This is a genomic window from Streptomyces sp. NPDC088706 (assembly GCF_044752765.1).
GTDB lineage: Bacteria > Actinomycetota > Actinomycetes > Streptomycetales > Streptomycetaceae > Streptomyces.
The window spans coordinates 1-114027 of sequence record NZ_JBIVLW010000017.1 but is presented as its reverse complement, the minus strand read 5'-3'; the positions used below and the strand labels follow the sequence as shown (position 1 = coordinate 114027).

Genomic DNA, 114027 nt, shown 5'->3' with positions numbered 1-114027 from the left:
GGACCCCGGTCGTGCGGCGTGGGAGGGACCTGTGCCCGTTGACCTTTGGAACACGCCCATGGCGCGCGAGTTAGCCGCGCAGCGGCGCCCCGGCGCGCTCATCCGTCTCGGCCGCGAACACCGCGCCTGGACCCTCGCCACCCTCGGGGACCGGATCGGCTGCTCAGCCGCCACGGTGTCCCGGTTGGAGCGCCGCAACAGGGTGGTCGATCTGGCCTTGGTGCACCGCGCAGCACTGGAAGTCGGCGTCCCACGACACGTCTTGGTGCATTCCCTGGCGCCCCCCGCCCCGACCCCGTCGGCAGCCACTAGAGTGACGGCCAGTCCGCACGCCGAGGAGGACCCGATGCGCCGCCGCACGCTGATCACCGCCACGGCGGCTGCCGGATCAGCCGCCCTGCTGCTGGGGTTGGACGAAGCTCTGGCCGACACCCCCAGCCCCACCGGCGGCGGTTCGCTCGACGCCCGGCTGGCTACCGCCCGCGAGTTGTACGACAAGGGCGCCCGCAGGGGCGTCTCCTCGCCGCGTTGCCCGGCCTCATCGGTGACGGGCACTCCGCCGCGTCGTCGCGCCGGGAGCTCGATCAGGCCCGGCTCTCGTCCGTCTACAGCCTGACCGCCTCGGTGCTGAGCAAGCTCGGCTCGTACGATCAGGCCCGGCTCACCGCGGACCGCGCCCGCACTTGGGCCGAGGTATCCGGCTCTCCTCTCGCGTCCGCAGCCGCAGTCCGAGAGCTGGCGATCGTGTTGCGCCGCCAGGACCGCTCCGAGGAGGCCCAGCGCCTCATGCAGGCGGCGGCCGCCGGAGGGGAAGCCACGGGCCTGCGTACCGAAGCTTCGGCGTCCGCGTACGCGCAGATGCTCTGCACACTGGCGTACACCGCCGCTCGTGGAGGGCACCGGACGGACGCGTTGGCGATGACCGAAGAAGCCCGCCGAGCCGGCACGCGCCATGTCAGCTGGGGGTGGGAGGCACGTACCTCCACGCTCGCCGTCGATGTCACGCGGGAGCAGTGGCGGATCTTCGGTGAGCGGCTCGCGGTTGCCGAGGAACAGCTGCTACTGGCGGCCGAGTTGGAGCCCGAGTGGGTCACCCCGTGGCGGCGGCTCCTCACCTCCGGGCGCGGGTTGTCGCTCGGGAAGGACGTCAACCAGGCCCGGTTCGACGCCGCTCTGCGCCGTGATCCGCTGGACCCGGAGGTCCACATCGACTGGCTGTCGCAGTTGCAGCCCCGGTGGGGCGGCGAGCCGGGGCAGGCCCTGGCGTTCGCCCGCGGGGCGTTCGCCCGGGCTCCGCAGGGGCATCGGCTGGGTTGTGTGATCGCCATGGCCCACATCGAGGAGTAGGTCGAGTCGGAGGAGCCGGACTGCCTCGGATCTGCCGACATCCGGGCGGAGTTGCGGCACGCGGCCGATCACAGCATCCTCCATCCCGCCTACGTACGGCGTCCGGGGTGGCAGCACGACTTCAACATGTTCGCCATGGCCCTGTCGCTGGCCGACGAGCGCCATACGGTCCGGCGCGTCTTCCACGCCCTTGACGGCGCCTACACCAGCTGGCCCTGGACCTACTTCGCGGAGCCGGAAGAGCAGTTCGCCCGTCGCCACCGTCGGGCCCGAGCCGGCCATTCCGGTTCCTTGCGTCGCTCCTGGGCCGGCATTCTCCGGTTCCTCCCGTCGTGCTTGAGTCAGCTACTCCGGTTCCTTCCGTCGTGCTTGAGTCAGCCATCCCGGCTTCTCCCGTCGTGCCTGAGTCAGCCATCCCAATTCCTCGTCGCGCCTGAGCCCGGTCTTCTTCCCCGTACGCCGCCTGTCGGCCCTTTCCCTCGGACTGCCCGATGACCCTGCCCCCTCCCGTGTCCCCGGACGGCGCCGACCGCGCCTTCCAGGTGGATCTGCGCGGCCTCGTCGATCTCCTCTCCCATCACCTCTACTCCAGTCCCCGCGTCTATCTGCGGGAGCTCCTGCAGAACGCGGTGGACGCGCTGACCGCCCGGCGTGGTGTCGAACCGGGCGCCCCCGCCGACGCCTTCGGCATCCGGCTGTTCGCCGACGGGTCCGTCGTGCGCGTCGAGGACGACGGCGTCGGGCTCAGCGAGGCCGACGTGCACACCTTCCTCGCCACGATCGGGCGCAGCAGCAAGCGCGCCGAGGGGATCGCCGAACAACGCGGTGAGTTCATCGGGCAGTTCGGGATCGGGCTGCTCTCCTGTTTTCTGGTCGCGGACGAGATCCATGTGCTCAGCCGGTCCGCCCGCACCCCCGACGCGCTCGCCGTGGAGTGGCGCGGGCACGGCGACGGCAGTTACAGCGTCCGGACCCTGCCCGCGTCCACCCGGCCCCTGCCAGGTACCACGGTCACGCTCACTCCGCGCGCCGATACGGCGGAGTGGACCCGGCCGGCGCAGGTGCACGGGCTGGCTCGGCACTTCGGGTCGCTGCTACGGCATCCGGTGACCTTCCATGGCGGCGCGGCGGGGGCGTCGGGGGTCCTGGTGAATGCGGAGGCGGCGCCTTGGACGCGTACGTACCCGACCCCGGGAGCCCGGTCCCGCGCGCTGGCGACGTACGGCGAGGATGTCTTCGGGTTCGCGCCGCTGGACACCATCGAGCTGGACCTGCCGGCCGTCGGGTTGAAGGGCATCGCGTGCGTGCTGCCCGAGGCGGTGCCGGCCGGGCGCCGCCACGGGCACCGGGTACACGTCAAGGGCATGCTGCTCTCGGAGCAGGCCGACGAGATCCTGCCGGAGTGGGCGTTCTTCGTCCGCTGTGTCATCGACGCCGAAAGCCTGCGCCCCACCGCGTCCCGCGAGTCCCTGTACGAGGACGACACGCTCGCGGCCGTACGCGACGCCCTCGCCGAGCGGCTGCGCGCGTGGATCGCCCGGGCCGCCGCCAGCGATCCGGAGCTGCTCGGCCGGTTCCTCCACACCCACCACCTGGCCGTGAAGTCGCTCGCGGTGCACGACGACGAGATCCTGCGGCTGCTGCTGCCCTGGCTGCCGTTCGAGACCACCGACGGGCACACCACCCTCGACGAGTTCGCGCGCACCCACCGCACGGTGCTCGTGACGTCGAGCGTGGAGGAGTTCCGGCAGGTCGCGGCGATCGCCTCGGCGGCCGGGCTGGGCGTCGTCAACGGCGGCTACACCTACGACCGCGAACTGGTGCACCGGCTCCCCGAGATCCGGCCCGAGGCGAGCGTCGCGGACCTCGATCCGGCCACCCTCACCGCCCACCTCGACCCCGTCGACCGGGAGACCGAACTGGCCGCCGCGGCCTACCTCGGCCTGGCCCGTGACGCCCTGGCCGTCTTCGACTGCGATGTCGCGCTGCGCACCTTCCACCCCGCCTCCGCGCCCGCCCTCCTCGTCGACAGCCGCGAGGCCCGGCACGAGCGCACCCGCTCCCAGCTCGCCCGCGAGCAGGATGGCGGCCTGTGGGGCGACATCCTCGGCGCGCTGCGCCAGGAGGCCCCGCGCGCCCAGCTGATCCTGAACCAGCTCAACCCGCTGGTGCGCACCGCCGTGGCCATCGACGAGCCCGAGCTGGCCCGTACCAGCGCCGAGGCCCTCTACGGGCAGGCCGCGCTGCTCTCCCGGCGCCCGCTCAGGCCCGCCGAGTCGAGCCTGATCAACCGCTCCTTCCTCGAGCTTCTCGCCCATGCCCTCCGCAAGGACAGCTGACGATGACCACCGCACCCCACCCCCGGAGCACCGACGAGCTGTACCAGGCGCTCCGGGAGAACGACCGGCTGCCCTACGGCCGCACCCGCACCGTCACCGCAGAGGAGCTGGTGGACGCCGCCGAGCGGTTCGACGAGCCCGTACCGCTCATCCACGCCCTCCTCGAGCTCCAGGAGGCGTACACCTACGGCTCCGACCCCCGGAGGTCGCCCGTCGTCTTCGCCCGGCTGCTCACCCTCTTCGACGAGCGGCCCGACGTCTTCGACGAGCGTCTGCGCCACCAGCTGTTCTGGCGGTTCAAGTGGGTGGCCGACGCGCTGCGCGCGCTGCCCGAGATACCGCTGACCAGCCTGCGCCAGTGGCTGACGGAGATGCGTGAGCGGTACGAGAAGGCGGGCCTGGGCCTCCAGCCGTACTACGGGCAGGCCTACCGGCTCGCCGCCCATGTGGGCGAGGACACCACCCTCGCCTACGAGCTGTGGGCGGGCCGCCGCCGGACCCCGCACAGCGACTGCGAGGCCTGCGAGATCTGCGAGCGTGCCCGGTACCACCTCGCCGCGGGCGACGACGAGCGCGCGCTGGACGTCTGGGCGCTCGTCCTGGCCGGGAAGGAGTCCTGCAAGGAGGAGCCGGCCCGCTCCATCTCGTACGCGCTGCTGCCCCTGCTGCGCACCGGGCGCGCCGACCGGGCGCGCGAACTGCACCTGGCCGGATACCGCGGCTCCCGCCGCAACCCGTCGATGTCCCCGGAGGTCGGCCGGCACCTGGAGTTCTGCGCGCTGACCGGCAACGAGGGCCGCGGTCTGGAGCTGCTGGCCGAGAACCGGAACCTGTTCGACGAGGTGGAATCGCCGCTGGACCAGCTCGACTTCCTGACCGGTGTCGAGGTCCTTCTCCACCGCGTCGAGACCCTCGGCCACGGCGAACTGCCCGCGGCCGGGTACGCGGGACGCACCTGGACCGTGGCCGGGCTGCGCGCCGAGGTACGCGGCCGAGCCGACGGCCTCGCCGACCGCTTCGACACCCGTAACGGAACCACGGCCCACTCCGCGCGCCGCCGCGCCCGCCTGGACCGTGCCCCGCTCCTGGACACGCTGGAACTGGCCCTGCGCATCCGCCCCTTGGACGACCTGACCCCGGCCGCCCCGGCCGCCGCGCCCGCCACCCGTACGGCCGAAGCGGTTCCCGAGGCGCTGCCCGAGCTCATCCTCCGGGCGCGGGCGCTGGCCGAACAGGGGCACCCGGACGCGCGGGCCTGCTGGGCCCGGCTGCGTACGCTCGTCGCCGCCCGGGGCTACACCCATCCCGAGGACCCGGCCGTCGGCCCGTACGTCCAGCTGTGCGCGGACCTGCTGGCCGACGAGGCGAACCGGGCGGCCGAGCGGGACGAGTTCACCGTCGCCGTCGATCTCCACGAGGAGGCCGCCGGGCTGTACGAGGACGCCGGAGCACCGGGCGACGCGGCGCTCGCCCGGGCCTGCGCCCTGCTCGCCACGGCAGAGACGCCGGTGGAGGGGGCCGACGGGGTGGAGGTGAGGGTCACCACCCTGACCGACACCCACGCGGCCGTGGTCCGGCTCCAGCAGGAGACGCCCGGCCTCGCCCCGTACATCGGGGGCCGTCTGCTGAGGCTGCGGGTGGCGGCGCTCGGCCTGCGGCTGCAGACGTCGGGGAGCGAGGCACACGCCGCGCCGGTCCTCGCCGAGGTGGATCGGCTGCAGGAGTTCGCCACCCGGCACGGCCTGGACGGACAGGTCTCCGGTGCGATGCTGCTGCGCGCCAGCACGTACGCGCTCTCCGGCGATCTGCCGGCCGCGGTCACCGAGGTCGACGCCCTCCGCGACCGGCTGACATCGCACGGTCCCGCCTGGCACCTGCCGCGTGCGCTCGGGCTGCGGGGCCGGCTCCAGCTCGGCCTCCGGGACGCGCGGGCCGCGCACGCGGACCTGACCGAGGGGCTGCGCCTGGCCGCCACCTGGCCGGCCGACGCGGTCGACACCGCTCGCCTCCACGGCGACCTGGCCGAGGCCTGCATGCACCTCGGGCGCCCCGAGGACGCGCTGCTCCAGCTGACCCGGGCGGCCGAGGCGGATCTGCGGGAGGGAAAGCGGACGGACGCGTACTGCACCTACAGCAACGCGGCGCAGCTCTGCCTCGATCTGGGCCGGGTCGAGGACTGCATCGCGCTGCTCGACTCACTGCTCGCCGAACCGTATGTCGTGGCGGGGGAGTTGGACGACCGGCTGGTCGCTCAGCTGCGACTGGTCCGCGCCCGTGCGCTACAGGCGGGGGAGGATCTCAAGGCCGCCACGGCGGAGTTCGTCGCTCTCGCGGCGGAGTCGGCCGGCTGGGAGGACGACCCGGGCAGCCACGCGCTGATCGCCGCGGACACGGCCGTGATCCTCGGCGAGGCGGGCGACTTCGACCGGGCCCGTGAGGTCGCGGAGCGGGCGCTCGCCGCCCATGCCCTGGCCCCGCGCTACGAGTTGATCAGCAACTGCCTGCGGGAACTCGCCCGCCTCCAGGCCCAGCAGCAGAGGGCCGACGGTCTGGCCGGCGCCCTCGCCCACCTCGCCGCCGCCGGCCGGGTCGCCGAGGAGGCCCGCGCCGCCGACTACGAGGCCGCCGGGCGTCCCCTGGACGCCGCCCTGGCCTACGAGTACGGGCGGGTCCACGCCTTTGCCGGCGCGTACGAGGACGCCCTCGCGGCCCTGGAAAAAGCCCTCGTCCTGCTCGGTGAGCCGGGACCGGAGGAGGGGAGCGCCGGTGAGTGGGCCGAGTGCGTGCGGCTGGCGGGCGCGGTGGAGGGGATCTACCTGGAGCGGCCCGCCCCGGCGCTCACCCGCCTCGACGGGGCGGTCGCCCGGCTGACGGCCCTGGGCCACACCGAGGAGCGCGAGCCGCTGGCCTCCCTGGCGGCCCAGCTGCGCGACGAGGGGTGACATGGCGGGCGGCGGCGGTGCCGCGCGGCTGGTCGCGCCGAAGGCCCGTCCCGGTGGTCACCGAAGCCCCGTCCCGGTGGCCGCTGCCTCCGGTGCGGGTCTGCGGCCCGCTGTTCCCGGTCCGCCCGCTGGTCGTCCGCTTGTCCGGTGAAACCGTCCGCCCGCCGGGGGTCACCGCCCACCCGGCGGCCCCCGTCCGCCCGTCAGGCGTAACCGTCCACCCGCCGGGTGCCACCGTCCCCCGGCCCGGCACCCCGTCCGCGCGTCGGATGTCCCCTTGCCTGACCCATTGGTCTAGTCCAAACTGGTCGGCGACGAAGCCTCTGCAGAGTCGGCCGCGCACGGCCCGCAATGCCGCCGCCGGTCATGATCGACCGGGGGCGGTCGTGGATGAGGGGGATGCCATGTCGGGGAGGACGTCGGCCGCGGGGCTGCCCGGGGGAGGTCCGGCGGGCGAGCAGGGGGCGTTCGGTCCGCGGCTCCAGGCGTTCCGCCGGCGGGCCGGACTGAGTCAGGAGGTGGCCGCGTTACGGGCCGGGATCAGCACCCGGGCGCTGCGCGACATCGAGCGCGGCCGGGTCCAGCGGCCTCAGGCGCGTACCCTGCAACGGCTGGCGGACGTACTGGAGTTGACCGGCGGAGAACTGGCGGAGCTGCTCGCCACCACCCGGACCGGACCACCGCGCGGTGCCGGCCGGCCGCGCCTGCTGATCCTCGGGCCGCTCGCCCTCCAGCGCGGCCAGGCCCCGGTGCCGGTCACCAGCCCGATGCTGCGCCGCCTGCTCGGCCTGCTCGCTCTCAAGCACCCCGAGCCGTCCACCCAGCGGGAGATCACCGACACCCTCTGGCCGTCCGGGCCGCCCAGCTCCCACCAGAGCCTGATCCACACCTACGTCAGCCAGGTCCGCCGGCTGCTGGAACCGGGCGGTCCGCGGACCGCCCCGGCGCCGACCGTCGTCCGGACCCCCACCGGCTACCTGCTCCAGGCGTCGCGGAGCCAGATCGACCTCGGCCACTTCGACGAGCTGCTGGCCCAGGCGGAGCGGCTGCACCGCGCGCCGGACCCGGGTGCCGCCTACGAGTCGCTGACCCAGGCCCTGCGCTGGTGGCGGGGGCCGGTGCTCGCCGACGCGGACCCGGTGCTGCGCCAGCATCCGGCGGCGGTCGTGGTCAACGAGCGGCGGGTCAAGGCGGTGCTGCTGTACGCCGACACCGCGCTGCTGCTGCGCCGGCCCGAGGAGGCCGTCCCGCTGCTCTGGTCCATGGTGAACAGCGAGCCGCTGCACGAGGGCCTGCACGCCCGGCTGATCCTCGCCCTCGGCAGCTGCGGGGAGCAGGCCGCCGCACTCAACGTCTTCGGCCGGCTGCGCGACCGGCTCGACAAGGAGCTGGGCATCGCACCCAGCGCCGAGGTCCGCGACGCCCACCTGCGGGTGCTGCGTCAGCAACTGCCCCTCGCGCAGCGCCCGGAGCGCCCCGCGCCGCCCAGCCGCCCGTCGACCGTCGGCCCGCTCCCGGCGCAGCTGCCCGCCATGGCCGGCTCCTACGTCGGACGGCGACGGCAGATGCGGGACCTGGACGCGCTCCTCTCGCCCGACCCGGGGCAGCGCGCGCACGTGGTGGCGGTGGTCGGCGCGCCCGGGGTCGGCAAGACCGCCCTCGCCAAGCACTGGGCGCACGCCCGGCGCGCCCACTTCGCGGACGGGCAGCTCTTCGTCGACCTGCGCGGTCACTCCCCGCTTCCGGCGCTGCGCCCCGGCGACGTCCTGGCGCAGTTCCTCCGGGCCCTGGGCGCCCCGCCCGACCAGCTGCCCGCCGACGAGGACGAGGCGGCGGCGCTGTACCGCACCCTGCTCGCCGACAAGCAGATGCTGATCGTGCTGGACAACGCGCGCGACCCCGAGCAGGTCAGGCCGCTCATCCCGGGTGCCCGGGGCTGCTCGGTGGTGATCACCAGCCGCAGCCGGCTCGCCGGCCTGGTCGTGAGCGACGGCGCCCGCCAGCTCGCCCTGGACGTCCTCGACCCGGACGAGGCCCGCCAACTGCTGGCCGGCATCGTCGGCGAGTGCGCCGCCACGGCCGAGGAGGAGGCGGCCCGAAGACTCGTACGCGTCTGCGGCGGCCTGCCGCTGGCCATCCGGATCGCCGGGGCCAACCTGGTGGCCCGCGACACGGGCATCGCCGACTACTGCGCCGAGCTGGCGGGGGACGACATGCTCAGCCGGCTGCGGATCGAGGGGGACCGGCGCTCGACGGTACGGGCCGCCTTCGACCTCTCCTACCTCGCGCTCCCGGCCGAGGCCCGGCGGATGTTCCGGCTCCTCGGCCTCATTCCCGGCCCGGACGTCTCCGTGAACGGCGCGGCGGCCCTGACGGACGCGACCTCGGCCGCATCGGCGGAGCTGCTGGTGACCCTGACGGACACCCATCTGGTACGGGAGCGGGGAGCCGGCCGCTTCGGACTGCACGACCTGCTGCGCTCGTACGCCCGTGAGCTGGTCAGTGCCCAGGAGGCGCACGCCGCCCGGCAGCGGCTCTTCGAGTGGTACCTCCACCACGCCGACGCGGCGGCCCGGCTGCTCTATCCGGAGGGGTCGGGCGCGGGCCCGGTCGGCTCCTGCGGATCGGTCCCCTCGGCCGCGCTGGTCTTCTCGGACCACGGTGAGGCGTCGGAGTGGCTGGACAGCGAGCGGGAGAACCTGGCCGGCGCGGTCCCCCAAGCGTCCGCCGCCGGGTTCACCACCCTCGCCTGGCGGTTGGCGGAGAGCCTGCACAGCCATCTCTCGGCGGGCCTGTACACGGGCGAGTGCCTCAAGGTCGCCACCGCCGGCCTGCTCGCCGCCGTCGCGGACGGCGAGCCCCGGGCCCAGGCCGCCGCGCAGCTGCGGCGCGCCGAGTGCCGCTGGGCGCTGGCCGACGAGGCCGAGGCCGTCGAGCTGTTCCGCAGTGCGCTGGCACTCGCGCGGCAGGCCGGCTGGCCCGACGGGCAGGCGCTGGCGCTGCGCCGCCTCGGCGCGGCGCGGCGGGAGACCGGCGCGGCGCGGCGGGAGGCCGGCGCCGGACAGCGGGAGAACCACGCCGGGCGGGCCGCTTGCGACGCGCTCTCCCCGGCGGGTGAACTCACCCGGCACGGCGACGGAACGGGCGCCGCCGAGGGTGTCACCAGCCCGGGGCTGATCCGCTGAGGGGGCCGGCGGCAGGACAACTACTCCGGCAGTTGGACGAGTTCTGCCGGTTGCTGAGGGCCGGTCTGCGGTGGCTGGCGAAACCGCAGGTCAGCGCCGGTGCGTCCGGCCGGGACCGGTCTCCCGGGTGTTCCTCGCCCTCTGGTCCGGCTCAAGGAGAGCGACCAGTCCGGGACCGTACTGTGGCCGCACCGAACCGCACCAGCAGCACCGATCCGCACCCAAGCCGGACCGATCCACACCGATCCGCACCGGAGCCGGACCGATCCGCACCGAAGGCGGACCGAAACCGGACCGATCCGCACCGATCCGCGCCACCGAGGCCGGTCCCCGTGCCGACTCATGAGGTGATACGGCGCCACAGCCCACGGGCGGTCGCGCCGCCGCCCGTGCGGGGCGCGTTCCGGGCCCCTCTCCCTCGGCCATGCCACCATCATCCGCGCACTCAGAATGAGGTAACGATGCACTTCGCGGCACAGGCCCCACGTCAGGGAGGACAACGGGCGGCCGAGATGGACGAGTTCGTGGTCGCTCTCTATGAACACGTTCTGGGGAAAGGGGCCTTCCATCCGTCCCGGATAGCCGAGGAGCTCGACGTCCCGCCGCAGCGAGCCGCGCACGCGGTGGGCGTGCTGCGTGAACTGCGCCTGGTCAAGACGGCGGAGGGCGGTGGCGCGGACCGACTCGTCGCGGTCAGCCCGGAAGCCGCCCAGATGGAGCTGCTGGTCCCGTTGGAGCGCGAGATCCTCGACAGCCGTCACCGACTCGCGGGTTTCAAAGGGCAGTTGAGCTCCTTCGTGGCGGCCTTCGAGAAGCAGGCCAGAACCCGCGCCGAGCCGGTGGTGATCACCGGCGACCAGGAGGAGATCGAGCTGCGGCTGCTGGAGGCCGCGCAGAGCTGCACCACCGAGGTCCTGGTCATGCAGCCCTGCGTGGCCCGCGAGACCCGCGAACTGCGGCTGGCCCGCCCCTTGGTGCTGGAGGCGCTGCGGCGCGGCGCGCGAGGGCGGATCCTGTACCCCCACACCGCGCGCGGAGACTCCGGCACCCGCGCGCACCTCGGTGAACTCCTGCCCGCAGGCGGGCAGGTGCGCACCACCAAGGAGGTCAGCGACCGCTTCCTGGTCTTCGACCGGAAGACCGCCTTCATCCCCTCCGGCGAGGACGGCGAGGACGGCGAGGACGGCAAGGACGGCAAGGACGGCGAGATCGCCGTCGTCTACGACAGCACGGTCGCGGCCTTCCTGGCCGGGCTGCACGCCCGGGTCTGGGAGTCCGCCGTCGACTTCGACTCCGGCGCGGCGGGCTACGCCGGGACCATGGAGGAGCTGAAGGCGACCCTGCTCTCCCTGCTGGCCTCCGGGGCCAAGGACGAGGTCATCGCTCGCCGGGTGGGCATGTCCGAGCGGACCTTGCGCCGCCATGTCGCCACGATCATGCAGGACCTGTCAGCCAGCAGCCGCTTCCAGGCCGGTGTGCTGGCAGCCCGAACCGGCCTGGTCGACCTGGCCCTGAGGAGTGCCGCATGAGCCGCTTCAACCAACTCGCGCAGACCACGGCGGTGCGCCAGGTCCAGGAGGAGATGGGCAGCGCCACAGCGGCCGGCCGCCGGCTGCGGGAGCAGGCCGAGGAGCCCCAGCCGCTCGACGCGCGGGCGGCCGAGTTCATCCGGGGCCTCGACGGGTTCCTGTTCGCCAGCGTCGGCGAGACCGGCTGGCCGTACGTCCAGTTCAAGGGCGGGCCGCAGGGGTTCGTCCACGTCCTGGACGAGCACACCCTCGGCTTCCTGGACGTCCGGGGCAACCGGCAGTACGTCACCACCGGCAACGTACGCGGCGACGACCGGGTCGCGCTCTTCTTCATCGACCACGCCCGCCAGACCCGCCTCAAGCTGTACGGCCACGCCACCGCCGTACTCGTCGACGACGACCTCCCGCTCGCGGAACGGCTGGAGTCGCCCCGTACCGAGGGCAGGGTCGAACAGGTCGTCACCATCCGGGTCGAGGCCTTCGCCTGGAACTGCCCCAACCACATCACCCCCCGCTTCAGCCAGAGCGAGGTGTCCGAGGCCCTGGCCCCGCTCCACGAGCGGCTTGAGCGGCTGGAGCAGGAGAACGCCGCCCTGCGCGCGCAGCTCGCCGAGCGGTCGTAACGGGACGACTGTCCGCCGGCCGGATACGGCAGCCGTATCCGGCCACCGGGCACCTCCGTGAGGGAATTCCCTGACCAGAACCGAACGGCCCGCTGGCCGAATTCGGCAGCCGGTTCCGGGCATTGATGAGCCCTGCCGGGATTTCTAGTCTGGAATCAGCAAGGAGCCCTCGAAGTGAACGGAGGAGTCACGCGATGGTCAGCGACGTGATCGACCGGAGCGACCGGTTCCGGGGAATTCTGGACCGGCTCGCCACCAAGTCGATCGACGACTACTACAACCCGTACCGGCTCTTCGAGTGGCCGGACCGGCTCCCCGAGGACATGTGGTGGATGAGCCCCGAGCTCACCACCACGTACGGGACGGAATGGGCCGACAGACTCACTCCGGAACAGCTCCGCACGCTGTCCAAACACGAGAGCATCAATTTCTACAGTCTCAATGTCCACGGCATCCGGGAACTGCTCATCGAGGTGGTCAACCGGATTCACACCACCGGTTTCGAAACGCCGTCGGAGTTCTTCCACCATTTCATCGGTGAGGAGAACGAGCACATGTGGTTCTTCGCCGAGTTCTGCCTGCGCTACGGGAAGAAGATCTACCGGCAGCCCGCCGGCGGCGCGGAGACGGCCGCTCCGTCGGACAAGGTCCAGAGCCTCCTGGTCTTCGCCCGCATCCTGATCTTCGAGGAGCTGGTCGACCACTTCAACTCGGCGATGGCCGAGGACGGGCGGCTGCACGAGACGATCCGTGGCATCAACCGGATCCACCACCAGGACGAGTCCCGGCACATCGCCTTCGGCCGCGAACTGGTCGGCCTGCTCCACCAGGACCTGAAGCAGACCGCCACCGATCAGGAGCTGGACGAGGTCTCCACCTACCTGCGCCGCTACATGCGGCACAGCTTCGAGTCCCTCTACCACCCCCAGGTCTACCGCGACGCCGGCATCGAGCGCCCGCACGAGCTGCGCCGGGCCCTGCTGGCCTCCCCGGCCCGGGCCGAGGCCGAGTTGCGCACCTTCCGCAAGACCACCAAGTACCTCGAGAAGACGGGACTCATCCGATGACCCGCCTGACCGGCAGCGACGGCGAGCCCGCCCTCGCCATCCTCGGCCCGCAGGCCACCTCGCTCGTCAAGGAGCTCGACCGGGTCTTCACCGGCTGGGGCCTGGCGGACGGTGCCGAGGAGATCAGCGCCCCGCCGCTCTTCCCGGTGACCGACCTGGAGAAGTTCGACGTCTACACCAACTTCCCCCACCTCGCCTGGGTGGCCGGTTCGCTGGAACTGACGGAAGACCAGTTCAAGCCGGTGGACGGCAAGTTCGGGCCCGGGACGGTGACCGAGGCCCGGTACGGGCTGCCGCACGCCACCTGCTACGGCGCGTACCTCTTCCACGAGGGCGGCCAGGTCGCCGAAGACTCCCTGGTGACCCTGGTCAACCGCTGCTTCCGCAACGAGGACCACTACAGCGGGCTGCGCCGCCTCGCCAGCTTCCAGATGCGGGAGATCGTCGCGCTCGGCAGCTTCGACCACACCCAGCAGGTGCTGGCCCGCTTCACCGGGCGGATCCAGGCCTTCGCCGGCGCGCTCGGCATCGAGCTGGGCAGGGCGGCGGCCGGGGACCCGTTCTTCCGCAACGACAACGGCCGGGCGCTGATGCAGAAGCTCAGTCCGGTCAAGTACGAGTTCCAGTACGGCGACCTGGCGATCGCCTCGGTCAACACCCACCGCAACTTCTTCGGCGAGCGGTGCTCGATCCGGCTGGAGTCCGGCGAGCACGCCCACACCTCCTGTGTCGCCTTCGGCCTGGAGCGCTGGCTCGCCGTCCTGACCGAGCACTTCGACGCGGACCTCGACGCCGCGCTGGCCGCCGTACGCGTCGCCGCGCCGGACGTTGCGCGTGGCCCCGCGCTGGCCGCCGTACGCATCGCCGCGCCGGACGCTGCGCGTGGCCCCGCGCCGGACGCCGCACGCACCGCCGCGCCGGATGCCGTACGTGGCGCCGCGCCGGACGCCGTGCGCACCGCCGCGCCGGCCGCCGCTGTGCGCACGGCGGCGGAACCATCGTGAGCCAGCCCCTGATCGGCGTCGACCTCGTGCCGCTGGCCCGGGTCGGCGAGCTGCTGGACCCCGACATCGGGCCGGTGCTCAGGCGGTTCCTCTCCGCCGACGAGCTGGCCCTCTCCCGGACCCCGGACGGGGCGCCCGACCGGGCCGGGATCGCCGGACGGCTGGCCGCCAAGGAGGCCGTCTTCAAGCTGCTCGGCGCGGTCGGAAGGCCGGTTCCCTGGCAGGGCATCGAGGTCCTGCGTGGCCCCGGCGGCCGCCCGGGGGTCCGGCTCTCCGGCGCGGCGGCCGAGTTGGCGCAGCACGCCGGACTCGGCCCGATCGACGTCAGCATCAGCCACGACGCCGGCTTCGCCGTCGCCGTGGCGGCCGCCTCCACCTCCCGACCACCCCATCTCGCTGGATCAGTGACTTCGAAGGGAATGCCATGAGCTCCGCAGGTATCGACAAGGTCCGGGACTGGATCCTCGGCCGTCACCCCGAGCGCACCGAACTCGCCGCCGACGTGGACCTCATCGAGAGCCGGCTGGTCGACTCGCTGGCCTTCGTCGAGCTCGTCTACACCATCGAGGACGCGGCGGGTGTCGAGATCGACTTCGACACCATCGACATCGAGGACTTCCAGACCCTCACGACCATCGAGAAGGCGTTCTTCGCCTGAGCTCCTCGGATGCCGAGCTCCCCCAAGCCCGTTCCCCCCCGGGCCCGTCCCCCGAGCCCGTCCCCCCCCCGAGCCCGTCCCCCCCCGAGCCCGTCCCCCCCCCGAGCCCGTCCCCCCAAGCCCGTCCCCCCGAGCCCGTTCGCCTGATCCCGAGGAGGGGTCTTCAGCATGGAAGCAGTCTCGTACACCGCACAGTGGATGGCCGCGGCCCGCGCACAGGAGTCCGAGCGGGAGGACCCGCTGTTCGTCGACCCGCTGGCCCGCGACCTGGCCGCGCCCAAGGGTTTCGAACTGATCGAGCGGTACGTCGGTGGCGGCGTGCTCCCGTTCATCTCCATCCGGACCCGGTTCCTGGACGACGCCATCGGGGAGGTCCTCGCCGGGAGCGGGATCCAGCAGGTCGTGCTGATCGCGGCGGGCATGGACACCCGCGCGTTCCGGCTCGACTGGCCGGACGGCACCGAGCTCTACGAGGTGGACCACGCCGCACTGATCGCCGAGAAGCGGCGCCGGCTCGACGCGCTGGGGGCCGAACCGCGCACCGACCGGCGCGAGGTCTCCGCCGACCTCACCCAGGAGTGGCTGCCCTCCCTGGAGGCCGCGGGCTTCGACCGCACCCGGCCGACCCTGTGGGTCGCCGAGGGGCTGACCTTCTTCCTCACCGAGGAGCAGGCCGGCGGGCTGCTGCGGCTGCTCGCCTCCGCTTCCGCACCCGGCAGCCACCTGGCCTTCGACGTCCTCGGGCGCGCCATGCTGCGCAGCCCGTTCTCGAAGCGCTTCCTGGACGCCCTCGCCGCCGACGGCACGCCGTGGATCTTCGGCACCGACGAGCCCGAGGAGTTCCTGACCGCGCACGGCTGGAAGACCACCGACCTGCGCGAGCCCGGCCAGCCCGGCGCCGGTGAGGGCCGCTGGCCCTACGAGGTCCAGCCGCGGGGTCGCCGCGGCGCCAACCGGCTGTGGCTGATCCGCGCCGAGGTCGTGACGGGCTGATGGGGCACGCGACCACCGACCGGCCCCCGGCCGACCGCTCCGCGGCCACGGAGCGCCGGATCACCCTGGAGCGGATCGAGTCGTACCTGCCCGAACGCAGCGTACGGATCGAGGAGCTGGGCGAGCGGCTGGGCCTGCACCGGGCCCAGCTCGGGGTGTTCCGCAAGTTCTACGGGCTGGACACCCTCCGCTTCGACCCCGGGCTCCCGCTGATCGACCTGCTGCGGCCCGCCGCCCGCGCCGCTCTGGACGCCCTGCCCGAGCACGGCCGGGTGGACTACCTGGCGTACGCGCACACCACCCAGGCGGTGGCCCCGCCCGACGTGGACATCGCCCAGGTGGTCGGCGAGGACCTCGGTCTCCGCGACGCCGAGGCCTTCGGCTTCAGCCACCAGGCCTGTGTCAGCAGCCTGGGCGCCATCGAGGTGCTGGGCGAACTGCTCCGCGCGGAGGGCGCCGAGGGCGCGTACGCCCTGATGGTCACCGGCGAACAGGCGTACTCGCCGATGGTCCAGCACATCCCCAACACCTCGATCATGGCCGATGCCGCGGCCTCCTGCCTGATCACCCTGGACGGTGCGGGCGATGTGGTCCGGTCCTTCGCCATCCGGACGCTCGGCGAGTACGCCCAGTGGCTGGAGCTGACCCCTCAGCAGAACACCGAGTTCGGCGAGCAGTACGGCAGAAGGATCGCCGATGTCATCCACGAAGCCCTGAAGGACGCCGGGTTGAGCCTCGACGAGGTCGACCTGGTGATCCCGCACAACGTCAACAAGCTGGCCTGGCGGCAGACCATCAAGGAGCTGGAGGTGGAGCCGGAGAAGGTGTTCCTGGACAACGTCCCGCGCTTCAGCCACACCTACGCCTCGGACGTCTTCGTCAACTACACCACCCTGCGGGACGCGGGCCGCCTGGTCGACGGCGCCCACTACCTGCTGGTCTCCGTCGGGCTCGGCGCCACCTTCGGCGCGATGGTGATCACGCACCGGGCGGGAGGCCTGGCCTGATGGAACGTCAGGAACTGCTGCGGACCATCGGGAAGGCGCTCAGCGAGGTGCTGGAGCGGCCGGTCGGCGGGCTCATGGAGGAGACCGCGCTCTTCGACGAGCTGCAGCTCACCTCCATCGCCGTACTGGGGATGCTGATGAGCGTCGAGGAGGCGACCGGGATCTCGGTCGACCCGGAGGGGCTCGACATCGACCACCTGAGGACGCTCGGCTCCTTCGCCGACTACGTCGAGGCCGCGATCCGCGCGGAGGAGGGGGCGTCATGAACCGTGCCGCAGCGAGGCGTCCTGAGTCCGCTCACCGTCCGCGCCGCAGAGGGGGCGTCATGAACCGCGCCGCAGCGAGGCGTCCTGAGTCCGCTCACCGTCCGCGCCGCAGAGGAGACGTCATGAACCGCGCCGCAGAGGAGACGTCATGAGCACACTCGCCCTACGGGCCGCCGCTTCGGTGCGCGCGCCGCGGGGCCGGGCGGCGGAGGGCGTTCCGGCCGCACTCGACTACTTCCGCGATCTGCTCACCCCCTTCGGGGAGAAGCCGGACGGGGAGCTGCTGAGCCGGGGCCCGCACGTCCACCACCGCGACCTGGTGGACCTGCTCGTCGCCGACGAGGGCGTCGGCGGGAGCCGGCCGGAGCTGGCCATCGTCGCGCACGCCCTCCCGGACGTGGTCCCGTTCACCGCCGTCGCCCCACACCTGACCGAACACCTCGGCGGCCGGGCGGTGAACTTCGCTATCGGCCATCAGGGTCTGGCCGCGCCCTTCACGGCGCTGCGGATCGCCTCGGCGTACCACCGCTCGGGGCGGGCGGCGGAGGTGGTGATCGCGGTGCTGGAGCAGACCACCTTGCCCATCGCCCTTCCGCTGGTCCAGGAGACCCCGCTGACCGACTCGGCGGCCGCCCTGGTCCTCGCGGCCTCGGCCGGGGCCGGGCTGCGGTTCGTCCGGGCGCACGCGGCGGGTTCGGCCGCGGCAGCGCTGGGCCGGGAGCTGGAAGAGGACGGGACGCTGCTGGTCCTCGGCCCCTGGGTCACCGAGGACGTCCCGGCCCACGGCGAGGTGCACCGGGTGGCCCCGGGCAGCTACTGCACCAGCCTCTGGCTGGAGCTGGCCGACCACTGGCAGGAGTGGCAGCGCGAGTACCGGCGGATCGTGCTGTGCGACACGGACCCGCGCTCCGGCCGCACCCATGTGGCGCTGTTCGCCGCCGCTCCCTAGCGCACCGGTCCGGGGCCGGACCCGCGAGGCGTCCGGCCCCGGCCACCACAGACATCGCACGAGGCAGACGAGGCAGTGGAAGGGAAGGCGGGAAGACGATGACGACGGCCGAGGACCGGACCATCAGGCTGGACTCCGCGAGATCCGGGTCCGGCCCGGCGACCTGGGGGCAGCGGGCGATCTGGGGGGTCGTCTCCCGGCTCGGCGACGATGCCCCCCGGTACAACCTGCCGGTCGACCTCGCCGTCTCCCCGCCCCGCCCGGTCGACCGGGTCCTCGCGGACCTGAGGGAGCTGCTCCTGCTCCACGACAGCCTGCACACCCGGTTCCTGCCGCATGCGGCGGACGGTGGGAACGACCCGGACCAGCTCGACGGACTGGAGCAGGTCGTCGACGGCAGCGGTGAGCTTCCGGTGGCGATCCGTACGAGCTCGGCGGAGCTGGCCCCGGAGGTGGGCGCCGCCCTGCTGGGGCAGCTGGCCGGGCGCTCCTTCGACCACACCCGGGAGTGGCCGCTGCGGGCCGGCCTGGTGGAGAGCGGGGGCCTGGTCCACCGCCTGGTGCTGGTCGGCGCGCACACCGGGATGGACTACTGGGGCCTGGGCCGGCTCCTCCGTGACCTGGAGTCCATCCAGGCGGGGGAGACCGCCGAGTCGCTGCGCGCCTCCCGCCCCGCCCTCCAGCCCCTGGAGGCCGCGGAGGTCCAGGCGTCCCCGCTCGGCCGCCGCCGGGACGAGGCGGCCCGCCGCTACTGGGTCGAGCAGCTGACGGCCGGCCCCCGGCAGATCTTCCGGAACCCCGCCGCCCCGGAGCTCCGCGACGACCCCACCCGGCGCTTCCCCAACGCGCTGCTGCGCTCGCCCGCGCTGGCGGTCGCCGTAGGGCGGGTGGCGCAGGAGCTGGGGGTGAGCGACGCCGCCGTGCTGCTGGGCGCGGTCTCCCACCAGCTGGCCCTGGCCTCCGGCAGCGGTGACGTGCTCTTCCAGGTGGTGGTGGGCAACCGCTTCCAGCCGGCCGCCGCCGCGGCGGTCTCCACGGTGGCACAGGAGGCGCTGTTCCGGCTCACCGACGCGGACCGGGACTTCGAGGACGCGGTGCGGCGGACCCGGTCGGTCGCGTTCGGCGCGTTCCGGCACGCCGCGTACGACAAGTGGGCGCTGGACCGGGAGGTGGCGGGGCTGATCGAGCAGGAGGCGGCGGCCGACCACTCGTACTGGTGGAACGACACCCGCGACCCGGCCGTCGGCCCGTTCGACACCGTGGAGCGGCCGGAGGTCCCGCTGAGCGAACTGACCGCCCGGACGGAGCTGCACTGGCCGACGGAGTTCCTGCCCCGCAGGAACGTCTCGATCGCGGTGGACGCGCTGACCGCCCCGGGCGCCCTGGACCTGGCCATGACCGCCGACCCGGCCGTCATCAGCCGTACCGGCATGGAGCAGTTCCTCCGCGGGGTCGAGCGGTCGATCGTGGCCAAGGCGATCAAGTTGGGGGACCGATGAGCAAGCGGTACGCGGGGATCGCCTGGACGGAGACGGGCTACCGGGTCGAGGTCCTGGACGACACGGGACGCCACGTGGCCGAGCCGAGGAGCTGGGACGGCGGCCAGGTCGGCGAACTCATCGCCTGGCTAGGGGGGTTGGGTGACGGCCCGGCCCCGGCGGTGGTCCTGGACAGCACCAACGGGCTGCTCGACGGGCCGATGACGGCGGCCGGTCTGGAGGTGTACCGCGCGGACCCCTGGCTGCTGCCGCCGCGCCCCCGGTTCGGCTCCGTCCCGGCCGGGCAGCTCGCGGAGCAGGCCCGTACCGCGCCCGGCGCGCCGGCCCGGGTGACCGCCGAGGGCGGCACGCTGACCGGCCGCGCCGAGGAGTACTTCGACGGCGTACGGCGCGGCGAGCCGGCCCGGGCGGCGCTGACGGAGGCCGGGGGCTGCTTCGACCACGGCCGCCGGGACGACCGGCGGGTGGCGCTCACCTTCGACGACGGCCCCGACCCGGTGTACACCCGCCAGGTGGTGGAGATCCTGGAGCGGTACGGGGCCCGGGCGACCTTCTTCTGCGTCGGCCACCATGTCGCGGCGCTGCCCGAGGAGGTACGGCGGATCGCCTCGTACGGCCACGAGCTGGGCAACCACTCCTGGTCGCACCCCTTCCTGCCCGACCTGACGCCGGCCGAGCTGCGCGAGCAACTGGACCGTACGGCGGAGGAGCTGGACCGGGTGACCGGCGCGGTCCCGACCTGGTTCCGACCGCCGTACGGGGCCCTGACCCCCGAGGTGCTGGCCGCACTGGAGGGGCATCCGACGACCCTGGCGATGTGGGACGTGGATGCCCGCGACTGGTCGAGGCCGGGGCCCGAGCAGATCGCCGCGACCGTCCTGGAGGGCGCCGGCCCGGGCTCGGTGGTGCTGATGCACGAGGGCGCCGGCGACCGCGCCCAGACCGTACAGGCCCTCCCGTCGATCATCGAGGGCCTGCTGGAGCGCGGCCTGGAACTGGTCACCGTGGGGGAACTGGCGGCAATGGCCGGCCCCACCGCCGGCGCTTGACCACGCCGCCGCAGAAGACCTGATGGAGCCCCCGATGAAGGCCCCGACATCCGACCACCGACCGAAGGATATGAACGGCCATGGAAGAGCGCTTGGCAGAGCATGCGGCGGCCGAATCCCCTCCGCCACCGCCGAAGGACGGCCCCGCCGGACCCGGCGATGGCCCCTCCGCGGGGGAGCCGACGATCTGGTCCCGTAACTTCACGTACTACTTCGTCGGCCGCAGCGCGGGTCTGCTCAGCTGGGCCATGCTGCCGGTCGCGGTGGCGGCCGGCCTGCTCATCGACGGGTACGGTCTGGACACGGCGGGCTACTCCATGGCCTTCCTGGTCGCCCCGTTCGCCGGCCTGGTGCTGTTCGGCGGGGTGCTGGCCGACCGGTTCACCGCCCGCCGGATGATGATCATCGCGGATCTGGCCAACCTGACCGCCCACATCCTGCTCGCCCTCCTCTTCATCCACGGCATCGACCACCTCTGGCAGCTGTACTCCCTGCTGGTGGTCGCCGGTACCGCCAACGCGCTCTTCCAGCCCGGCGCCGCCTCCACCGTCCCGCTGGTCTCCCGGGACGTGCAGGGCGCCAACGGCGTCCTGCGCACCTCGGAGGCGATCACCGGCCTCGGCGGACCGGCGCTGGCCGGAACCCTGGTCGGGTTCGGCTCCACCGGCTGGGTGATGGTGATCTCCGCCGTGGCCTACGGGACCAGCGCCCTCTGCCTGTTCGCGCTCCGGCTCGGCGTGGTGCCCGCCCCTCCGGCCGGGGAGTCCATGTGGCACAACCTGGCGGTCGGCTGGCGGGAGTTCTGGTCCCGCGGCTGGCTCTGGGGCGTCATCGTGATCTGGATGTTCTACGCGGTGCTCGCCTGGGGGCCGCAGCTCTCGCTGGCCGCCGGTGTCATCGTGCCCGAGCACGGGGCGCGCGCCTTCGGCCTGGTCAACGCCGCGCTGGGCGCCGGAACCATCATCGGTGGGCTGCTGGCGATCCGCTACAAGCCCGAACGCCCGCTCGCCGCCGGGGCCGTGGCCATGATGGCGTACCCGATATACCCCCTCGGCATCGTGCTCGGCTGGCCGGTCTGGATGCTCGCGGTCGCCCAGGTCGCGGTCGGGACGGGGATCGGCATCTGGGGCGTCATGTGGTCCACCAGCGTGCAGACCCAGGTGCCGGGCGAGATGCTCAACCGCATCCACGCGTACGAGGTCGCGGGCTCCGTCGGCATGTACCCGATCGGCAGCGCGCTGGCCGGCCCCGCCGTCGGCCTGTTCTCCACCAAGGCGGTGCTCATGGTCGGCGTCGTGGTCTCCTTCCTCACCGCCTCCGCGCTGCTGGCCGCCCGCCCGATCCGCACCCTGCGCCGGGTGCCGGACCGGCTCTGAACACCCCCGGACCGGGCCCCGCCCGGTGGCGTACGCCCGCCGAGGGCGTGCACTACGCGGTCGGCCGGAACGCGGAGGTGCTGGACGCGCTGCCCGTCGCCGCGAGGGACCGGGCGGCCGCCGCGCACCTGCCGCCGTGGCGCGCCGAGGAGCACACCGCCTCGCGGACGCTGCTGCGCGCCCTGCTGCGGACGGTCGGCGAGGACCTCCGGGGCGGTCCGGTCGCCGCCCGTCCGAGCGGTCGGCCGTATCTGCCCGGCCGGCCCGACCTGGGGGTGAGCCTCTCGCACTCCGCCGGCTGGGTCGCCGCGGCCGTCGGCGTCAACCGTGACGTCGGCGTCGACGTGCAGATCCCCGTCGCCGCCGGCGACCACCTGCTGCGCCTGTGCTGCTCCCCCGCGGACGCCGAGGCGCTCTCCGCCCTGCCGGAGGAGAGGCGCAGACGCGAGTTCGCCTGGATCTTCACGGTCCAGGAGGCATGTGTGAAGGCCCTCGGCGCCGGCCTGTCCGGCCGCCCCTGGAGCGTGCCGGTGCCCCTCGGCCGGCAGGCGGGCGCCTGGGGGCGGGTGAGCTGGAGCGCCCCGCGCGACCGGCAGCCGGTACCGGTGGGCTGCGCCTGGACCGGGCCGCCGGTACGGGAGGGGGAGGCGACGGCTCAGGGCGTGGCCGCGCAGAGGTCCTGGGTGCAGAACGAGGCGGCGGCCACCCTGGCCGACTCCGCGTACGTGGCGTCCCACTCGTCGTCCGGTCCGGCGACCAGGATCACCCACCGTACCTCCTCCTCGTCGACGAACCCGCGGAGCAGCGCCCGCCGCAGCGTTCCGTCGGCGCGCGGCACGCGGTACTCCAGTTCGGCGGTGCCTGTGGGGTCGGAGGTGTCCAGCTCCTCCAGCCGGACGCGCTGGTAGCCGTCGGTCCTGCCCATGATCCGGTCCGTCTCCGTCAGCGCGTCGACCGGTGTGAAGCCCGGTTCGGAGATCCGGTAGACCTGGAGCAACCCGTCCCCGCCATCCGTCTCGTAGTAGACGACGACACCCTCCTCACGCTGCTCCTCCCTGCGCTCCCAGCCCTCTCTGACCTGCACCTGGAAGCCCTCGGTGTCCTCCTGGACCTCGAACCCCGGCGGCGGTCCGGTCGCGGCCCCGGCGTCCGTGCCGTCGGTCCCGTCCGTGCCGTCGGTCCCGTCCGTCCCGTCCGTCCCGTCCGTCCCGTCCGTCCCGGTGGCGCCTTCGTCCGGTTCCGAGGGGTCCGTCTCCCCGGTGGTGGCCTCCGCCGACGTCTCGGCACCCTGTGCCTCGTCGTCGCCGAACAGCAGCAGCCCGCCCCCGAAGGTGACCGTGCTCAGCACGGCCGCGGCCACGACGGCGGCAGCCGCCAGCAGTCCCCGTTCCTTGACCCGCCGCCACCGGGACTCCGGGGCGGGGGAGGGCTCCCAGCGCTGGTTCGCCGCGTCCCATCCGCTCATGTCAGCATTCCGTTGATCACCCCGGCGGCCACCCCGGCCGCCGTCTGCTCGCCCACGGACCGCGCCGCCCGGGCCGTCAGCGCCCCCAGCCGCCGCAGCCGGCCCCGCTCCACCGCCCCGGTGTCCCGGATCTCCCGCTCGGCCTCGGCGGCCTCCGCCCCCACCTCGCCCGGATCGCCGCGCAACAGCACGAGCGCGTCGATGAGTTGCGGGGTCGCCTCGATGAACCGGTCCGACCGGTCGACGGCCTGCGCGCCGGGACCCGAGGCCGCCGCACCGCCGGTCATCCGTCCGATGGAGATGCCGCCGGGAAGCGGCACCGCGACGGGCGGCGGTCCGCCGACGTCGCCCGGCCGGCCGATCCGCCGGCCGGCGTCCTCCGCCCTCGCCTCCCGGCCCGCGGCCGTGGCTCCCCCGCCGAACTCGCCGATGACGATCCCGCCCGGTGCGTCCGTGCCCGCCGGCCCGTCGCCGGAGCCGGCCGCCCGCTCGCCGTTCTCCGCCTCGTCCTGTCCGCCCATGTCCCTCTCCCCGCTGTCCCGTTCGCCGCTCTCGCCGTTCATCAGGTGCCCTCCCGCCGGCTCACCGGCCGGCCGTCCCGTCAGCGGATCATCTGGCGCACGGCTCCGCCGGCCCGCGCCCTGGCGCCTCGGCCCGTCGCCACGGCTCCTCCGCTCATCGCCCCGATGTAGACCCCGCCGTTGCTCACCTCGATGATCTGCTGCTCCAGCCGTCCCGTGTCGTGGCCCTTCTCGATCAGGGCCTGGAGGGCCCCCGTGCCGATGCGTTCCTGGATCGTCCTGAGGTAGCGGCTGACGTCCATCCGCTGCAACGTCGACTTCCCCGGCAGGGAGGCCAGTTCGCGTACGGATGCCGCCGCTCCCTCGGCCGGCATGTCCAGCGCGCTGCCCCGCAGCCGGTGGCGTACCGCTCGGCGGACCTCACCGGTCACCGTGCGCGTGGCGGAGAGGACCGCCGCCACCCCGGAGGCGGGGGCGCAGAGCAGTGCTCGCGCCGCAGAGGTCGCCGGGAGGGAACGGCCCCGCTCGACCAGGACGTCGACGAGTGCGAACGCCGGATCGAGCGGGTCCAGTACGTGCGGCACGACCTCCAGCACCAGCAGCTCGCCCTGGGTGTGCACGCGTACCAGTACGGAGACCACCACCTGGTGGTCCCACGCGGCGACCCGGACCCGCAGGAAGTGCCGTCGCGCCTCGCCGCCCTCGCCGACCGCGGCCGACCGGTGCGACTCCGTGGCGGCCGCCCCGTGGTCGACCTGGTTCCTCGCCGGCCCCGACGGCAGGTAGACCAACTCGTCGATCTCCACACCCCTGAGCCGGTCCAGGCCCGAGGGGGGTGAGGGCAGCCGGCCGAGGTCCGCCAGCCGCTCGCCCACGCAGCCGAGCACCCCGGCCGCGGTGAGCGGCTCGGCGTCCGTCCCCGGCCTGCGGCGCAGGTCCATCACGAGCGACCAGGACGGCAGGGCACTCCCCGACCCGACGAACGGCCGGGACGGTTCGTACAGGACGATCCCCGATGTCTGCTCCCGGTCGATGGCGCGGCCGATCTCCCGCAGCCATCCCGGGCCGGTCAGCTCCTCGCGGGGCTGTTCGCCGAAGACCTCGGCGCCCAGCCGACCGTGCATCACCGCCTCCACCGCGTTGCGGTGCCGCCACACGGGGATCACCATCAGCAGCGGGAAGACCACCGCCATCCAGTTCCCGGCGTGGTTCCACACGGCGACCAGCGCCGAGGCCCAGTACAGGGCCATCAGCACCTGGGGGACGAGCGCCACCAGCCGGCCGCGGCCCCGGCCCCGGCCCCGCAGGCCGTCCAGGGAGTAGACACTGGTGCCGCGTCCCGAGGCGCTCCGTGCCGCCCACAGCAGCGCGCTCACGATGGCGTAGTTCCACGCCCAGAGCCCGGAGCCCGGACCGTGCCACGAGGTGTCCAGCACGCCCAGCAGGTCGGTGGGGAGGAAGAAGTCCTGCTCCACATAGCTGTGGCCGTACGCCTCGGCCAGGCTCCAGGAGGTCATCCAGCCGAAGCTCTCGCCGAAGTAGTCCGCCAGCAGGAAGAGCACCCCCAGGAGCGCGACCCAGCCGCCGGCGCGTAACTCGAGCCCGCGTGCCCGTAACGCGTGGGCCAGCACCGGCACGATGTCGACACCGGCCGAGGGGGCCACCGTCCGCCCGCTGTGCTCGACCAGCTCCGACACGACCCTGCGCCGGAAGCGCGCCCGCAGGTAGGGGCCCGCGCAGAGCAGACGGGTGGTCTCGGTGCGGGCGTCCTCGATCCGAGGCGGCTGCGGTGACGGGGAGGGAGGCCGAGGCCCGGGGGGCGGCGTCGGCTGGGCGGGGACTGTCAAGTTTGCCCCAATTCCTCATTCATAGCTGCGAGTTACAAGGAAATGTTCCTTATGAGGACGCAAACTTTAGAGCAACCGGTGGGGATGCGTCACGCTTTCGGCGCAGCCCGTCAGTACCTGAGGGCAACCTCAGTCCGGCGCCTCGCCCGGATAGGTGGTCTCGAACGCCGCGTGGAACAGGGCCGTGACGTCCCTACCCGTGAGGCCTTCGGTGCGGGCCTGGTGCATCCACGCGGTCAGGGACGCGCGCAGCGGTGAGTCGGGGCCGGACTGGGGCTGGGCGAGGGAGCGGGTGATGAACGTGCCCGCCCCCTGGCGCACCTCGGCCAGGCCCGCCCGTTCCAGTTCGCGGTAAGCCTTGAGCGTGGTGTTCGGGTTGACCTTGGTCTCCGCCGCGACCTGCGCGGCGGTGGGCAGCCGGTCGCCCTCCTCCAGCGCCCCCATGCGCAGCGCCTGCTCGACCTGGCGGACGATCTGGAGGTACGTCGCCACCCCGCTGCGCCGGTCGATGCGGAACACGACCACGGACTTCACCTTCCGCTCGAATGCCGACACTTTACGTAAGGGATGCGCACCGCCCCTACAGCGGGCGGCGCGAGACCCGCCACACCACGAACCCCGTGAGGAGCGCCGTCGCGGCGAGCAGAAGACCGGCCGCGGTCCACTGCATCGCCGCCATCTGCTCGTAGTCGAGGTACTCGATGACGTCGTTGACGATGCCGTGCTTCTCGACGCACGCGTTCTGCGCCTGCTCGGTGGCCTCGGCGCAGGTGCCCCATCCGAACAGGTCCCCGTCCGCGTTGCCGACCCAGCGGTCCACCTCGTACGCCTCGTCGAAACGGGCCGGGAGTTCGGTGTCCTTGGGGTACGTGAACATCCGGGTGGAGCCGAGACGGGGCCGGACCATGTCCGCGGCCATCTCGGTGACGAAGGTGAAGACCAGCGTGAGCCCCATGGCGGGGAGCACCCGGCGCGCCAGGACGCCGATGGTGATGCCTGCGGCGGTCATGAAGAGGAGGAGCGCGGGCAGGACCGGGCCCGTGTTGTCGAAGATCGGGCCTTCGATCCACTCGCTGGTGAAGAAGGAGCGGTGCGGCTCCCACCACCAGGTGAACGCGGCCGAGAGGACCAGGCCGCAGACCAGGGCGAGGGTGTAGGCGAGACCGAGCTTGGCGATCACCCACTGGCGGCGGGTCACGGACTGCGTGGTGGCCAGCTGCGCGGTGCCGTTCTCCCGGTCGCCCGCGATCAGCGGGGCGCCGACGAAGAAGGCGAGGATCAGCGGGAGGCCGTTGAGGAGCCCGGAGAGGTAGCCGTAACTCTCGCTGTCCTGGAGCGAGTACGCGACCTCCTTCTCCGGCCGGCCGGCCGCGTCGAGCAGCTGGACCAGCTCATGGCGCTGGTAGACGATCCAGAGCGTGCCGAGCACGGTGAGGCCGAGGACACAGAAGATCGCGGTCCGGTGCTGGCGTACGACCAGCCAGGGCAGCCCGCGCAACAGGCGCGGCCTGGGGCGGTGTTCGGCGGGGGTCTCGGTCAGGGTGGGGGTGCTCATGCGGCCTGGGTCCCTTCGGCTTCGACGCGGGCGCCCTGGGTGTAGAGCGAGGGTGCGTCCGGTGAGCGGAGATGGGCGAGCAGCACCTCTTCCAGGGAGGGTTCGGCGCTCTCCCAGTCGGCGGGCAGCGGGCCCTTCGGCCGGATCATCGCCTGGAACTGCCGTCCCTGGACGCGGGTTTCGACCACGGTGTGCCGGTCGAGCTCGGGCGGCAGGGAGCCGTCCCGGGTCACTCCCGTCACCAGGGTGTGGGCCGGCACCAGCGCGTCGGCGTCCCCGGCCATCCGGATCCGGCCGTCCGCGACCACCAGCAGGTAGTCGCACATGTCCTCCAGCTCGGTCAGCAGATGCGAGGACATCACCACCGTGGTGCCGCGCTCGACGGCCTCCGCCATCAGCAGCGTGCTCATCTCGTCGCGGGCCAGCGGGTCGAGGTCCGACATCGGCTCGTCCAGGAGCAGCAGGTCGGGGCGTTTGCCGAAGGCGAGCGCGAAGGCGACGCGGGTGCGCTGGCCGCCGGAGAGCGTACCGATCCTCGCGTGGAGCGGGATGTTGCCGGAGCGGACGATCCGCTCGGCCGCCGCCGCGTCCCAGCCCGGGTTGAGCTCGGCGCCCATCCGCAGGGTGTCGGCCACGGTGAACCGCTTGAACAGCGGCTTGTCCTGGCCGAGGAAGGCGAACCTCGGCATCACGGCGGGGTCGTCGACGGGCACGCCGAAGATCTGCAACTCGCCGACGCTCGGCGTGACCTGACGGGCCGCCAGGCCGAGCAGGGTGCTCTTACCCGCGCCGTTCGGGCCGACCAGTCCGCAGATGCGTCCGGCCGGGATGCGGAAGGAGCAGTCCTGCAACGCCCAGCCGCGGAAGTAGCGCTTGCCCAGGCCGCGGGCCTCCAGTGCCCAGCTGCCCGGAGATCCGTCGGGAGTGCTTGTGTCTGCCACGCGACTCGCCTCGATTCCATTAGTCAATTAATGGAATCATGGTGTTCTCGGGGAATGCCTGTCAAGCGCACGCCGACGCGTGCGCGATCACCACCGTGATTCCGCCACCGTCCAGGATCACCACCGTGATTCCGCCACCGTCCAGGATCACCGCCGTGATCCCGGCACGGTCCGGCCGGAAGGCGCCAGGTCAGCCCCGCGACGGGGGCGCGCAGCCCAGCACCAGCTCCACCGCCGCGTCCAGGCAACCCCGTTCGGGAGCCGTCAGGAACGGGTTCTCCCGCTGCCGGGCCCGGGCGCGCGCCAGATCTTCGGCGTCGGCGCCCCCGTCCCCGGCCAGCTCCGCGAGGAGCGCCGCCAGCAGCGTGCGGGCCTCGTCCTCCGGCGCCGGGAACTGCGGGTCGAGCGCCACCCGGGCCAGGGTCAGCGCCGACATCGCCCGGTCGAAGCCGGGCGGGCCCTCCGTCGCGGTGGACCAGTCGATCACCACCGGCCCCCGGTCCGTCAGCATCACGTTCAGCGGGTGCAGGTCGAGGTGGAGGATGCGGTCCTGCGGATCGGCCGAGACCCGGGGCGGGATCGCGTGCAGTTCGCGCAGCAACCGGGCGAGCAGCGCGCCCCCCTCGGCGGCGCCCAGGGTTCCCGCCACCAAGGCCTCGGACATGGTCGGGCCGGTCAGCCGCTGCAGCACCAGGTCCGTGGGGCGGGCCCCCTCGGCGGGCGGTCCGATGCGCGGCACCGGATACCCGAAGGCGCGGACGTACGACATCAGGGCCAGCTCCTGCGTGGTGTCGGAGCGGTCGCGGTAGCGGCGAAGGACCCAGGAGCCGTCGATTTCGTATACGTCGGCGGTGCGTCCCGAGCCCAGAAGTTGCCCTGTGTGCATGGGGCCGAACCTACCCGGGCGTAGCACCGATGGGGAGACGCCCGCGCTGCCTCGCGCGCGGAGGAGGCCGCTCCCCGTTCCGGCAGGCCCCCATAACGCGGGGGGAGGGGGCGAACGGGATCTCCTGCGCCGGTTCGGCCCGCGGCTACGGTGACGGCAATTCCCTGGTCCGGACCAACCCCCACCGGGCCCGGGACACCCCCCTGGAACAAGGAGAGTTACGTGGAGAACACCACCGCGCTCCGCAGACGCGTACGCGCCACCGCGACCGCCACCGTGGCCGTGGGCGCGCTCGCACTCGCCGGACTGACCGGAGTGGCGTCCGCCGACCCGCCCGCGGCCACCACCCCTGCCGTCTCCGCCGACAGCCTCCCGCCCGGACTGCTGGCCGCCATGGAACGCGACCTCGGACTCGGCGCGGACGCGGCCAGGACCCGGATCGCGGGCGAGTACCGCGCCGCGGCCGTCGCCGCCGGTCTGGAGAGGACCCTCGGCGCCAGCTTCGCCGGGGCCCGGGTCAGCGGGGACCGGGCGGACCTCACCGTCTCCACCACCGACGCCTCCGAGGCCGCCCGCATCACGGCGGAGGGGGCCAGGGCCGAGGTCGTCGGCCACAGCCTGGAGCGGCTCGAAGCGGTCAAGGAACGGCTCGACGGGGCGGCGCTGAGCAAGGCGCCGAAGAACGTGCCCGTCTGGTACGTGGACGTCGAGGCCAACCGGGTCGTCGTGAACGGAGCGAGCACCTCGGCCGCCGAGGCGTTCGTGAAGGCCGCCGGGGTCGGCGGCCGGCTGGTCACCGTCGCCCGGTCCACCGAGCAGCCCCGCGCCCTGGCGGACATCCGCGGCGGCGACGCGTACTACATGAACGGAGGCGGTCGCTGTTCCGTCGGCTTCTCCGTGACGCGCGGCACCCAGAACGGCTTCGTCACCGCCGGCCACTGCGGCCGTACCGGCACCACCACCAACGGCGTCGACCAGCAGGCCCAGGGCACCTTCCAGGGCTCGACCTTCCCCGGCCGCGACTACGCCTGGGTCGCCACCAACGCCAACTGGGTGCCGAGGCCCCTGGTCAACGGCTACGGGCGCGGCGACGTGAGCGTCACCGGCTCCACCCCGTCCGTCGTCGGCGCCTCGGTCTGCCGCTCCGGTTCCACCACCGGCTGGCACTGCGGCACGATCCAGCAGCTCAACACCAGCGTCACCTACCCGGAGGGCACCATCTCCGGCGTGACCCGCACCACCGTCTGCGCCGAACCGGGCGACTCCGGCGGCGCGTACATCTCCGGCAGCCAGGCGCAGGGCGTCACCTCCGGCGGCTCCGGCAACTGCTCCTCCGGCGGCACGACGTACTTCCAGCCGCTCCTGCCGGCCTTGGAGGCGTACGGGCTGACGCTCGTCACCAGCGGCGGTGGCAACCCGACCACCCCGCCCACCGACCAGCCGGGCGGCACCTGGGCAGCCGGTACGTCGTACGCCGTCGGCGCCACCGTCACGTACGGCGGAGCGGCCTACCGCTGCCTCCAGGCGCACACGGCCCAGGCCGGCTGGACCCCGGCGGCCGTCCCGGCCCTGTGGCAGCGGGTCTGACCACCGGCCCGGCGCTCGCGCCCGCACCGGCCACCCGCCGGCACACCGAACCTCCTGAACCTCTCCCGCTCCCCGCACCGAGGACTCCGAGGAACCGTCATGACCCCACACATGGACAACGCAACCCCCCATGAGCCGAGCGCGTCCGATGAGGCGTCGGCGGACCGGCGGCGGATCAGCCGCAAAGGTCTCCTGAAGGCCGCCATCGTCGCGGGCGCGGCTCCGCTGCTCGCCGGAGGGGGCGTCGCGCTCGCCCGGGACGCCGCACCGCCGGGCGCAGGCGCTCTCCTGGCCCCCACCCCGCAGTGCGACGACGGCGACGACACGACACCGCCGCAGATGGAGGGCCCGTACTTCAAGCCCGACTCCCCGCGGCGCACCAGCCTGGTGACACCGTCCACCCCCGGCGTACCGCTCACCGTCAGCGGTTACGTCTTCGGCCGGGCGTGCCGGCCCATCTCCGGGGCGCTGCTCGACTTCTGGCAGGCCGACACCGACGGGTCGTACGACATGGCCCGGTTCGCCTTCCGGGGGCACCAGTTCACCGGTGCCGACGGGTCGTTCAGCCTCACCACCGTCGTACCGGGCCTCTACCCGGGCCGCACGCGCCACATCCACGTGAAGGCCCAGGCCCCCGGGGGCCGCATCCTGACCACGCAGCTCTACTTCCCGGGCGAGCCGCGCAACAACACCGACGCCCTGTTCGACCCGGAGCTGCTGATGAACGTCCGCAGCGCCGGCAACGGGCGCCAGGGCACCTTCGACTTCGTGCTGAACGTCGCCCAGACACCCGGCCCGACCGATCCACCCACCGATCCACCCACCGATCCACCCACCGATCCGCCGACCGATCCGCCGGGTGGCACGTGGTCGCCCGGCACCTCCTACCGCGCGGGAGACCGCGTCACCTACGGCGGGGTCGCCTACCGCTGCCGGCAGGCACACCGGTCCGTCACGGGCTGGGAGCCGCCGAACGTCCCCGCGCTGTGGGAACGCGGGTAGACCAGCAGCTGGGGCGCACCACCGCCCCGCGCCCCGTTCACGCCGTCCGGCGCGTGAACGGGGCGCCTTCGCGTGCCCCCCGGTTCACTTGGCGTCCGAATACCGCTCCACGACCGCCGTGGTGAACGGGAACCGCACCGGGGTCTCCCCGAAGACGATCCGTCCGGCCAGCTCGCCGGCCGCCCGGATCGCCTCGGTCACGGCGGCGGTCTCCTCGGCCGGGCAGTGCACGATCACCTCGTCGTGCTGGAAGAAGACCAGCTCGGCCCGGAGCCCCTGTCCGTGCAGGGTGCGGCGCACCCCGGCCAGCAGGAGCAGGGCCCAGTCGGCGGCGCTGCCCTGCACCACGAAGTTCCGGGTGAAGCGGCCCCTGGCCCGGGCGGTCCCGCCGTCGGACGTGGCCTCACCGCCCTCCTGGGGGATGCCCGCCTCCTCGTCCTGGCCCGCCAGCGCGACCGGGGGGCTGGTGCGGCCCAGCCAGGTCCGCACCGTCCGCCCCTCCTCGCCCGCCCGGGCCGCGTCGTCGACATAGGCGACGGCGCGCGGGAAGCGGCGGCGCAGGGCGGCCAGGTTCTTCAGCCCGTCCCCGGACGTCTGGCCGTAGACGGCACCGAGCAGCGCCAGCTTGGCGTGTTCGCGGTCGCCGTGGAACGCCCGGTCGGACAGCGCCTTGTAGAGGTCGCCGTCGTGACCGGCCACCTCCATCAGGCCCGGGTCGCGGGAGATGGCCGCCAGCACCCGGGGCTCCATCTGGTCGGCGTCCGCGACGACCAGCCGCCACCCCTCGTCGGCGACGACGGCCTGCCGTATCACCTTGGGGATCTGGAGGGCCCCGCCGCCGTTGGTCGTCCAGCGGCCACTGACCGTGCCGCCCGGCTGGTACTCCGGGCGGAAGCGGCCCTCGCGCACCCAGTCCTGGAGCCAGCTCCAGCCGTGGGCCGTCCAGATCCGGTACAGCTTCTTGTACGCGATCAGCGGCTCGACCGCCGGGTGGTCCAGCCCCTCCAGCTCCCACCGCCGGGTCGACCTCACCGCGATCCCCGCCCGCGCGAACGCCTTCACCACATCGGCGGGCAGATCGGGGCGGACCCTCCTGCCGAAGGCCGCCGACACCTCGTCCGCCAGCTCGGCCAGCCTGCGCGGCTCGCCCCCGCCCGCGTACCGCTCGCCCAGCAGCCCGTGCAGCACCTCCCGGTGGACGTCGGCGCGCCAGGGCAGCCCGGCCCGGTGCATCTCGGCCGCGACGAGCATCCCCGCCGACTCCGACGCGGTCAGCAGCCGCATCCGGTCGGGGTGCTCGGCGGCGTCGTGGCGGCGCGTCTGGTCCGCGTAGACCCGCAGCAGCCCCTCGAAGGGGACCCCGGGGCCGGAGGACGGCTCGAAGAGGGAGGACTGCGCGCCCGGTTCGGCGGAGCGGGCGGGCGGGTCCGGCGGCACGGGCGCGTTCTCCAGCCGGGCCAGCGCGGCGGCCGCGGACCGGGGCTCACCGAGCCGCCCGGCGTGGCCGAGCAGCAGGAGCTCGGCGCACTCGATGTCGTAGCACCGCTCGACGCGGACCCCGGCGGCGAGCAGCCGGGGGTAGAGCTCGGCGGTGGACCGCCACACCCAGCGCCCCACCTCGGGCCGGGAGCGGACCGCCGCGACGAGATCGGGCTCGGCCAGCACCGGTCCGGCGGGCGTGCCGTCCCGCTCCAACGGCACGAGCAGCGCCCCGCCCCCGTCCCCGGCCGCCACCGCCCACCGTTCGGTCATGGGTGCGAGTCTGGCACCCACCACCGACAACACCCCGGAACCGGGCGCTCCGCCGGCACCGCCCGGCCCGGGGACGGTCCGCCTACCCTGGTCGGATGGAACCGGTGATCGACCAGGCATGCGCGGCGGCGCTGTACGCGGAGGGCGACGCGGCCCTGGACACCGGGGCCTCCCTGCTCGCCGCCGCCCCGGACGCGGACGACGCGCTGCACCGGCGCGGCGAGGAGTTCGTGCGCCGGGCCTGGGAGCGGGGCTGGCACCCCGCCGACCTGGTCCGTCTCGTCCGGCTGGAGCTCGACGAGCGGCGGGCGGTGCTGGCGGGCACGCTGATCGCCGCCGAGACCGCCCGCTACGCCGAGCTGCCGCCCCGCTGGCGCGCCCAGCTCGCCGAACTGCCCCCGCCCGCGCCGCGCAACAGGCCCGACCGGTTCGGTTACGCCTCCGACCTGCTGGAGCTGTACCGGCTGCTGCTGCGGCTCCCCGCGATCGAGCCCGTCGGCCCGGCGCCCGGCACCGCCGCCGACCACCTCCACCGGCCGCCCGCCCCCGACGAGCCCCGCATGCTCACCCGGATCCGGGCCCTGCTGGCGAAGGCGGAGGCAACCGGCTTCCCGGAGGAGGCCGAGGCGCTGACGAGCAAGGCGCAGGAGCTGATGGCCCGGCACAGCATCGACGAGGCCCTCATCGCCGCCCGTACGCACAGCACCGAGGCCCCCGGGGCGTGCCGGATCGGGGTGGAGCCCCCGTACGAGAGCGCGAAGGCGATCCTGCTCGACGCCGTCGCCTCCGCCAACCGCTGTCAGGCCGTGTGGAACGGCGACCTCGGCTTCAGCACGGTCGTCGGCTTCGAGCCGGACCTGGAGGCCGTCGAGCTGTTGTTCACCTCGCTGCTCGTGCAGGGGACGGCGGCGATGACCCGGGCGGAGGCCGGGCAGCGGGCCTCGGGCCGTAAGCGGACCAAGACCTTCCGGCAGTCGTTCCTGATGGCGTACGCGCAGCGGCTCGGCTCCCGGCTCGCCGACAGCGCCGAACGGGCCACGGCGACTGCGGAAACCGACACCGACGCGGCCGGCGGCCCCGCCACCGGCGGCCCCGCCACCGGCGGCCTGCTCCCCGTCCTCGCCGCCCGGGACGTCGCCGTCACCGAGACCGCCGAGCGGATGTTCCCCCGGACCACCACCACCCGGGTCCGCGGCGCCACCGACCTGGACGGCTGGACGCACGGCACCGAGGCCGCCGACCGGGCCCGCATGGGTGGCGCGCGGGGCCGCACACCCCGTGGACGCGACGGCGAAATCATGGCGTAAGCCGGGCTTGTCCGTAATCCGGGCTAGGCTCGGGCCCATGAGCTGGCTCCGGGCGCTGAAGGAGACCGCCCGCTCGGGGCTGGAGATCGAGCGGCAGCGCCTCGAACCGCTCATCGCCTTCCGCGGGGCGGCCGGGCTCGCCCTCGTCGTCGGTACGAGCCTCGTCCTCTTCGGGCCCGAGATCGCGGCGAGTTCGGCGTTCGGCGCCTTCCAGGCGGCGATCGCCACCTTCCAGCGCAGCTGGCGACCCCGTCCCGTGCTCGCCCTCGTCTCCGGTGCCAGCCTCGCCGTGTCGACGTTCCTCGGCTATGTCACCGCCTCGCACCCGGTGCTGTTCCTCTGCCTGCTCGGCGCCTGGACCTTCCTCGCCGGTCTGGCCTGGGCGGCGGGCCCCACAGGCGGGATCATCGCCGCCTCCAACGTGGCGATCATGCTCGTGACGATCACCCTGCCGACCTCCGTCCTGGACGCCGCCGCCCATGCCGGGATGATCCTGGTCGGCGGGGTGGTCCAGGCGGCGCTGATCGTCCTCTTCCCGATCCGCAGATGGGGCGCCCAGCGCGACGCGCTCGCCGACGCGCTGGCGGCCGAGGCCGACTACGCCCGCAGGCTGCGCCACGACCCGGTCGCCCCCTTCGACCCGCTGCCCCTGATGACCGCCCGCAGCGCCGCCGCCGTCACCCCGCGCCAGGCCCGCCGCCGCCCCGCCGAGCTGCACGGCGCCCGGGGCATCGCGGAACGGCTGCGCCCGGTCCTCGCCTCGCTGGCCGACCCGGCGATGGGCGTCCCCGGCGACGGCCTGGAGCGGGCCTGGGTGAACGAGCTGCTCGGCGCGGCCGGGTCCGTGCTCGACGCCGCCGCCCGGGCCGTCCGGTACGGCGAACCCGTCCACCTCTCCGCCACCGACCTGGGCGTCCTCAAGACCCCCGACAACGACGTGATCCTCGTCGGCCCCGCCCTGCGCGCCGCCGACCGGCTCGCCGCCCTGCTCGACGACGTCCTGGAGATCGCGGAGGGCACCGGCACCGACAGCGGCCTGCCCGAGAACCTCGCCCCGGACACCCGGCACCGCCCGACCCTGCCGCGGCTGGTGCCGGTGGTGCTGAAGGCGATGCGCCGGGAGCTGCACCTCAGCTCCCCGATCCTGCGCCACGCGATCCGGGTCGCGGTGGTCGCCGTGGCGGGCTACTTCGTCGGCGCCGCCCTGCCGCTCGGCCACGGCTACTGGGCGCCGATGACCGCCGTCATGGTGATGCGTCCGGAGTTCTCGCAGACGTACGGCCGCTCGGTGGCCCGGTTCTGCGGCACGCTGGTCGGGATCGGGCTCGCCACCGCCGTCGTGCAGACCGCCCACCCCGACGCCCGGCTCTCCGCGCTCCTGGCGGTGGTCTGCGCCGGGCTGATGTACCTGCTGATGCGGACCGGGTACGCGGTCGGCCAGGTCTGCGTCTCCGCGTACGTCGTCTTCCTGCTCGGCATGGCGGGGGACGACTGGTCGCAGACCGTCACCGAACGCATCGTGCTGACGCTGGCCGGCGGGCTTCTGGCGATGACCGCGTACGCGCTCTACCCGGCCTGGGAGACCCCGCGGCTGCGTAACCGGCTGGCGGAGTGGCTGGTGGCGGACGGGCGGTACGCGGCGACGGTGGTCGACCGGTACGCCGACCCGGCCCACCGCGACCTGGAAGAGGTACGGGACGCCCTGATCGCCACCCGGGAGGCCAGGGTCGCCTGGCAGGAGGCGCTGGCCACCGCCCAGCACGAACCCGTACGCCACCGGGGCATCTCCCGCGCCGCCGCCACCGACGCCCAGCACGCCCTGGCCCAGCTCGGCCGGTCCGCGATGGTGCTGGAGGCCCACCTGCCGGCCCGGTCGGCCGACCCGGTGCCCGGCGCCGCCCAGCTGGCCGAGGCGCTGCGCCGGGCCACCGAGAAGGGCGCCAGGGCGGTACGGGAGCGGCGGCTGCCCGGCTGGCAGCCGGTGGTGGACGCGGTGGCCCACTGGGACATGCCGACACCGGTGCGGGACGGTACGGCGCCGGTCGGCGACCCGGTCGTGCGCCGGGGCGCGGCGCTGCTGCTGGACGCGCTGGAGGAGTTCACCCGCGCCCTGGACGAGCGCGGCGGCTCCACCCGCGTCAGCAGCACCCTGGCGGAGAGCTGAGCGGGCGGGGCCGCTCCGGAAGGCCGGGCCTCAGGACGGCGACGGTACCTCGGGAAGCTCCGGCAGCTCGGGCACCTCGGGCATCTCCGGCAGCGAGGGCAGATCCGACGGCAGCTTGCCGGGGTCGGCCCTGGAAAGGGTGTCCTCGACCCCGCCGTCCCAGGAGAGGACCAGCTTCTTGCCGTCGTTGGACCCGATCGCGCCCATCGTCCGGTCGGTGGCCCCGCCGGTGCACTTCAGCGCGAGCATCACCTCGCCCATGTCCCGCACATCGCCCTGGCACACGGCCTGGTCGGCGACGAGGGCGACCTTGCCCGCGGTGATGGATACGGTGACGTTCTTACCGTCCGTCAGCCCCACCCAGGTGCCCTCCAGCGCCGCGGCGTCCGCTTCGCCGCTCCCCGACGCCCCGTCGCCACCGGGCACCGTGCTCGCTCCGGTGTCCGCGCCGGAACCCCTGCCCGTGTCGTCGTCGCCGCCGCACGCGGTCAGCGCCAGTGCGGCGGCCAGCGCGGCGACCACGGCACCGCCGGTGGTTGCGAACCTGGTCACGTGGAGTTCCCCCTTGCTGTTCCCGGTCCTGTTCCCGGTCGAAAGACCGCGTCACGTTACCAGGATTCGTCTTGTCAACTCCGTTATGCGGGAGCGAAATAGGCGTGCCGTTCGTCTCTCTTCCGGAAGGTTTGCGGAAGGTTTCCGGAAGACCGCGGATCGCTTCCGCGGGGGGCGGAAAGCCTGTAATCAAAGCAACACCCCGCGTGCACGTGCATCTGCTCATGCATTGGCATATGAACACAGCTATGATCCGACCTAGTTGACACTTGCACTTTGCAACTCGGGGAGCGTCCTGTGCACCACGTGTACAACGGCATGGCGGCCACAGAGCTTCGCGGAGTCGTCTGGCAGAAGAGCCGGCACAGCAACTCCCAGGGATCCTGTGTGGAGTTCGCCAAACTGCCCGGAGGGGACGTGGCGATGCGCAACTCCCGCCATCCCGACGGGCCCGCGCTCGTCTACACACCGGCCGAGATCGAGGCGCTGCTGCTCGGCGTCAAGGACGGCGAGTTCGACCACCTGGCCGCCGGGGGCTGACTCCGGCGGCCAGGTGGCCCCAGGGGCCGACTCCCGTGGCCGCTAGGCTTCCTGCCCGTTCTTCGCGCAGTCCGAGAGCCGGAACAGCGCCCAGACCACCTTGCCGTACAGGGGCATCGAGGGGAGTTCACCGGCCGGTGCGGGCGACGGATGCCAGCCCCAGCCGTCGCTGACGCACTCCACCAGGAACAGGCCGCGGCCCGACTCGGCGGAGTCCGCCGCCTCGCCCGCCACCGGGCTCTGACGGCTGGGGTCGCGCACCGCGCAGACCAGCCGCGAGCTCCAGCGCATCAGATGCAGCCGCACCGGCGGGTCCTGGAACTCCCGGGGCGGGTCGCTCGGCAGTGCGTGGCGCAGGGCGTTGGTGACGAGCTCGGACACCACCAGGGCGACATCGTCGAAACGTTCGCTCAGCTCCCACCGCTCCAGGGTGGACCTGGTGAACTGCCGTGCTCCGCCGACCGCTTCGTAGCGGGCGGGCAGAGCGCAGGAGGCCGAGCCGGCGACCCCTGAGGGGTCGGTCGGGGGAAGCCCCTGCCGTAACGGCTCGAGCATCGTCGATCCATTCGTCCCCATACGAGGCACTCCCGGGATTCGCGGCTGTAGCGGCACTGCCTGTCAGCGGTACTGCGGGGGGTACAGCGGCACAACACGAGCACGCAGGTGCGCAGGGGCCATGCTTCCCAATGCGTAGGGCAGATGCAAGGGCAGATGCACGTGCACGCGCCGGACCTGCCCGACAGCGTGGTGATTCCGGCGTATTTCTTCCGTCGGGCAGTTTCGGAGCTTTCCGGACGTCTTCCCATTTCCGTAATCGAATGAGTACGGGCTGAAGCGTTTTGGTGGCAGAATCCTGGCTTCGGGGTTCTGGGGCCCGACCCGCGGAGAAGGCCCCGGCGCCCCGAGTGCCCGGTAGGCGATGGGGAGGGTCACACCAGTGTCGGCAGGCGAGTCGAGTGGATCGGTGGTGCGGCGCATCCTGCTGGGCTCTCAGCTCAGAAGGCTGCGGGAGTCGCGCGGTATCACCCGTGAGGCGGCCGGCTACTCCATCCGGGCCTCCGAATCGAAGATCAGCCGCATGGAGTTGGGACGGGTGAGCTTCAAGGCCAGGGATGTCGAGGATCTGCTCACGCTCTACGGTGTCGCGGACGACGCGGAGCGCGACGCGCTCCTCGGTCTGGCGCGCGAGGCCAACGTGGCGGGCTGGTGGCACAGTTACGGCAATGTGCTGCCGGGCTGGTTCCAGACCTATGTGGGTCTGGAGGGGGCTGCCTCGGTCATCCGGATCTATGAAGTCCAGTTCGTGCACGGCCTGTTGCAGACCGAGGCCTATGCCCACGCGGTCGTCTCGCGGGGAATGCGCGGTGCGTCGGCCGCCGACGTCGACCGCCGGGTGGCCCTGCGCCTGGAGCGCCAGAAGGCGCTCGTCTCGGAACGGGCCCCGATCTTCCACGCCGTTCTGGACGAAGCCGCCCTGCGCCGCCCGTACGGCGAGCGCGATGTGATGCGTGCCCAATTGCGGCATCTCATCGACATGTCGGAGCAACCGAACATCACCCTCCAGGTGATGCCCTTCAGTTACGGAGGGCATGCGGGAGAGAGCGGTTCGTTCACCATGCTCCGTTTCCCGGAATCCGATCTGTCGGACATTGTCTATTTGGAGCAGCTGACAAGTGCGCTCTATCTGGACAAGCCCGAGGAGGTCGCGCAGTACGAAAAGGCCATGGGAAGCCTCTGCGAGGAGAGCCCGGGCCCGGAGGAGAGCCGGGATCTCCTGCGCGGACTCCTCCAACTGACATGATGTATCAGTACGATGACGTCACATCAGGAGTCTGCGAACGCCTGCAGTAAGGGATTGCATGTCCTTCTTCCATGAACTGGCCCACCAGTACATCGATGGCGAGTGGCGCACGGGCAGCGGCTCATGGGACATCATCGATTTCAATCCCTACAACGGCGAGAAACTCGCCTCCGTCACCGTGGCCACCGCGCTGGAGGTCGACCAGGCCTACCGGGCCGCCGAACGCGCGCAGCAGGAGTGGGCCGCCACCGACCCCTACCAGCGCCGCGCCGTCCTGGAGCGGGCCCTGCGCATCACCGGGGAGCGCACCGAGGAGATCGTCGAGGCGGTCATCGAGGAGCTGGGCGGCACCCGGCCGCGCGCCGCGTACGAGGTGCGCGGCGCGACGGAGGTCCTGCGCGAGGCGATCCGGCAGTCGCTGCGGCCCACCGGCCGCCTGCTCCCGGCCGTCGGAGACGGCCGGGAGAACCGTCTCTACCGGCTCCCCGTGGGCGTCGTCGGAGTGATCAGCGCCTTCAACTTCCCCTTCCTGGTGACCATGAAGTCGGTCGCGCCCGCGCTGGCGCTCGGCAACGCGGTCGTCGTGAAGCCCCACCAGAGCGCCCCCGTCGTGGGCGGCGGGCTGGTAGCGAAGATCTTCGAGGACGCCGGGCTGCCGGCCGGACTGCTCAACGTCCTGATCACCGACAGCGCCGAGATCGGCGACGCGTTCATCGAGCACCCCGTGCCCAAGGTCATCGCGTTCAGCGGCTCCGACCGGGTCGGCCGCCACATCGCCGCCACCGCCGCCGGGTTCTTCAAGCGGACCGTCCTCGAACTGAGCGGCAACAGCGCCCTGGTGGTGCTGGAGGACGCCGACCTCGACTACGCGGTCCGGGCGGCGGTCTTCAGCCGCTTCCTCCACCAGGGCCAGGTCAGCATGGCGGCCAACCGCATCCTGGTGGACCGGTCGGTGGCCGAGGAGTTCACCGGGCGCTTCACCGCCGCGGTGGCCGCCCTCACCTCCGGGGACCCGCGGGACCCGGAGACCCGGATCGGCCCCGTCGTCGACGCCTTCCAGGCCGACGCCCTGACCTCGCTGGTCGACCGCGCGGTCGCGGACGGCGCGACGGCGCTGGTACGGGGCAGGACCCGCGGCAACGTCGTGGAGCCGACCGTCCTGACGGACCTGCCGGAGGAATCACCGCTGCTGGCCCAGGAGATCCTCGGCCCGGTGGCCCTGCTGATGACGTTCGACGGCGAGGACGAGGCCGTACGGATCGTCAACGACAGCCCCTACGGGCTGAGCGGCGCCGTGCACACGGGCGACGCGGAGCGCGGGGTGCGGTTCGCGCAGCGGATCGTGAGCGGGATGTTCCACGTCAACGACTCCACCGTCCAGGACGACCCGCTGGTGGCGTTCGGCGGCGAGAAGACCTCCGGCGTCGGGCGGTTGAACGGCGAGGCGGTCGTGGAGGCCTTCACGACGCAGAAGTGGATGTCGATCCAGCACGGGCGCTCGGTCTTCCCCTTCTGACCGGCGCCCCTCCTCACATGCCCGGCACGGCACTGCCGGCCCCGGCGGCACGGGCTACCCTAGTCAAAGTTGAATAGGAGCCCGGAAGGCGGAAGCCCCCGGGAAGGGATGGGTGTCATGTCCGCGATCCGGCTGCTGGTCCTCGGTGCTGTGCGCATGCACGGCCGCGCGCACGGCTATCAGGTCCGCAACGACCTGGAGTACTGGGGCGCCCACGAGTGGTCCAACGCCAAGCCCGGGTCGATCTACCACGCGCTGAAGCAGATGGCCAAGCAGGGGCTGCTCCTCGCGCACGAGACGGCCCCCTCCACCGTCGGCGGCCCGCCGCGTACCGAGTACGAGGTCACGGAGGAGGGCCTGGCGGAGTACCGCACCCTGCTGCGTGACGCCATCCGCTCCTACGACCAGAACCTCGACGTCCTCTCGGCGGCGATCGGGTTCATCGTCGACCTGCCGCGCGAGGAGGCGGTCGCGCTGCTCAAGGAGCGGGTGGAGGGCATGAAGGAGTGGCGGGACGCGGTCACCGAGTACTACACGCCCGAGGACGGTCCCGAATCCCTCGGCCACATCGGCGAGATCATGAACCTGTGGGTGCACTCCGCCGACACCGGCGCGGAGTGGACCCGGGGCCTGATCGCCCGGATCGAGGGCGGTGCGTACACCTTCGCGGGCGAGGGCGACCCGTTCGCCGGCGTGCTCGCCGAGGGCGAGGAGAATCCGTACGCGACGGGTGTCGCGGACCCCGGGGACAACGACTGATCACGTTCGGCGAATGGTGGAACCCGGCTTGTCCGCGAGTCGCTGGTCACGTGGGCGCTGGACGAGGTGTTCCCGTCCCTGACCGGAAAGGCCTGGCGTACGTCAGTGGTGGAAGGCCGTCGCCACTTCCCGGTCATGGCTCAACGGGTGCCTCTGCGACCGTAGTTCGGGGAGCAGCTGCCTGAGGTCCTCGACCAGCAGGGCGGCGAGGTCGGAGGAGAACCCGTTGCGGCACACCACCCGCAGCACCGACAGGTCCTGCCGGTGGGGAGGGAAGGTGTAGGCCGGGACCAGCCACCCGTGCTCCCGCAGCCGGCGGGAGACGTCGAACACGTCGTACGCGTGGACGTCCGGGTTCGTCGTGAAGGTGAAGACCGGCAGCTCGTCGCCCCGGGTGAGCAGCCGGAAGTCCCCGAGCTCCGCCACGGCCCGGGCGAGTGAGCGGGCCACGTCCCGGGAGGCCTGCTGGACCGCCCGGTAGCCGTCGTGCCCCAGGCGCAGGAACGTGTAGTACTGCGCGACCACCTGCGCCCCGGGCCGGGAGAAGTTCAGCGCGAAGGTCGGCATGTCGCCGCCCAGGTAGTTGACCCGGAAGACCAGTTCCTCCGGCAGTTCGTCCGCCGTACGCCACAGCGCCCAGCCGACTCCCGGGTAGACCAGCCCGTACTTGTGGCCCGAGGTGTTGATCGAGGACACCCTCGGCAGCCGGAAGTCCCACTCCAGCTCCGGGTCGAGGAAGGGGGCCACCATCGCGCCGGACGCCCCGTCGACGTGGACCGGGATGTCGAGGCCGGTGCGTTCCTGGAGGGCGTCGAGGGCCGCGCACAGCTCGGCGATGGGCTCGTAGGAACCGTCGAAGGTGGAGCCGAGGATGCCGACGACCCCGATGGTGTTCTCGTCGCAGAGTTCGGCGGCGGCCTGCGGGTCGAGATGGAAGCGTTCGCCGTCCATCGGGACCTGCCGGGCCTCCACCTCCCAGAAGTTGCAGAACTTGTCCCAGCAGACCTGCACGTTGACGCCCATCACCAGATTGGGCCGGGCGGTCGCCGGATACCGGTCCGCGTTGCGCTTGGCCCAGCGGCGCTTCAGGGCGAGCCCGGCCAGCATGCACGCCTCGCTCGACCCGGTGGTCGAACACCCCACGGCCGCCGCCGGATCGGGCGCGTGCCACAGGTCGGCGAGCATCGCCACGCAGCGCCGCTCCAGCTCGGCCGTGCGCGGGTACTCGTCCTTGTCGATCATGTTCTTGTCCCGGCACTCGCCCATCAGCACCCCGGCCTGCGGCTCCATCCAGGTGGTGACGAAGGTGGCCAGGTTGAGCCGGGAGTTGCCGTCGAGCATCAGCTCGTCATGGACCAGCCGGTACGCGGTCAGCGGCGGCAGCGGCCCGTCGGGGAGCTTGTGCCGGGGCGGCGCGGTGTTCATCGCCGCCGTCGGATCGGCCTCCCCGTAGAAGGGGTTGAGGGCGAGCCTGAGCCGCTCCTCGGAGTGTTCGTCCCGCTGGGGGTGGGCGCCTCGGTGGAGCGGCATGGGGGGAGTCCTCTTCCTCGGCTCTGGGCTTCTCGGCTCTCGGTCTCTCAGGCCTCGGCGGTGACGTTGACGGGCGCGGGCATGCGGAGACCTCCGGCGGGACAGCATCAGCGCGAAACCGTACGTAGCGGTACGAAGCTGACGATACGGATATCCGCCGCACCCGGCGCGCCGGGCGGACCCGCCTGTGTACGTACCTGGGCCGCCGCCTCACCGCAGCGGTGCACCCGCCCCGTCCAGCTGCATCCGGGGCCGCCCGGTCACCAGCAGCCAGGCCGGCAGGGTGGCGGCACACAGCACCGGCAGTACGGATGTGTCGCCGACCAGCACCGCCGCCGTGAACAGGCTCACCCACCCCTGCCGGGTGACGGCGAGCAGCACGCCCAGCACCGCGCAGGAGACCGCGAGCACCGGCGGTACGGCGTCGACCAGCGCGTGCGCGCAGAGCCCGAGCGCCACCCCCACGAAGACCGCAGGGAAGATGCGCCCGCCCCGGAACCCGCAGGTCGCCGCGGTCACCAGGGCGGCCGTCTTCACCACCGCCATCACCGCGAACTCCCCGGCCGACCAGCCGTCCGGGTCCCCGGCGAGCTCCTTCACCTCGTCCAGCCCCTTGAAGAGGGTGAGATGGCCGCCCAGCGCCCCGAGCAGCCCCAGCGCCAGCCCGCCGAGGGCCGGCGCGAGCACCGGGTACCGCAGCGCGCGGAAGACCCGGTGCGCCACCGGGAACGCGTACACCGCCAGCAGGCCGAGGAGCGCGCCCGCCGAGGCGACCAGCAGGGCGGAGAGCAGGTCGCCCCAGTGCGGTCCGGCGTACCCGGGCAGGGAGAGGTCGAAGCTGGGCTCCGCGATCAGCGACATGGTCAGCGCCCCCGCCGTACCGGCCGCGAGCGGGGCGAACAGCCGGTCCCAGAAGGCCCCGGGGCCCGGCTGCGAGGCGAGCGTCTCGGAGAGGATCAGCGCGGCGGCGATCGGGGTGCCGAAGAGAGCGCCGATCGTCCCGGCGGCGGCGAGCGCCACCCACAGCTCGGCCGGCGCGCCGGGCGCGGCCCGCCGGCCGAGCCGGCAGGCGAGCGCGATGTTGGCCGCGGTGATCGGGTTCTCCGGCCCGAGGCTCACCCCGCCCGCCAGCGCCAGCACGGTCACCAGGAGCAGCCCGGGGACGATGCCCGGCCGCATCGGCGCGTCCACCAGGCCGGTGGTGGCCGGATCCGGCCCGCCGTGGCCGGGCACGGCCCGCAGGACCAGGCCCACCGCGAGCCCGGTCGCGGTGAGCATCACGATCATCCAGAGCGAGGAGAACCGGCCCGTACCGAGCGCGCCGGGCAGGGTCCCCCAGAGCACGTCCTGGACCTGCTCCGCCAGCAGACTGACCCCGAGCAGGACCAGCGCGCAGACCACGCCGACGACGATCGCGGGCAGGACGAGCAGCAGGAGGCGCCGGGCGGGGGTGGGGGCGGGTCGTGGAGACGCGGAGGAGTCGAGGGCCACCGGCTCACCCTCAAGCGGCGAACAGGGCAAAACGCCCCTAGGTGGCGGGCGATGGTGCCGCGCCGCCGCCGCCGAAATCCTCGATGCCCCCGTTTGCGGCACCTCGCGCGCCCGGCCCCGCCCCACTTCGCAGGATGCGCATTCCCGCTGTGCGGCACTGGAACCACCGGCACGCATCGGGCGTTGATAGCTTGGGGCGGCCTGATGGAGCCCCCGTCACACCCCTCATCCTGGAGCCCGGACCCTTGAATACGCTTGCGCTCGGCCCGAGCTGGCTGGACCCGGACTATCTGCTCAACACGTTCGGCCTCCCCGGCCTCCTCCTCATCGTCTTCGCCGAGTCCGGACTCCTGATCGGCTTCTTCCTGCCCGGCGACTCCCTGCTGTTCACCACGGGGCTGCTGGTGACCACAGGACAGCTGAAGTACCCGCTCTGGCTCGTCTGCACGCTGATCGCCGTCGCCGCGATCGTCGGCGACCAGGTGGGCTATCTCTTCGGCCGCAAGGTCGGCCCCGCCCTCTTCAAGCGCCCGGACTCCCGCCTCTTCAAGCAGGAGAACGTGGAGAAGGCCCACGAGTTCTTCGAGAAGCACGGGCCGAAGTCCCTGGTGCTGGCGCGGTTCGTGCCCATCGTGCGGACGTTCACGCCGATCATCGCGGGCGTCAGCCGGATGAACTACCGCTCCTTCATCACGTACAACATCGTCGGAGCCATCCTCTGGGGCGTCGGCGTCACCGTGCTCGGCGCGCTGCTCGGCAAGATCGACTTCGTGCACGAGCACATCGAGATGATCCTCATCCTGATCGTGCTGATCTCCGTGGTGCCGATCGTGATCGAGGTCCTCAGAGCCCGCAGCCAGGGCAAGAAGGCCGCCGCCCAGGCGCGCAACACCCCCGGCGCACCCCCGGCCGGTCCGGCCTCCGGCCAGCGCGGCCGCCACGCCAGGCGCTGACCTCCACGCGACGACGGCCGAGCGCCGCCGCCTGCCCGCCACGACGACGCTGCCCCTCCCCGGTCCCGGGGAGGGGCACCGTCGTCGTGGCGTACGCCCGTGGGCCTCAGAACCCCCGGGTCCGCTTCGCCGCCCGGCGGCTCGCCCCGCCGACCGCACCCGGCACCCGCATGAACAGCCGGGAGATCTCGCTCCCCAGGTTCACCCCGATGGCGATGGCCAGCGCTGTGGCGACCGCCGTCGACAGCGAGGCGAGCCCCCGGTCCAGCTCGTTCTGCGCGACGCCCAGCAGACCGAAGTACGTCGCCGAACCGGGCAGCAGCGGCCCGATCGCCGCCGTGATGTACGGCAGCGAGGACGTGTACCGGTAGCGCGAGAACAGCTGCCCGAACAGGCCGACCAGACCGGCGGCCACCGCCGTCGCCGCGACCGGCGAGATGTCCCCGGTCCGGGCCAGCGCCCCGTAGATGATCCACGCGACACCGCCGTTGAGGGTGACCGCCAGCACCGTGGACCGCTCCTGCTGGAGCAGCACCGCGAAGGCCAGGCTCAGCGCCATCGACGCCAGGATCTGGAGCACCGGCCGGTCGTTGGGCACGAACTGCGCCTCGGGGTTGAGCGCGGCCCCCAGCTGCACCCCCAGGTACAGGACGATCAGCACACCCGCGACGATCCCGATGAAGAAGTACATGACCTCCAGCAGACGGGCGGAGGCGGTGATGTAGTAGCCGGTCAGCCCGTCCTGCACCCCCGCCACCAGCGCCCGCCCCGGCAGCAGCGCGAACAGCCCACCGGTGATCACCGCGGAGGGGCGGATGTCCGTCGAATGGGTCAGCGTCAGCGCCACCCCCATCGCGGCGGGCGGCATCGCGGCCACCGTGAACTGGTAGAACTCCGGCAGCCCGCGCCCGGCGCACAGCCACGCCAGCCGGTCGCCGAGCATCGCGCCCGCCGCCGCCACGACGAAGACCAGCACCCCGCCGCCGACCAGCACGGAGGCCGAGCCGGCCAGCAGCCCGGCGGCCGCCGTCAGCACCCAGCCCGGGTACGGGTGCCGGTTCCTGCGGATCTCCGCGAGCCGCCGGTAGGCCTCCTCCAGGGAGATCTCGGTGTCCTCGCTGGTGATGTCGTCGACCAGCCGGAAGACGGCCGCCAGCCGGGTGTAGTCGGTGCCCCGGCGGCGTACGGTACGGCTCGCCGTCACCGGGTCGTCGACCAGCGACGGCTGGTGCGAGATGGACAGCAGCGTGAAGGTGACGGTCGGCTCGCTGCGGTCCAGCCCGTACGAACGGGTCACCGCGAACATCGCCGCCTCGACGTCCTCGGCGCCCTCACCACCGGCCAGCAGCAGCTCCCCGATACGCAGCGTCAGGTCCAGCACCCGCGGCACGGCGGGACCGGTGTCGTCGTCGGTGCGCTGGATGGCCTCCGGCGCCGGGCGCTCGGTCACCGGCATCCGCAGCATCGTGCGCATCCGGTCCTGCCAGGGCGCCTCCTTGGTCAGCTTGACCATCGGAATGCCCTGCGCCGGGGTGAACGCGGGCGGCGCCTGCTGGGCGTGGTACGCGCTCGGCGGGGTGAAAGCGGAACTCAGCGTGTCCGAACCCGAGCCGCCCCCGGAGCCGCCGCCGGAACCCGCCGATCCGCTCGCCTCGGGGTGCACCCCGGTCGGGATCGCGAACTCCGAAGTCGGATGGTCCTCCTCGGGCGGTGACACCGGCTGCATCGTCCCGGCGGGCGGTGCGAAAGCGCTCCGTGCCTCGTCGGACTGGGGCTTCTGGTCCTCCGGACCGCCCGATTCCGCCACCACTCGACCTCGTTCCTGCTCGGCTGCATCTTCCGGGCGCACGTGTGCCCAGTATGGCCACCGGCATGGGCCCCGCATGACGAGGCGTCCGCTCAACGGCGACGGGCGGCACACCCATGAGGGTGTGCCGCCCGTCGCCGTACGGCCGTCCGGCTCACAAACGGAACCGGAAGGGGAACGTCAGTGCTTGTTGCCCTGGGCCTCAAGACGCTTGTACGAGGCCTCGATCTCGGCCTCCGCCTCGGTACGGCCGACCCAGTCGGCGCCCTCGACGGACTTGCCCGGCTCCAGGTCCTTGTAGACCTCGAAGAAGTGCTGGATCTCCAGGCGGTCGAACTCCGACACGTGGTGGATGTCGCGCAGGTGCTCCACACGCGGGTCGGACGCCGGGACACACAGCAGCTTGTCGTCGCCGCCGGCCTCGTCCGTCATCCGGAACATGCCGATGGCACGGCACTTGATGAGGCAGCCGGGGAAGGTCGGCTCGTCCAGAATGACCAGTGCGTCCAGCGGGTCGCCGTCCTCGCCGAGGGTGTTCTCGACGAAGCCGTAGTCGGCCGGGTAGCTGGTCGAGGTGAAGAGTCGACGGTCCAGGCGGATCCGACCGGTCTCGTGGTCCACCTCGTACTTGTTCCGCGAACCCTTCGGGATCTCGATGGTGACGTCGAACTCCACGGGTGGCTCCTCCATGATCAACACATACGACGGGTGATTAAGTGTCCCCCACGCAGAAGAGTGCTCGCGAAAGGGGCTGGTCAACGGTGGCCGAGCCGGTGGAAAGACCGTCGAACCGCCCGTCGGGCCCCTGGGGCAGGCTCAAGGACCTGAAGAGCAAGCGCAGCGGGTCCGACACCTGGCAGGTCGTCGCAGGCTCCGCCGTGCTCGGCCTGGTCGTGGCCACCGGCGCCGTCCTGGCCGCCGGTCCCTGGGACAACGGCCAGCGTAAGGCCGAGCGGCAGCTGGCAGCCGCCACCGACCGTACAGGTGGCGCACATCACGGCCGCCGGCTCCCCGGCGCCCCGGAACGGGCCCCCAGCGCCGCCGCCGTCCTCGGCGCCCTCGACGGCTCCGTCACCCGTTCCGCCCCCCAGGACCCCGCGAATCCACGCACCGCCCTCGCCCGGCTCATCGGCGCACCCGCGCTGGGCACCGTGACCGCCGCCTCCGTCGTCGACACCGCCACCGGCAAGCAGCTGTACGGGCACGGCGCCACCGCCCCGATGACCCCGGCCTCCACCATCAAGATCGCCACCGCCACCGCGGCGCTCTCCGCCCTCGGCCCCGACCACCGCATCGCCACCACCGCCCGGCTCTCGAAGGACGCCCGCACCCTCACCCTCGTCGGCGGCGGCGACCCCACGCTGAGCGGGCCCGCCCTGCGCTCGATGGCCACCGCGGTCGCCGCGGCCCTGCGCGAGAGCGAGGAGAACGGCGAGGGCGACCGGACCTCCGTACGCCTCACCTACGACACCTCCCGCTACACCGGGCCCGAACGCCACCCCATCGGCCCCAACGACAACATCGCCCCCGTCACCGCCCTGATGGTCGACGAGGGCCGCCTCGACGGCACGGACCGCGGCCACGCCCCCCGTACCGACGACCCGGCCGGGGACGCGGCCCGCGCCTTCGCCGCCCAGCTCCGCAAGGCGGGCGTCAAGGTCACCGGCAAGCCCCGTGAGGCCCGCCCGGCCGCCGGGGCCCGCACCGTCGCCACCCACCACTCCGCCCCGCTCTCCGCCCTCGTCGAGCGCACCCTCACCAACAGCGACAACGACCTCGCCGAGGCACTCGCCCGGCAGACCGCCATCGCCGCCGGCGAGAGGGCCGACTTCGCCGGGGCCCGCCGCGCCGTCACCGCCGAACTCAAGAAGCTCAAGGTGCCCACCACCGGAGCCCACCTCGCCGACGGCAGCGGGCTCGACCGCAAGGACCGGGTCACCGCCGAGCTCCTCGCCACCCTGCTCGACCGCGCCGCCGACCGGGACCGGCCCGAACTGCGCCCCGTCCTCACCGGCCTCCCCGTCGCCGGCTTCAGCGGCACCCTCAGCACCCGCTACCGGGACGCCCCCGGCGCCACCGGCCTGATCCGCGCCAAGACCGGCACCCTGCGCGGCGTCAACGCCCTCGCCGGAACCGTCGTCGACCCCCAGGGCCGGCTGCTCGCCTTCGCCTTCCTCGCCTCCGGCACCCTCTCGGCAGCCGAGGCCGAACCCGCCCTCGACGCCCTGGCCGCCGCACTCGCCGGACCCGGCGGCTGAGCCGCCCCGACCCCCGAAGAGCCGTGCAAGACCCCACCACCGGGCGAAGGCCTCACGTACGGTTGACACATGACGAGCTTCGGTGGAGCAGGCATGGTCGACTGGAACCTCGCGGTCGCGACAGCGACCCGGCTGGTGCGGCCCGGGCCCGATATCAGCCGCGAGGAGGCCCGCGCCGTCGTCGCCGAGCTGCGCCGGCACGCCAAGGCCTCCGAGGAACACGTCCGCCTCTTCACCCGGATGATCCCGGAAGGAACCGAACCGGAGGACACCCCCGTCCTGGTCGTCGACCGGGCCGGCTGGATCAAGGCCAACGTCGCGGGCTTCCGCGAACTCCTGCGCCCGCTGCTCGCCAAGATGGAGAGCCGCCGCTCCGGCGGACCCGGCGGAGCCGTGCTCGGCGCGGTCGGCGGCAAGGTCACCGGCGTCGAGCTGGGCATGCTGCTGTCGTTCCTCGCCTCCCGCATCCTCGGCCAGTACGAGACGTTCGCCCCCGCCACCCGGGAGCTCCCCGGCTCCGCCGACGGCGGCGGACGGCTGCTCCTGGTCGCCCCCAACATCGTCCACGTCGAGCGGGAACTCGACGTCGACCCGCACGACTTCCGGCTCTGGGTCGCCCTCCACGAGGAGACCCACCGCACCCAGTTCACCGGCGTCCCCTGGCTCCGCGACCACCTCCAGGGCGAGATCCAGACCTTCCTGGACGAGACCGACGTCGACCCGGCGACCTTCCTGGAGCGGCTGCGCGAGGCCGCCCAGTCGCTCTCCGGCGCCGGCCGCCCCGAGGGCGAGCAGGGCGAGGAGAGCGGACGCAGCCTCGTCGACGTCGTCCAGAGCCCCGCACAGCGCGAGGTGCTCGGCCGGCTGACCGCCGTGATGTCCCTCCTCGAAGGCCACGCGGACTACGTGATGGACGGCGTCGGCCCCGAGGTCGTCGGTTCCGTCGCCGAGATCCGGGAGAAGTTCCAGCGCCGCCGGGCCCAGGGCGCCGGCCGGCTCGACCAGGCGCTGCGCAGGCTGCTCGGCCTGGACGCCAAGCTCCGGCAGTACAAGGACGGCGAGAAGTTCGTACGATCGGTCGTCGAAGAGGTCGGCATGGACGGCTTCAACCGCGTCTGGACCTCGCCCAACACCCTCCCGACCAAGGCCGAGATCGCCAAACCGGCGGAGTGGGTCGCGCGGGTGCACCGCACAGCGGAGTCGTGACCCTTTTCCGGCCCAGGACCGGGAATCCGCCCTCCAATCACCCATCCGAGGGACCATGAGGGCATGGGAAGGCGTGCAATGCTCGATGAACAGCTTGCCTCTGTCACCATCGACGCACTCTGAGTGACGGGACTCACGCGTTCCGGCGCTCGACGCTCCTCCCGAACCTTCACGAAGGGCACCGGACATGGGTCCCCATCCTGCGGTCGCGGCGATACGCCTGGCGGTCCGCCGCGTACTCCACGACGTCCTCACCGAATTCCACCGGCACGACGGCCTCGGCCGGCCGGCCGAGGAGGCCCGGCGCTCCGCGCCCGCCTCCCGCTCCGTCCACTTCGCCGAAGCGGGCACGGGCAGCCACGGCGCCACCCTCGCCGAACGGCCCGCGCTCCCCGCACGGCCCGCCACCCCGCTCGTCCTCGTCGCCTGCTCCGGCGGCGCCGACTCCATGGCGCTCGCCTCGGCCCTCGCGTTCGAGGCCCGCAAGCTCGACGTCCGGGCCGGCGGCATCACCGTCGACCACAACCTCCAGCCGGGAAGCGGCCTGCGCGCCGCCGAGGTCGTTACCCGGCTCGCCGCCATGGACCTCGACCCCGTCGAGGCCGTCGCCGTGCACGTCGGACGCGAGGGCGGCCCCGAGGCCGCCGCCCGCGACGCCCGCTACGCCGCGCTGGACGCCGCCGCGGAGCGCCTCGGCGCCGCCGCCGTGCTGCTCGGCCACACCCGCGACGACCAGGCCGAGACCGTCCTGCTCGGCCTCGCCCGCGGCTCCGGCATCCGCTCGCTCTCCGGCATGGCCGCCGCCTCCGGGCCGGCCGGCCGCTACCGCCGACCCTTCCTCCAGCTCGACCGGCAGACCGCCCGCAAGGCGTGCCTGGTCCAGTCGATCCCCGTCTGGGACGACCCGCACAACATCGACCCCGCCTACACCCGTTCCCGGCTGCGCCACGAGGGCCTGCCCGCCCTGGAGAAGGCGCTCGGCAAAGGTGTCGTCGAGGCGCTCGCCCGGACGGCCCAGCTCTCCCGCGACGACGCCGACGCCCTGGACACCTGGGCCGCCGAGGCCGAGCTCTCCGTACGGGACGAGACCGGCCAGCTGGAGTGCGCCAAGCTCTACGTCCTGCCGCCCGCGGTACGCCGCCGGGTGCTGCGCCGGGCCGTCATCGAGGCCGGGGCACCCGCCGGCTCCCTCTTCGCCCGCCATCTCGAAGAAGTCGACCGCCTGATCACCGGCTGGCGCGGCCAGCGGGCCATCAACCTGCCCGGCCGCGTCGAGGCCCGACGGCAGGGTGGCAGACTGGTCATTCGGCAGAGCTGACGCGCGAGCGGCTGAAACGCAGGCGAACAGCCTGCCCGGGCCCGGGGCGCACCCCGGGCCCGGCAGGCAGAGAAAGAGACGTGGGTGAACGAGAAGGACATGGGTACCGACCTTCAGTCGGTGCTCCTCACCAAGGAAGAGATCGACGCCAGGCTCGTCGAGCTGGCCGCGAAGATCGACGCGGAGTACGCGGGCAAGGACCTGCTGATCGTCGGCGTCCTCAAGGGCGCGGTGATGGTCATGGCGGACCTGGCGCGCGCGCTGTCCACCCCCGTCACGATGGACTGGATGGCCGTCTCCTCGTACGGGGCGGGGACCCAGTCCTCCGGTGTCGTCCGCATCCTCAAGGACCTGGACACCGACATCAAGGGCAAGCACGTCCTGATCGTCGAGGACATCATCGACTCCGGCCTGACGCTGTCCTGGCTGCTGTCCAACCTGGGCTCCCGGGAGCCGGCCTCCCTAGAGGTCTGCACCCTGCTGCGCAAGCCGGACGCCGCGAAGGTGGCCATCGACGTGAAGTGGATCGGCTTCGACATCCCCAACGAGTTCGTCGTCGGCTACGGGCTGGACTACGCGGAGAAGTACCGCAACCTCCCCTTCGTCGGCACGCTCGCCCCGCACGTCTACGGCGGCTGACTCCCCGGGAACCCTCGCCGCCTTCGGGCCGTTGAAGCTTCGAAAGCGGGTTTCTCCGCCGCACCCAGCGGTCGCGGGCGTCCCCGCTGGGGTACCGTCCGAAGAGCACTCTTTTCAAACACAGCAGCATTTACCTACGGGCAGGAGGGACGGGGCGTCTTCGCTCCGTATGGATGGACGTGAAGCGATACTTCCGTGGGCCGGTCATGTGGATCGTGCTGGCCGTCCTCGCCGTGGTCGTGTTGATGCAGGTCGTCGGCTCGTCGGGCGGCTACAAGACGGTGGACACCGGCAAGGTGATCCAGGCGATCAGCAAGGACCAGGTGGAGCAGGCCAAGCTGACCACCGGTGACGAACAGATTCTCAAGATCGAACTTAAGGACGGCCAGAAGCTCGCCGGTGAGTCCGGCAACAAGTTCCAGGCGAGCTACATCGGCAACCAGGGCGTCGAGCTCGCCGACACGCTCCAGCAGAAGTTCGAGGCGGGTGACATCGAGAAGGGTTACACCGTCTCGCCGTCGAAGCAGTCCCCGTTCGTCTCGATCCTCCTCTCGCTGCTGCCCTTCGTCCTGATCGTGGTCGTCTTCCTGTTTCTGATGAACCAGATGCAGGGCGGCGGCTCCAAGGTCATGCAGTTCGGCAAGTCCAAGGCCAAGCTGATCACCAAGGACACCCCGAAGACGACCTTCGCCGATGTGGCGGGGTCCGACGAGGCGGTCGAGGAGCTCCACGAGATCAAGGAGTTCCTCCAGGAGCCGGCGAAGTTCCAGGCCGTCGGCGCCAAGATCCCCAAGGGCGTCCTGCTCTACGGGCCGCCCGGTACGGGCAAGACGCTGCTCGCACGCGCCGTCGCCGGCGAGGCGGGTGTGCCGTTCTACTCGATCTCCGGTTCCGACTTCGTCGAGATGTTCGTCGGTGTCGGTGCCTCCCGGGTGCGTGACCTCTTCGAGCAGGCCAAGGCGAACGCCCCGGCGATCGTCTTCGTCGACGAGATCGACGCCGTCGGCCGGCACCGCGGTGCGGGCATGGGCGGCGGGCACGACGAGCGCGAGCAGACGCTCAACCAGCTGCTCGTGGAGATGGACGGGTTCGACGTGAAGGGCGGGGTCATCCTGATCGCCGCCACGAACCGCCCGGACATCCTCGACCCGGCCCTCCTGCGTCCGGGGCGCTTCGACCGGCAGATCGCGGTCGACCGCCCCGACATGCTGGGCCGGCTGGAGATCCTCAAGGTCCACCAGAAGGGCAAGCCGGTGGCGAAGGACGTCGATCTCGGCGCCGTCGCCCGCCGCACGCCCGGCTTCACCGGTGCCGACCTGTCGAACGTGCTGAACGAGGCCGCGCTCCTGACGGCGCGCGGCGACAAGAAGCTCATCGACAACGAGAGTCTCGACGAGGCCATCGACCGCGTCGTGGCGGGCCCGCAGAAGCGGACCCGGATCATGTCCGAGAAGGAGAAGAAGATCACCGCGTACCACGAGGGCGGACACGCCCTGGTCGCGGCGGCCTCCCCCCAGTCGGACCCGGTCCACAAGATCACGATCCTCTCCCGCGGTCGCGCCCTCGGTTACACGATGGTGCTCCCGGAGGAGGACAAGTACTCCACGACGCGCAACGAGATGCTCGACCAGCTGGCGTACATGCTGGGCGGGCGCGCGGCCGAGGAGCTGGTCTTCCACGACCCGACCACCGGTGCGGCCAACGACATCGAGAAGGCGACGGCGACGGCCCGCGCGATGGTCACGCAGTACGGCATGACGGAGCGGCTCGGCGCCATCAAGTTCGGTGGCGACAACACCGAGCCCTTCCTGGGCCGTGAGATGGGCCACCAGCGCGACTACTCGGAAGAGGTCGCGGCGCTCGTCGACGAAGAGGTCAAGAAGCTCATCGAGACCGCCCACAACGACGCGTGGGAGATCCTCGTCGAGAACCGCGACATCCTCGACGCCCTCGTGCTCGAACTCCTGGAGAAGGAGACGCTCGGCAAGGAGGAGATCGCGGAGATCTTCGCCCCGATCGTCAGGCGTCCCGCCCGCCCTGCGTGGACCGGCTCCGCCCGGCGCACCCCGTCGACGCGGCCTCCGGTGCTCTCTCCGAAGGAACTGGCCCTCACCAACGGCGCTTCCACCGCCAACGGCTCGGCCACCCCGCCGGAGATCGCCCCGGCGACGGACCTCACGAAGGACATCGCCCCCTCAACCGAGGCGATCCCCGAGGAGCGTCCCGAGAGCTAGTCCCGGACCGCACCCGGTGAGACCCCCGTCACGGGGCGAGCACCGGGCCCGGAATGGATGCCGCGCCCCCCAGGTTTTAGCCTGTGGGGGCGCGGCTTTTCCGTATGCCTGCGATGTCCGCGTGCGAACCGCGCACGGGGCAGCACAGAGGAACGAGGCACAGATGACCGACCCGGTGACGCTGGACGGCCAGGGATCGATCGGCGATTTCGACGAGAAGCGGGCCGAGGCGGCCGTACGCGAACTGCTCATCGCGGTCGGAGAGGACCCGGACCGCGAAGGCCTCAAGGAGACACCGGGGCGGGTGGCGCGGGCGTACAGGGAGATACTGGCGGGCCTGCGCCAGGAGCCGGAGGACGTGCTGACCACGACGTTCGACCTCGGGCACGACGAGATGGTGCTGGTGAAGGACATCGAGATCATGTCCCTGTGCGAACACCACCTCCTGCCGTTCCACGGGGTGGCGCACGTCGGCTACATCCCGGCCGACTCGGGCAAGATCACCGGCCTGTCGAAGCTGGCCCGGCTGGTGGACGTCTACGCCCGCAGGCCGCAGGTGCAGGAGCGCCTGACCACGCAGGTGGCGGACTCGCTCATGCGCATCCTGGAGGCGCGCGGCGCGATCGTGGTGATCGAGGCGGAGCACATGTGCATGTCGGTGCGGGGCATCCGCAAGCCGGGTGCGAAGACGACCACGTCGGCCGTGCGGGGACAGCTGCGTGACGCCTCCACCCGCGCCGAGGCGATGAGCCTGATACTGGCCCGCTGACACGGCCGAGGACGCTCCCGGCCACGACGGCACGGGCACGGCACCGCCTCAGGCGGCCGCCGCGCCCGTGCCGTCGTGGTTGGTTTCGCTGTCCTCGGGCAGGCGGCAGACGCGCTCCAGGAAGAAGGCGGCGGCGACGACCCCGATGCCCGCCACCACCGCCGCGCCCGCGTAGATGGCCTGGTCGCGGCGGGGTGGGACGTCGAGGAACGAGAGCAGGAAGACGCCAGTGCCGCCGTACATCCCGGCGACCAGGGCGGCGACCAGGGCGCTTGCCTGGCCGAAGACGACCGCGCGGGCCGCCATCAGGGGTTCGACGCCCTTGGCGCCGGGACGACGCTCCCGCTGGGCGCGGAGGCGGGCGCGCAGGGAGAGCGCGGTGGCGAGCAGGATCGCCGCGATCACGGCGAGCACGATCGACGCGGCCAGCGGGACGCTCGGGAGCGTGCCGAGGGAGTCCCAGAGGCGGGCGCCACCCCAGGAGAGGACGCCGGCGGCTGCGAAGAGGCCGACCAGCACCCCGAGCCGTAGTTGCTTCACCGCGTGAGCCGCCCTTCGTCGCCTGTGCTCCTGAGCCCGCCTGTGCTCCTGAGCCCGCCTGTGCTGGTGGGCTCGTCCGTGTTCCTGAGCTCCACCGTGTTCGCGCGCTCGTCCATGTTCCTGAGCTCGTGCCCGTCGAGCCTAACGATTACTCCGGCAGACGCAGTTCCAGGTCGGCGCGGGGCAGGACACCTTCGCGGCCGACCCCGGCGAGCAGCTCGGCGACCGGCCCGGCGCCGGGCAGCTGGGCCTCGGGGTCCACGTCGTGCCAGGGGGCCAGGACGAAGGCCCGCTCGTGGGCGCGGGGGTGGGGCAGGGTGAGCACCGGGTCGTCGGAGAGGACGTCGGCGTACGACACGATGTCGACGTCGATCGTGCGCGGGCCCCACCGCTCCTCGCGGACCCGCTCGAAGGCCTCCTCGACGGCCTGGCCGCGCTCCAGCAGGGAGGCGGGGGGCAGCGTCGTCTTCACGAGGATGACCGCGTTGAAGTACGAGGGCTGGCTGTCCGCGGCGACGCCCCAGGGCTCCGTCTCGTACACCGGGGAGACGGCTTTGACCCGCAGGCCCGGGGTGTCCTCCAGCGCGTCGACGGCGCCTTGGAGGGTCTCCAGCCGGTTGCCCAGGTTGGAGCCGAGGGCGATCACGGCCATCTTGGGGTTGGAGAGGGTGATGTCGGCGGCGTCCACCTGCTCGACGACGGCGGTGGGCACCGGCTGTACGGTCGGGTCGCTCTGCCCCTCGGTGGAAAACGCGGTCATGCTCGGCTCCGGGTGATGGTGATGGTCACGTCGTCGAAGGGAACGGTGATCGGCGCGTCCGGCTTGTGCACCACCACCTCGACCTCCTGGACACCTTCGTGCTTCAGGCACTGCTGGGCGATGCGCTCGGCGAGCGTCTCGATCAGGTCGACCGGCTCACCGGTCACCACGTCGACGACCTCCTCGGCCACGACGCCGTAGTGCACGGTCCGGGCCAGGTCGTCGGCGGCTGCCGCGGGGCGGGTGTCGAGGCCGAGCACCAGGTCGACGATGAAGGTCTGGCCCTCTTCCCGCTCCCGGGGGAAGACGCCGTGGTGCCCACGGGCCTTGAGGCCGCGCAGCGCGACACGATCCACGCGAATCACTCCTGCTGTCGTTGGTCCAGGAGGCACCCGACCGCGTACGGGCGGCAGAGTGCCTTCTTTCGAATCTACCTGCGAGCACCGGCGGTGCTCGCCCGTGGGGGCTATGGACAGCGCCTCACGGGGCTGGTAGCCGCCCATACCCCACGGTCATGGATTCCAACCCATCGAGAGGAGCCGCCACTCATGAGGGTGGTTCCCCGTCCTCAGGGGGACGGTTCCTCGTCGTCCTCCTCGTCGGTGTCCGCCAGGACGGGTGAGCCGTGGTGGGACCAGAGCTTCCAGCCCTCAGCGGTGCGCCGGAACACGTTCGTGGCGACGACCAGCTGGCCCACCAGCGGTCCCAGCGCGTCGCCCTCCTCGGCCGGGCCGCCGCTGAGGATGTTCTCGGTGCAGGTCACCAGGGCGGTGTCGCCGGTCATGGCGACGTTGACGTCGGTTAGGAAGAACTGGATGTACTCGGTGTTCGCCATGATCAGGGCGTAACTGCGCAGCACTTCGCCCCGGCCCGTGAGCACCGGCCACCCCGGGTGGACGCAGGAGACGGTGAGGTCCTCGCCCGGCAGCCAGAGGCCGGAGAGGTCCTCGTGGGCGCCGCGTTCCAGCGCCTCGTAGAAGGCGGTGTTGGCCGCCTCGACCTCGGCGATGTCGGCGGCGGCCGCCGCGTGGTCCTCGTTCACGCGGCTCCCTCGACGGCGCGGGCCACCCGTACCGCGTCGGCGGTGGCCCCGACCTCGTGGACGCGGACCGCCCAGGCACCGGCCCGGGCGGCGAGGGCGGAGACCGCCGCGGTCGCCGCGTCGCGCTCGCGGGCGGGCGGCAGGCCGGCGCCGGGGCCGGCCAGGACGTGGCCGAGGAAGCGTTTACGGGAGGCGGCCACCAGCAGGGGGCGGCCCAGCGCGTGCAGCTCGTCCAGGTGCGCGACGAGGGCCAGGTCGTGGGGGGCCATCTTGGCGAAGCCGAGACCGGGGTCGATCACCACGCGTTCCGGGGCGAGGCCGCCCGCGACCACCGCGTCCAGCCGCTGCCGCAGCTCCGCGAGGACTTCGGCGACCACGTCCTCGTACACCGCGCGGCTGTTCATGGACTCGCTGAAGCCGCGCCAGTGCATCACGACGAACGGGATCTCGGCGGCGGCGACGGCCGGGATCATGTCCGGGTCCGCGAGGCCGCCGCTCACGTCGTTGACCAGGACGGCCCCCGCGGCGACGGCCCGTTCGGCGACGCGGGCGCGCATGGTGTCCACGGAGACGGTGACGCCCTCGGACGCCAGCCCCTTGACGACCGGGACGACCCGTCGCAGCTCCTCGGACTCGTCCACCCGGCTGGCGCCGGGGCGGGTCGACTCACCGCCGACGTCGACCAGGTCGGCACCCTCGGACACCAGGTCGAGGCCGTGCTTGACCGCGGCCGTGGTGTCGAACCAGCGCCCCCCGTCGGAGAACGAGTCGGGCGTCACGTTGACGACCCCCATGACCGCGCAGCGGTCCCACTCCGGCAGCCCTCGTACCGTGCCCCGCGGGCGTGACGTACTCATACCACCAGCCTATGGGGTGCGGGCGCGGCGGCTACGCCGCGCGTACCCCGTGCTCCCGGGGGGTGCGGACGGCGTGGCCGCACGGGCGGGGACCGCGCGAGCGGAACGGGCGGGGCGGGCAGAGGTTCACGAACCCCGCCGCCCGCATCGCCGCGATCTCGGTGCGGGGCAGGTCGCGGCCGGTGCGGGAGACCGGGAAGCGGAGTTCCCGGCGGGGAAGGAACGTGGCGTTGAACCGGTACGGCGACTCGGTGTCACATGCTCGCCGGGCCCGGGTCCCGTAGCCGTTGCGTTCGATGCGCCTTACCATCTGGCGCACGTTCCGCATGGCCCGCCCGGCGAGGGAGAAATCCGCGGTGTCCACCACCGCCTCGGCGCCCAGCTCCAGGGCGGTGAGCCCGGTCTCCCGGGTCCAGACCTCGCCGCCGCGCTCGCTGCACCCCATCACGGCCGGCGTCCAGGAGTGCGCCTTCGCCTCGTCCATGAAGCGTTCGATGGCCCCCGGCCAGGCCTCCACGTCGCCGATGGGGTCGCCGCTCGCCAGCATCACCCCGGAGACGACCCGGTAGCGGACGGCGGCCTTGCCGCTGGGGGAGAAGACGACGGCCTTGTCGCGGCGGAGCGCGAAGACGGCCTTGTCGCGGCGGAGCGCGAAGTGGCCGAGCGAGTCGCGCCCGCCGTGCGTCTCCAGCAGCGCCCGCAGCCGGCTCTCGTCGTCCGCGGTGAGCCGGGCGGCCGGGTGTTCGGGGCGCAGGGCGAGGTAGACGCTGGTGCCGGCGGTCAGCAGGCCGAGCGCGCCGAGCGAGCAAGCGACGGTCCAGCCGGTCCGCCCGGCGTAGCCGACCGGGCCCTCGACGCCGAACAGCCCGTACAGCACGTGCTGGAGCCGGTCCGCGATGGACGGGGCACCGACGGTCCGGCCGGGGTGGACGGAGACGATGACCAGCCCGAGCGCCAGCGAACCCGCCCCGAACAGGATGAAGTTGGCCAGCGCCCGCCAGCGGCTGCGCGGGTCGGGCAGGGCGCGGAACTGGTCCCGGTGGCGGACCAGCAGGCAGCAGAGGGTCAGGGAGACCAGGACACCGACGAGCGAGTGACGGTACGCGAACTGTGCCACGGCCCCCACCGGCAGCAGCACCACCGCCGCCCGCCAGGCCCGCCGCTCGTGCCGCCTCAGCCCGTGCGCGAGCAGGAACAGCAGGATGCCCGCGCTCAGCGAGAGCGCGGCGGCGAACGGGCCGAGCGCCCCGGGGAGCATCTCGGCGAGGGTGTGCGTCCGGCTGTGCCGGAAGCGGGGGAAGACCCCGGCCGCCACATCGATCAGCCCGACGACGGTGCAGGCGGTGCCGACGACGGCCGGTACGGACGCGGGGCGCGGGCCGCGCGGCAGCCGCCGCACCCGCCGCGGAACCGGTACTGACTTGTCCCCGTCTACCGTGACAGACATCGCTTCCCGTGGCTCCAGATGAGATCGCAGAGATTCTTCGGTCCGTCGGCCGTGGCCGCTCCGGACGAGTGCGTCCTCTAGGACGGGGGTCGAGTGGCGAGGGTTCCTCCGCAATCCGGAAATTTCCCACTCGGGAGCGGAGAGGGAGTACGGGAGGGAACGCCGGCGGAACGCTGAGAAAGCGCAGGACAGTTCACCCACGGGTCTCACGGGCAACGCACTTCTGGCGGTCGTGGCGGCCGCCGCCGTGACGTACCCGTGCTGCCGGGCCGTACGGTGGCGACCGGTGGAGGCCCCGGCGCCGGGGCTACGCGCCGGCGACCGTCTCCACGGCCACCTCCGCGCGCGGCAGCGCCTGGGCGTCGGCGTCGATCGAGCGGCGCAGCGCCTCGTGCAGCCGGGCGGGGGTCAGCACGCCGAGGAAGCGGCCCTCGCTCTCCTTGTCGATGACCGCGATCCAGCCCGCGTCGTGCTGGAGCATGGTGGCGAACGCCTGCTTGAGCGGGGCGCCGAGCGGGAGCCAGGCCTCCATCCGGCGGGCGTGCTCGCGGACGGTGGCCTTCGCCGCGTCCCCGGCCGCGGCGCTCGCGTCGGCGGGAATCCAGCCGTGCAGGTTGTCCCGGCCGTCCAGGACGACGGCCCAGCGCGCGCCCCCGGTCCGCAGGCGCCCGGTGGCCTCGGCGAGGGAGTCGTCGAGGTGGACGACCGGGGGCTGGTCGAGGTCGCTCTCCTCGATCGGGGTCACCGAGAGCCGCTTCAGTCCCCGGTCGGCGCCGACGAAGTCGGCCACGTACGGGGTGGCGGGGGCGCCGAGGACGGTGGCGGGGGAGTCGAACTGCTCGATGCGGCCCTGCCCGTACACGGCGATCCGGTCGCCGAGGCGGACCGCCTCCTCGATGTCGTGGGTGACGAACAGCACGGTTTTACGGACCTGGGCCTGGAGTTTCAGGAATTCGTTCTGGAGCCGTTCGCGGACCACCGGGTCGACCGCGCCGAAGGGCTCGTCCATCAGCAGGACGGGCGGATCGGCCGCCAGGGCGCGGGCGACACCGACGCGCTGACGCTGACCCCCGGAGAGCTGTTCCGGATAGCGGTCGCCGTAGACGGCGGGGTCGAGTCCGACGAGGTCGAGCAGTTCGGCCGCGCGCTCGCGTCCCTTTCCGCGCTTCCAGCCCAGGAGATGGGGGACGGTCGCGGTGTTCTCCAGCACCGTCCTGTGCGGGAAGAGGCCCACCTGCTGGATCACATAGCCGATACGGCGGCGGAGTTCGACGGGGTCGATGGCGGCTATGTCGTCCCCGTCGAGGAATATCGTCCCCTCGGTCGGTTCGATCAGCCGGTTCACCATCTTCATCGTGGTCGTCTTGCCGCAGCCGGAAGGTCCGACGAGCGTGACCAGTTCACCCTCGGCGACCTCGAAGGAAAGGTCGTCGACGGCGGTGGTGCCATCCGCGTACCGCTTGGTGACGTGCTCGAAACGGATCATGATTCCCCATTGTGGAGGGCGTTCTGTGAAGGGCATGTTGCTGGAATGCGACAGCTTCCGCGATTGTCAGTGGTCGAGGATAGGCTCGCCAGACATCAGTTCGACACGGGCGCGACGGGGAAACGGGAGGTGGGGGCCGGATGGCCGGACAGAACTGCCTGGCGACGAACGACTGGATCTGCGGTGAGTATCTGCGCTCCCGCAGTCAGGAGTTGACGGACGCCACCGTGCAGCACATCGGGATCACGGTGGTCTCGGTGCTCATCGGGCTCGCGGTGGCCTTTCCGCTGGCGCTGCTCGCCCGCCGGGGCCGGGGCTTCGCCGGACCGGTGCTCGGTCTGACGACGATCCTCTACACCGTGCCCTCGCTGGCGATGTTCTCGCTGCTGCTGCCCCTCTTCGGGCTCTCCGCCGCGCTGGTCGTCACGGGCCTGGTGCTCTATTCGCTGACCATCCTGGTGCGGAACATCCTGGCCGGCCTCGAAGCGGTCCCGGAGGACGCCAAGGAGGCCGCCCGGGGCATGGGATACGGGCCGTGGCGGCTGCTGTGGGAGGTGGAGCTCCCGCTCGCGCTGCCCGCGCTGATGGCGGGGCTGCGCATAGCCACCGTGTCGACGGTCGCGCTGACCACGGTCGGTTCGCTCGTCGGCAAGGGCGGCCTCGGCAATCTCATCGAGGACGCGCTGCCGAGCTTCTTCAAGGCCCAGGTGCTCGCCGCCTCGGTGCTGTGCGTGCTGCTCGCGGTCACGGCGGACCTGCTGCTCCTCGGCCTCCAGCGGCTGCTGACGCCCTGGACGCGTATACGGGCGGCGACGGGGGATACGCGTACGGGTGCGGGCGGCACGTCGAGCGGCCCGGGTGGTTCGGGCGGCGGTCTCAACGGTCCTGACGGTTCGGGCGGTCCGGCGGGCATACCCGCCCCGGCGAAGGTGGAGGCGGGCTGACCCGTGGGAGTCATCGGCGAAGCCTGGACCTGGCTGACCACCGGGGCCAACTGGTCGGGCGACGGCGGAGCCGCGCACCGGCTCGGCGAGCATCTGTACGTCAGCGGGGTCGCCCTGGCGGTGGCCTGCGCCATCGCCCTGCCGCTCGCCCTGTATCTGGGCCACATCGGCAAGGGCGGTGCGCTGGCGGTCAACATCTCCAACGTGGGGCGGGCCATCCCGGTCTTCGCGGTGCTGGCCCTGTTCATGGTCACGCCCCTGCGCAACTCCGGCTACTGGCCCACGATCATCGCGCTGGTGCTGTTCGCCGTGCCGCCGCTGCTGACCAACGCCTATGTCGGCATGCGGGAGGTGGACCGGTCCGTGGTGGAGGCCGCCCGGGGCATGGGGATGTCCGGCGGGCAGCTGTTCCGCCGGGTCGAGCTGCCTCTCGCCTACCCGATGATCATGACCGGGCTGCGCTCCGCCGCCGTCCAGGTCGTGGCCACCGCCTCGATCGCCGCCATGGTCGGTCTCGGCGGCCTCGGCCGGATCATCACCGCCGGGTTCAACACCTACGACACCGCGCAGGTCTTCGCGGGCGCCATCCTGGTCGCCGCGCTCGCCCTGCTGGTGGAGGGGGTGCTGGTGGCGCTGGACCGGGTGCTGTCACCGCTGCGCCGCCGCCGGACCGCGTAAGGGCCGTGCGGCCCCCCCCGACTTCTTCCCTTTGGTCATCTTTTTTCTTCTGTTCGGACGGAGAACAACATGAGCAGGACCTCGCGGATAGCCGGAGCGGTCATCGGCATGGTGGCGCTGGCAGGGTCGCTGGCGGCCTGCGGCGGCGACAGCCTCGAGCAGGAGAAGGGCGGCGACTCCGGCTCGTCGGGCGGCGGCGAGAAGGGCTCCCTCGTCGTCGGCTCGGCCTCGTTCACCGAGTCCAAGGTGCTCGCCGAGCTGTACGCGCAGATCCTGGGCGACGCCGGGTACGACACCTCGATCACCACGGTCAAGAACCGTGAGCTGTACGAACCCTCGCTGGAGAAGGGCGAGATCGACGTCGTACCGGAATACGCGGCCACCATCACCGAATTCCTCAATGCCAAGGTGAACGGGGCGAAGAAGGCCCAGAGCACCCCCCTCGCCTCCGGGGACGCCGACGCCACGGTCACTGCCCTGGAGAAGCTCGCGGGCCCGCTGGGTCTCAAGGTGCTCCCGGCCGGGAAGGCCGTCGACCAGAACGCCTTCGCGGTCTCCGAGGAATTCGCCGAGAAGAACAACCTCAAGACCCTTTCCGATCTCGGGAAGTCGAAGCTCAAGGTGAAGATCGCGGCGGGCGACGAGTGCGAGGTGCGGCCCTTCTGCGCACCCGGTCTGAAGAAGACGTACGGCATCGACGTCACGGGTATCGACCCCAAGGGCGTCGGCACCCCCCAGTCCAAGCAGGCCGTCCGCGACGGCAAGGTCGAGCTGGTCCTGACGACCACCACGGACGCGGTGCTGGACGGGCTGGTGTTCCTGGAGGACGACAAGAAGCTCCAGAACGCCGACAACGTCCTGCCGGTCCTCAATGCCAAGGACGCGGGCGCCCCGGAGATCGCCGACGCGCTCGGAAAGCTCACCGACACGCTCACCACGGAGGATCTCGCGGAGCTGAACCGCAAGGTCGACGCCGAGCGCGCCAAGCCGAGCGACGTGGCCAAGGAGTATCTGGGGTCGAAGGACCTGATCAAGAAGTAAGCCCTGATCGGGAAGGGCCCTGAACGAGTGGTGAGGGCCTGTTCGAGAAGTAGTTCTCGACCAGGAAGTAGGGGTTTCGGGGGCCGCGAGGTAACCGGCGGGGAACAGATTGCCGAGCGGCCCCCCAAGTGGCGCGCACACACGGTAAATTTCAGGCCATGCCACGTGGACGCCACCGTCATTCGCCACCCCTGCACAGAATCCTGCCGCCCTCCGTGGTGGCGGGAGTGTCGGTCGTCGGTGCCTCCGGCGCCTGGCTGCTCGCCGAACCCCTCGCCCTGCGCGGCCTGGTGGCCGCCGTGGCCGCCGCCGCCCTGACCGGCGCGTATCTGATGCGCAGCTGGGACCGGGCCGCGGGGCTGCGGGTCGCCGAGCTGACGCGGGCACGCACCCGTGACGAGTGGCGGGCCGAGGAGCGGATAGCCGAGCTGGAGCAGGACCTGGAGGAGGCGCGCGAGCTGCGCACCCGTCTGGAGACCAAGCTCCGCCGCAAGCGCGTGGAGCTCGCCGGACTGCGCGGGGAGCACGCGGGTCTGCTGCGCCGGTACGCCAACGCCGAGACCGAGCGGGCCAGTGCGCTGGAGGGCCGCAGGCAGCTCGCCATCGAGGCCGCCGCCGCGCCCCCGGAGCTGCCCACCGGACGGTCGACGCCGACCCCGGCCGCCTACCGCCGCGCGGACGAGGCCCTGTTGAACCTCACGCACAACGCCGCGCTCCAGGAAGCGCGCCGCACCGCGGAGGCCGCCCGGCAGCGGGAGGCCGCGGAGCGGGGCGCGCAGGGGACGGGCCCGCAGGGGAAGGGCGCGGCGGCCCCCGGGGCGGGCGAGCACCACCAGCACCGCCGCCCGTCGCCCGCCCCGGCCGCGAAGGCCCCGGCGCCGCCCGCCCCGCCCGCCCCGGCCCCGCCCGCCCCGGCCGCGAAGGCCCCGGCCGCGAAGGCCCCGGCCGCGCAGGCCCCGGCCCCGCCGGCCCCGGCCGCGCAGGCCCCGGCCCCGCGCGCCCCGGCCGCGAAGGCCCCCGCGGCGGAGGCTCCGGCCTCCTCCGCACCCGTGCACGTACCGCGCAGGACCCCCGCCGCCTCGGCCGTCGTGCCGTACGCCGCGGCCCGCCGCCACCTGGTCCCCGGGGGCAGCTTCGACTTCTTCGGCACGCAGAAGACGAACGCCGCGATCGAGGCCGTACAGAACGAGGACCTCGCGGATGTCGTCGGCGAGGAGGCGCTCGCCGCCCACCGCACGGGAGCGGCGCAGAACCGGGCCGTCGGCAAGGTCATCGACCTCACCGCGCACGACGAGACCGAACAGATCGACGTGGCCGAGCTGCGCGGCGCGGTGTCCTGACGCGCGAGCCCGCCGGTTACTTGTCGATGTCCCCGACGACGAAGAAGAGCGAACCCAGGATCGCCACCATGTCGGCGACCAGCGTCCCCGGCAGCAGCTCGGTGAGCGCCTGGATGTTGTTGAAGGAGGCGGAGCGCAGCTTCAGCCGGTACGGGGTCTTCTCGCCCTTGGAGACCAGGTAGTAGCCGTTGACGCCGAGCGGGTTCTCCGTCCAGGCGTACGTGTGCCCCTCGGGCGCCTTCAGCACCTTGGGCAGCCGCTGGTTGACCGGCCCCGGCTCCAGGCCGGCCATCCGGTCCAGGCACGCGTCGGCCAGGTCCAGGGAGTTGAGGGTCTGCTCCAGCAGGCACTCGAAGCGGGCCAGGCAGTCGCCCTCGGTCCGGGTGACCACCTCCAGGGTGTCCTGGAGCTCCCCGTAGGCGAGATACGGCTCGTCGCGCCGCAGGTCGAAGTCGACGCCGGAGGCGCGGGCGATGGGCCCCGACACCCCGTACGCGTGCACGGCCTCGGCGGAGAGCACGCCGACATCGCGCGTACGGCCCCGGAAGATCTCGTTGCCGAGGACCAGGTTCTCGTAGACGTCCATCCGGGAGCGGACCGAGGCGACGGCGTCGCGGACCCGGCCCGACCAGCCCGCCGGAACGTCCTCCTTGAGCCCGCCGACCCGGTTGAACATGTAGTGCATCCGGCCGCCGGAGACCTCCTCCATCACCGCCTGGAGCTCCTCGCGCTCCCGGAAGGCGTGGAAGACCGGGGTGATGCCGCCGAGTTCGAGCGGGTAGGAGCCGAGGAACATGAGGTGGTTGAGGACCCGGTTGAGCTCGGCGAGCAGCGTCCGCGTCCAGACCGCGCGCTCGGGCACCTCCATGCCGAGCATCCGCTCGACGGCCATCACGACACCCAGCTCGTTCGAGAAGGCGGAGAGCCAGTCGTGGCGGTTGGCCAGCATGATGATCTGCCGGTAGTCGCGCGCCTCGAACAGCTTCTCCGCGCCCCGGTGCATGTAGCCGATGACCGGCTCGGCGTGCTGGATGCGTTCCCCGTCCAGGACGATCCGCAGCCGGAGCACGCCGTGGGTCGAGGGGTGCTGCGGGCCGATGTTCAGCACCATGTCGGTGCTCTCCGCCGCGCCGCCGATGCCGATGGTCGTCTCCGTCATGAGGGCCAGTATTCCCTGCCCGGACCCGCGCCACGGCGGTTACCCGTACCCCGACGGTCACCTCCGGCGCGGCGGCCACCCGCGCCCGCACGTCACTCGCGCCCCGCGGTTCACCGCGCCGGGGCGGTCACCCGTGCCCCGGCGCCGCCACCCGGTGCAGCAGCCAGCCGAAGTCGCCGAGCCCGCCACGCGCGGTCAGCTCCGCCGCCTCGCCCGCCGACGCCAGCGCCCGTACGTACGCCCCCGGATCGGCGGCGGCCAGACTCAGCGGCGGCCGGTCACCGGTGATCCCCAGCTCATGCAGCGCCGCACGCTGGTCCGTGAGCCCGGCGGCCCCCGGCGCCCCCGCCGCGCACGCGTCCAGCGCCACATGCGCGGTCAGGTCGCAGGAGCCGTCCGGCACCGGGCGCACCTCCCGCCCGCCCCGGAACCCGGTCAGCGTCCCGAAGGGCGGCCGGGCGCCCCGTACGTGCGCGTAGTCCACCGCCACCGCCAGCCCGGCCGCGAGCGAGCCGACCGCACCCGCCCACGCGCGGTCCCGGGGCAGCCCGATCTCCGCCCGCCCGCCCGGCGCGGACAGCGGCCACCACCGCTCCAGCCAGGCGGCGTCCGCCCCGGTCACCGGCGGACCGAGGCGCTCGGCACCGTCCGCGATCCGCACCTGGACGTACCGGGCGACACCGTCCCCGTCGACCTCCGCCACGTCCACCGGCACGTTGTCCAGCCACTCGTTGGCGAACAGCAGCCCGGTGACGCCCCGGGGCGGCTCGGCGCACCAGACGATCCGCGGGTCCAGGCCCGGCGGACGGGCGGCGACCTCCACCCCGTACGAGATCACCTCCAGCCCCTCCGGTACGGCGGCGAGCACCCCGGTCAGCAGCTCACCGCGGCCCGCCCCCACGTCGACCAGGGCCACCGGGCCGGTGGACAGCTCGCTCGCCGTCCGGGCCAGCAGCCCGGCCACCGCCCGGGCGAACAGGGGCGACGCGTGGACCGACGTACGGAAGTGGCCCGCCGGCCCCTCCGGGCTCCGGATTGGGCTCCGGTAGAAGCCCTCGTCCCCGTACAGAGCGGTCTGCGCCGCCTCCCGCCACCCCTGCCACTCCTCCGTCATGCGGGCAAGTCTCCACCTTGGGGAGTACGGTCCCAGAACCTGGATCGGCCCTCCGGTTGACCCGGGCACCTATCCGCTGTCCTTACGCTGGCTACGTGCAGCGCCTCTACGATTTCCTCCGCAGACACCCGTTGGGCGTCGACGTCTTCTGGGCGGTCGTCCTCCTCGGGCTCTCCGGCATGTCGATGGCGTCGGGCATGTACGACGCCGGGCAGGAGCAGGTCCTCGCCATTCCGGTTGCGCTCGGCCTCTCCACGGTCGTGGCCCTGCGCCGGCGGCTGCCGGAGAGAATGCTGCTGCTCGCCATCGCGGTGGGCGTGGGCCAGCTGGTCTTCGACGTCCGGCCCGGCATCGGCAACTTCGCGATGCTGGTGATCACCTTCACGGTGGCCACGATCGGGGAGCGCTGGGCCTCCCGGCTCGCCCTGATCTGCAGCCTGAGCGCGGCCGGTCTCTCGCAGCTGCGCTGGGACCCCGAGCCGGGCGCGTCCTGGCCCCAGCTGGTCTTCGTGACGGTCATCATGACGGTGCCGTTCGTGCTGGCCTGGGTGATGGGCGACTCGCTGCGGACCCGGCGCGCCTACTTCAACCAGCTGGAGGAGCGCGCCGCCCGGCTGGAGCGGGAGCGCGAGGCGCAGTCCAAGGTCGCGGTGGCCGCCGAACGGGCCCGGATCGCCCGCGAACTGCACGATGTCGTCGCGCACAACGTCTCCGTGATGGTGGTTCAGGCCGATGGCGCCGCGTACGTGATGGAGGCGGCGCCCGACCAGGCCCGGCAGGCGCTGGAGACGATCTCCTCCACCGGCCGGCAGGCGCTGGCCGAGATGCGGCGGCTGCTGGGGGTGCTGCGGACCGGTGACGCGCCGGAGAGCGGGGAGTACGTTCCGCAGCCCGACGTGGAGCAGATCGAGGACCTGATCGAGCAGGTCCGGCAGACCGGTCTGGCGGTGGACTTCAAGGTGGAGGGCACCGCCCGGCCGCTGCCCAGCGGCGTGGAGCTGACCGCGTACCGCATCGTGCAGGAAGCCCTCACCAACACCCGCAAGCACGGCGGCCCCGATGCCGGGGCGAGTGTCCGGCTTGTCTACTTCGACGACGGCCTCGGGCTGCTGGTCGAGGACGACGGCCGGGGCGCGGCGCACGAGCTGTACGAGGACGGCGGCGCGGACGGCGCCGGGCACGGGATGATCGGGATGCGGGAGCGGGTGGGCATGGTCGGCGGCACCCTGGACGCGGGGCCGCGGCCCGGCGGCGGATTCCGGATCAGCGCGCTGCTGCCGCTCAAGCCCGCCGACTGACCCCGGCCACCACCCTCCCACCCCACCAGAGCAACCCCCTCACCACCCAGACAGGACAGGACAGACCCCATGGCGATCCGCGTGATGCTCGTCGACGACCAGGTGCTGCTGCGTACGGGCTTCCGGATGGTCCTGGCCGCCCAGCCCGACATGGAGGTCGTGGCCGAGGCCGGGGACGGCGCCGAGGCGATCGACATCCTGCGCTCCACCGCCGTCGACGTGGTCCTGATGGACGTCCGCATGCCCCGGATGGACGGCGTCGAGGCGACCAGCCGGATCTGCGGCCGGCCCCAGCCGCCCAAGGTGCTGATCCTGACCACGTTCGACCTGGACGAGTACGCCTTCTCCGGGCTCAAGGCGGGCGCCAGCGGCTTCATGCTCAAGGACGTGCCGCCCGCCGAACTGCTCTCCGCGATCCGCTCGGTGCACAGCGGTGACGCCGTCGTCGCCCCCTCCACCACCCGCCGCCTGCTCGACCGGTTCTCCCCGATGCTGCCCAGCAGCGAGAAGGAGCCGAGGAACAAGCACATCGAGAAGCTCACCGAACGCGAACGCGAAGTGATGCTCCTGGTCGCGCAGGGCCTGTCGAACGGGGAGATCGCGGCCCGTCTCGTCCTCTCCGAGGCGACGGTCAAGACGCACGTCGGCCGGATCCTGACCAAGCTGAGCCTGCGCGACCGGGTCCAGGTCGTCGTCCTCGCCTACGAGACGGGTCTGGTGCGCGCCGGCGGCGGAACGGGCTGAACCGGCGTCGCCGGTCAGCGCAGCACGCCCTCCAGGAAGTCGCTGCCGATGCGCGCGACGACCGTCAGGTCCAGCTGGTGCAGGACGTACCGCCCGCGGCGGCGGGTCGTGATCAGGCCGGCCTTCTTGAGTACCGACAGGTGCCGGGAGACCTCGGGCGCGGTGATGTTGTGCGAGTCGGCCAGTTCGCCGGTGGTGTACGGGGAGCGGGCCAGGTTGCGGCACAGGCGCATCCGCAACGGGTGGGCCAGGGCCTCCATCCGGAGCTGGAGCAGTTCCACGGAGGCGGGGGTCGGCAGGTCGGGCATCCGGACCGGGTAGTGGATCACCGGCCGCCAGCCGGGGGCGTGCAGCACCATCAGGTGCGGCCAGCCGAAGCTGCTGGGCATCAGGGTGAGCCCGGTGCCGACGGCCGGGTCGACGGCGGTGGTCCGGCCCTCGGCCAGCTTGTCGATGGAGATCCTGCCCGCCTCCTCGTCCACGGTCATGGCGGCGGAGACCGCCCCCAGCGCCTCCCCGAGGCCCTTGCGTCGCAGCAGCTCCGTCTTGTGCCGCGCGTCGGCGACCAGCTGGACGGAGACCCGGCGCCAGGTGTCCGCGAAGAACGCCTGGTCGAGGTCTTCGAAGAGCCGCCTCAGCCAGCGGCGTACGGGGGCGGGGTCGGCCAGCAGCCGCTGGGTGAACTCGACCTGCCGCGGGCCGCGGGCCGCCGCCATCTCCAGAGCGCGGGCCCGCATCGCCGGGTCCGACAGCGGGGAGGCGGCGCCCGACCCGTACAGGCTGGTGCAGGTGAACTCCAGCGCGGCGGTGACGAACCGCTCGTCGTCCAGCCGGTCCAGGATGTCCAGGTCCTCGGCGAGGGTCGCGCCGGTCCTGCCGTCGCCCCCGCGGATCCCGGCGAACGGCATGAGGATGTCGGAGAAGGTGTTCCGCCAGAGGAACTCCGCCTCCAGCAGCCGGTCGGCGAGATCGGGCTCCAGGGCCGCCGCGGTGGCGGTGGCCCAGCCGTGTACGCCGGGGTGGTGGCCGGGCTCGGAGAGCGCGTGCAGGGCGACCCCCAGTTCGGCGAGGGGGGAGGTCGCAAAATCGATGCGCTCGGAGGGCAGGCCCGCGATGTCTATGGTCACGCTCACCCGTACATAGTGCGGGTACGCGGACGGGCTCGTCGTTCCATTTGACGGGGGCCGTCAATCAGCGCGCGGCCCCCGGGGTGACCTGCGCACGCTGAATACATGGACGCCCTTCAGCAGCACATGCTCGACACCTACCGCGCGGCCCGCCTCGGCGAGCTCGCCCCGCCCCCGCCGGGCCGCCACGACCGCAGGACGCTGCGCGACCTGTACCACCACTGGCTGACCCACCCGCCGACCGAAAACCAGCCCGCCCGGCCCCACCCCAGCCCGTCCGGCGGTTGAGGACGGAGCCCCGGTGCCGCGGGCCGGCCACTCGACACGGGCCCTACTCCAGGAGCTCCACGAACCCGGCCACCGCCACCCGCACATCCTCCGCCGACCACTCCAGCCCGGCCCCCGAAACCGTCACCTCGGTGACCGACACCCCCGGCGGCGACCCGGCGGCCCCGGCCGCCCCCTCACCCCAGCGCCGGAACAACGTCACGCCCGTCTCCTCCGCCTGCCGCAGCGACGCCTCGTCCAGCACCTCGGCCGCGTACGGCAGCCAGACCTGGAACTGCTGTGTGTGCGGCGGCTCCGGACGCACCCGGAACCACGGAACCCCCGCCTCCGCGAACCCCTCCGCCATCGCCCCGGCCACCACCTTCGCGTGGGCCACGTACGACGGCAGCCGGGGCAGCTCCCGGTCCAGACCGATGAGGGCGGAGAGTGCCGCCGGGTACTGCTGGAAGACCTGGCCCCCGTACCGGTGGCGCCACACCCGCGCCTCCTCCACCAGCGTGGACGGGCCCGCCAGCGCCGCCCCCGACAGCCCGTCCAGCGACTTGTAGAAGGACACGTACACGCTGTCCGCGAGCGCCGCGATCTCCTGAAGGTCCCGGCCGAAGTGCGGACCGCACTCCCACAGCCGCGCCCCGTCCAGGTGGACCACCGCGTCCCGCTCCCGGGCCGCCGCCACGGTCTCCGCCAGCTCGTCCCAGGTCGGCAGCACGAACCCGGCGTCCCGCAGCGGCAGCTCCAGCATCAGCGTGCCGAACGGCTCGGGGTGGTCCCGCACCTCCTCGGCGCCCGGCATCCGGGGTGCCGACGTCAGGTGCACCGTGCGCAGCCCGCTCACCGCCCCGAGCGACCCCTCCTCGTGCAGCTCCGGGTGGGCCAGGGGGTGCAGCGCCACCGTCGCGTTGCCCGTGCGCCCCGCCCAGCACCGCAGCGCGACCTGCTGGGCCATGGTGCCGGTCGGGAAGAACGCCGCCGCCTCCGTCCCCAGCAGCCCGGCCACCCGCCGCTCCAGCTCGGCGACGACCCCGCCCCCGTACACGTCCACCGCGTCGTCCGGATCGTGTACGGAACCGGCGGCGGCCGCCAGCGCCGCGAGCCCCTCGCCCACCGTGCCGTCCGTGCCCCGGCGCGCCAGCACCCGGTGGGACCCCCGCCAGGCGGCCAGTCGGCGCCGCCGCTGCTCCTGCTCATCCATGGCTGTCATGGGACGATCATCCCCCGGACCTCTGACGGCACGCCCGGGGGATGTCCCGTCGGCACCGCAGAGTTATCCACAGGCTGTGGGCGGCGGGCGGGCTTCGTCGAAACGCTGGCGTAGCATGCAGAGAAATCGTCCGGTACCCCCCGCGGACTGGAACGGAAGGCCATCGCCGCGTGAACACGACAGTTCCGAAGGAACCCCTCGACGCGAGGGACCGCCCCGCCCGCCTCACCGTCGGCGTCGTGGGAGCGGGCCGCGTCGGCCCCGCACTCGCCGCCGCGCTCCAGCTCGCCGGGCACCGCCCGGTGGCCGTCTCGGGTGTCTCCGACGCCTCCCGGCGCCGCGCGGCCGCCCTGCTCCCCGACGTGCCCGTGGTGACGCCCGCGGAGGTGCTCGCCCGCGCCGAGCTGGTGCTGCTGACCGTCCCCGACGACGCGCTGCCCTCGCTGGTCGAGGGGCTCGCCGAGACCGGTGCCGTACGGCCGGGACAGCTGCTCGTCCACACCTCCGGGCGGTACGGGGCCCGGGTCCTGGACCCCGCGCTGCGGGCCGGGGCCCTGCCGCTGGCGCTGCACCCGGCGATGACGTTCACCGGCTCCTCCGTCGACGTCCAGCGGCTCGCGGGCTGCTCCTTCGGGGTCACCGCCCCCGAGGAGCTGCGGCTGGCCGCCGAGGCGCTGGTCATCGAGATGGGCGGTGAGCCCGAGTGGATCGCCGAGGAGTCCCGTCCGCTCTACCACGCGGCCCTCGCCCTGGGCGCGAACCACCTGGTCACCCTGGTCGCCGAGTCGATGGAGCTGCTGGCCGAGGCCGGGGTCACCGCCCCGGACCGGATGCTCGGCCCGCTGCTGGGCGCCGCCCTGGACAACGCCCTGCGCTCCGGTGACGCCGCGCTGACCGGCCCGGTGGCCCGGGGCGACGCGGGCACGGTCGCCGCCCATGTCTCGGAGCTGCGCGCGCACGCCCCGCAGATGGTCGGCGGCTACCTTGCGATGGCCCGCGCCACGGCCGACCGGGCCCTGGCCCATGGCCTGCTCAAGCCGGAGCTGGCGGAGGACCTGCTCGTCGCCCTGGCCGACCAGGAGAGCCGCCCGGGACCGGGGGAGATCCGATGACGACGACCGGAGACAGGGACAACACGGGTCACCACGGTCACCAAGGTCACCCAGGTCACCAAGGTCACCCAGGTCACCCAGGTCACCCAGGTCACCAAGGTCACCAAGGTCACCGGGGGACCGCCCCCACCGCCCCCGCCCTCCTGCGCACCGCCGCCGAGCTCGACGCGCTGCCCCGCCCCGCCGGGGCCGAGCGGGCCGTCGTCATGACCATGGGCGCCCTCCACGAGGGCCACGCCACCCTGATCCGCGCCGCCCGCACGGCGGCGGGCCCGGACGGACAGGTCGTGGTCACGGTCTTCGTGAACCCGCTCCAGTTCGGCGAGGCCGCCGACCTGGACCGCTACCCGCGCACCCTGGACGCCGACCTGGAGACCGCGGCGGCCGCCGGCGCCGACGCCGTCTTCGCCCCCGGTGTGGAGGAGGTCTACCCCGGCGGAGAGCCCCAGGTCCGGATCACCGCGGGCCCCATGGGCGAACGGCTCGAAGGCGCCGCCCGCCCCGGCCACTTCGACGGGATGCTCACCGTCGTCGCCAAGCTCCTCCACCTCACCCGCCCCGACGAGGCGTTCTACGGGCAGAAGGACGCCCAGCAGCTGGCCCTGATCCGCCGCATGGTCCGCGACCTGAACTTCCCCGTCCGGATCACCGGCGTCCCCACCGTCCGCGACGCCGACGGCCTCGCGCTCTCCAGCCGCAACAGGTTCCTCTCGGCCGACGAGCGGCACACCGCGCTCGCCCTGCCCCGCGCCCTGTTCGCCGCCCAGGACCGGCTCGCCGCCCAGCAGGCCCTGCACGAACGCGCCAAGGCCACCGCGCCCGGGGGCGACCGGGCCGCCGGGCTCAACAAACTCGGCGAGGCCCGGGCCGCCGCCGACGCCCAGGCCGTGGCGCTGGCCCGGCCGAACGGGGCGCCCGCCGCCGTACGGGCCAACGCGCGCGCGATCCTGGAGGAGGCGGCCGCCCGGGGCAGGCACCCCCTCGTCCTGGACTACCTGGCCCTGGTCGACCCGGCGGACTTCACCGAGATCCCCGACGACCGCGAGAGCGGGGAGGCGATCCTCGCCGTCGCCGCCCGGGTCGGGGACACCCGCCTCATCGACAACATCCCCCTCACCTTCGGAGCCCTGACGTGACCGGAATACGGCTGACCGCCCCCGCCCCCGGCTGGGCCATCGACGCGGACGTCGTGGTGGTCGGCTCCGGGGTCGCCGGTCTCACCACCGCCCTGCGCTGCGCGGCCGCCGGCCTGGACACCGTGGTCGTCACCAAGGCCCGCCTCGACGACGGCTCGACCCGTTGGGCCCAGGGCGGTATCGCCGCGGCGCTCGGCGAGGGCGACACCCCCGAGCAGCACCTGGACGACACCCTGGTCGCGGGCGCGGGCCTCTGCGACGAGGAGGCCGTCCGGACCCTGGTCACCGAGGGCCCCGACGCCGTACGCCGCCTGATCACCACCGGCGCCCACTTCGACACCACCGACAGCGGGGACATAGCGCTCACCCGCGAGGGCGGCCACCACCGCCGCCGCATCGCCCACGCGGGCGGCGACGCGACCGGCGCCGAGATCTCCCGCGCCCTGGTCGAGGCGGTCCGCTCGGCCGCCCTGCACACCATCGAGAACGCGCTCGTCCTGGACCTGCTCACCGACGCCGAAGGCCGTACGGCGGGAGTCTCGCTGCACGTCATGGGCGAGGGCCAGCACGACGGCGTCGGCGCGGTCCGCGCCCCCTCGGTCGTCCTGGCCACCGGCGGCATGGGCCAGGTCTTCTCCGCCACCACCAACCCCTCCGTCTCCACCGGCGACGGCGTGGCACTCGCGTTGCGGGCCGGGGCGGAGGTCTCCGACCTGGAGTTCGTCCAGTTCCACCCGACCGTCCTCTTCCTCGGCGCCGACTCCGAGGGCCAGCAGCCGCTGGTCTCCGAGGCGGTACGCGGCGAGGGCGCCCACCTCGTCGACGCCACCGGCACCCGCTTCATGCTCGGGCAGCACGAGCTGGCCGAGCTGGCCCCGCGTGACATCGTCGCCAAGGCCATCACCCGGCAGATGCACGAGCACGGCACCGAGCACATGTATCTGGACGCCCGGCACTTCGGCGCGCCGATGTGGGAGCAGCGCTTCCCCACCATCCTGGCCGCCTGCCGTGCCCACGGCATCGACCCGGTCACCGAGCCGATTCCGGTCGCCCCGGCCGCGCACTACGCCTCCGGCGGCATCCGCACCGACCTGCGCGGCCGCACGACCGTCCCCGGCCTGTACGCCTGCGGCGAGGTCGCCTGCACGGGGGTGCACGGCGCGAACCGGCTGGCGTCCAACTCCCTCCTGGAGGGCCTGGTCTTCGCCGAGCGCATCGCCGCGGACATCGCCGAGACCCGCCCGCCCCGCACGGAACCGGCCAAAACCATGGGCGAGGGCACCGACGCCCCCGTCCCGCTGCTCGCCCCCGAGGCCCGTACGGCGATCCAGCGCATCATGACCCGGGGCGCCGGAGTCCTCCGCTCCGCCGGCAGCCTGGCCGCCGCCGCCGAGGAGCTGGCGGCCCTGCACCGCAGCGCCGCCGCCGATGTGGACGCCGCCGACCCGAAGGACGCGGTCCCCGGGGTCGACGCCTGGGAGGCCACCAACCTGCTGCTGGTCTCCCGGGTCCTGGTCGCCGCCGCCCGGGAGCGCGAGGAGACCCGCGGCTGCCACTGGCGCGAGGACCGGCCCGACCGCGACGACGAGCACTGGCGCCGCCACCTGGTCGTCCGCATCGCCCCGGACCGCACCCCGGTCGTCCACCGCACGGAGACCGCCGCATTCCCGCCCGTACGTCCGGCGGATTGAGCAGACTGCTGGAAGCAGCTGCGCGAGCCGCACCCGCACCACCCGCCACGCCCCCGAGGAGCCGCAACCGTGTCCACGCCCGAAGAGAATCCGCGCCCCACACCTGTGGACGTACCGCTGATCCGGGTTGGCGCGCCCGCATCCTCCGCGCCCTCGGGAGGCTGCGGCGACGACTGCGGCTGTGGCAGTGACGGTGGGTTCGACCCCGAGGCCCTGGAGTGCGGTCTCGACCCCGCGCTCGCGCTGCTGCTGGCCGAGGCGGGGCTGGACCCCGTCCAGGTCGAGGACGTCGCCCATGTGGCGATCGAGGAGGACCTGGACGGCGGGGTGGACGTCACGACCGTGGCGACCGTTCCCGAGGACGCCGTGATCACCGGTGACTTCACCGCCCGCGAGGCGGGCGTCGTGGCCGGGCTGCGGGTCGCCGAGGCGGTCCTGTCGATCGTCTGCACCGAGGAGTTCGAGGTCGAGCGGCACGTGGAGGACGGCGAGCGGATCGCCCCCGGCCAGAAGCTGCTCACCGTCACCACCCGCACCCGCGACCTGCTGACCGGCGAGCGCAGCGCGCTGAACCTGCTGTGCCGCCTCTCCGGCATCGCCACCGCCACCCGCGCCTGGGCGGACGTGCTGGAGGGCTCGGGGGCCCGGGTCCGCGACACCCGTAAGACGACGGCGGGCCTGCGCGCGCTGGAGAAGTACGCGGTGCGCTGCGGCGGCGGCGTCAACCACCGGATGTCGCTCTCCGACGCGGCCCTGGTCAAGGACAACCACGTCGTCGCCGCGGGAGGCGTCGCGGAGGCGTTCAAGCGGGTCCGCGCGGAGTTCCCCGACCTGCCCATCGAGGTCGAGGTCGACACGCTGGCGCAGGTCCGAGAGGTGCTGGACGCGGGCGTCGACCTGATCCTGCTGGACAACTTCACCCCGGCCGAGACCGCCGAGGCCGTCGCCCTGGTCGCCGGACGCGCGATCCTCGAATCCTCCGGCCGCCTCACCCTCGACTCGGCCCGCGCCTACGCCGACGCCGGCGTCGACTACCTGGCCGTCGGGGCGCTCACCCACTCCTCGCCGATCCTCGACATCGGCCTGGACTTCCGCGAGGCGTCCACCACCGACGGGGCCGACGCCTGATGCTGCTCACCATCGACGTCGGCAACACGCACACGGTCCTCGGCCTCTTCGACGGCGAGGAGATCGTCGAGCACTGGCGGATCTCCACCGACGCCCGGCGCACCGCCGACGAGCTCGCGGTCCTCCTCCAGGGCCTGATGGGCATGCACCCGCTGCTCGGCATGGAGCTGGGCGACGGCATCGAAGGCATCGCCATCTGCGCGACCGTCCCCTCGGTCCTGCACGAGCTGCGCGAGGTCACCCGCCGCTATTACGGGGACGTCCCCGCCGTCCTGGTGGAGCCCGGCGTCAAGACCGGCGTGCCGGTCCTGATGGACAACCCCAAGGAGGTCGGCGCGGACCGCATCATCAACGCGGTCGCCGCCGTCGAGCTGTACGGGGGTCCGGCGATCGTCGTCGACTTCGGCACCGCCACCACCTTCGACGCTGTCTCCGCCCGCGGGGAGTACGCGGGCGGGGTCATCGCCCCCGGTATCGAGATCTCCGTCGAGGCGCTCGGCGTCAAGGGTGCCCAGCTCCGCAAGATCGAGCTGGCCCGGCCGCGCAGTGTGATCGGCAAGAACACCGTCGAGGCCATGCAGTCCGGCATCGTCTACGGCTTCGCGGGCCAGGTCGACGGGGTGGTGGCCCGGATGAAGAAGGAGCTGACCGCCGACCCGGACGACGTCACGGTCATCGCGACCGGCGGCCTTGCTCCGATGGTGTTGGGGGAGTCCTCCGTCATCGACGAGCACGAGCCGTGGCTGACGCTCATCGGGCTGCGCCTGGTCTACGAGCGGAACGTGTCCCGGTCGTAGTGCGTCCGACCGCGCGGGCGCGGCGTACCTGCGGGAACGGCCCCGGGCGACGGCTTCGGACATCGCTCGCGGACGCCGCGCCACCGGCGGCCAGTTAAACGGATTTTGTCTCTTTAGCACGTATTGTCGCGTCATGCCCACGCCCTACGGTTCACGAGGCGGCATGGCGTTCAGCGCGGACGAGCTGCGGGTGCTCCGACGTGCCCTCGCCATCGCCCTCCACCCCATGCCCCTGTCCGACGAGGATGTCCAGGACTGCCTGCGGCTCGCGGGCTCCGTGGACGAGGCGGTCGGGGAGGCGGGCCGGCTGAGAGCGTTCCTCCTCGCCGACCTCGCCCGCTACCGCGCCGCCCTCCCCGGCTCCGTCGCCGGCTATCTGGAGCTTCTCCAGGACGCTCTGGCGGCCGGTTACGACCCCCGCCCCGACGATCTGGCGGCCCTGCGCGCCCTGCGCGGGAAACCGCTCGCCGCGGCGCTCCTGGAACGCTGCCGGATCCTCGCCGAGCGCTCCGTACGGGCCCGGCTCGCCGGCCGCTCCGCCACGGTGACGGCCCCCGGCCCCCGCAGCCGGCTGCTCGCCCTGCCCGGCGGCCGGGCCGCCGACCGGCAGCCGGAGCGCCCCAAGACCCCGGCCGCCCCCGCCCCCGGGCGCTCGCCGGCCCCCGCCCCGCGCCCGGCCCCCAAGCCCTCCGAGGTCTTCCCGCCCCGACGCCGCCCCGTGCCGCCCCCCTCGGAGGAGGAGCGCGCGACGGGCTGACCGCGCCGACACCGCGCACGAGCCTGGTGCGAGGGGATGCGGCGGCCTCCACCGGGAGGTCGCCGCATCCCCTCGCACCGGGCTCGCTACCCTGGAGGGCATGGACTACGTATCCGCGCTCGTGCCCCCCGTGGTGATGGCCATCTTCTTCATCGGTGTGGTCGTGACGATCGTCAAGAGTCAGGGCGGTCCGAACAAGACCAAGGAGGACGACGCCGTGGACGCGGCGATGGCGCGCGCGGAATCGGTAAAGCAGACCGCTCGTCCGGAGAACGCCTGACGGCGACAGCGGCCCACCGGCGCCGGGTAACCCCCACGCGCACCCTGGAGCGCACGGCTCATGAGAGCCGTGCGCTCTTTTGGCTCGGTGAATAAGCAGCCATTCGGGACATCTGGCACTAAAGTGATCCCGTGCCCCGCCAATTGGGAGAGCTGGAAGACGCCGTGATGACACGCGTCTGGCAATGGAACCGTCCGGTCACCGTGCGGGAAGTCCTCGAGGACCTCCAGCAGGAACGGTCCATCGCCTACACGACGGTGATGACGGTAATGGACAATCTCCATCAGAAGGGCTGGGTCCGCAGGGAAGTGGACGGCCGGGCATATCGATATACGGCCGTCTCCACCAGGGCTGCCTACTCGGCCGCACTGATGAACGAAGCCTGGTCGCGCAGCGACAACCCGGCCGCCGCCCTTGTCGCGTTCTTCGGCATGATGTCGCCGGAGCAGCGCGAAGCCCTTCAGGACGCTGTTCGCATGGTTTCCCCGAACCCGGCCGGCAATCCGGCGGGCGGCCCGGCCGGCAATCCGGCGGGCGGCCCGGTGGGCAATCCGGCGGCGAGCCCTCCGGAACCGACCGCCGAAGCCGCCGAAGGCGCCGACCCGGCCGATGACACGGAGCCCGGGAGCGGGCGATAGCGTCGGGGCATGTCCTCAGAGCAGCCGCAAACCGAACCGGATACCGACTTTCATACCGACCCGTCGGTAAATAGGACGGCCATCACCGTCCGCCGGGCCAGGACGAGCGATGTGCCATCCGTACGACGGCTCCTCGACGGGTACGTGTCCGGCGGCATCCTGCTCGACAAAGCCACCGTCACCCTTTACGAGGACATCCAGGAGTTCTGGGTCGCGGAACGCGACGAGGATGAGCGGGTCATCGGCTGCGGTGCTCTCCATGTGATGTGGGAAGACCTCGCGGAAGTCCGGACTCTCGCCGTCGACCCGCGCATCAAGGGGGCCGGGGTAGGGCACCACGTACTGGAGAAGCTCTTGCAGACCGCCCGCCGGCTCGGGGTGCGCAGGGTTTTCTGCCTCACCTTCGAAGTGGACTTCTTCGCCAAGCACGGGTTCGTCGAGATCGGAGAGGCGCCGGTCGACACGGATGTCTACAGTGAGCTGCTGCGTTCCTACGACGAGGGCGTCGCCGAGTTCCTCGGTCTCGAACGAGTGAAGCCGAACACCTTGGGCAACAGTCGGATGCTTCTGCACCTGTGATCTGCGGAAGCCCTGCATCCCTATGTCCGAATCGCGCACGTTTCCCGTGTTCTCGAGCCCCTGAACCTCTCCCGGGGGTTTGTGTTTTCCCGAGAAAAGCGGTTTCCTTTCCGCGTACTCCATTTTCGATGAAAGGAAATCCCGTGGCACAGAAGGTTCAGGTCCTTCTTGTCGATGACCTCGACGGTGTCGAGGCGGACGAGACCGTGACGTTCGCGCTCGACGGCAAGACGTACGAGATCGACCTCACCACGGCCAATGCGGACAAGCTTCGCGGCCTTCTCGAGCCCTACACCAAGGGTGGCCGCCGCACCGGTGGCCGCGCCGCCACGGGCCGGAGCAAGGGCCGATCCGTGGCCGGGGGCAACAAGGACACCGCGGAAATCCGCCGGTGGGCGCGGGAGAACGGCCACAACGTGAATGACCGTGGCCGCGTTCCCGCCGAGATCCGTGAGGCTTACGAGAAGGCGAACGGCTGATCTTCCGGACTGCCCTTTCGCAGCCCGGCCCGGGCACACGACAACCGGACCCGATGGCATTCCGTCGCCGCCGCGTCCACCAGGCGTACGAGATCGGGGGCATCCCCCCCGCTGCCCCCGAAGCCCGCGAGAGCGGGGAGCGCCGGCCCGGGCGCCTGCCCCGGCTCGGGGGGCCGCAGCCACACGGCGGCCCCCGGCGAGCCCGCACCCCGGGGCGACGGAGCCGTGACCCGGCCCCCCGCCCCCACGGCGGTCAGACCGAGCGCGATCGGACCCCATTCCAGCCAGTCGAGCAGCCCCGGCAGCTCGTCGGCGCCGCCCGCGGCGACCAGCAGCCCCACCCTTCCACCGCTCAGCAGCACCGGCCCGGTACGCACCGGGCGGCGCAGCAGCGCGTGACCGGCCGCGGCGGGAAGCTCCAGCACGTCGAAGTGGAGCCCGGTGAGCAGCCGTACCGGAGCACAGCCCTCGGTGGCCCAGCCGAGCTTCCGCTCGTACCACCGGGCGAGAGCGGCGGGACCCGGACCGGGGTCGGGTGACGATCGGGGCGGCGGGACGACGAGGGCCATGTCCGATGAACCGCTGAATCGACGCCGGGGTTACGCGGGGTTTCCGGACGATCACGGTGTGTCCGGCTCGGCCGGGCGCGCGGGAGCGTCCAGCAGCGCGAGGTTGTTCGCCCGTAGCGGAGGGAACGGGGGCGCGCCGCATGGACTGTCGGTGATTGCGGGTAAGACTTCCCTAGTGGGAAGGGGCGACACGCTGGCCGAGGCGTCCCACGTTCGCCATCGGCGTACTGGCGAAAGGGGTATCTGCCTGGCCTGCGGGAACATCGTCTCGCACCATCGGGTTGGAGCAGTTGTCAGCTGTTCGGCAGTAAGAATCCCCGCGCCGGTGCGGGGTGATCCGGACGGATGTCGGCAGTTGGAATGAGCTGTCCCGTCCTGCGGGACTAGCATGCGGAAGGACTGGGAGGGGACCGACCCCTCACTGACCGACCGCTCTGAGGAGCGATTAACGATGTTCGAGAGGTTCACCGACCGCGCGCGGCGGGTTGTCGTCCTGGCTCAGGAAGAAGCCCGGATGCTCAACCACAACTACATCGGCACCGAGCACATCCTCCTGGGCCTGATCCACGAGGGTGAGGGTGTCGCCGCTAAGGCCCTGGAGAGCCTCGGGATTTCGCTCGAGGCGGTCCGCCAGCAGGTGGAGGAGATCATCGGGCAGGGGCAGCAGGCTCCTTCCGGGCACATCCCCTTCACCCCGCGAGCCAAGAAGGTCCTGGAGCTGTCGCTCCGCGAGGCCCTTCAGCTGGGCCACAACTACATCGGCACCGAGCACATCCTGCTCGGCCTGATCCGCGAGGGCGAGGGCGTCGCCGCCCAGGTCCTCGTGAAGCTGGGCGCCGACCTGAACCGGGTCCGGCAGCAGGTCATCCAGCTGCTTTCCGGATACTCGGGCGGCAAGGAGACGGCGGCCGCGGGCGGCCCCGCGGAGGGCACGCCCTCCACCTCCCTGGTGCTCGACCAGTTCGGCCGGAACCTCACCCAGGCCGCTCGTGAGTCCAAGCTCGACCCGGTCATCGGGCGCGAGAAGGAGATCGAGCGGGTCATGCAGGTGCTGTCCCGCCGGACCAAGAACAACCCGGTCCTCATCGGCGAGCCCGGCGTCGGCAAGACGGCGGTCGTCGAGGGCCTGGCCCAGGCGATCGTCAAGGGCGAGGTGCCCGAGACCCTCAAGGACAAGCACCTCTACACCCTGGACCTCGGCGCCCTGGTCGCCGGCTCCCGGTACCGGGGTGACTTCGAGGAGCGCCTGAAGAAGGTCCTCAAGGAGATCCGCACCCGCGGCGACATCATCCTGTTCATCGACGAGCTCCACACGCTGGTCGGTGCGGGTGCCGCGGAGGGCGCCATCGACGCGGCTTCGATCCTGAAGCCCATGCTGGCGCGAGGCGAGCTCCAGACCATCGGTGCCACCACGCTCGACGAGTACCGCAAGCACCTGGAGAAGGACGCCGCTCTCGAGCGCCGCTTCCAGCCCATCCAGGTCGCGGAGCCGTCGCTGCCGCACACCATCGAGATCCTGAAGGGTCTACGCGACCGTTACGAGGCCCACCACCGGGTCTCCATCACGGACGAGGCCCTCGTCCAGGCCGCGACCCTGGCCGACCGGTACATCTCGGACCGCTTCCTGCCGGACAAGGCGATCGACCTGATCGACGAGGCCGGTTCCCGGATGCGCATCCGCCGGATGACCGCGCCGCCGGACCTCCGCGAGTTCGACGAGAAGATCGCGGGTGTCCGCCGCGACAAGGAGTCGGCCATCGACTCCCAGGACTTCGAGAAGGCGGCTTCCCTCCGCGACAAGGAGAAGCAGCTGCTGGCGGCGAAGACCAAGCGGGAGAAGGAGTGGAAGGCCGGCGACATGGACGTCGTCGCCGAGGTCGACGGCGAGCTCATCGCCGAAGTCCTGGCCACCGCCACCGGTATCCCGGTCTTCAAGCTGACGGAGGAGGAGTCCTCCCGTCTGCTGCGCATGGAGGACGAGCTCCACAAGCGCGTCATCGGGCAGAAGGACGCCATCAAGGCCCTTTCGCAGGCGATCCGCCGTACGCGAGCCGGCCTGAAGGACCCCAAGCGCCCCGGTGGCTCGTTCATCTTCGCCGGCCCGTCCGGTGTCGGTAAGACGGAGCTCTCCAAGACGCTCGCCGAATTCCTCTTCGGCGACGAGGACGCGCTGATCTCTCTCGACATGTCGGAGTTCAGCGAGAAGCACACGGTTTCCCGTCTCTTCGGTTCGCCCCCCGGTTACGTGGGCTACGAAGAGGGTGGCCAGCTCACCGAGAAGGTGCGCCGCAAGCCGTTCTCCGTCGTCCTCTTCGACGAGGTCGAGAAGGCCCACCCCGATATCTTCAATTCCCTGCTCCAGATCCTGGAGGACGGTCGCCTGACCGACTCCCAGGGCCGGGTCGTGGACTTCAAGAACACGGTCATCATCATGACGACCAACCTCGGGACCCGGGACATCTCCAAGGGCTTCAACCTGGGCTTCGCCGCCCAGGGCGACGTCAAGACGAACTACGAGCGGATGAAGGTCAAGGTCAACGAAGAGCTCAAGCAGCACTTCCGGCCGGAATTCCTCAACCGTGTCGACGACACGGTCGTCTTCCACCAGCTGACCGAGGAAGACATCATCCAGATCGTCGACCTCATGCTCGCCAAGGTGGACGAGCGGCTCAAGGACCGGGACATGGGCATCGAGCTCAGCTCCGAGGCCAAGTCGCTCCTGGCGAAGAAGGGCTACGACCCCGTGATGGGCGCCCGGCCGCTGCGCCGGACGATCCAGCGCGAGATCGAGGACATCCTCTCCGAGAAGATCCTCTTCGGTGAGCTGCGTCCCGGTCACATCGTGGTCGTCGGCGTTGAGGGCGAGGGTGACGAGAAGAAGTTCTCGTTCCGCGGCGAGGAGAAGTCGGCTCTGCCCGACGTCCCCCCGATCGAGCAGGCGGCAGGCGGCGCCGGCCCGAACCTGTCGAAGGACGCGTGACCTGCCCGTAGGGCATGACGGAGGGGCTGCCCCGGATTCGGCTTCACGGCCGGTCCGGGGCAGCCCCTTCTTCGTCGGCGGTCACCGTCACCTGAAGGCCCGGCCAGCTGCTGTGCAGCGGCGTGAGGTCGCCGCCCGGGTGCCCGGTCTCGGCGTTCAGCCTGAGCGTCCGGAGCGCGGGGAAGGGGTGGCGCAGGAGGGCCAGGCTTTCCGCGTCCCCATGGGTGTCCAGAACGAGGTGCTCGACGGAGGGGAGCGGGCCGACGGTCTCGCAGTCGGCCGCCGACGGGGGATCGGCGAGCCGGAGCATGATGACGCCCCCATGGTCCCGCAGCTCCGCCGCGGCGTCGGCGAACGAGGTGAGCCGGGACACGGCGAGCGAGGTGAGCGCCTCCCAGGACGAGAGCCCGCCCAGGCTGACCGGGCGGTCTTCGTGCAGGCCCAGGAAGAGGACGCGGGGAAGGGCGGGCAGTGCGTCCAGCCGGGCCGTCCCGCAGTGGCGGAGGCTGAGGCTCTCCAGCTCGGGGAAGTCCACGAGGGGCCCGAAGTCCTCGATGGCGGAGCAGCGCGAGAAATGGAGGAAGGCCAGGCTCGGCACGGCGGAGGCCAGCGCGCCGAGATCGGCGATCAGCCGGTTGTCACCGAACGCGAGCCGGGTGAGCCGGTGCGCTTCGACGGCCGACCCGAGCTCCGTCTCCGGCACGTCGCCCGTCACCAGAAGCTGGTCGATGTCCGTCAGACGGGACAGATACCCCAGGTGCCCGCGGGAGACCGGCACGAACTCGCCCGCGAGCCGGCAGGACTCCAGGACTTCGGACACGTACACGTCCAGCGGGAAGTTGTCCCAGAAGTTGATGAACTCGGGGCCGAGCTCCGGATGTTCCTCTGCCCACGCGCGGGCGTGCGGGACGGCCGCACGGCCCCCGATCATTCCCAGTAACTGGACCGTGCACCGGGCGGAGGGGGCATCGGAGGACAGGCTCCCGGGGTGGGGCAGGAACTCCAGCGCGGTCTCCCCCAGCCGGGCCAGCGCGGCGGCCTGGTCCTCGTCCACCGGCGGGAACAGTGCCGCCGTGCTCTGCCGCACCCGGTCCCGTACGGCACTGTCCAGCCATGCCGCGTGCTGGGCGCACAGCCCGGCCAGGACGTGGAGGCCGGTGCGGTCCACGGTCCCCTCGCCGTGTCCCAGGCCCGCATCCAGCAACCCGCTCACCAGCAGCCCGAGTTCGCGGCGGCCGCAGTGCCCCGCCGCCAGCAGGATCACGTCCTGCCAGGCCTCCTCGTCGGCGTGGCGCAGCAGCTCGTTCAGGTGGTCGTCCTCGATGAGTTCCTTCGCGGCCAGGTAGTCCTGGAACGTGCGGTGGATGAACTGGTAGGTGTCGTCGCCGTGCTCCTGGAGCAGCCCGCTGCGGTTGAGCAGGTGGGTGAGGATCTTCGCGGCCGGGCCCTGCGCGCTCACCCGCTCCATCCCCGCCAGCCCGCGCGTGAGTTGGCGCAGCGCCTGCTCACGGGTGAACTCCGACTGCCCCTCGCGGACCAGCCAGACGGCGATCCGCTGGAGGAGCTGGGTGTGTTCCTCGATGTCCAGCTCGACGCCCTCGGGGTCGCCGATGCGGCGGCGGTGGTCGCGGTGGCCGAGGAGCATGTCCAGAGCCGAGCGGTACAGCTTCCAGCGAGTCTCCGGGAGGAAGCCGTCGCGCCGGCGGTGCAGGGCGCAGATCACCGCGCAGAGCAGCGGCGTACGGGCCAGGTCGCGGAGCGCGGGGTTCTGGTCGAACTGCCGCGAGAGATCCCCCTCCAGTTCGTCCAGCCGCTCGGCGCCGCCGTCCTCGGACAGCCGTGCCGCCCGGTGCCAGGAGGCGACGAACGCCTGGATGTCCTCGTTCCGCATGGGCAGCAGCCGCAGCTCCGCGAACCCCTCGGTCCGCAGCCAGTCCGGTTCGACGGCCAGCGGTCGTACGGTGGCGACGCACCGGGTCTGCGGGTAGCGGCGCAGCAGCTGCGACAGCCAGTCGTGGGCCTGTTCCCGGTCCTCCGCCGGCACCTCGTCCAACCCGTCCACCAGCAGCAGCGCCCGGCCCGACTCCAGGACCCGGCCCGCCCACCCCTCCGGGGCCGTGTCGAGCACCAGGCTCGCCGCGCCGGACAGCTCCGCCGGGCCCGGGAACGTACCGCCGCGAGCCCGCAGGGTGCGCAGCGGAACCACGAAGGGGACCAGGCCGTTCAGCGGGGCCAGGTGGTCATCCAGGGTGCGGGCCGAGGCATGGGCGGCCAGCCACCACAGCAGGGTCGTCTTGCCCGCGCCCGCCTCGCCGCGCAGCAGGACGCGGGGGCGGTCGATGAGGAGGGTGTCGATGCGCTGGGGGAGGGGAGGAGCGGCCCCGCCGGTCCGGGCCGATGAGGCCGGTGCCTGGGCCTCCAGGCTGAGGTAGGCCGTGTCCAGGTCCCACTCGGAGGCGTGCCGGCTCAGCTCGTCGAGGCCGAAGACCTTCGTACGGCGGTACGCGATGCCCAGCGCCTGCGCGTACTCCGCCTCGTACCGGTGGTCCCTCGGGAAGCTGCCGTGGACCCGTTCGACGCGCGGCACGGCGCCGGTCCGGCGGTAGGCCGGTGCGAAGGCCTCCGCCGCGAGGACCGGGCCGAGCGGGACGCACTCGACCCGGCGGCCCTCGCGCCGGAGCGGGACCTGCCGGGCGATGCCCAGGAGTACGTCCCCGACGAAGACCGGGCCGCCGGAGAGGCCGGACAGGGCCGGTGGCCCGTCGTCGTGGCCGGCGGGCGGCGGGCCGTCCAGTTCGCAGACCAGCAGGTCACGGACCCGGCCCGCCATGGGCAGGACCGTCGCCGTGTACTGGTCCACCTCCAGCCGCTGGTCCCGGCCGTAGCGCTGCACGCGCGGAAAACCGGTGATCTCGCACCCGGGGATCGCCTCGCGGGTGTCCAGCAGGCCGAGGCGGGCCGGGGGCACGCGCCGCACCGGCTCGGTGGCCTCCAGCAGGGCCACGTCCAGCTGGTGGTCGATCCAGGTGACGGTGGCCCGGACGCGGTCCGGGAGGGCGGGGTGGGCGATGTGGACGGACCCGGACCTGACCACATGGGCGCAGGTCAGGACCAGCCGGTCGGTGAGCAGGACACCGCTGCCCTGGCGGATCGCGGAGACCACCACCGTACGGTCGGCGAGCTGGGCGGCGGACGGGGTCATCGCGCTCACGGGTGCCCGGCCCCGTCACCGAACCCCGCCGTGGACCCGTCGTCCGCCGTCCCGATCTCCCACGCCTCCCCGGTCACCGCGTTCCGCGGGCTCAGCGTGAAGGCGACCCTGTGCGTGCGGCCCGTCGACCGCGAGGCGTCCGCGCCCGCCTCGACCACCCAGGCCTTCACCTTGCCGCCCGCCCTGGCCTCCTTGCGCAGTTCGAGCGTGAACTCCATCTGGATGTCCCCGACCTCGAAGGAGACCGGCCGGCCCGAGGCCCGGGTCGCCGCCTCGATCAGCTGGTCGCGGATGGACTGGACGGCGTCGGCGAGCTCGATGCCGTCCAGGTCATGGGTGTTCTCGGCCGTCATGGTGGTCCCCCTGGGGCGCGGTTCCGCTTTCCCGTCAGCGTAGTGACGTAGCGGGCCGAAGGTCCCGAATCGGAAGGACTCAGGTCCCACCGGCGGTGACAAGGCGCACAGGCCGAAACAGGCCTACTACCCGCGTTAGGGGATGGCGGTGCGAGCGGCGGAGGGACCTTCGGCCCGGCGGGCGGAGGCTGCTCCGGGGCGGAGGGCGATACCGCCCGTTCGCGGTGCCATGTCCGGAAAAGTGCCCGCAGAACAGCGTTTAAACCTCATGGGAGTGCGGGATTTCGTCGCCGGTCCGGCCGCTCGAAGGGGGACAACCGCGACGAATTCCCCGCCCCCCTGCTACGGCTTTTCTTCGTAGATGGGGTGTTTGAGCACCGGCGGGGGTGCGGGTTACCAAGGTGGAGCAAGCCCGGACAGCACGCCGGGTCCACTCACCTTCGGAGGACTTCACCGTATGAAGCGCGCAACGAACCAGCACACCATCCGCCCGTCCGCCTCCCGCATCCGCGGCGCCGTCCTGGCCGCCGGCCTGGGAGCGTCCGTGGTGCTGGGTGCCGGCTCGGCGTTCGCGTCCGGTAGCACCGACGCCGCCGCTCCCCTTGCCGCGAGCACCACCGCCGACTCGGTCGCCCAGCAGGCGACCGCGCAGAGCAAGGCCGCCGACGCCGCCGAGAAGACCGCGGCGAAGAAGGCCTCCGACGCGAAGAAGAAGGCCGAGAACAAGAAGAAGGCCGCCAAGAAGAACGCCGCCTCCTGGAAGACCCCGGTCAAGAAGTACACCCTGACGGCCAGCTACGGCACCGGCGGCGCCCGCTGGGCCGCCAAGCACTCCGGCCAGGACTTCGCCGTGCCGATCGGCACCCCGGTCACCGCCGCCCACGCCGGCCGGGTCGTCAAGGCCGGCCCGAACGGCGCCGGTGACGGCCCCGCGTACGGCAACGCCATCGTGATCAAGCACTCCAACGGCAAGTACTCGCAGTACGCGCACCTGTCGCAGGTCGACGTGAAGATCGGCGAGCGGGTCAAGACGGGCGAGAAGATCGCCCTGTCCGGCAACACCGGAAACTCCAGCGGCCCGCACCTGCACTTCGAGATCCGCACCAGCCCGAACTACGGCTCGGCGCTGAACCCGGCCGCGTTCCTCCGCTCGGTGCACGTCTCCATCTGATCCGGCCGGCGTAACCGCGCGAGACCGCCGGTCCCCGGCACCGGCCGGCACCCCGGCGGACGCGCAGCACAACCGAACAGAGTCAGTGGACCCGTTACACCCCGGTACCCGGGGCGTGCGCCCGGGTCACCCGTCCGATGGCGACGTCGAGGACGGCCTCACGGCCACTCCTCGGGGTCGCCGTCGGCGTTGTACGTACGCCCGGAGGGAAGGCACTCGCCCACGGTGCTCATCCCTGGTGCTCATCCCCGGTGCTCGCCCCCGGTGCTCGCCCTGGTGCTCATCCCCGGTGCTCATCCCCGGGGCCCCGGGGCTCATCCCTGGTGCTGCTCCTCCGGCTGCCGCTCGTCCGCCGTCATCGGCATCGGGAGGCTCCCCGTCGCCGTCGGCGCGTGTTCCGGCAGCCACAGCACCGCGATCGCCCCGCCCGTGCCCTCCGCCGCACCCGAGGGCGCCGCGTTCCGGAAGGTCAGCCGGGCCCCCAGCACCCGCGCCTGGCCCGCCGCGATCGTCAGGCCCAGCCCGTGCCCGTGCCCGGCCCGGTCCATGGAGCCGGTACGGAACCGGCTCGGCCCGTCCCGCAGCAGCTCCTCCGGGAACCCCGGACCGTGGTCCCGGACCCGTACCACCCGGCCCTCCACCGTGACCTCCACCGGGGTGGAGCCGTGCTTGGCGGCGTTGCCGAGCAGATTGCCGAGGATGCGCTCCAGGCGGCGCGGGTCCGTGGAGACCCAGGACTCGTGCACCACCCGCACGGTCACATCCGGGTCCAGCAGCCCGACCCGCCGGCTGACGAACTCCCCGAGCGGCAGCTCCTGGAGTTCCGCCCGCTCCGAGGCGCTGTCCAGCCGGGCCACCTCCAGCACGTCCTCGACCAGCGTCCGCATCGCCTGGGCCCGGTCCCGTACCAGCTCGGTCGGGCGGCCCGGCGGCAGCAGCTCGGCCGCCGTGAGCAGCCCGGTCACCGGGGTGCGCAGCTCGTGCGCGATGTCGGCGGTGACCCGGCGCTCCGCCTCGATCCGCTCGTTCAGCGCGTCGGTCAGCGCGTCCACCGCCCGCGCCAGCTCGTCCGTCTCGTCGCGGACCACCCCGCCCACGGCCTCCCGGACCCGTACGTCGGTCCGGCCCTCGGCGACCCGGCCCGCCGCGGCCGCCGCCTTGCGCAGCCGGCGCGAGAGCTGGCCGCCGATGAGGACGCCGAGCGCGCAGCCGCCGAAGACCACCGAGACCGAGCCGATGATCAGGGCCCGGTCCAGGTCGTCCATGATGGTGGCGGACCGGTCCGCGAACCGGGTGTGCAGCGAGAGCACGTCCCCGTTGGCCAGCGGAACGGCCGCCCACACGTCGGGCACCCCGTCGCCGGTCTCCGTCACATGCGTGGCCCGCCGGTTCTTGCGGACCTCGTCGCGCAGGCTCGGCGGGATCGTCGGGTCGTTGAGCTTCGCGCCGAACTTGGGCCCGTTCTGCTGCATGCTCGTCGCCTCGTAGAAGCGCTGCGCGCCCAGCAGCCGCTCCAACTGCACCTCTCGGGCGTTCTCGATCATTGAGACCCGGGCCGCGTTGTGCACCACGAGGCTCAGCGCCACCGCGATCAGCGCGCCGACCGCCGCGATGGCGATACTGATCTTCCAGCGGACCCCGGTCCGCAGGGCCAGTCGCTTCATGGGCGTGTCACCGGCTGCCTCATCCGCGCAGCTTGTAGCCGAAGCCGCGGACCGTCTCGATCCGGTCCTGGCCGATCTTCGTGCGCAGCCGCTGGACGTGCACGTCCACGACCCGGGTGTCGCCGCCCCAGCCGTAGTCCCAGACCCGCTCCAGGAGCTTGTCGCGGGAGAGCACGGTGCCGGGCGCGGAGGAGAACTCCAGCAGCAGCCGCATCTCGGTGGGCGTCAGCGCCACCTGCTCGCCGCCGCGCCGCACCTCCATGCCGTCCGTGTCGACCTCCAGGTCGCCGAAGGCCAGCACCCCGCCGATCCCCCCGGCCTCCCCGTCCGCACCGCCGCCGTGCTGCGGGGCGCCGTCCGGTCCGGCCGCGTGGCCGAAGCGGCGCAGCACCGCCCGGATGCGGGCGACCAGGACGGCGCCGTCGAAGGGCTTGGTGACGTAGTCGTCCGCCCCGGCCTCCAGGCCGAGCACCACGTCGATCGAGTCGGCCCGCGCGGAGAGCATGATCACGGGCACGGTCGACTCGTCCCGGATACGACGGCACAGGCTCACCCCGTCGAGCCCCGGCACCATCACGTCGAGCAGGGCGATGTCCGGCCGGTCGGCCCGGAAGGCCTCCAGGCCGGAGAGCCCGTCGGGCATCGCGGTGACCGTGAAGCCGACCCGCTCCAGAGCGAGCTGGGTGGCCTCACGGATGACATCGTCGTCCTCGACGAAGAGGACGTGGGTCTCGGCCATGGACGTTGCGTCTCGCTCTCAGTTCCCGCTCGGGTCGACCGGGTCCACCGGTTCCGCCTGCGTGGGCGCCTCGATGGCGCCGCCGCCGTCGACGGCACGGCTGAAGTCGTTGTGCACCCGGTCGTGCTCGGTGAAGCGCTCGTCGGCCCAACGGTAGGTGACCACCTCGGAGCCGGACGGATAGGCCAGCGGATCCTTCGACCCGTAGACCTGGGTCGTCACCACGAGGTCGCCCCGGTCGATGGTTCCGTAGACGGCCGGGACCTCCTCCATGAAGACGTTCTCGTACGAGCCGTCCGTGCGGGCGCGGTAGACGTACGTCCCCATCCCCACCGAATCGGCGCAGCTCATCACGTTGACCACGACATCGGCGGACGGGCCGCCGGTCAGCGAGCCGTAGGAGGTGTCGACCGGATAGGCCTGGCCGGCGCAGGGCCGCAGCCCCTCCCTGACCCGCTCGCTCACGGCGGGATCGCCCTTGAGGAGGGCCACGGCGTCGACACGCTTGGTGGGCGGGGTCGTGCCGGAGGGGGTGGGGCGGGAGGAGACCTGGGCGACCGGCTGACTTCCTGCGGGACCCTCGTCACGGGTGCCGGTGCCGCCGGTGGCGCAGCCGACGCAGAACAGCCCGAAGGCGGCGAGTCCGGCCAGGGCCGTACCACTCGCCGCCATACCCGACCGGAACCCTCGGCTCCGGCGAGGTCTCCCGGAGGTGCCCCCGTCGTCGGTGCCCCTCCCGGCGCTCGTGCCGCCGTTCCCGCTGCCGTCGCTGCTGGCTGTCAGGCCGCGCACCGCTCCCGCCCCCGCTCGTCGTGACGCCCGTCGTGCCGCGCCGGTGTCCGGGCCCGCGCCGCCGTGACGGAGGTGACCGTCGCCGTGGCCGACGCGGCCCTCGTCCGCTGGGCCGGGATCCGGCCGGTGACGGCGGGCGCCGCGCTTCGGTGGCTCCCGGTCTCCCGGTGGCTCCCGGTCTCCCGGGCGACCGCCTCGCGGCTCGTCAGTTCGCGGCTCTCCAGCTCCTGCCGCAGACGCGCCAGCGCCCGGTGTAGCGTGCTCTTGACCGTACCGGCCGACATGCCGAGCGCCGCGGCCGTCTCCTCCGTACTCATCTGCTCCCAGTGTCGCAGCACGACGACGCTGCGCTGCTTCGGAGCCAGGATTCCGAGGATGTCCATCAGCAGGGCCCGGTCCGCGCGCTGCTCGCTGCCGTCGTCGACGCTGGCGTCGGGCAGCTGCTCGGTGGGCACCTCGTCGAGCTTGCGCGCCCGCCACCACTCCGTACGGGTGTTGATCATGACGCGGCGCAGATAGGCGTCGGCCAGGGACTTGTCGGCGATGCCGTCCCAGCGGCCGTAGGTCCGCACCAGGGCGGTCTGCAGCAGGTCCTGTGCGTCCACGGGGTCAGGGACCAGACGCCGCGCGCTGCGCAGCAGCGCCTCCTGCCGTGTGCGTACGTAGTCCTCGAATGCGAGCACCTCGCCCTGCGCCATGACAACCGCCTCCGTCCCCGTGGATCCCCGTGTACCGCTGTCGCAGACGCTACGGAGGCGTTGTCACGAGGCTGTGCGGAGCAGCCGTACGCCGACGCACGGCTGTCCATCGGTTGTGTAACAGTGCCGGGCGAGGGGCCCGGGGCTCAGGTCAGCGGCAGCCGGTACCGACCGTCCGCCAACGGCTCGACCAGACCGTCGGCGACCAGCCCGTCCAGCGCCCGGGCCCGCTGCACCGGCTCCTCCCACACCGCGTCCAGAGCGGCCTGCGGTACGGGATGCAGCGCGTCGCGCAACACCGCGAGCAGCCGCCCGCGCACCTGCCGGTCGGTCCCCGCGTACGTCTGGCCCTTGCGCGGCGGCCCCTCGTGCGCGGGCTTCCCGGCCAGCCGCCACGCGCACTGCGTGGCGATCGGGCAGCGGTCGCAGTCCTCGTTGCGCGCGGTGCACACGAGCGCGCCCAGCTCCATCGTGGCCGCCGCCCAGCGCGCCGCGCGCTCGTCCTCGTCCGGGAGCAGCGCCCGGGCGAGCTTGCGCTCGGCGGCGGTGGTCGCGTTCGGCGGGTACTGGATGCCGTTCGCGGCGCGGGCGAACACCCGGCGGACGTTCGTGTCGAGCACCGCGTGCCGCTGCCCGTACGCGAACGAGGCCACGGCCGCCGCCGTGTACTCGCCGATCCCGGGCAGCGCCAGCAGCTGGCCGTGCTCGCTCGGTACGTCGCCGCCGTGCCGTTCCGTTATCGCCTGCGCCGCCCCGTGCAGCCGCAGCGCGCGGCGCGGGTAGCCGAGCCGGCCCCAGGCGCGGACCGCCTCACCGGGCGCCTCGGCGGCCAGGTCGGCGGGGCGGGGCCAGCGGGCGAGCCACTGCTCGTACACCGGCAGGACCCGGCTCACCGGGGTCTGCTGCAGCATGAACTCGCTGACCATCACCCCCCAGGCACCCGCTTCGGGGCGGCGCCAGGGGAGATCGCGGGCGTGCTGCTCGAACCACCCGATGACGGGGGTGTGGAGGGAGGCGGCGGCGGGGGGCGTCTGGGGTGAAGTCGAAGTCATGGCAGTCATCGCACCGACGATCCTGGCACGGAAGGCGGGAGCGGCGTGACGGGTGCGGGGGTGTCGGCCCGCGCGGTGGCCCCGGGGGGTGAGAACGCCACCCGTTCTGTCCCCTGTGACCGGCTCTCCGTGATGATGATCGGCAAAACTTGATGATGATCGGCAAAACTTGTGACCGGAGCGGCGGGTGGGGCCTGAGTCGGCCCCGAACTCTCGTACAGTTTGGCCCGTGGGATCTATGCGCAATCCGGTCGGTCCGCTTCCCTCCAGCATCTACTGGCGCCGAAGGGCGGTAGCGGGGCTTCTGGTTGCGCTGCTCGCGGTGCTGGTGGCCTGGGCGGTCACCTCCGTCAACTCCGGTGGGACCAAGGACGACGGCAAGCCCGGCGGCTCCGACCCGGTGGAGTCGATCACCCCGGGCCCGGGCAGCTCCGGCCCGGCGATCAGCCAACAGCCGGGCGGCCGCGACGAGTCGGGCGACTCCGGCGGCTCGGACGGCTCGGACGGGGGGACCGGCTCCGGCGGTGACGCGGGCGCGGGCTCCGGCGGCGCGAGCGGCGGCGCGGGATCCGACGGTACGTCAACCGGCGGCGCGGGCACGGCCGGTTCGGGCGCGGGCGGTACGGCATCGGGTGGCGGCTCCACGGCGGGTCAGCAGGTCCCGGCCGGCTCCCGGCTCCCCGCGTGCAAGCCGGGCACACTGGAGTTGACCCTGCGCACCAAGGTCAGTTACGGCCCCGACGACCGGCCCAAGTTCGAGCTCATCGCCCGGAACACCTCGTCGGCCACCTGCAAGGCCGACCTCGGACCGAAGAACGTGGTGCTCACGGTCACCGAGGCCGGCGCCGAGAGCGACGACGTGATCTGGTCCTCGAAGGACTGCCCGGCGTCCCCGGCCCCGCTCTTCCTCAAGGTCCCGGCGGGCGCGACGATCGTGCACACGGTGGACTGGAACCGCGTCCGCTCGACCCCCAACTGCGCCACCCCGCCGGCCACGAAGGCGGCCCCCGGCACGTACCTCCTGGAGGCCAAGGCCCCGGCCACCCCGGTCCGCCGAGCCTCCTTCGTCCTGAAGAAGGACTAGCCGCCCTCTTCCTGACCCGCCGCGGCGCCACCTCCATCCCGCCGCGGCGCCACCCCCGTCCCGTCCGGCGCCGCCCCCCCGCCCGTCCGGCGTTTGAGGACGGGACCTTCAGCCCCGGTGGACGGCACACAAAAGGAGGCCGCCCACCAGGACGACCTCCCCGGCCGAAACTCAGACGTACCGCTCCAGGATCGACGACTCCGCCAACCGCGAGAGCCCCTCCCGCACGCTGCGCGCCCGCGCCTCCCCGACCCCGTCCACGGTCTGGAGGTCGTCCACGCTCGCCGCCAGCAGCTTCTGGAGGCCCCCGAAGTGCTCCACCAGCCGCTCGATGATCGCCCCCGGCAGCCTCGGCACCTTCGCCAGCAGCCGGAAGCCCCGCGGGGAGACCGCCGAGTCCAGCGTCTCGGGCGAGCCGCTGTACCCCAGCGCCCGCGCCACCACCGGCAGCTCCAGCAGCTCCGTGTGGCTCAGCGCGTCCAGCTCGGTCAGCGCCTCGGCCACCGTGCGCGACCGCTTCGCCGTCGGCTCGGGAACGTAGTCCCGAACCACCAGCTCCCGCTCCGGCTCCACCCCCGCGATCAGCTCGTCCAGCTGGAGCGAGAGGAGGCGTCCGTCGGTGCCGAGCTCGACCACGTACTCCGCGATCTCGGTCGCGATCCGCCGCACCATCTCCAGCCGCTGCGCCACCGCCGTCACGTCCCGGACGGTGACCAGGTCCTCGATCTCCAGCGCGGAGAGCGTGCCGGCCACCTCGTCCAGGCGCAGCTTGTACCGCTCCAGCGTGGCCAGCGCCTGGTTGGCCCGGGACAGGATCGCGGAGGACTCCTCCAGGACCCGCCGCTCCCCGTGCACGTACAGCGCGATCAGGCGCATGGACTGGGAGACCGAGACGACGGGGAAGCCGCAGGCCTTGGAGACCCGGTCCGCCGTGCGGTGACGGGTCCCCGTCTCCTCGGTGTGGATCGAGGCGTCCGGGACCAGCTGCACCCCGGCCCGCAGGATCTTGGTCATGTCCTTGTCGAGGATCAGAGCCCCGTCGAGCTTGCACAGCTCGCGCAGTCGGGTCGCGGTGAACTCCACGTCCAGCACGAACCCGCCGGTACACATCGACTCGACGGTCTTGTCCATGCCCAGGACGATCAGCCCGCCGGTGTTGCCACGGAGAATGCGCTCCAGGCCGTCCCGCAGGGCCATTCCGGGCGCGACCGCGCTCAACGAGGCGCGCATCAGGGCTTCGTTGCCGGTGCCTTGGCCGGACTTTCCGGGCGCTGTCGCCCGGTCGTTGGCTGCCACTGCACTCCTCCGGTCGACAGGTCTTGCGGTGCCCTTGCGTCCCCCATGCCGTGTCCACGGGCGGGCGAGACCAGGGCAAAGTCTACCGGCGCGCGTTGTCTTCCTGACGAGGCTGCGGCGCCTCCTGACGAGACCGGCGCGGGAGGACCCGCAGAGCATCCCCCATGTCGGCGACTTCTGTGACCTTCATACCCGAAGGAACCCTTCCCGGGTCGGTCGGTACCAAGGCGTGGGTGAAGCCGAGACGGTGTGCCTCGGCCAGTCTCCGCTGGACCCCGGTGACCCTTCTGACCTCGCCCGCGAGCCCCACCTCGCCGATGGCCACCAGGTTCTTGGGGAGCGGGGTGTCGCTGGCGGCACTGGCCAGCGCGAGCGCGATCGCCAGGTCGGCGGCGGGCTCGGTGAGCTTCACGCCGCCCACCGTCGCGCTGTAGATGTCCCGCTTGCCCAGGGCGCTGATCCGGCCGCGCTGCTCCAGCACGGCGAGCATCATCGAGACCCGGGAGGTCTCCAGACCGGAGGTGGTGCGCCGGGGGGAGGGGATCTGGGAGTCGACGGTGAGCGCCTGCACCTCGGCGACCAGGGGCCGCTTGCCCTCCAGCGTCACCGTCAGGCAGGTGCCCGGCACCGCCACGTCGCGCCGGGTCAGGAAGAGGCCGGAGGGGTCCGCGAGGCCGGTGATGCCCTCGTCGTGCAGCTCGAAGCAGCCGACCTCGTCGGTCGCTCCGTAACGGTTCTTGACGCCGCGCACCAGGCGCAGCCGGGCGTGGCGGTCGCCCTCGAAGGAGAGCACCACATCGACCAGGTGCTCCAGCAGCCGGGGCCCCGCGATCGCGCCGTCCTTCGTGACGTGGCCGACCAGCAGCGTGGCCATCCCGCGCTCCTTGGAGGCCCGGATCAGCGCTCCGGCGACCTCCCGGACCTGGGCCATCCCGCCGGGCGCGCCGTCGATCTCGGGCGAGGCGACCGTCTGCACCGAGTCCAGGACGAGCAGCGAGGGCTTCACCGCGTCCAGATGCCCGAGCACCGCCGACAGATCGGTCTCCGCCGCGAGGTAGAGGTGGTCGTTGATCGCCTTGATCCGGTCGGCCCGCATCCGGACCTGGCTCGCGGACTCCTCGGCGGTCACATAGAGCGTGCGGTGGTCCTCGCTCGCCGCCTTGGCCGCCACGTCCAGCAGCAGCGTCGACTTGCCGACGCCCGGCTCGCCCGCCAGCAGCACGACGGCCCCCGGCACGAGCCCGCCGCCGAGCACCCGGTCCAGCTCACCGACGCCCGTCGAACGCGCGGTGGCCTGGCGGCTGTCGACCTGGCCGATCGGGACGGCGGCGGTGGAGACCCGGCCGGCCGCGGTGGTGCGCACGGCGGGGGCGCCGCCGAACTCCTCGACCGTCCCCCATGCCTGGCACTCGGGGCATCGGCCGAGCCATTTGGCGGTGGTCCAGCCGCATTCGGTGCAGCGGTAGGACGGCCGGTCCTTCGCGGATCTCGTACGGGCAGCAGCCATGGCGTCACCGTATAGGTGGGGTCTGACAACGCCGCCCGCGCGGGGGGCGCGGGGCGTTCTCCGCACAGAGGGCGCACGGAAGCAATACGGACGGAATCCGTGATCCCCGTCCCCTTTCGAGGGATACGTTCACCCGTAAGGATTAAATGTACTCAAGGGGGGCTATAGGCACGTCCTCCTTTGCCTACGGTCGCCGGGTGACGAGCAGCAGGCTGCATACCCCCATGCACACCACCGGCGCACACCGGGCGCACCGACGAGCACCCCACGCCTCGGCCCAGCGACCGGCCGCACGTTACGAGCCGCACCTCGACGGCCTCTTCACCTACTGCCTCTCCGTGCTCTGCGACCATGACGCGGCGGCCGAGGCGCTCGGTGCGGTCCTGGCGATCGCGGACCGGCACGACGCCCGGTGCCCCGAGGCCGAGGAGGAACGCCAATCCTGGCTCTACGCGCTGGCCCGGTGGACGTGCCTGCGCACCCTCACCGAGCGCAGGCACGGCCGCCAGGCCCACCGCAGGCCCCCGGCGCCGGCCAGCGGCGCGGGCCCCGCGGAACGCCCCTCGGCCGCCGGGGAGGACACCACCCCCACTCCCGAGGACGCCACTACCCCCACCCCCGAGGACGCCACCACCCCCGACCCCGCCGAGTCCCCGGCCGCCGAGGCCCGCAGACGGGAGCTCGCCACGCTCGCCTGGCCCGAGGCCGCCGGCACCACCCCGGAGCAGCGCGAAGCGCTCGAACTGGCCGTACGCCACCGGCTCACCCCCCGCGCCGTCGCCTCCGTGCTCGGCCTGGAACCGGCCGCCGCCCGGGAGCTCCTGGCCGCGGCGGCCTGCGAGGTCGAGCGGACCCGCGCCGCGCTCGCCGTCGTGGAGAGCGCCGGCTGCCCCACCGTCGCCCGGCTCACCGGCGACCACCAGGTGCTGCTCTCCGCCGCACTCCGCCGCGAGCTGGTCCGGCACGTCGACGACTGCCCGCGCTGCCGCCGCGCCGCCGAACGGGTCGACGCCGCGGGCCCCTGGCCCGGAGCCGCCGTCGCCCCCGCCGCCCCGCTGCCGCTCGTCGAGGCCCCCCGCCCCTCCGTCTACGTCGCCCTGGCCCAGGCCCGGCGCTCCCGCGCGGGCGGCCCGCGCTTCGGCCGCAGCGGTTACCCGCTGGACCCCAAGGACCACGCCGCCCGCCGCGACCGGCTGCGCGCCCGGGTCGTGACGACCACGGTGGTCGCCACCGTGGTCGCCGCCCCGGTGATCGCCCTGTGGGCCGCCTATCGGGGCGCCCCGCTCACCGGCGAGGGACACGACGGCTCCAAGGTCACCGCCACGGAGATCGAGGACGCGGACGAGCACGGCGACGACCCGGCGACCGCCTACGAGGAGGCGGGCAACGCCCGTCCCGGCGACCGGCGCGGTGTCCACTCCCCGGACGTCAGGTCCGAGGTGGTCAGCACCGGAGGCGACCGGGAGAACGCGGGCCGTCTGACCGTCACCGCCCGGACCTCCGGCGCGCTCACGACGATCACGCTGACCGCCTCCGCCCGGGGCCCGGTCGACTGGACGGCCGCCACGGACGCGCGGTGGCTGCGCCTGAGCCGTACGTCGGGCACGCTCGCCGCCGGGCGGTCCACCACGATCACCGTCGCCGTGAACCACGCGGCGGCCCCGCGCGGTCCGTGGCACGCCCGGATCGCGCTCAACCCCTCGGGCTCCGCGGTGCTCATCGACGGCCACGGCGCCACCGCCCCGCCCACCGGTGGCAAGCCGGCCCCGACGCGCCCCGGCCCCGGATCGCCCCGCCCCACGGACCCGCGCCCGACCGACCCGGGTCCGACCGATCCGGGGCCGGGCCCCGGCCCCACCGATCCGGGACCGACCGATCCCGGGCCGACCGATCCGGGCCCCGGGCCCGCCGACCCCGGCCCCACGGACCCCGTACCCACCGATCCCACCCCGACCGACCCGCCCGACCCGGACCCCACGGACCCGCCGCCCCCCTCGCCGGACCCGAGCGAGCCGGGCCCGACGGAGTAAGCGATCCGGGCTCGACGGAGTAACAGCGGCTAACACAATGAGTTGATCTGTCGGTGGGTGATGAGGCAGCAGGCGAGTTTGAGGAAGGCTTCGTGGATGTCGGCTCGGCGTTCCCAGCGGATGCGGAGGCGTTTGAAGCCGTGGAGCCAGGCGAAGCTGCGTTCGACGACCCAGCGGTAGGTTCCCAGTCCGGTGCCGTGGAGGGTGCCGCGGCGGGCGATGGCCGGCACGATGCGGCGTTGGCGGACCTGGTCACGGTAGATGTCGTGGTCGTACCCGCGGTCGGCGAAGACTGAGTCCGGCCTGCGTCGCGGGTGCCCGGTCCGGCCTTTGACGGGTGGGATGGCGTCGATCAGCGGCATGAACTGGGTGACGTCGTTGCGGTTGCCGCCGGTGAGGATCACGGCGAGCGGTGTGCCGTGTCCGTCGGTGATCAGGTGGTGTTTCGATCCGGTTCGGCCACGATCGACCGGACTCGGTCCCGTCAGGCTCCCCCTTTTATGGCACGCACGTGGCTGGAGTCGACCACGGCACGTGACCAGTCGAGGCGGGCCGCCGCGTTGAGCTCGGCCAGCAGCACTTCGTGCAGCTGCTGCCAGACGCCGGCCTCGTTCCAGTCCCGCAATCTCCGCCAGCAGGTCATGCCCGACCCGAAGCCCAACTCCTTCGGCAGGTACTCCCACTGGATGCCGGTATGCAGCACGAAGAGGATGCCGCACAGCACCTGCCGGTCCGGCAGCGGCCTCCGTCCAGGGTGCCGAAACCGACGTTCCTTGCGCGGCAGCAGCGGCTCCATCCGCTCCCACAGGTCATCCGACACGATCCACGGCGAAGTCCCCATGTCCGGACAACGCCCAACTCCTGACGCGGACACGGCCAACAGGACCGATCCACCTCATTGTGTTAGTCGCTGTAAGTGATCCGGGCCTGACGGGGTCAGTGATCCGGGCCTGACGGAGTAAGCAAGCCGGGCCCGACGGAGTAACGGCGTACGGTCGCCCCGGAACCGACGGGATCGGAACGACCGGGTCCTGGTGGCGCCGGGCCGGGCGTCAGCTCTCCGGCGCCACCGGCGCCACCGGTGCCACCGGTGCCACCGGCGGATCCGCCGGGTGCGGGGCCATCGGCAGCAGCGAGGCCAGCCGCTCCTCGCACAGCTCGACCAGCCGGTCGTAGGCCTCCTTGCCCATCAGCTCGATCAGCTCGGGCCGGTAGGTCACATACACCGGGTCCCCGGCCCCGTGCGCGGACGTGGCCGACGTGCACCACCAGTGCAGGTCATGGCCGCCCGGACCCCAGCCCCGGCGGTCGTACTCACCGATCGTCACCTGGAGCACCCGGGTGTCGTCGGGCCGGTCGATCCAGTCGTAGGTACGCCGCACCGGGAGCTGCCAGCAGACGTCCGGCTTGGTCTCCAGCGGCTCCTTGCCCTCCCGCAGCGCCAGGATGTGCAGCGAGCAGCCCGCGCCGGCGGGGAAGCCCGGCCGGTTCTGGAAGATGCAGGACCCCTCCCAGCGGCGCGTCTGGCGTTCGCCGTCCTCGTCGAGGCCGACCCAGCCGCTGTCCGTACCGACGTCGTGGAACTGCCACAGCTCGGGGGTGAGCCGGGCCACGTTCTCGGCGACCCGCTTCTCGTCGTCCTCGTCGGAGAAGTGCGCGCCCAGCGTGCAGCAGCCGTCATCGGCGCGGCCCGCCTGGATGCCCTGGCAGCCGCTGCCGAAGATGCACGTCCACCGGGAGGTCAGCCACGTCAGATCGCAGCGGAAGACCTGGTCGTCGTCGCCGGGGTCCGGGAACTCCACCCAGGCCCGCGCGAAGTCGATGCCCTTCTCGTCGGACGGGTCGGGCGTACGGACATCCGACGCGTCCGCTTCCGGCTGTGATGTTTCCCCGTTCACCTTCTGCTTCTTCGGGTTCTTCGTTGCTTTGCCCGGCTTCGCCTTTTTCGTCTTTGGCACGAACCCAGAGTAAGACGCGACGGCGCAGTAGCGTTCCGGTATGAGACTCGGAGTCCTCGACGTGGGGTCGAACACGGTTCATCTGCTGGTGGTGGACGCCCACCCCGGCGCCCGCCCGCTGCCCGCGCACTCGCACAAGGCCGAGCTCCGGCTCGCCGAACTGCTCGACGAGACCGGTGCGATCGGTCCGCCCGGCGTGGACCGGCTCGTGGCGACGATCACCGGGGCGGTCCAGGCCGCCGAGGACAAGGGGTGCGAGGACGTGCTCGCCTTCGCCACCTCCGCGGTGCGCGAGGCGACCAACGCGGACCTGGTCCTGGAGCGCGTACGGGTCGAGACCGGCGTCGACCTCGCCGTCCTCAGCGGCGAGGAGGAGGCCCGGCTGACCTTCCTGGCCGCCCGCCGCTGGTTCGGCTGGTCGGCGGGGAAGCTGCTGGTCCTGGACATCGGGGGCGGCTCGCTGGAGATCGCCTTCGGGATCGACGAGGAGCCGGACACGGCCGTCTCCCTGCCGCTCGGCGCGGGCCGCCTCACCGGCGCCTGGCTGCCGGACGACCCGGCGGTCCCGGAGCAGGTCCGGGCGCTGCGCCGGCACGTACGGGCCACCATCGCGCGGACCGTGGGCGAGTTCAGCCGCTCCGGCCGCCCCGACCACGTCGTCGCCACCTCCAAGACCTTCAAACAGCTCGCCCGGATAGCCGGCGCCGCCCGCTCCACCGAGGGCCTCTACGTCCAGCGCTGTCTCAGCCGCAGTGCCCTGGAGGAGTGGGTGCCCAAGCTGGCCGCGATGACGGTCGAGGAGCGCGGCCGACTGCCCGGTGTCTCCGAGGGCCGGGCCGCCCAGCTGCTCGCCGGGGCGCTGGTGGCCGAGGGGGCGATGGACCTGTTCGGCGTGGAGGAGCTGGAGATCTGCCCCTGGGCGCTGCGCGAGGGCGTCATCCTGCGCCGCCTGGACCACCTCCCGGCGGAACGGGCCGCGCTGCCCGGGTGACCCCCGGTGCCCATGGCCCTGATCACTTTCCGCCCGGCTCCCTCGGCGCGGCGCACCACTGCCCGTACCCTGTCCAGGTGGCAGAACCAGTGGTGCGCATCCCCGATGCGAAGGTCGCCCTGTCAACGGCCTCGGTCTACCCCGAGTCCACCGCAACGGCCTTCGAGATCGCCGCGCGCCTGGGGTACGACGGCGTCGAGGTCATGGTCTGGACCGACCCCGTCAGCCAGGACATCCAGGCCCTGCGCCGGCTCTCCGACTACCACCAGGTCCCGATCCTCGCGGTCCACGCGCCCTGCCTCCTGATCACCCAGCGCGTCTGGTCCACCGACCCCTGGGTCAAGCTCCAGCGGGCCAGGGCGGCCGCCGAGAAGCTCGGCGCCTCCACCGTCGTGGTGCACCCGCCCTTCCGGTGGCAGCGCAACTACGCCCGGGACTTCGTGACCGGGATCTGGCGGATGGCCGACGAGACGGATGTCCGGTTCGCCGTCGAGAACATGTACCCGTGGCGCTACCGGGACCGCGAGATGCTCGCGTACGCCCCCGACTGGGACGTCACCAACGACGACTACCGGCACTTCACGGTCGACCTCTCGCACACCGCGACCGCCCGCACCGACAGCCTCGCCATGGTGGAACGGATGGGGGACCGGCTCGCCCACGTCCATCTCGCCGACGGCAAGGGTTCGGCCAAGGACGAGCACCTGGTGCCGGGCCGGGGTGACCAGCCGTGCGCGGAGCTGCTGGAGCGCCTCGCCCGTACGTCGTTCGACGGCCATGTCGTCATCGAGGTCAACACGCGGCGCGCGATGTCCTCCGCCGAACGTGAGGCCGACCTCGCCGAGGCCCTGGCCTTCACCCGGCTCCACCTCGCCTCGGCCGCCGACCCGGCCCCCGAGCCCCGCCGCCCATGACACCGGACTTCCGGCACCTGTCGCTGCCACCGGACTCCCGGCACCCGTCCCTGACACCGGACTTCCGGCACCCGTCCCTGACACCGGACCGCCCATGACCGGGGACGCACCCGGCCCCCGGCGCCGGGGGCGCCCGTCCCGCCAGGCCGCGTCCGACGGGCCCGACGCCCGTACGCGCATCCTCCAGGCGGCCCGTACCGAGTTCGCCGAGCGCGGCTACGACAAGACCTCCATCCGCCAGGTCGCCAAGGCCGCCGGGGTCGACGCGGCCCTCGTCCACCACTACTTCGGTACGAAGGACGAGGTCTTCGCCGCCGCCGTCGAGCTCTCCTTCGAACCGGCCCTGGTCATCCCCGCCGTCCTCGGCGGCCCCCCGGAGGGCCTGGGGGAGCGGCTGGCCCGCTACTTCCTCTCCGTATGGGAGAACCCGGCCACCCGTGCCCCGCTCCTGGCGGTCCTGCGCTCCGCGCTCACCCACGAGGCGGCGGCGAAGGTGCTGCGCGGCTTCGTCCTGCGGCGGCTGCTGGAGCGGATCGCCGCGGACCTCGACGTCCCCGACGCCACCTTCCGCGCGGAGCTGGCCGCCTCGCACATGCTCGGCATCGCGATGCTGCGGTACGTGATCCGCGCCGAGCCGCTCGCGTCGGCGGACCCGGAGGACATCGTCACGATGGTCGCCCCGACGCTCCAGCGATACTTGACGGAGAGCTGAGCCGTCCGGGCCGGGCACGGCGCGTGCCCATCCAGCGACCATCGCGTCCCGCATTCCGGACAGCCTGTCCAGATCTTGGATTCGAGGCGTACGCTCGAAGGCAGTCTTTCTTTACTGTCGGAGGCAGTCCCCCTGCCGAAGGAGCGAGCGACGATGCCCCAGCTGAGGTCCCGCACGGTCACCCACGGACGCAACATGGCGGGCGCGCGCGCCCTTATGCGCGCGTCGGGCGTAGCGAGCGCGGACATCGGCAAGCCGATCATCGCGGTCGCCAACTCCTTCACCGAGTTCGTCCCCGGCCACACCCATCTCGCCCCGGTCGGCCGGATCGTCTCCGAGGCGATCCTGGCGGCGGGCGCGGTTCCGCGCGAGTTCAACACCATCGCCGTGGACGACGGCATCGCCATGGGCCACGGCGGCATGCTCTACAGCCTGCCCTCGCGCGACCTGATCGCCGACTCCGTCGAGTACATGGTCGAGGCGCACTGCGCGGACGCGCTGATCTGCATCTCCAACTGCGACAAGATCACCCCGGGCATGCTGATGGCCGCCATGCGCCTCAACATCCCCACCGTCTTCGTCTCCGGCGGTCCGATGGAGGCCGGCAAGGCCACCCTCGTCGACGGCACCGTGCGAAAACTCGACCTGGTCAACGCGATCAGCGACGCGGTCGACGAGTCCATCTCCGACGAGGACATCCTCCGCATCGAGGAGAACGCCTGCCCCACCTGCGGCAGCTGTTCCGGCATGTTCACCGCCAACTCGATGAACTGCCTGACCGAGGCCCTCGGCCTCTCCCTCCCCGGCAACGGCTCGGTCCTCGCCACCCACACCGCCCGCAAGGCGCTGTACGAGAACGCCGGCCGCACGGTCGTCGACATCACCCAGCGGTACTACGAGCAGGACGACGAGACGGTCCTGCCCCGCGCCATCGGCACCCGCGCCGCGTTCGACAACGCCATGGCGCTGGACATCGCCATGGGCGGCTCGACCAACACGATCCTGCACCTGCTGGCCGCCGCCGAGGAAGCCGAGCTGGCGTACGACCTCGACGACATCAACGAGGTCTCGCGCCGTGTCCCGTGCCTGGCCAAGGTCGCCCCGAACGTCGCCCCCGGCGGTACGTACTACATGGAGGACGTCCACCGCGCCGGCGGCATCCCCGCCCTGCTCGGCGAGCTCCACCGCGGCGGTCTGCTCAACGAGGACGTGCACTCCGTGCACTCCGACACCCTCGCCGAGTGGCTGAAGAACTGGGACGTGCGCGGCGGCTCCCCGTCCCCCGAGGCCGTCGAACTCTGGCACGCGGCCCCCGGCTGCGTCCGTTCCGCGACCGCGTTCTCCCAGTCCGAGCGGTGGGACACCCTCGACCTGGACGCGGCGGGCGGCTGCATCCGCGATGTCGAGCACGCCTACTCCAAGGACGGCGGGCTCGCCGTCCTCAAGGGCAACCTCGCCGTGGACGGCTGCGTCGTGAAGACGGCCGGCGTCGACGAGTCGATCTGGACCTTCGAGGGCCCGGCCGTCGTCTGCGAGTCGCAGGAGGAGGCCGTCGACAAGATCCTCCGCAAGGAGATCAAGGCAGGCGACGTCGTCGTCATCCGCTACGAGGGCCCGCGCGGCGGCCCCGGCATGCAGGAGATGCTCTACCCCACCTCCTTCCTCAAGGGCCGGGGCCTGGGCAAGGTCTGCGCCCTGGTCACCGACGGCCGCTTCTCCGGCGGTACGTCGGGCCTGTCCATCGGCCACGCCTCACCCGAGGCGGCCTCCGGCGGCACGATCGCCCTCGTCGAGGACGGCGACCGCATCCGGATCGACATCCCGAACCGCTCCATCGAGCTGCTGGTCGACGACGCCGAACTGACCGTCCGCCGCGAGGCGCTGAATGGTGTGTACGCGCCCAAGGCCCGCGAGCGCAAGGTCTCCGCCGCCCTGCGCGCGTACGCGGCGATGGCGACGAGCGCGGACCGCGGCGCGGTCAGGGACGTCTCCAAGCTGGGCTGACCCTGTCGGGGGAGCCGCACTCGGCTCCCCCTCCCTCCGGCGCCCGTACGTCAGCCCCTCCGGCGCTTGAGGAGCGGGCCCCGCCTGTCCAGCCCCTCCGGCGCTTGAGGAGCGGGGCACGGGGCAGAGCCCCGGGTGGACCCGCACCCGCCCCCCACCCGAGCCATCGGCGCCAAGGGCGCCCCCTCACCAACCCCCCGGCTCCAGCCCGTCCACAGCGAACACCGACCCGTCCGGCGCCGTCCCCACGACCACCCGCCCCGCCGCCACCGGCGCCGGCAGGTCGGACGCGTACGTCAGCTTCCCCCCGCTCAGCCGCGCCCGGGTCTGCCCCACCAGCGCCCCCCGCCCCGTGTCGACGGCCAGCAGCCGCCCGTCCGCGGCGGAGAAGTACAGGTGCCCGCCCTCCCCGAGCACCGGCGCGGACCCCCTCCCCACCCCGGTCTCCAGCCGCCACAGCTCCGCCTTCCCGCTCCCCGCTCCGGTGTCCACGGCCAGCAGCGACCCGCCCCGCCCCAGCAGGTACGCGGCGTCGCCGCCCATCACCACCTGCGGCTCGTCCAGCCGGAACGGCAGCGCGATCCGTACGGCCGAGCGCTTCCCAGGCGCGTACCGCACCAGCCCGACCGTCTGCATGTCCGCGTTCATCGCCGTCAGGACGAGCTCCCCGGCCCCCGCGGTCGAGACCGGCGTGAGCATCCCGTCCAGCCGCCGCTGCCACGAGGTCCGGCCGCTCGCCGCGTCCACGGCGGTCATCAGGGTGGAGGTGCCGGCCGCCGAGTGCTCGAAGGCGTACGCGAGGCCGGACGCCTCGTCGTACAGCCCGAAGTCGGGCCGTACGTGTCCCGCCGGCGCCCGCTCCCACCGCTCCACCCCGCTCGCGCCGTCCAGCGCCGTGACCGTGCCGCCGTCGGCCACGACCAGCAGCGTGGAGCCAGCGGAGAACGAGGAGCCGGGACTCGCGGAGAGGCCGGTCTCCCGTACGGGAACGCCCTTCACCGGGTCGTACGCGCGCAGCTTCCCGTCCGGACCGGCCGAGAGCACGACTCCGCCCGAGACGACGGGCGCCGAGGCCTCGCGGAGCGCGGTGTTCCGGTCCGACCAGAGCACGCGCCCGTTCGCGGGGTCGATCCGCGCGGTCCCGGTCCCGTCCACCGCGCAGTACAGCGCCGCACCGACCCCGGCGGAGGCACAGACAGGCGTCGCGCTCCCGGAGGCCCGCAACGTGGTACTCCACGGCGAGAAGGCGACGCCTTCCGCACTCTTCCGCTCCGGCGCCTCCGCAGCCCCACCGCCGCCACCACCGCCACCCCACACCGCGAACCCACCGGCCCCCACTCCCGCCACCACCAGAAGCAGCGCCGCCGCGATCACCAGCCGACCACGCCCCACCCGCCACCGCCGAGCCGGCACGGCCGCCCCGCGCACATGCGTAGCGTCCTCGGCCCCTTCCCGCCCACCGGCACCGGCCTCCACGGCCCCCGGCCCCGTACGCCGCTGAGCCGGTATGAACGCGGCAGCCTCGTACGACGGCGGCCGCAGCGCCGCCATCACCTCGTTGGGCGTGGGCCGGTCCGCCGGGTCCTTCGCCAGGCACCGGCCGACCAGCTCGGCGAGATCCTCCGGCACCCCGCTGAGGTCCGCCTCGTCGTGCACCACCTGGTACGCCACGATGTACGGGCTGTCCGAGTCGAACGGCCCACGCCCGGTGGCCGCGTGGACGAGCACCGCCCCCAGCGCGAACACATCGGCGGCCGGCCCGACCTCGCGGGGCCGCTGGAACTGTTCGGGCGCCATATAGGGCGGCGAGCCGATCAACTTGCCGGTCTCGGTGCGCAGATCACTGTCGTACGGGCGGGAGATCCCGAAGTCGATGACCTTCGGGCCCGCGTCGGAGAGCAGCACGTTGCTCGGCTTCAGGTCGCGGTGGATGACACCGGCCCGGTGGATGTCCCGCAGCGCCTCGGCCAGTCCGGCGGTCAGCCTGCGCAGCTCGGCGGGGGCCAGCGGGCCGTTCCGCTTCACCTGCTCGGCGAGGGTCGGCCCGGGTACGTACAGGGTCGCCATCCACGGGCGTACGGCCTCCGGATCGGCGTCCACGACCGGCGCGGTGAACGCTCCGCTGACCCGCCGTGCGGCCGCCACCTCCTGCCGGAACCGGGCCCTGAACTCGGGGTCCGCCGCGTACGGCCGGTGCACCACCTTCACCGCCAGCTGAAGCCCGGAGGCGGAGCGCGCCAGATGAACGACACCCATGCCACCCGAGCCGAGACATGCCTCAAGGCGGTAGGTACCCGCATATTCCGGAAACTCCGCTTCCGGATGCGCTCCGGCCCCTGGCAGCGGCGGCATCGCCCACCCCCGTGTGTTGATGCGCAAACGCGACGCACGGAGCCTAGTCGATGGTGCGTGCGAGCGGCGCGGGGCTTGTTAGCCTGCGCGTCGTACGGCTTCGTACGCATCGTTTCTCAACGGGGGAGGCCCTCATGGGCGTTGACGAGCAGGCGACGGACCAGGCGGCGAAGACCGCCACGGCACCGGACGAAACCACCACCACGGCGACCTCGTCGACCCACAAGTACCCGATCGCCCCCGGCCACCGGGTCAACGTCCGCACCGGCCCCGGCACCAGCTACCGGATCGTGCGGACGCTCCCGCTTGGGATGAAGGTCCCGATCTACTGCCAGAAGCCCGGCGAGCGGGTCACCGGCCCGTACGGCACGTCGAACCTCTGGGACAACATCGCCAACGGCCAGTTCATCTCCGACACCTACGTCCTCACCGGCGCCGACGGCTACGTCGCTCCGCGCTGCGACTGACCGGCCCGCCGAGCCGCTCGCTCACGGAACCGGTCGCGGCCCGGGGATAATCGACCCCGTGAGCGAGAACAGCGAGAACAGCCAAACACCCGGCACGCCCCAGGCCACACCGCCGGGCCCGCAGCCCGAGCCCATCCGCTTCTTCGGGACGACCTGGGTCGACCACGACGGCGGTTACGGCCTGCGGCGCGCCGGCGTCGCGGCCGGCTCGCTCGCCGCCGCCGTGGCCGCCTGCTTCGTCCTGCGTTTCGCCTTCCAGGGCCTGCAGATCGCGGAGGTCGGCAGCCTGGTCGGAATGCTGGTGATCGTGATGTTCGCGATCTGCAGCGCCGTCGCGTTCCGCAAGACCTGGGAGTCCTTCGGCGCCCGGCCCAAGGACCCGGCCCGCGAGGACGCTCTGCGCGGCCTGAAGTCGATCGGCTTCATCGGCTCGCTCCTCGCCTATTTCGTCCGCTCGCTCATCGAGGCCCCGGGCGAGAAGCTGCGCCGTACGGAGTACGAGAGTGCCCGCGCCCAGTTCGAGAAGCGCCGCTCGACCCGCACGGGCAACCCGGCGGCCCGCAAGCGCCCCAAGCGCCGCTGACCGGCCCGTCACAGCACCGACAACACCTCCTCCACCCACCGCACCCTCTTGACGAAGGGACCCGTCAGCTCTTTAATTCATCACATGATGAATAACGACCCCGGAAGGAACCGGCCGCCACCCGCTTCAGCCGTGCAAGCCCACGGCCTCACCGTCGTACGCGGCACCCGCACGGTCCTGCGCGACCTCGACTTCAGACTCGAACCCGGAACCATCACCGGCCTCCTCGGCCCCTCCGGCTGCGGCAAGACCACGCTGATGCGCGCGGTCGCCGGCACCCAGGCCAAGGTGACGGGCACGCTCACCGTCCTCGGCCACCCCGCCGGAGCCCCAGCCCTCCGCCCGCGCATCGGCTACGTCACCCAGGCGCCCTCCGTCTACACGGACCTCACCGTCCGCCAGAACCTGGACTACTTCGCCGCCGTCCTCCACCCCGGCCGCGCCCACCGGGACACGCGCCGGGCCGCGGTCACCCGGGCCATCGAGGAGGTGGACCTCACCACCCACGCCGACGCGCTCGCCGCCGCACTCTCCGGCGGCCAGCGCAGCCGCGTCTCTCTGGCGGTGGCTCTGCTCTCCACACCTGACCTGCTGGTCCTGGACGAACCGACGGTCGGCCTGGACCCGGTCCTCCGCCGCGACCTCTGGGACCTCTTCCACCACCTCGCCGCCGACCGGGGCGCCACGCTCCTCATCTCGTCCCATGTCATGGACGAGGCCGAACGCTGCCACCGCCTCCTCCTCATGCGCGAGGGCCGCATCCTCGCCGAGGACACCCCGGAGGCACTCCGCACCCGCACCGGCACGGAGACGGTGGAGGCGGCCTTCCTCCACCTGGTCGACGAGGCGGCAGCCACTCAAGGGAAGGAGCCGCAGCCATGACGGCGACCACCACCAGCCCGCTCACCTACTCCCGTACGACAGCCACCGCCGCCCGGGTCCTGCGCCAGCTCCGCCACGACCGGCGCACGGTCGCACTCCTCCTCATCGTCCCGGTAGCGATGATCACGCTGCTCCGTTACGTCTTCGACGGCGCACCCGGGACGTTCGACTCGATCGGCGCCTCGCTCCTCGGCATCTTCCCGCTGATCACGATGTTCCTGGTGACCTCGATCGCCACCCTGCGCGAACGCACCTCCGGCACACTCGAACGCCTCCTGGCCCTCCCGCTCGGCAAGGGCGACCTGATCGCCGGGTACGCCCTCGCGTTCGGGACGGTCGCGGTCGTCCAGTCCGTCCTGGCGACGGCCGTCTCGGTCTGGCTGCTCGGCCTGGACGTCACCGGCTCACCGTGGCTGCTGCTCCTGGTCGCGCTGCTCGACGCCCTGCTCGGCACGGCGCTCGGCCTCTTCGTCTCGGCGTTCGCCGCCTCCGAGTTCCAGGCGGTCCAGTTCATGCCGGCGGTGATCTTCCCGCAGCTGCTGCTCTGCGGCCTGTTCATCCCACGCGACCGGATGCACCCGGTCCTGGAGGCGATTTCGAACGTCCTGCCGATGTCGTACGCCGTCGACGGCATGAACCAGGTCCTCCACCACGCCGACCTCACCGGCGCCTTCCTCCGGGACATCGCGGTCGTCGCGGGCAGCGCGCTCCTGGTCCTCTGCCTGGGCGCGATCACGCTCCGCCGCCGCACGCAGTGAGACGCCACCGCACGCTCCGGGACCCCGGTGCGAGGATGACGGCAAGACGACGGCTACGCATCCGACGCATCCCGACCCCAGCACCGCCCGGAGGGTGAACACATGACCCAGACAGTCGCAGTCCTCGGCACCGGCAAGATCGGCGAGGCCCTCCTCAGCGGCATGATCCGGGCAGGCTGGCGACCGGCCGACCTCCTGGTGACCACACGCCGCAGCGAACGGGCCGAGGAACTGCACACGCGGTACGGAGTCGAGTCGATCGGCAACGCCGAGGCGGCGAAGGCGGCGGACATCCTCATCCTGGCAGTGAAGCCGCAGGACATGGGCAAGCTCCTCGACGAACTGGCCCCGCACGTCACCGCCGACCGCCTGGTCATCAGCGCGGCCGCCGGCATCACGACCACGTTCATCGAGGAGCGGCTCACACAGGGCACCCCGGTAGTCAGGGTCATGCCCAACACCCCGGTCCTGGTGGACGAGGGCATGTCCGTCATCTCGGCCGGCAGCCACGCCACCGGCGCGCACCTCACCACCACCGAGGAGATCTTCGGCGGCGTCGGCAAGACCCTGCGCGTCCCGGAGTCCCAGCAGGACGCCGCCACCGCCCTCTCCGGCTCCGGCCCCGCCTACTTCTACTTCCTGGTCGAGGCGATGACCGACGCCGGCATCCTGCTCGGCCTGCCGCGAGCCCAGGCCCACGACCTCATCGTCCAGGCCGCCATCGGCGCGGCGGTGATGCTCCGGGACAGCGGCGAACACCCGGTCAAGCTCCGCGAGGCCGTCACCAGCCCCGCCGGCACCACGATCAGCGCCATCCGCGAACTGGAGAACCACGGCGTACGAGCCGCCCTCATCGCGGCCCTCGAAGCAGCGCGCGACCGCAGCCGCGAACTGGCCTCCGGCAACGGCTGACCCCCGTCCCGGCCGGGGGTTGACACGCCCCGGCCGGAACCGTAATGTGCTCCGAGTTGTCCGACGTGAGCGCCGACCCCGGTCGGTCCCCGGACAGCCATTCCGCAGTGACCACGACCAGCAGCGACTCCGTGTCGTCTGCTTTTTCGTGCGCATTCGCGAAATGAGGAATCCGCGTTCGAAGGGACGCACCCCGATTAGCGTCGGGGGCCAGGAATCCGCTAATGTCTCACTCGTCGGAACGGCCCAACGGCCGGGAGGACAAGCCCCGCTGACTGGGAATCAGGCCCGAAAGGATCTGATAGAGTCGGACTCGCCGGAAAGGGAAAACGCGAAAGCGAAGAACCTGGAAAGCGGAAAACAGCAGGACCGCTTGACCCGCTTCGACCGGGAATCGGACAGGAAAGAGTCTGATAGAGTCGGAAACGCAAGAACGAAGGGAAGCGCCCGGA

99 protein-coding genes and 3 pseudogenes are annotated in these 114027 nt (G+C 72.6%); 64 read left to right on the top strand and 38 right to left on the bottom strand.

The window, feature by feature from the left end; genetic code table 11:
- Positions 1-58: 58 nt before the first annotated feature.
- The 19 genes and pseudogenes from ACIQAK_RS28250 to ACIQAK_RS28160 all read left to right on the top strand — a co-directional run.
- Positions 59-616, top strand: coding sequence for a helix-turn-helix transcriptional regulator (locus ACIQAK_RS28250; protein WP_366391757.1), 558 nt, complete (start codon positions 59-61; stop codon positions 614-616).
- Between the two features lie 281 nt (positions 617-897).
- Positions 898-1617: pseudogene (locus tag ACIQAK_RS28245) on the top strand (hypothetical protein); the annotation flags it as partial.
- A 221-nt stretch (positions 1618-1838) separates the two neighbouring features.
- A complete protein-coding gene (locus tag ACIQAK_RS28240) occupies positions 1839-3686 on the top strand; it encodes an HSP90 family protein (protein WP_366391758.1) in 1848 nt (615 codons plus the stop codon).
- 2 nt (positions 3687-3688) lie between these two features.
- The gene (locus tag ACIQAK_RS28235) at positions 3689-6628 is read left to right on the top strand and encodes a hypothetical protein (protein ID WP_366391759.1); all 2940 of its coding nucleotides are present in this window, start codon (positions 3689-3691) and stop codon (positions 6626-6628) included.
- Between the two features lie 404 nt (positions 6629-7032).
- The gene (locus ACIQAK_RS28230) at positions 7033-9813 is read left to right on the top strand and encodes a BTAD domain-containing putative transcriptional regulator (RefSeq protein WP_366391760.1); all 2781 of its coding nucleotides are present in this window, start codon (positions 7033-7035) and stop codon (positions 9811-9813) included.
- 461 nt (positions 9814-10274) lie between these two features.
- Positions 10275-11342: a LuxR C-terminal-related transcriptional regulator gene (locus tag ACIQAK_RS28225; RefSeq protein ID WP_366391761.1), complete on the top strand. Its 1068-nt coding sequence runs from the start codon at positions 10275-10277 to the stop codon at positions 11340-11342.
- Positions 11339-11965: a pyridoxamine 5'-phosphate oxidase family protein gene (locus tag ACIQAK_RS28220; RefSeq protein ID WP_366391762.1), complete on the top strand. Its 627-nt coding sequence runs from the start codon at positions 11339-11341 to the stop codon at positions 11963-11965. Before ACIQAK_RS28225 ends, ACIQAK_RS28220 begins: the two co-directional genes overlap by 4 nt.
- Before the next feature lie 194 nt (positions 11966-12159).
- Complete coding sequence (locus ACIQAK_RS28215) at positions 12160-13032, top strand: diiron oxygenase (protein ID WP_366391763.1); 873 nt, start codon at positions 12160-12162, stop codon at positions 13030-13032.
- Positions 13029-14036 carry a hypothetical protein gene (locus tag ACIQAK_RS28210; protein WP_366391764.1) on the top strand — a complete coding sequence of 336 codons (1008 nt, stop codon included), beginning with the start codon at positions 13029-13031 and terminating at the stop codon, positions 14034-14036. The genes ACIQAK_RS28215 and ACIQAK_RS28210 overlap by 4 nt, the downstream gene beginning before the upstream one ends.
- Complete coding sequence (locus ACIQAK_RS28205; RefSeq protein ID WP_366391765.1) at positions 14033-14464, top strand: holo-ACP synthase; 432 nt, start codon at positions 14033-14035, stop codon at positions 14462-14464. The genes ACIQAK_RS28210 and ACIQAK_RS28205 overlap by 4 nt, the downstream gene beginning before the upstream one ends.
- Positions 14461-14694: an acyl carrier protein gene (locus ACIQAK_RS28200; RefSeq protein ID WP_366391766.1), complete on the top strand. Its 234-nt coding sequence runs from the start codon at positions 14461-14463 to the stop codon at positions 14692-14694. The genes ACIQAK_RS28205 and ACIQAK_RS28200 overlap by 4 nt, the downstream gene beginning before the upstream one ends.
- A gap of 168 nt (positions 14695-14862) precedes the next feature.
- On the top strand, positions 14863-15687 hold the full coding sequence (locus tag ACIQAK_RS28195; RefSeq protein WP_366391767.1) for an SAM-dependent methyltransferase: 825 nt from the start codon (positions 14863-14865) through the stop codon (positions 15685-15687).
- A complete protein-coding gene (locus ACIQAK_RS28190) occupies positions 15687-16694 on the top strand; it encodes a ketoacyl-ACP synthase III family protein (RefSeq protein ID WP_366391768.1) in 1008 nt (335 codons plus the stop codon). The genes ACIQAK_RS28195 and ACIQAK_RS28190 overlap by 1 nt, the downstream gene beginning before the upstream one ends.
- Positions 16694-16960 (top strand): acyl carrier protein, encoded by a 267-nt coding sequence (locus ACIQAK_RS28185; RefSeq protein ID WP_366391769.1) that lies wholly within the window; start codon positions 16694-16696, stop codon positions 16958-16960. Before ACIQAK_RS28190 ends, ACIQAK_RS28185 begins: the two co-directional genes overlap by 1 nt.
- 148 nt (positions 16961-17108) lie before the next feature.
- On the top strand, positions 17109-17909 hold the full coding sequence (locus tag ACIQAK_RS28180) for a hypothetical protein (protein ID WP_366391770.1): 801 nt from the start codon (positions 17109-17111) through the stop codon (positions 17907-17909).
- A 98-nt stretch (positions 17910-18007) separates the two neighbouring features.
- A complete protein-coding gene (locus tag ACIQAK_RS28175; RefSeq protein ID WP_366391771.1) occupies positions 18008-19408 on the top strand; it encodes a condensation domain-containing protein in 1401 nt (466 codons plus the stop codon).
- A complete protein-coding gene (locus ACIQAK_RS28170; protein ID WP_366391772.1) occupies positions 19405-20457 on the top strand; it encodes a polysaccharide deacetylase family protein in 1053 nt (350 codons plus the stop codon). Before ACIQAK_RS28175 ends, ACIQAK_RS28170 begins: the two co-directional genes overlap by 4 nt.
- 80 nt (positions 20458-20537) lie before the next feature.
- Positions 20538-21833, top strand: a complete 1296-nt coding sequence (locus ACIQAK_RS28165) for an MFS transporter (RefSeq protein WP_366391773.1) — start codon at positions 20538-20540, stop codon at positions 21831-21833.
- A gap of 47 nt (positions 21834-21880) precedes the next feature.
- A pseudogene (locus ACIQAK_RS28160) lies at positions 21881-22330 on the top strand (4'-phosphopantetheinyl transferase family protein); the annotation flags it as partial.
- Positions 22331-22488: 158 nt separating this feature from the next.
- Here the strand turns inward: ACIQAK_RS28160 and ACIQAK_RS28155 are convergent.
- The 7 genes from ACIQAK_RS28155 to ACIQAK_RS28125 form a co-directional block, all read right to left on the bottom strand.
- Positions 22489-23298 (bottom strand): hypothetical protein, encoded by an 810-nt coding sequence (locus tag ACIQAK_RS28155; protein WP_366391774.1) that lies wholly within the window; start codon positions 23296-23298, stop codon positions 22489-22491.
- Complete coding sequence (locus tag ACIQAK_RS28150) at positions 23295-23861, bottom strand: hypothetical protein (RefSeq protein WP_366391775.1); 567 nt, start codon at positions 23859-23861, stop codon at positions 23295-23297. The genes ACIQAK_RS28155 and ACIQAK_RS28150 overlap by 4 nt, the downstream gene beginning before the upstream one ends.
- Before the next feature lie 38 nt (positions 23862-23899).
- Positions 23900-25666 carry a hypothetical protein gene (locus ACIQAK_RS28145; RefSeq protein ID WP_366391776.1) on the bottom strand — a complete coding sequence of 589 codons (1767 nt, stop codon included), beginning with the start codon at positions 25664-25666 and terminating at the stop codon, positions 23900-23902.
- A 129-nt stretch (positions 25667-25795) separates the two neighbouring features.
- Positions 25796-26200 carry a GntR family transcriptional regulator gene (locus ACIQAK_RS28140; protein ID WP_366391843.1) on the bottom strand — a complete coding sequence of 135 codons (405 nt, stop codon included), beginning with the start codon at positions 26198-26200 and terminating at the stop codon, positions 25796-25798.
- A 46-nt stretch (positions 26201-26246) separates the two neighbouring features.
- Complete coding sequence (locus ACIQAK_RS28135; protein ID WP_366391777.1) at positions 26247-27221, bottom strand: ABC transporter permease; 975 nt, start codon at positions 27219-27221, stop codon at positions 26247-26249.
- Positions 27218-28162 (bottom strand): ABC transporter ATP-binding protein, encoded by a 945-nt coding sequence (locus tag ACIQAK_RS28130; RefSeq protein ID WP_366391778.1) that lies wholly within the window; start codon positions 28160-28162, stop codon positions 27218-27220. The genes ACIQAK_RS28135 and ACIQAK_RS28130 overlap by 4 nt, the downstream gene beginning before the upstream one ends.
- Positions 28163-28352: 190 nt before the next feature.
- On the bottom strand, positions 28353-29048 hold the full coding sequence (locus ACIQAK_RS28125; protein ID WP_366391779.1) for a phosphotransferase: 696 nt from the start codon (positions 29046-29048) through the stop codon (positions 28353-28355).
- A gap of 222 nt (positions 29049-29270) precedes the next feature.
- Here ACIQAK_RS28125 and ACIQAK_RS28120 point away from each other — a divergent pair, with 222 nt between their 5' ends.
- Together ACIQAK_RS28120 and ACIQAK_RS28115 are read left to right on the top strand one after the other, a co-directional pair.
- Positions 29271-30635 (top strand): carbohydrate-binding protein, encoded by a 1365-nt coding sequence (locus ACIQAK_RS28120; RefSeq protein WP_366391780.1) that lies wholly within the window; start codon positions 29271-29273, stop codon positions 30633-30635.
- Positions 30636-30746: 111 nt separating this feature from the next.
- On the top strand, positions 30747-31637 hold the full coding sequence (locus tag ACIQAK_RS28115; RefSeq protein WP_366391844.1) for a carbohydrate-binding protein: 891 nt from the start codon (positions 30747-30749) through the stop codon (positions 31635-31637).
- Between the two features lie 84 nt (positions 31638-31721).
- On the opposite strand, the gene ACIQAK_RS28110 is transcribed toward ACIQAK_RS28115, so the two are convergent.
- A complete protein-coding gene (locus ACIQAK_RS28110) occupies positions 31722-33389 on the bottom strand; it encodes a bifunctional 3'-5' exonuclease/DNA polymerase (protein WP_366391781.1) in 1668 nt (555 codons plus the stop codon).
- A gap of 95 nt (positions 33390-33484) precedes the next feature.
- On the opposite strand from ACIQAK_RS28110, the gene ACIQAK_RS28105 reads away from it, so the two are divergent.
- Both ACIQAK_RS28105 and ACIQAK_RS28100 read left to right on the top strand, forming a co-directional pair.
- Positions 33485-34696, top strand: a complete 1212-nt coding sequence (locus ACIQAK_RS28105) for a DUF2786 domain-containing protein (RefSeq protein WP_366391782.1) — start codon at positions 33485-33487, stop codon at positions 34694-34696.
- Between the two features lie 37 nt (positions 34697-34733).
- Complete coding sequence (locus ACIQAK_RS28100; protein WP_366391783.1) at positions 34734-36860, top strand: FUSC family protein; 2127 nt, start codon at positions 34734-34736, stop codon at positions 36858-36860.
- A 30-nt stretch (positions 36861-36890) separates the two neighbouring features.
- Here the strand turns inward: ACIQAK_RS28100 and ACIQAK_RS28095 are convergent, their stop codons facing one another.
- The gene (locus ACIQAK_RS28095) at positions 36891-37412 is read right to left on the bottom strand and encodes a hypothetical protein (protein ID WP_366391784.1); all 522 of its coding nucleotides are present in this window, start codon (positions 37410-37412) and stop codon (positions 36891-36893) included.
- A gap of 297 nt (positions 37413-37709) precedes the next feature.
- Between ACIQAK_RS28095 and ACIQAK_RS28090 the strand changes: the two genes are divergently transcribed.
- Entirely contained in the window at positions 37710-37952 is a 243-nt protein-coding gene (locus tag ACIQAK_RS28090; protein WP_366391785.1) for a DUF397 domain-containing protein, read from the top strand.
- A gap of 42 nt (positions 37953-37994) precedes the next feature.
- Here ACIQAK_RS28090 and ACIQAK_RS28085 read toward each other — a convergent pair whose 3' ends face one another.
- Positions 37995-38507 carry an ATP-binding protein gene (locus ACIQAK_RS28085; RefSeq protein ID WP_366391786.1) on the bottom strand — a complete coding sequence of 171 codons (513 nt, stop codon included), beginning with the start codon at positions 38505-38507 and terminating at the stop codon, positions 37995-37997.
- Between the two features lie 364 nt (positions 38508-38871).
- Here ACIQAK_RS28085 and ACIQAK_RS28080 point away from each other — a divergent pair, with 364 nt between their 5' ends.
- From ACIQAK_RS28080 to ACIQAK_RS28070, 3 genes are all read left to right on the top strand, one after another.
- Positions 38872-39753 carry a helix-turn-helix transcriptional regulator gene (locus ACIQAK_RS28080; protein WP_366391787.1) on the top strand — a complete coding sequence of 294 codons (882 nt, stop codon included), beginning with the start codon at positions 38872-38874 and terminating at the stop codon, positions 39751-39753.
- Positions 39754-39811: 58 nt separating this feature from the next.
- Positions 39812-41269, top strand: coding sequence for an aldehyde dehydrogenase family protein (locus ACIQAK_RS28075; RefSeq protein ID WP_366391788.1), 1458 nt, complete (start codon positions 39812-39814; stop codon positions 41267-41269).
- A 117-nt stretch (positions 41270-41386) separates the two neighbouring features.
- Positions 41387-42028, top strand: a complete 642-nt coding sequence (locus ACIQAK_RS28070; RefSeq protein ID WP_366391789.1) for a PadR family transcriptional regulator — start codon at positions 41387-41389, stop codon at positions 42026-42028.
- Positions 42029-42130: 102 nt separating this feature from the next.
- On the opposite strand, the gene ACIQAK_RS28065 is transcribed toward ACIQAK_RS28070, so the two are convergent.
- Positions 42131-43558 (bottom strand): glutamate decarboxylase, encoded by a 1428-nt coding sequence (locus tag ACIQAK_RS28065; RefSeq protein ID WP_366391790.1) that lies wholly within the window; start codon positions 43556-43558, stop codon positions 42131-42133.
- Positions 43559-43768: 210 nt separating this feature from the next.
- Positions 43769-45049 (bottom strand): ion channel protein, encoded by a 1281-nt coding sequence (locus ACIQAK_RS28060; protein ID WP_366391791.1) that lies wholly within the window; start codon positions 45047-45049, stop codon positions 43769-43771.
- 245 nt (positions 45050-45294) lie between these two features.
- Here ACIQAK_RS28060 and ACIQAK_RS28055 point away from each other — a divergent pair, with 245 nt between their 5' ends.
- On the top strand, positions 45295-46002 hold the full coding sequence (locus ACIQAK_RS28055; protein WP_366391792.1) for a VTT domain-containing protein: 708 nt from the start codon (positions 45295-45297) through the stop codon (positions 46000-46002).
- A 106-nt stretch (positions 46003-46108) separates the two neighbouring features.
- Here ACIQAK_RS28055 and ACIQAK_RS28050 read toward each other — a convergent pair whose 3' ends face one another.
- Together ACIQAK_RS28050 and ACIQAK_RS28045 are read right to left on the bottom strand one after the other, a co-directional pair.
- A complete protein-coding gene (locus tag ACIQAK_RS28050) occupies positions 46109-47812 on the bottom strand; it encodes a threonine/serine exporter family protein (protein WP_366391793.1) in 1704 nt (567 codons plus the stop codon).
- 177 nt (positions 47813-47989) lie between these two features.
- Positions 47990-48484, bottom strand: coding sequence for an inorganic diphosphatase (locus ACIQAK_RS28045; protein WP_366391794.1), 495 nt, complete (start codon positions 48482-48484; stop codon positions 47990-47992).
- An 86-nt stretch (positions 48485-48570) separates the two neighbouring features.
- Here ACIQAK_RS28045 and dacB point away from each other — a divergent pair, with 86 nt between their 5' ends.
- The 6 genes from dacB to folE all read left to right on the top strand — a co-directional run bounded on the left by dacB (position 48571) and on the right by folE (position 56233).
- Positions 48571-50067 (top strand): D-alanyl-D-alanine carboxypeptidase/D-alanyl-D-alanine-endopeptidase, encoded by a 1497-nt coding sequence (gene dacB, locus ACIQAK_RS28040; protein ID WP_366391795.1) that lies wholly within the window; start codon positions 48571-48573, stop codon positions 50065-50067.
- A 69-nt stretch (positions 50068-50136) separates the two neighbouring features.
- Complete coding sequence (locus ACIQAK_RS28035) at positions 50137-51273, top strand: zinc-dependent metalloprotease (RefSeq protein WP_366391796.1); 1137 nt, start codon at positions 50137-50139, stop codon at positions 51271-51273.
- 187 nt (positions 51274-51460) lie between these two features.
- A complete protein-coding gene (gene tilS / locus ACIQAK_RS28030; protein ID WP_366391797.1) occupies positions 51461-52591 on the top strand; it encodes a tRNA lysidine(34) synthetase TilS in 1131 nt (376 codons plus the stop codon).
- Between the two features lie 99 nt (positions 52592-52690).
- Positions 52691-53230 (top strand): hypoxanthine phosphoribosyltransferase, encoded by a 540-nt coding sequence (gene hpt, locus ACIQAK_RS28025; protein WP_366391845.1) that lies wholly within the window; start codon positions 52691-52693, stop codon positions 53228-53230.
- Between the two features lie 173 nt (positions 53231-53403).
- Positions 53404-55464, top strand: coding sequence for an ATP-dependent zinc metalloprotease FtsH (gene ftsH / locus ACIQAK_RS28020; RefSeq protein WP_366391798.1), 2061 nt, complete (start codon positions 53404-53406; stop codon positions 55462-55464).
- A 163-nt stretch (positions 55465-55627) separates the two neighbouring features.
- On the top strand, positions 55628-56233 hold the full coding sequence (folE, locus tag ACIQAK_RS28015) for a GTP cyclohydrolase I FolE (RefSeq protein ID WP_366391799.1): 606 nt from the start codon (positions 55628-55630) through the stop codon (positions 56231-56233).
- Positions 56234-56281: 48 nt separating this feature from the next.
- Here folE and ACIQAK_RS28010 read toward each other — a convergent pair whose 3' ends face one another.
- From ACIQAK_RS28010 to ACIQAK_RS27980, 7 genes are all read right to left on the bottom strand, one after another.
- Positions 56282-56773, bottom strand: a complete 492-nt coding sequence (locus ACIQAK_RS28010; protein WP_366391800.1) for a DUF3180 domain-containing protein — start codon at positions 56771-56773, stop codon at positions 56282-56284.
- A gap of 148 nt (positions 56774-56921) precedes the next feature.
- Positions 56922-57533, bottom strand: coding sequence for a 2-amino-4-hydroxy-6-hydroxymethyldihydropteridine diphosphokinase (gene folK, locus ACIQAK_RS28005; protein ID WP_366391801.1), 612 nt, complete (start codon positions 57531-57533; stop codon positions 56922-56924).
- Entirely contained in the window at positions 57530-57889 is a 360-nt protein-coding gene (folB, locus tag ACIQAK_RS28000; protein ID WP_010063731.1) for a dihydroneopterin aldolase, read from the bottom strand. Before folB ends, folK begins: the two co-directional genes overlap by 4 nt.
- A gap of 212 nt (positions 57890-58101) precedes the next feature.
- Complete coding sequence (locus ACIQAK_RS27995) at positions 58102-58575, bottom strand: nuclear transport factor 2 family protein (protein WP_366391802.1); 474 nt, start codon at positions 58573-58575, stop codon at positions 58102-58104.
- Entirely contained in the window at positions 58572-59369 is a 798-nt protein-coding gene (gene folP, locus ACIQAK_RS27990; RefSeq protein WP_366391846.1) for a dihydropteroate synthase, read from the bottom strand. The genes ACIQAK_RS27995 and folP overlap by 4 nt, the downstream gene beginning before the upstream one ends.
- Before the next feature lie 94 nt (positions 59370-59463).
- A complete protein-coding gene (locus ACIQAK_RS27985; protein ID WP_366391803.1) occupies positions 59464-60879 on the bottom strand; it encodes a phosphatidylglycerol lysyltransferase domain-containing protein in 1416 nt (471 codons plus the stop codon).
- A gap of 307 nt (positions 60880-61186) precedes the next feature.
- A complete protein-coding gene (locus ACIQAK_RS27980; protein ID WP_366391804.1) occupies positions 61187-62365 on the bottom strand; it encodes a betaine/proline/choline family ABC transporter ATP-binding protein in 1179 nt (392 codons plus the stop codon).
- Between the two features lie 140 nt (positions 62366-62505).
- Here ACIQAK_RS27980 and ACIQAK_RS27975 point away from each other — a divergent pair, with 140 nt between their 5' ends.
- The 4 genes from ACIQAK_RS27975 (at position 62506) to ACIQAK_RS27960 (ending at position 66368) form a co-directional block, all read left to right on the top strand.
- Positions 62506-63309: an ABC transporter permease gene (locus ACIQAK_RS27975; protein WP_366391805.1), complete on the top strand. Its 804-nt coding sequence runs from the start codon at positions 62506-62508 to the stop codon at positions 63307-63309.
- 3 nt (positions 63310-63312) lie between these two features.
- A complete protein-coding gene (locus ACIQAK_RS27970; protein ID WP_366391806.1) occupies positions 63313-63987 on the top strand; it encodes an ABC transporter permease in 675 nt (224 codons plus the stop codon).
- Positions 63988-64056: 69 nt separating this feature from the next.
- Positions 64057-65028, top strand: a complete 972-nt coding sequence (locus tag ACIQAK_RS27965) for an ABC transporter substrate-binding protein (RefSeq protein ID WP_366391807.1) — start codon at positions 64057-64059, stop codon at positions 65026-65028.
- 158 nt (positions 65029-65186) lie between these two features.
- Positions 65187-66368, top strand: a complete 1182-nt coding sequence (locus ACIQAK_RS27960) for a hypothetical protein (RefSeq protein ID WP_366391808.1) — start codon at positions 65187-65189, stop codon at positions 66366-66368.
- Positions 66369-66384: 16 nt separating this feature from the next.
- On the opposite strand, the gene ACIQAK_RS27955 is transcribed toward ACIQAK_RS27960, so the two are convergent.
- A complete protein-coding gene (locus ACIQAK_RS27955; protein WP_366391809.1) occupies positions 66385-67527 on the bottom strand; it encodes an NADH-quinone oxidoreductase subunit D in 1143 nt (380 codons plus the stop codon).
- Positions 67528-67654: 127 nt separating this feature from the next.
- Entirely contained in the window at positions 67655-68641 is a 987-nt protein-coding gene (locus ACIQAK_RS27950; protein ID WP_366391810.1) for an SAM-dependent methyltransferase, read from the bottom strand.
- A gap of 95 nt (positions 68642-68736) precedes the next feature.
- Between ACIQAK_RS27950 and ACIQAK_RS27945 the strand changes: the two genes are divergently transcribed.
- Complete coding sequence (locus ACIQAK_RS27945) at positions 68737-69939, top strand: sensor histidine kinase (RefSeq protein ID WP_366391811.1); 1203 nt, start codon at positions 68737-68739, stop codon at positions 69937-69939.
- A 69-nt stretch (positions 69940-70008) separates the two neighbouring features.
- Complete coding sequence (locus ACIQAK_RS27940) at positions 70009-70683, top strand: response regulator transcription factor (RefSeq protein ID WP_366391812.1); 675 nt, start codon at positions 70009-70011, stop codon at positions 70681-70683.
- Between the two features lie 14 nt (positions 70684-70697).
- On the opposite strand, the gene ACIQAK_RS27935 is transcribed toward ACIQAK_RS27940, so the two are convergent.
- Positions 70698-71810, bottom strand: coding sequence for a DUF5937 family protein (locus ACIQAK_RS27935; RefSeq protein WP_366391847.1), 1113 nt, complete (start codon positions 71808-71810; stop codon positions 70698-70700).
- Between the two features lie 105 nt (positions 71811-71915).
- Between ACIQAK_RS27935 and ACIQAK_RS27930 the strand changes: the two genes are divergently transcribed.
- A complete protein-coding gene (locus ACIQAK_RS27930; RefSeq protein ID WP_366391813.1) occupies positions 71916-72098 on the top strand; it encodes a hypothetical protein in 183 nt (60 codons plus the stop codon).
- Between the two features lie 43 nt (positions 72099-72141).
- Here ACIQAK_RS27930 and ACIQAK_RS27925 read toward each other — a convergent pair whose 3' ends face one another.
- Positions 72142-73299, bottom strand: a complete 1158-nt coding sequence (locus tag ACIQAK_RS27925) for a beta-eliminating lyase-related protein (protein ID WP_366391814.1) — start codon at positions 73297-73299, stop codon at positions 72142-72144.
- A gap of 170 nt (positions 73300-73469) precedes the next feature.
- Here ACIQAK_RS27925 and ACIQAK_RS27920 point away from each other — a divergent pair, with 170 nt between their 5' ends.
- The 10 genes from ACIQAK_RS27920 (at position 73470) to ACIQAK_RS27875 (ending at position 81896) form a co-directional block, all read left to right on the top strand.
- Positions 73470-74411 (top strand): DUF2520 domain-containing protein, encoded by a 942-nt coding sequence (locus tag ACIQAK_RS27920; RefSeq protein WP_366391815.1) that lies wholly within the window; start codon positions 73470-73472, stop codon positions 74409-74411.
- Complete coding sequence (gene panC, locus ACIQAK_RS27915) at positions 74408-75547, top strand: pantoate--beta-alanine ligase (protein WP_366391816.1); 1140 nt, start codon at positions 74408-74410, stop codon at positions 75545-75547. The genes ACIQAK_RS27920 and panC overlap by 4 nt, the downstream gene beginning before the upstream one ends.
- On the top strand, positions 75544-77238 hold the full coding sequence (locus ACIQAK_RS27910) for an L-aspartate oxidase (protein ID WP_366391817.1): 1695 nt from the start codon (positions 75544-75546) through the stop codon (positions 77236-77238). Before panC ends, ACIQAK_RS27910 begins: the two co-directional genes overlap by 4 nt.
- Positions 77239-77343: 105 nt before the next feature.
- Positions 77344-78366, top strand: a complete 1023-nt coding sequence (gene nadC, locus ACIQAK_RS27905; RefSeq protein WP_366391848.1) for a carboxylating nicotinate-nucleotide diphosphorylase — start codon at positions 77344-77346, stop codon at positions 78364-78366.
- Positions 78366-79163, top strand: a complete 798-nt coding sequence (locus tag ACIQAK_RS27900) for a type III pantothenate kinase (RefSeq protein ID WP_030564824.1) — start codon at positions 78366-78368, stop codon at positions 79161-79163. Before nadC ends, ACIQAK_RS27900 begins: the two co-directional genes overlap by 1 nt.
- 163 nt (positions 79164-79326) lie before the next feature.
- On the top strand, positions 79327-79920 hold the full coding sequence (locus tag ACIQAK_RS27895) for a hypothetical protein (RefSeq protein ID WP_366391849.1): 594 nt from the start codon (positions 79327-79329) through the stop codon (positions 79918-79920).
- Positions 79921-80020: 100 nt separating this feature from the next.
- Positions 80021-80200, top strand: coding sequence for a hypothetical protein (locus ACIQAK_RS27890; RefSeq protein WP_018489332.1), 180 nt, complete (start codon positions 80021-80023; stop codon positions 80198-80200).
- Positions 80201-80367: 167 nt separating this feature from the next.
- Entirely contained in the window at positions 80368-80838 is a 471-nt protein-coding gene (locus ACIQAK_RS27885; RefSeq protein WP_401849276.1) for a BlaI/MecI/CopY family transcriptional regulator, read from the top strand.
- A gap of 9 nt (positions 80839-80847) precedes the next feature.
- Complete coding sequence (locus ACIQAK_RS27880; protein ID WP_366391819.1) at positions 80848-81417, top strand: amino-acid N-acetyltransferase; 570 nt, start codon at positions 80848-80850, stop codon at positions 81415-81417.
- Positions 81418-81560: 143 nt separating this feature from the next.
- Positions 81561-81896: an Lsr2 family protein gene (locus ACIQAK_RS27875; RefSeq protein ID WP_366391820.1), complete on the top strand. Its 336-nt coding sequence runs from the start codon at positions 81561-81563 to the stop codon at positions 81894-81896.
- Here the strand turns inward: ACIQAK_RS27875 and ACIQAK_RS27870 are convergent.
- Entirely contained in the window at positions 81875-82465 is a 591-nt protein-coding gene (locus ACIQAK_RS27870; protein WP_366391821.1) for an SCO3374 family protein, read from the bottom strand. The genes ACIQAK_RS27875 and ACIQAK_RS27870 overlap by 22 nt on opposite strands.
- Positions 82466-82916: 451 nt before the next feature.
- On the opposite strand from ACIQAK_RS27870, the gene ACIQAK_RS27865 reads away from it, so the two are divergent.
- Positions 82917-85445: an ATP-dependent Clp protease ATP-binding subunit gene (locus ACIQAK_RS27865; protein ID WP_073874349.1), complete on the top strand. Its 2529-nt coding sequence runs from the start codon at positions 82917-82919 to the stop codon at positions 85443-85445.
- Between the two features lie 43 nt (positions 85446-85488).
- Here the strand turns inward: ACIQAK_RS27865 and ACIQAK_RS27860 are convergent, their stop codons facing one another.
- Positions 85489-88647 carry an NACHT domain-containing protein gene (locus ACIQAK_RS27860; RefSeq protein WP_366391850.1) on the bottom strand — a complete coding sequence of 1053 codons (3159 nt, stop codon included), beginning with the start codon at positions 88645-88647 and terminating at the stop codon, positions 85489-85491.
- Positions 88648-88652: 5 nt separating this feature from the next.
- Positions 88653-89009 (bottom strand): trypco2 family protein, encoded by a 357-nt coding sequence (locus tag ACIQAK_RS27855; RefSeq protein ID WP_366391822.1) that lies wholly within the window; start codon positions 89007-89009, stop codon positions 88653-88655.
- A 457-nt stretch (positions 89010-89466) separates the two neighbouring features.
- Here ACIQAK_RS27855 and ACIQAK_RS27850 point away from each other — a divergent pair, with 457 nt between their 5' ends.
- Complete coding sequence (locus ACIQAK_RS27850; protein ID WP_366391823.1) at positions 89467-90180, top strand: M23 family metallopeptidase; 714 nt, start codon at positions 89467-89469, stop codon at positions 90178-90180.
- A 314-nt stretch (positions 90181-90494) separates the two neighbouring features.
- Here the strand turns inward: ACIQAK_RS27850 and cseC are convergent, their stop codons facing one another.
- The 5 genes from cseC to ACIQAK_RS27825 all read right to left on the bottom strand — a co-directional run bounded on the left by cseC (position 90495) and on the right by ACIQAK_RS27825 (position 95134).
- Entirely contained in the window at positions 90495-91844 is a 1350-nt protein-coding gene (cseC, locus tag ACIQAK_RS27845) for a two-component system sensor histidine kinase CseC (protein ID WP_366391824.1), read from the bottom strand.
- 19 nt (positions 91845-91863) lie between these two features.
- On the bottom strand, positions 91864-92583 hold the full coding sequence (gene cseB, locus ACIQAK_RS27840) for a two-component system response regulator CseB (protein WP_366391825.1): 720 nt from the start codon (positions 92581-92583) through the stop codon (positions 91864-91866).
- Between the two features lie 18 nt (positions 92584-92601).
- Complete coding sequence (locus ACIQAK_RS27835; RefSeq protein WP_366391826.1) at positions 92602-93255, bottom strand: hypothetical protein; 654 nt, start codon at positions 93253-93255, stop codon at positions 92602-92604.
- A gap of 107 nt (positions 93256-93362) precedes the next feature.
- A complete protein-coding gene (locus tag ACIQAK_RS27830) occupies positions 93363-94073 on the bottom strand; it encodes a SigE family RNA polymerase sigma factor (protein WP_366391827.1) in 711 nt (236 codons plus the stop codon).
- 146 nt (positions 94074-94219) lie between these two features.
- Positions 94220-95134 carry an A/G-specific adenine glycosylase gene (locus ACIQAK_RS27825; RefSeq protein WP_366391828.1) on the bottom strand — a complete coding sequence of 305 codons (915 nt, stop codon included), beginning with the start codon at positions 95132-95134 and terminating at the stop codon, positions 94220-94222.
- 313 nt (positions 95135-95447) lie between these two features.
- On the opposite strand from ACIQAK_RS27825, the gene ACIQAK_RS27820 reads away from it, so the two are divergent.
- Entirely contained in the window at positions 95448-96209 is a 762-nt protein-coding gene (locus ACIQAK_RS27820; protein WP_366391851.1) for a hypothetical protein, read from the top strand.
- Between the two features lie 171 nt (positions 96210-96380).
- Here the strand turns inward: ACIQAK_RS27820 and disA are convergent, their stop codons facing one another.
- Positions 96381-97505, bottom strand: coding sequence for a DNA integrity scanning diadenylate cyclase DisA (gene disA / locus ACIQAK_RS27815; protein WP_366391829.1), 1125 nt, complete (start codon positions 97503-97505; stop codon positions 96381-96383).
- A gap of 82 nt (positions 97506-97587) precedes the next feature.
- Positions 97588-99012, bottom strand: coding sequence for a DNA repair protein RadA (radA, locus tag ACIQAK_RS27810; protein ID WP_366391830.1), 1425 nt, complete (start codon positions 99010-99012; stop codon positions 97588-97590).
- 146 nt (positions 99013-99158) lie between these two features.
- Between radA and ACIQAK_RS27805 the strand changes: the two genes are divergently transcribed.
- Entirely contained in the window at positions 99159-101042 is a 1884-nt protein-coding gene (locus ACIQAK_RS27805) for a BACON domain-containing protein (RefSeq protein ID WP_366391831.1), read from the top strand.
- A 29-nt stretch (positions 101043-101071) separates the two neighbouring features.
- Here the strand turns inward: ACIQAK_RS27805 and ACIQAK_RS27800 are convergent.
- Positions 101072-101900 (bottom strand): annotated as a pseudogene (locus tag ACIQAK_RS27800) (IS5 family transposase).
- Between the two features lie 194 nt (positions 101901-102094).
- A complete protein-coding gene (locus ACIQAK_RS27795; protein ID WP_366391832.1) occupies positions 102095-103000 on the bottom strand; it encodes a hypothetical protein in 906 nt (301 codons plus the stop codon).
- Positions 103001-103040: 40 nt separating this feature from the next.
- Between ACIQAK_RS27795 and ACIQAK_RS27790 the strand changes: the two genes are divergently transcribed.
- The 4 genes from ACIQAK_RS27790 (at position 103041) to ilvD (ending at position 107621) form a co-directional block, all read left to right on the top strand.
- The gene (locus ACIQAK_RS27790; RefSeq protein WP_366391833.1) at positions 103041-103991 is read left to right on the top strand and encodes a Ppx/GppA phosphatase family protein; all 951 of its coding nucleotides are present in this window, start codon (positions 103041-103043) and stop codon (positions 103989-103991) included.
- Positions 103992-104080: 89 nt separating this feature from the next.
- On the top strand, positions 104081-104905 hold the full coding sequence (locus ACIQAK_RS27785; RefSeq protein WP_366391852.1) for a sugar phosphate isomerase/epimerase: 825 nt from the start codon (positions 104081-104083) through the stop codon (positions 104903-104905).
- Between the two features lie 94 nt (positions 104906-104999).
- Positions 105000-105617, top strand: a complete 618-nt coding sequence (locus ACIQAK_RS27780; protein WP_366391834.1) for a TetR family transcriptional regulator — start codon at positions 105000-105002, stop codon at positions 105615-105617.
- 153 nt (positions 105618-105770) lie between these two features.
- Positions 105771-107621 carry a dihydroxy-acid dehydratase gene (ilvD, locus tag ACIQAK_RS27775; RefSeq protein WP_366391835.1) on the top strand — a complete coding sequence of 617 codons (1851 nt, stop codon included), beginning with the start codon at positions 105771-105773 and terminating at the stop codon, positions 107619-107621.
- Between the two features lie 186 nt (positions 107622-107807).
- On the opposite strand, the gene ACIQAK_RS27770 is transcribed toward ilvD, so the two are convergent.
- A complete protein-coding gene (locus tag ACIQAK_RS27770; protein ID WP_366391836.1) occupies positions 107808-109973 on the bottom strand; it encodes a protein kinase domain-containing protein in 2166 nt (721 codons plus the stop codon).
- A gap of 134 nt (positions 109974-110107) precedes the next feature.
- Between ACIQAK_RS27770 and ACIQAK_RS27765 the strand changes: the two genes are divergently transcribed.
- The 5 genes from ACIQAK_RS27765 to proC all read left to right on the top strand — a co-directional run bounded on the left by ACIQAK_RS27765 (position 110108) and on the right by proC (position 113575).
- Positions 110108-110440: an SH3 domain-containing protein gene (locus ACIQAK_RS27765; RefSeq protein WP_366391837.1), complete on the top strand. Its 333-nt coding sequence runs from the start codon at positions 110108-110110 to the stop codon at positions 110438-110440.
- A 58-nt stretch (positions 110441-110498) separates the two neighbouring features.
- Complete coding sequence (locus tag ACIQAK_RS27760; protein WP_366391838.1) at positions 110499-111023, top strand: hypothetical protein; 525 nt, start codon at positions 110499-110501, stop codon at positions 111021-111023.
- Between the two features lie 84 nt (positions 111024-111107).
- Positions 111108-111905, top strand: coding sequence for an ABC transporter ATP-binding protein (locus tag ACIQAK_RS27755; RefSeq protein WP_366391839.1), 798 nt, complete (start codon positions 111108-111110; stop codon positions 111903-111905).
- Positions 111902-112663, top strand: a complete 762-nt coding sequence (locus ACIQAK_RS27750) for an ABC transporter permease (RefSeq protein ID WP_366391840.1) — start codon at positions 111902-111904, stop codon at positions 112661-112663. The genes ACIQAK_RS27755 and ACIQAK_RS27750 overlap by 4 nt, the downstream gene beginning before the upstream one ends.
- Positions 112664-112765: 102 nt before the next feature.
- Positions 112766-113575 (top strand): pyrroline-5-carboxylate reductase, encoded by an 810-nt coding sequence (gene proC, locus ACIQAK_RS27745; RefSeq protein ID WP_366391841.1) that lies wholly within the window; start codon positions 112766-112768, stop codon positions 113573-113575.
- Positions 113576-114027: the final 452 nt, after the last annotated feature.

Bases quoted from the DNA above. Each gene is read 5' to 3' on its own strand.
- ACIQAK_RS27835 (WP_366391826.1), bottom strand. From the start codon at position 93,255: ATGGCGGCGAGTGGTACGGCCCTGGCCGGACTCGCCGCCTTCGGGCTG.
- ACIQAK_RS27790 (WP_366391833.1), top strand. From the start codon at position 103,041: ATGAGACTCGGAGTCCTCGACGTGGGGTCGAACACGGTTCATCTGCTG.
- folK (WP_366391801.1), bottom strand. From the start codon at position 57,533: ATGACCGCGTTTTCCACCGAGGGGCAGAGCGACCCGACCGTACAGCCG.
- ACIQAK_RS28165 (WP_366391773.1), top strand. From the start codon at position 20,538: ATGGAAGAGCGCTTGGCAGAGCATGCGGCGGCCGAATCCCCTCCGCCA.
- ACIQAK_RS28135 (WP_366391777.1), bottom strand. From the start codon at position 27,221: ATGAGCACCCCCACCCTGACCGAGACCCCCGCCGAACACCGCCCCAGG.
- proC (WP_366391841.1), top strand. From the start codon at position 112,766: ATGACCCAGACAGTCGCAGTCCTCGGCACCGGCAAGATCGGCGAGGCC.
- ftsH (WP_366391798.1), top strand. From the start codon at position 53,404: ATGGACGTGAAGCGATACTTCCGTGGGCCGGTCATGTGGATCGTGCTG.
- ACIQAK_RS27965 (WP_366391807.1), top strand. From the start codon at position 64,057: ATGAGCAGGACCTCGCGGATAGCCGGAGCGGTCATCGGCATGGTGGCG.
- ACIQAK_RS27780 (WP_366391834.1), top strand. From the start codon at position 105,000: ATGACCGGGGACGCACCCGGCCCCCGGCGCCGGGGGCGCCCGTCCCGC.
- ACIQAK_RS27890 (WP_018489332.1), top strand. From the start codon at position 80,021: ATGGACTACGTATCCGCGCTCGTGCCCCCCGTGGTGATGGCCATCTTC.
- ACIQAK_RS28240 (WP_366391758.1), top strand. From the start codon at position 1,839: ATGACCCTGCCCCCTCCCGTGTCCCCGGACGGCGCCGACCGCGCCTTC.
- tilS (WP_366391797.1), top strand. From the start codon at position 51,461: ATGGGTCCCCATCCTGCGGTCGCGGCGATACGCCTGGCGGTCCGCCGC.
- ilvD (WP_366391835.1), top strand. From the start codon at position 105,771: ATGCCCCAGCTGAGGTCCCGCACGGTCACCCACGGACGCAACATGGCG.
- radA (WP_366391830.1), bottom strand. From the start codon at position 99,012: ATGGCTGCTGCCCGTACGAGATCCGCGAAGGACCGGCCGTCCTACCGC.
- ACIQAK_RS28075 (WP_366391788.1), top strand. From the start codon at position 39,812: ATGTCCTTCTTCCATGAACTGGCCCACCAGTACATCGATGGCGAGTGG.
- ACIQAK_RS27880 (WP_366391819.1), top strand. From the start codon at position 80,848: ATGTCCTCAGAGCAGCCGCAAACCGAACCGGATACCGACTTTCATACC.
- ACIQAK_RS28155 (WP_366391774.1), bottom strand. From the start codon at position 23,298: ATGAGCGGATGGGACGCGGCGAACCAGCGCTGGGAGCCCTCCCCCGCC.
- ACIQAK_RS27860 (WP_366391850.1), bottom strand. From the start codon at position 88,647: ATGACCCCGTCCGCCGCCCAGCTCGCCGACCGTACGGTGGTGGTCTCC.
- ACIQAK_RS27830 (WP_366391827.1), bottom strand. From the start codon at position 94,073: ATGGCGCAGGGCGAGGTGCTCGCATTCGAGGACTACGTACGCACACGG.
- ACIQAK_RS27755 (WP_366391839.1), top strand. From the start codon at position 111,108: ATGATGAATAACGACCCCGGAAGGAACCGGCCGCCACCCGCTTCAGCC.
- cseC (WP_366391824.1), bottom strand. From the start codon at position 91,844: ATGAAGCGACTGGCCCTGCGGACCGGGGTCCGCTGGAAGATCAGTATC.
- ACIQAK_RS28065 (WP_366391790.1), bottom strand. From the start codon at position 43,558: ATGCCGCTCCACCGAGGCGCCCACCCCCAGCGGGACGAACACTCCGAG.
- hpt (WP_366391845.1), top strand. From the start codon at position 52,691: ATGGGTACCGACCTTCAGTCGGTGCTCCTCACCAAGGAAGAGATCGAC.
- ACIQAK_RS28225 (WP_366391761.1), top strand. From the start codon at position 10,275: ATGCACTTCGCGGCACAGGCCCCACGTCAGGGAGGACAACGGGCGGCC.
- ACIQAK_RS28125 (WP_366391779.1), bottom strand. From the start codon at position 29,048: ATGCACACAGGGCAACTTCTGGGCTCGGGACGCACCGCCGACGTATAC.
- ACIQAK_RS28250 (WP_366391757.1), top strand. From the start codon at position 59: ATGGCGCGCGAGTTAGCCGCGCAGCGGCGCCCCGGCGCGCTCATCCGT.
- ACIQAK_RS28080 (WP_366391787.1), top strand. From the start codon at position 38,872: ATGGGGAGGGTCACACCAGTGTCGGCAGGCGAGTCGAGTGGATCGGTG.
- ACIQAK_RS27940 (WP_366391812.1), top strand. From the start codon at position 70,009: ATGGCGATCCGCGTGATGCTCGTCGACGACCAGGTGCTGCTGCGTACG.
- ACIQAK_RS27980 (WP_366391804.1), bottom strand. From the start codon at position 62,365: ATGATCCGTTTCGAGCACGTCACCAAGCGGTACGCGGATGGCACCACC.
- ACIQAK_RS28190 (WP_366391768.1), top strand. From the start codon at position 15,687: ATGGGGCACGCGACCACCGACCGGCCCCCGGCCGACCGCTCCGCGGCC.
- ACIQAK_RS27870 (WP_366391821.1), bottom strand. From the start codon at position 82,465: ATGGCCCTCGTCGTCCCGCCGCCCCGATCGTCACCCGACCCCGGTCCG.
- ACIQAK_RS28070 (WP_366391789.1), top strand. From the start codon at position 41,387: ATGTCCGCGATCCGGCTGCTGGTCCTCGGTGCTGTGCGCATGCACGGC.
- ACIQAK_RS27950 (WP_366391810.1), bottom strand. From the start codon at position 68,641: ATGACGGAGGAGTGGCAGGGGTGGCGGGAGGCGGCGCAGACCGCTCTG.
- ACIQAK_RS28100 (WP_366391783.1), top strand. From the start codon at position 34,734: ATGAGCTGGCTCCGGGCGCTGAAGGAGACCGCCCGCTCGGGGCTGGAG.
- ACIQAK_RS27850 (WP_366391823.1), top strand. From the start codon at position 89,467: ATGAAGCGCGCAACGAACCAGCACACCATCCGCCCGTCCGCCTCCCGC.
- ACIQAK_RS28035 (WP_366391796.1), top strand. From the start codon at position 50,137: ATGACGAGCTTCGGTGGAGCAGGCATGGTCGACTGGAACCTCGCGGTC.
- ACIQAK_RS27770 (WP_366391836.1), bottom strand. From the start codon at position 109,973: ATGCCGCCGCTGCCAGGGGCCGGAGCGCATCCGGAAGCGGAGTTTCCG.
- cseB (WP_366391825.1), bottom strand. From the start codon at position 92,583: ATGGCCGAGACCCACGTCCTCTTCGTCGAGGACGACGATGTCATCCGT.
- ACIQAK_RS28215 (WP_366391763.1), top strand. From the start codon at position 12,160: ATGGTCAGCGACGTGATCGACCGGAGCGACCGGTTCCGGGGAATTCTG.
- folP (WP_366391846.1), bottom strand. From the start codon at position 59,369: ATGGGGGTCGTCAACGTGACGCCCGACTCGTTCTCCGACGGGGGGCGC.
- ACIQAK_RS27885 (WP_401849276.1), top strand. From the start codon at position 80,368: ATGACACGCGTCTGGCAATGGAACCGTCCGGTCACCGTGCGGGAAGTC.
- ACIQAK_RS28150 (WP_366391775.1), bottom strand. From the start codon at position 23,861: ATGAACGGCGAGAGCGGCGAACGGGACAGCGGGGAGAGGGACATGGGC.
- ACIQAK_RS28105 (WP_366391782.1), top strand. From the start codon at position 33,485: ATGGAACCGGTGATCGACCAGGCATGCGCGGCGGCGCTGTACGCGGAG.
- ACIQAK_RS27750 (WP_366391840.1), top strand. From the start codon at position 111,902: ATGACGGCGACCACCACCAGCCCGCTCACCTACTCCCGTACGACAGCC.
- ACIQAK_RS28230 (WP_366391760.1), top strand. From the start codon at position 7,033: ATGTCGGGGAGGACGTCGGCCGCGGGGCTGCCCGGGGGAGGTCCGGCG.
- ACIQAK_RS28185 (WP_366391769.1), top strand. From the start codon at position 16,694: ATGGAACGTCAGGAACTGCTGCGGACCATCGGGAAGGCGCTCAGCGAG.
- ACIQAK_RS28210 (WP_366391764.1), top strand. From the start codon at position 13,029: ATGACCCGCCTGACCGGCAGCGACGGCGAGCCCGCCCTCGCCATCCTC.
- ACIQAK_RS28170 (WP_366391772.1), top strand. From the start codon at position 19,405: ATGAGCAAGCGGTACGCGGGGATCGCCTGGACGGAGACGGGCTACCGG.
- ACIQAK_RS28085 (WP_366391786.1), bottom strand. From the start codon at position 38,507: ATGCTCGAGCCGTTACGGCAGGGGCTTCCCCCGACCGACCCCTCAGGG.
- ACIQAK_RS28220 (WP_366391762.1), top strand. From the start codon at position 11,339: ATGAGCCGCTTCAACCAACTCGCGCAGACCACGGCGGTGCGCCAGGTC.
- ACIQAK_RS28175 (WP_366391771.1), top strand. From the start codon at position 18,008: ATGACGACGGCCGAGGACCGGACCATCAGGCTGGACTCCGCGAGATCC.
- ACIQAK_RS27855 (WP_366391822.1), bottom strand. From the start codon at position 89,009: ATGACGGCCGAGAACACCCATGACCTGGACGGCATCGAGCTCGCCGAC.
- ACIQAK_RS28235 (WP_366391759.1), top strand. From the start codon at position 3,689: ATGACCACCGCACCCCACCCCCGGAGCACCGACGAGCTGTACCAGGCG.
- ACIQAK_RS28110 (WP_366391781.1), bottom strand. From the start codon at position 33,389: ATGACCGAACGGTGGGCGGTGGCGGCCGGGGACGGGGGCGGGGCGCTG.
- ACIQAK_RS27865 (WP_073874349.1), top strand. From the start codon at position 82,917: ATGTTCGAGAGGTTCACCGACCGCGCGCGGCGGGTTGTCGTCCTGGCT.
- ACIQAK_RS27975 (WP_366391805.1), top strand. From the start codon at position 62,506: ATGGCCGGACAGAACTGCCTGGCGACGAACGACTGGATCTGCGGTGAG.
- ACIQAK_RS27960 (WP_366391808.1), top strand. From the start codon at position 65,187: ATGCCACGTGGACGCCACCGTCATTCGCCACCCCTGCACAGAATCCTG.
- panC (WP_366391816.1), top strand. From the start codon at position 74,408: ATGACGACGACCGGAGACAGGGACAACACGGGTCACCACGGTCACCAA.
- ACIQAK_RS27925 (WP_366391814.1), bottom strand. From the start codon at position 73,299: ATGACAGCCATGGATGAGCAGGAGCAGCGGCGGCGCCGACTGGCCGCC.
- ACIQAK_RS28180 (WP_366391770.1), top strand. From the start codon at position 17,109: ATGAGCACACTCGCCCTACGGGCCGCCGCTTCGGTGCGCGCGCCGCGG.
- ACIQAK_RS27955 (WP_366391809.1), bottom strand. From the start codon at position 67,527: ATGACGGAGACGACCATCGGCATCGGCGGCGCGGCGGAGAGCACCGAC.
- ACIQAK_RS27825 (WP_366391828.1), bottom strand. From the start codon at position 95,134: ATGACTGCCATGACTTCGACTTCACCCCAGACGCCCCCCGCCGCCGCC.
- ACIQAK_RS28200 (WP_366391766.1), top strand. From the start codon at position 14,461: ATGAGCTCCGCAGGTATCGACAAGGTCCGGGACTGGATCCTCGGCCGT.
- ACIQAK_RS28115 (WP_366391844.1), top strand. From the start codon at position 30,747: ATGGACAACGCAACCCCCCATGAGCCGAGCGCGTCCGATGAGGCGTCG.
- folE (WP_366391799.1), top strand. From the start codon at position 55,628: ATGACCGACCCGGTGACGCTGGACGGCCAGGGATCGATCGGCGATTTC.
- ACIQAK_RS27930 (WP_366391813.1), top strand. From the start codon at position 71,916: ATGGACGCCCTTCAGCAGCACATGCTCGACACCTACCGCGCGGCCCGC.
- ACIQAK_RS27805 (WP_366391831.1), top strand. From the start codon at position 99,159: ATGTACTCAAGGGGGGCTATAGGCACGTCCTCCTTTGCCTACGGTCGC.
- ACIQAK_RS27900 (WP_030564824.1), top strand. From the start codon at position 78,366: ATGCTGCTCACCATCGACGTCGGCAACACGCACACGGTCCTCGGCCTC.
- ACIQAK_RS28195 (WP_366391767.1), top strand. From the start codon at position 14,863: ATGGAAGCAGTCTCGTACACCGCACAGTGGATGGCCGCGGCCCGCGCA.
- ACIQAK_RS27895 (WP_366391849.1), top strand. From the start codon at position 79,327: ATGGCGTTCAGCGCGGACGAGCTGCGGGTGCTCCGACGTGCCCTCGCC.
- ACIQAK_RS27985 (WP_366391803.1), bottom strand. From the start codon at position 60,879: ATGTCTGTCACGGTAGACGGGGACAAGTCAGTACCGGTTCCGCGGCGG.
- ACIQAK_RS27765 (WP_366391837.1), top strand. From the start codon at position 110,108: ATGGGCGTTGACGAGCAGGCGACGGACCAGGCGGCGAAGACCGCCACG.